The organism is Cupriavidus sp. GW823-FHT07B10, from assembly GCF_058794355.1.
On record NZ_JBXAGS010000003.1, the window covers coordinates 112,033 to 223,813 of the forward strand.

The 111,781-nt window shown below is 66.1% G+C and carries 106 protein-coding genes and 1 pseudogene (1 of these 107 cut by a window edge); 23 read left to right on the plus strand and 84 right to left on the minus strand.

Features of this window, described 5'->3' with window-relative positions:
- The 5 genes from AC1Q6V_RS08280 to flgB form a co-directional block, all read right to left on the minus strand.
- A protein-coding gene (locus tag AC1Q6V_RS08280; protein WP_010812664.1) for a flagellar basal body rod protein FlgF crosses the window boundary here: on the minus strand, positions 1-196 show its 5' end (the start). The gene continues 548 nt to the left of window position 1, outside the view; only the first 196 of its 744 coding nucleotides appear in the window; its start codon is at positions 194-196; the stop codon falls past the left edge of the window.
- A 26-nt stretch (positions 197-222) separates the two neighbouring features.
- Positions 223-1,449, minus strand: a complete 1,227-nt coding sequence (flgE, locus tag AC1Q6V_RS08285) for a flagellar hook protein FlgE (protein ID WP_010812665.1) — start codon at positions 1,447-1,449, stop codon at positions 223-225.
- A 65-nt stretch (positions 1,450-1,514) separates the two neighbouring features.
- Positions 1,515-2,180 carry a flagellar hook assembly protein FlgD gene (flgD, locus tag AC1Q6V_RS08290; protein ID WP_010812666.1) on the minus strand — a complete coding sequence of 222 codons (666 nt, stop codon included), beginning with the start codon at positions 2,178-2,180 and terminating at the stop codon, positions 1,515-1,517.
- A gap of 55 nt (positions 2,181-2,235) precedes the next feature.
- The gene (gene flgC / locus AC1Q6V_RS08295) at positions 2,236-2,643 is read right to left on the minus strand and encodes a flagellar basal body rod protein FlgC (RefSeq protein WP_010812667.1); all 408 of its coding nucleotides are present in this window, start codon (positions 2,641-2,643) and stop codon (positions 2,236-2,238) included.
- A gap of 24 nt (positions 2,644-2,667) precedes the next feature.
- Positions 2,668-3,075 (minus strand): flagellar basal body rod protein FlgB, encoded by a 408-nt coding sequence (gene flgB, locus AC1Q6V_RS08300; RefSeq protein ID WP_010812668.1) that lies wholly within the window; start codon positions 3,073-3,075, stop codon positions 2,668-2,670.
- 245 nt (positions 3,076-3,320) lie between these two features.
- Here flgB and flgA point away from each other — a divergent pair, with 245 nt between their 5' ends.
- From flgA to AC1Q6V_RS08315, 3 genes are all read left to right on the plus strand, one after another.
- Positions 3,321-4,112, plus strand: coding sequence for a flagellar basal body P-ring formation chaperone FlgA (flgA, locus tag AC1Q6V_RS08305; RefSeq protein ID WP_454751357.1), 792 nt, complete (start codon positions 3,321-3,323; stop codon positions 4,110-4,112).
- Between the two features lie 161 nt (positions 4,113-4,273).
- On the plus strand, positions 4,274-4,582 hold the full coding sequence (flgM, locus tag AC1Q6V_RS08310) for a flagellar biosynthesis anti-sigma factor FlgM (protein WP_010812670.1): 309 nt from the start codon (positions 4,274-4,276) through the stop codon (positions 4,580-4,582).
- Between the two features lie 5 nt (positions 4,583-4,587).
- Positions 4,588-5,049, plus strand: a complete 462-nt coding sequence (locus AC1Q6V_RS08315; protein WP_439669617.1) for a flagellar protein FlgN — start codon at positions 4,588-4,590, stop codon at positions 5,047-5,049.
- Between the two features lie 68 nt (positions 5,050-5,117).
- Here AC1Q6V_RS08315 and AC1Q6V_RS08320 read toward each other — a convergent pair whose 3' ends face one another.
- From AC1Q6V_RS08320 to flhB, 6 genes are all read right to left on the minus strand, one after another.
- A complete protein-coding gene (locus AC1Q6V_RS08320; protein ID WP_010812672.1) occupies positions 5,118-5,555 on the minus strand; it encodes a flagellar protein FlhE in 438 nt (145 codons plus the stop codon).
- The gene (locus AC1Q6V_RS08325) at positions 5,555-6,271 is read right to left on the minus strand and encodes an RNA polymerase sigma factor FliA (RefSeq protein ID WP_010812673.1); all 717 of its coding nucleotides are present in this window, start codon (positions 6,269-6,271) and stop codon (positions 5,555-5,557) included. Before AC1Q6V_RS08325 ends, AC1Q6V_RS08320 begins: the two co-directional genes overlap by 1 nt.
- A 97-nt stretch (positions 6,272-6,368) precedes the next feature.
- On the minus strand, positions 6,369-7,163 hold the full coding sequence (locus AC1Q6V_RS08330; protein WP_454751381.1) for a MinD/ParA family ATP-binding protein: 795 nt from the start codon (positions 7,161-7,163) through the stop codon (positions 6,369-6,371).
- Between the two features lie 11 nt (positions 7,164-7,174).
- The gene (gene flhF, locus AC1Q6V_RS08335; RefSeq protein WP_454751358.1) at positions 7,175-9,505 is read right to left on the minus strand and encodes a flagellar biosynthesis GTPase FlhF; all 2,331 of its coding nucleotides are present in this window, start codon (positions 9,503-9,505) and stop codon (positions 7,175-7,177) included.
- A 10-nt stretch (positions 9,506-9,515) separates the two neighbouring features.
- On the minus strand, positions 9,516-11,597 hold the full coding sequence (flhA, locus tag AC1Q6V_RS08340) for a flagellar biosynthesis protein FlhA (RefSeq protein ID WP_011616442.1): 2,082 nt from the start codon (positions 11,595-11,597) through the stop codon (positions 9,516-9,518).
- Entirely contained in the window at positions 11,594-12,736 is a 1,143-nt protein-coding gene (flhB, locus tag AC1Q6V_RS08345; RefSeq protein WP_011616441.1) for a flagellar biosynthesis protein FlhB, read from the minus strand. The genes flhA and flhB overlap by 4 nt, the downstream gene beginning before the upstream one ends.
- A 190-nt stretch (positions 12,737-12,926) precedes the next feature.
- Here flhB and AC1Q6V_RS08350 point away from each other — a divergent pair, with 190 nt between their 5' ends.
- Positions 12,927-13,208, plus strand: a complete 282-nt coding sequence (locus AC1Q6V_RS08350) for a hypothetical protein (protein WP_439670034.1) — start codon at positions 12,927-12,929, stop codon at positions 13,206-13,208.
- 145 nt (positions 13,209-13,353) lie between these two features.
- On the opposite strand, the gene AC1Q6V_RS08355 is transcribed toward AC1Q6V_RS08350, so the two are convergent.
- The 11 genes from AC1Q6V_RS08355 to AC1Q6V_RS08405 all read right to left on the minus strand — a co-directional run bounded on the left by AC1Q6V_RS08355 (position 13,354) and on the right by AC1Q6V_RS08405 (position 23,873).
- Positions 13,354-13,758 (minus strand): cupin domain-containing protein, encoded by a 405-nt coding sequence (locus AC1Q6V_RS08355; RefSeq protein ID WP_010812679.1) that lies wholly within the window; start codon positions 13,756-13,758, stop codon positions 13,354-13,356.
- A gap of 4 nt (positions 13,759-13,762) precedes the next feature.
- A complete protein-coding gene (locus tag AC1Q6V_RS08360) occupies positions 13,763-14,242 on the minus strand; it encodes a carboxymuconolactone decarboxylase family protein (RefSeq protein ID WP_010812680.1) in 480 nt (159 codons plus the stop codon).
- A gap of 74 nt (positions 14,243-14,316) precedes the next feature.
- Complete coding sequence (locus AC1Q6V_RS08365) at positions 14,317-15,069, minus strand: SDR family oxidoreductase (protein ID WP_010812681.1); 753 nt, start codon at positions 15,067-15,069, stop codon at positions 14,317-14,319.
- Positions 15,070-15,303: 234 nt separating this feature from the next.
- A complete protein-coding gene (locus tag AC1Q6V_RS08370) occupies positions 15,304-15,573 on the minus strand; it encodes a DUF2798 domain-containing protein (protein ID WP_246840266.1) in 270 nt (89 codons plus the stop codon).
- Between the two features lie 51 nt (positions 15,574-15,624).
- Entirely contained in the window at positions 15,625-16,350 is a 726-nt protein-coding gene (locus AC1Q6V_RS08375; protein WP_439669615.1) for a cysteine hydrolase family protein, read from the minus strand.
- Positions 16,351-16,417: 67 nt separating this feature from the next.
- On the minus strand, positions 16,418-17,407 hold the full coding sequence (locus AC1Q6V_RS08380; protein ID WP_454751359.1) for an alpha/beta fold hydrolase: 990 nt from the start codon (positions 17,405-17,407) through the stop codon (positions 16,418-16,420).
- Between the two features lie 241 nt (positions 17,408-17,648).
- Positions 17,649-19,082: a MocR-like pyridoxine biosynthesis transcription factor PdxR gene (gene pdxR / locus AC1Q6V_RS08385; protein WP_454751360.1), complete on the minus strand. Its 1,434-nt coding sequence runs from the start codon at positions 19,080-19,082 to the stop codon at positions 17,649-17,651.
- A 244-nt stretch (positions 19,083-19,326) separates the two neighbouring features.
- Positions 19,327-20,370 carry a glutathione S-transferase family protein gene (locus tag AC1Q6V_RS08390; RefSeq protein WP_454751361.1) on the minus strand — a complete coding sequence of 348 codons (1,044 nt, stop codon included), beginning with the start codon at positions 20,368-20,370 and terminating at the stop codon, positions 19,327-19,329.
- A gap of 68 nt (positions 20,371-20,438) precedes the next feature.
- Complete coding sequence (locus tag AC1Q6V_RS08395) at positions 20,439-21,908, minus strand: amidase (protein WP_454751362.1); 1,470 nt, start codon at positions 21,906-21,908, stop codon at positions 20,439-20,441.
- 174 nt (positions 21,909-22,082) lie between these two features.
- Positions 22,083-22,994, minus strand: a complete 912-nt coding sequence (locus AC1Q6V_RS08400) for a LysR substrate-binding domain-containing protein (RefSeq protein WP_454751382.1) — start codon at positions 22,992-22,994, stop codon at positions 22,083-22,085.
- A gap of 195 nt (positions 22,995-23,189) precedes the next feature.
- On the minus strand, positions 23,190-23,873 hold the full coding sequence (locus AC1Q6V_RS08405) for a nitroreductase (RefSeq protein ID WP_010812689.1): 684 nt from the start codon (positions 23,871-23,873) through the stop codon (positions 23,190-23,192).
- A 258-nt stretch (positions 23,874-24,131) separates the two neighbouring features.
- Here AC1Q6V_RS08405 and AC1Q6V_RS08410 point away from each other — a divergent pair, with 258 nt between their 5' ends.
- On the plus strand, positions 24,132-25,250 hold the full coding sequence (locus AC1Q6V_RS08410; RefSeq protein ID WP_010812690.1) for an iron-containing alcohol dehydrogenase: 1,119 nt from the start codon (positions 24,132-24,134) through the stop codon (positions 25,248-25,250).
- A gap of 50 nt (positions 25,251-25,300) precedes the next feature.
- Positions 25,301-26,209, plus strand: a complete 909-nt coding sequence (locus tag AC1Q6V_RS08415) for a tryptophan 2,3-dioxygenase (RefSeq protein ID WP_454751363.1) — start codon at positions 25,301-25,303, stop codon at positions 26,207-26,209.
- Between the two features lie 243 nt (positions 26,210-26,452).
- Here the strand turns inward: AC1Q6V_RS08415 and wrbA are convergent, their stop codons facing one another.
- From wrbA to AC1Q6V_RS08435, 4 genes and pseudogenes are all read right to left on the minus strand, one after another.
- Positions 26,453-27,079 carry an NAD(P)H:quinone oxidoreductase gene (gene wrbA, locus AC1Q6V_RS08420; RefSeq protein WP_037025737.1) on the minus strand — a complete coding sequence of 209 codons (627 nt, stop codon included), beginning with the start codon at positions 27,077-27,079 and terminating at the stop codon, positions 26,453-26,455.
- A gap of 17 nt (positions 27,080-27,096) precedes the next feature.
- A complete protein-coding gene (locus AC1Q6V_RS08425; protein WP_454751364.1) occupies positions 27,097-28,047 on the minus strand; it encodes a ring-cleaving dioxygenase in 951 nt (316 codons plus the stop codon).
- 91 nt (positions 28,048-28,138) lie between these two features.
- Positions 28,139-28,324 (minus strand): hypothetical protein, encoded by a 186-nt coding sequence (locus AC1Q6V_RS08430; protein WP_144062277.1) that lies wholly within the window; start codon positions 28,322-28,324, stop codon positions 28,139-28,141.
- 43 nt (positions 28,325-28,367) lie between these two features.
- Positions 28,368-29,110 (minus strand): annotated as a pseudogene (locus AC1Q6V_RS08435) (SDR family oxidoreductase).
- A 100-nt stretch (positions 29,111-29,210) separates the two neighbouring features.
- On the opposite strand from AC1Q6V_RS08435, the gene AC1Q6V_RS08440 reads away from it, so the two are divergent.
- On the plus strand, positions 29,211-30,107 hold the full coding sequence (locus AC1Q6V_RS08440; RefSeq protein WP_454751365.1) for an AraC family transcriptional regulator: 897 nt from the start codon (positions 29,211-29,213) through the stop codon (positions 30,105-30,107).
- 469 nt (positions 30,108-30,576) lie between these two features.
- Here the strand turns inward: AC1Q6V_RS08440 and AC1Q6V_RS08445 are convergent, their stop codons facing one another.
- From AC1Q6V_RS08445 to AC1Q6V_RS08455, 3 genes are all read right to left on the minus strand, one after another.
- A complete protein-coding gene (locus AC1Q6V_RS08445) occupies positions 30,577-31,698 on the minus strand; it encodes a reverse transcriptase family protein (RefSeq protein ID WP_454751366.1) in 1,122 nt (373 codons plus the stop codon).
- A gap of 212 nt (positions 31,699-31,910) precedes the next feature.
- Entirely contained in the window at positions 31,911-33,209 is a 1,299-nt protein-coding gene (locus AC1Q6V_RS08450; RefSeq protein WP_454751367.1) for a phosphoribosyltransferase-like protein, read from the minus strand.
- A gap of 255 nt (positions 33,210-33,464) precedes the next feature.
- Positions 33,465-38,006, minus strand: coding sequence for an NACHT domain-containing protein (locus tag AC1Q6V_RS08455; protein ID WP_454751368.1), 4,542 nt, complete (start codon positions 38,004-38,006; stop codon positions 33,465-33,467).
- A 785-nt stretch (positions 38,007-38,791) separates the two neighbouring features.
- Between AC1Q6V_RS08455 and AC1Q6V_RS08460 the strand changes: the two genes are divergently transcribed.
- Complete coding sequence (locus tag AC1Q6V_RS08460; RefSeq protein ID WP_454751369.1) at positions 38,792-39,361, plus strand: SLATT domain-containing protein; 570 nt, start codon at positions 38,792-38,794, stop codon at positions 39,359-39,361.
- Positions 39,358-40,725 (plus strand): reverse transcriptase domain-containing protein, encoded by a 1,368-nt coding sequence (locus AC1Q6V_RS08465; protein WP_454751370.1) that lies wholly within the window; start codon positions 39,358-39,360, stop codon positions 40,723-40,725. The genes AC1Q6V_RS08460 and AC1Q6V_RS08465 overlap by 4 nt, the downstream gene beginning before the upstream one ends.
- A 558-nt stretch (positions 40,726-41,283) precedes the next feature.
- Here AC1Q6V_RS08465 and AC1Q6V_RS08470 read toward each other — a convergent pair.
- From AC1Q6V_RS08470 to AC1Q6V_RS08565, 20 genes are all read right to left on the minus strand, one after another.
- Entirely contained in the window at positions 41,284-41,649 is a 366-nt protein-coding gene (locus AC1Q6V_RS08470; RefSeq protein ID WP_454751371.1) for a hypothetical protein, read from the minus strand.
- A 570-nt stretch (positions 41,650-42,219) separates the two neighbouring features.
- On the minus strand, positions 42,220-42,510 hold the full coding sequence (locus tag AC1Q6V_RS08475; RefSeq protein ID WP_454751372.1) for a hypothetical protein: 291 nt from the start codon (positions 42,508-42,510) through the stop codon (positions 42,220-42,222).
- A 542-nt stretch (positions 42,511-43,052) separates the two neighbouring features.
- Positions 43,053-43,688, minus strand: coding sequence for a protein phosphatase CheZ (gene cheZ / locus AC1Q6V_RS08480; RefSeq protein WP_010812703.1), 636 nt, complete (start codon positions 43,686-43,688; stop codon positions 43,053-43,055).
- A gap of 18 nt (positions 43,689-43,706) precedes the next feature.
- Positions 43,707-44,093: a chemotaxis response regulator CheY gene (gene cheY, locus AC1Q6V_RS08485; RefSeq protein ID WP_018004712.1), complete on the minus strand. Its 387-nt coding sequence runs from the start codon at positions 44,091-44,093 to the stop codon at positions 43,707-43,709.
- A 70-nt stretch (positions 44,094-44,163) separates the two neighbouring features.
- Positions 44,164-45,246 carry a protein-glutamate methylesterase/protein-glutamine glutaminase gene (locus tag AC1Q6V_RS08490; protein WP_454751373.1) on the minus strand — a complete coding sequence of 361 codons (1,083 nt, stop codon included), beginning with the start codon at positions 45,244-45,246 and terminating at the stop codon, positions 44,164-44,166.
- Positions 45,247-45,269: 23 nt separating this feature from the next.
- A complete protein-coding gene (gene cheD / locus AC1Q6V_RS08495) occupies positions 45,270-45,920 on the minus strand; it encodes a chemoreceptor glutamine deamidase CheD (RefSeq protein ID WP_454751374.1) in 651 nt (216 codons plus the stop codon).
- Positions 45,920-46,831 carry a CheR family methyltransferase gene (locus AC1Q6V_RS08500; RefSeq protein WP_454751375.1) on the minus strand — a complete coding sequence of 304 codons (912 nt, stop codon included), beginning with the start codon at positions 46,829-46,831 and terminating at the stop codon, positions 45,920-45,922. The genes cheD and AC1Q6V_RS08500 overlap by 1 nt, the downstream gene beginning before the upstream one ends.
- A 30-nt stretch (positions 46,832-46,861) precedes the next feature.
- The gene (locus AC1Q6V_RS08505; RefSeq protein WP_010812708.1) at positions 46,862-47,356 is read right to left on the minus strand and encodes a chemotaxis protein CheW; all 495 of its coding nucleotides are present in this window, start codon (positions 47,354-47,356) and stop codon (positions 46,862-46,864) included.
- Positions 47,357-47,384: 28 nt separating this feature from the next.
- The gene (cheA, locus tag AC1Q6V_RS08510) at positions 47,385-49,385 is read right to left on the minus strand and encodes a chemotaxis protein CheA (protein ID WP_011616432.1); all 2,001 of its coding nucleotides are present in this window, start codon (positions 49,383-49,385) and stop codon (positions 47,385-47,387) included.
- 52 nt (positions 49,386-49,437) lie between these two features.
- Entirely contained in the window at positions 49,438-50,403 is a 966-nt protein-coding gene (motB, locus tag AC1Q6V_RS08515; RefSeq protein WP_454751376.1) for a flagellar motor protein MotB, read from the minus strand.
- A 27-nt stretch (positions 50,404-50,430) separates the two neighbouring features.
- Entirely contained in the window at positions 50,431-51,294 is an 864-nt protein-coding gene (motA, locus tag AC1Q6V_RS08520; protein WP_010812711.1) for a flagellar motor stator protein MotA, read from the minus strand.
- A gap of 119 nt (positions 51,295-51,413) precedes the next feature.
- Positions 51,414-52,019 carry a flagellar transcriptional regulator FlhC gene (flhC, locus tag AC1Q6V_RS08525; RefSeq protein WP_011616430.1) on the minus strand — a complete coding sequence of 202 codons (606 nt, stop codon included), beginning with the start codon at positions 52,017-52,019 and terminating at the stop codon, positions 51,414-51,416.
- A complete protein-coding gene (gene flhD / locus AC1Q6V_RS08530; protein ID WP_010812713.1) occupies positions 52,016-52,333 on the minus strand; it encodes a flagellar transcriptional regulator FlhD in 318 nt (105 codons plus the stop codon). Before flhD ends, flhC begins: the two co-directional genes overlap by 4 nt.
- Positions 52,334-52,818: 485 nt before the next feature.
- On the minus strand, positions 52,819-53,553 hold the full coding sequence (locus AC1Q6V_RS08535) for a DUF4088 domain-containing protein (protein WP_454751377.1): 735 nt from the start codon (positions 53,551-53,553) through the stop codon (positions 52,819-52,821).
- 44 nt (positions 53,554-53,597) lie between these two features.
- Positions 53,598-55,427 carry a methyl-accepting chemotaxis protein gene (locus tag AC1Q6V_RS08540; protein WP_010812715.1) on the minus strand — a complete coding sequence of 610 codons (1,830 nt, stop codon included), beginning with the start codon at positions 55,425-55,427 and terminating at the stop codon, positions 53,598-53,600.
- 101 nt (positions 55,428-55,528) lie between these two features.
- The gene (locus AC1Q6V_RS08545; protein WP_492316303.1) at positions 55,529-57,178 is read right to left on the minus strand and encodes a methyl-accepting chemotaxis protein; all 1,650 of its coding nucleotides are present in this window, start codon (positions 57,176-57,178) and stop codon (positions 55,529-55,531) included.
- Positions 57,179-57,282: 104 nt separating this feature from the next.
- Entirely contained in the window at positions 57,283-57,759 is a 477-nt protein-coding gene (locus tag AC1Q6V_RS08550) for a chemotaxis protein CheW (RefSeq protein WP_010809863.1), read from the minus strand.
- Positions 57,760-57,900: 141 nt separating this feature from the next.
- Complete coding sequence (locus AC1Q6V_RS08555) at positions 57,901-58,293, minus strand: response regulator (protein WP_010809862.1); 393 nt, start codon at positions 58,291-58,293, stop codon at positions 57,901-57,903.
- A 153-nt stretch (positions 58,294-58,446) separates the two neighbouring features.
- Complete coding sequence (locus tag AC1Q6V_RS08560; protein WP_010809861.1) at positions 58,447-60,414, minus strand: putative bifunctional diguanylate cyclase/phosphodiesterase; 1,968 nt, start codon at positions 60,412-60,414, stop codon at positions 58,447-58,449.
- A gap of 113 nt (positions 60,415-60,527) precedes the next feature.
- Positions 60,528-62,294: a methyl-accepting chemotaxis protein gene (locus AC1Q6V_RS08565; RefSeq protein WP_492316302.1), complete on the minus strand. Its 1,767-nt coding sequence runs from the start codon at positions 62,292-62,294 to the stop codon at positions 60,528-60,530.
- 506 nt (positions 62,295-62,800) lie between these two features.
- Between AC1Q6V_RS08565 and AC1Q6V_RS08570 the strand changes: the two genes are divergently transcribed.
- Entirely contained in the window at positions 62,801-63,109 is a 309-nt protein-coding gene (locus tag AC1Q6V_RS08570; protein ID WP_010809859.1) for an H-NS histone family protein, read from the plus strand.
- Positions 63,110-63,219: 110 nt separating this feature from the next.
- On the opposite strand, the gene galE is transcribed toward AC1Q6V_RS08570, so the two are convergent.
- The gene (gene galE / locus AC1Q6V_RS08575) at positions 63,220-64,239 is read right to left on the minus strand and encodes a UDP-glucose 4-epimerase GalE (RefSeq protein WP_439672321.1); all 1,020 of its coding nucleotides are present in this window, start codon (positions 64,237-64,239) and stop codon (positions 63,220-63,222) included.
- A 158-nt stretch (positions 64,240-64,397) separates the two neighbouring features.
- Positions 64,398-65,420, minus strand: a complete 1,023-nt coding sequence (locus AC1Q6V_RS08580) for a tyrosine-type recombinase/integrase (protein WP_011616425.1) — start codon at positions 65,418-65,420, stop codon at positions 64,398-64,400.
- A gap of 209 nt (positions 65,421-65,629) precedes the next feature.
- On the opposite strand from AC1Q6V_RS08580, the gene AC1Q6V_RS08585 reads away from it, so the two are divergent.
- Entirely contained in the window at positions 65,630-66,064 is a 435-nt protein-coding gene (locus AC1Q6V_RS08585; RefSeq protein ID WP_010809856.1) for a nuclear transport factor 2 family protein, read from the plus strand.
- Positions 66,065-66,125: 61 nt separating this feature from the next.
- Positions 66,126-67,121: an NAD(P)H-dependent flavin oxidoreductase gene (locus AC1Q6V_RS08590; RefSeq protein WP_011616424.1), complete on the plus strand. Its 996-nt coding sequence runs from the start codon at positions 66,126-66,128 to the stop codon at positions 67,119-67,121.
- A 53-nt stretch (positions 67,122-67,174) separates the two neighbouring features.
- On the opposite strand, the gene AC1Q6V_RS08595 is transcribed toward AC1Q6V_RS08590, so the two are convergent.
- Positions 67,175-67,723 (minus strand): PadR family transcriptional regulator, encoded by a 549-nt coding sequence (locus tag AC1Q6V_RS08595; protein WP_010809854.1) that lies wholly within the window; start codon positions 67,721-67,723, stop codon positions 67,175-67,177.
- Between the two features lie 105 nt (positions 67,724-67,828).
- Entirely contained in the window at positions 67,829-68,065 is a 237-nt protein-coding gene (locus AC1Q6V_RS08600; RefSeq protein WP_144062247.1) for a hypothetical protein, read from the minus strand.
- On the opposite strand from AC1Q6V_RS08600, the gene AC1Q6V_RS08605 reads away from it, so the two are divergent.
- Positions 68,064-68,291: a hypothetical protein gene (locus AC1Q6V_RS08605; RefSeq protein WP_010809853.1), complete on the plus strand. Its 228-nt coding sequence runs from the start codon at positions 68,064-68,066 to the stop codon at positions 68,289-68,291. The two genes, AC1Q6V_RS08600 and AC1Q6V_RS08605, sit on opposite strands and share 2 nt — an antisense overlap.
- 103 nt (positions 68,292-68,394) lie before the next feature.
- On the opposite strand, the gene AC1Q6V_RS08610 is transcribed toward AC1Q6V_RS08605, so the two are convergent.
- Positions 68,395-69,540 carry a hypothetical protein gene (locus AC1Q6V_RS08610; RefSeq protein ID WP_454750016.1) on the minus strand — a complete coding sequence of 382 codons (1,146 nt, stop codon included), beginning with the start codon at positions 69,538-69,540 and terminating at the stop codon, positions 68,395-68,397.
- Positions 69,541-69,599: 59 nt separating this feature from the next.
- Positions 69,600-70,145 carry a GNAT family N-acetyltransferase gene (locus AC1Q6V_RS08615; RefSeq protein ID WP_011616422.1) on the minus strand — a complete coding sequence of 182 codons (546 nt, stop codon included), beginning with the start codon at positions 70,143-70,145 and terminating at the stop codon, positions 69,600-69,602.
- Positions 70,146-70,365: 220 nt separating this feature from the next.
- Here AC1Q6V_RS08615 and AC1Q6V_RS08620 point away from each other — a divergent pair, with 220 nt between their 5' ends.
- A complete protein-coding gene (locus tag AC1Q6V_RS08620) occupies positions 70,366-70,602 on the plus strand; it encodes a hypothetical protein (RefSeq protein ID WP_010809850.1) in 237 nt (78 codons plus the stop codon).
- A gap of 68 nt (positions 70,603-70,670) precedes the next feature.
- Here the strand turns inward: AC1Q6V_RS08620 and AC1Q6V_RS08625 are convergent, their stop codons facing one another.
- The 4 genes from AC1Q6V_RS08625 to AC1Q6V_RS08640 form a co-directional block, all read right to left on the minus strand.
- Positions 70,671-71,846, minus strand: a complete 1,176-nt coding sequence (locus AC1Q6V_RS08625) for an L-rhamnonate dehydratase (RefSeq protein WP_010809849.1) — start codon at positions 71,844-71,846, stop codon at positions 70,671-70,673.
- A 90-nt stretch (positions 71,847-71,936) separates the two neighbouring features.
- Positions 71,937-72,953 (minus strand): 4-hydroxythreonine-4-phosphate dehydrogenase PdxA, encoded by a 1,017-nt coding sequence (locus AC1Q6V_RS08630; RefSeq protein ID WP_037024331.1) that lies wholly within the window; start codon positions 72,951-72,953, stop codon positions 71,937-71,939.
- A gap of 16 nt (positions 72,954-72,969) precedes the next feature.
- Positions 72,970-73,938 carry a Bug family tripartite tricarboxylate transporter substrate binding protein gene (locus AC1Q6V_RS08635; protein ID WP_010809847.1) on the minus strand — a complete coding sequence of 323 codons (969 nt, stop codon included), beginning with the start codon at positions 73,936-73,938 and terminating at the stop codon, positions 72,970-72,972.
- A 109-nt stretch (positions 73,939-74,047) separates the two neighbouring features.
- Entirely contained in the window at positions 74,048-75,004 is a 957-nt protein-coding gene (locus tag AC1Q6V_RS08640) for a LysR substrate-binding domain-containing protein (protein WP_010809846.1), read from the minus strand.
- Positions 75,005-75,117: 113 nt separating this feature from the next.
- Here AC1Q6V_RS08640 and AC1Q6V_RS08645 point away from each other — a divergent pair, with 113 nt between their 5' ends.
- Both AC1Q6V_RS08645 and AC1Q6V_RS08650 read left to right on the plus strand, forming a co-directional pair.
- Positions 75,118-76,050 (plus strand): dihydrodipicolinate synthase family protein, encoded by a 933-nt coding sequence (locus AC1Q6V_RS08645; RefSeq protein WP_010809845.1) that lies wholly within the window; start codon positions 75,118-75,120, stop codon positions 76,048-76,050.
- A gap of 20 nt (positions 76,051-76,070) precedes the next feature.
- Positions 76,071-77,654, plus strand: coding sequence for an aldehyde dehydrogenase (NADP(+)) (locus AC1Q6V_RS08650; protein ID WP_454750015.1), 1,584 nt, complete (start codon positions 76,071-76,073; stop codon positions 77,652-77,654).
- A gap of 3 nt (positions 77,655-77,657) precedes the next feature.
- Here the strand turns inward: AC1Q6V_RS08650 and AC1Q6V_RS08655 are convergent, their stop codons facing one another.
- Together AC1Q6V_RS08655 and AC1Q6V_RS08660 are read right to left on the minus strand one after the other, a co-directional pair.
- Complete coding sequence (locus tag AC1Q6V_RS08655; protein WP_010809843.1) at positions 77,658-78,584, minus strand: LysR family transcriptional regulator; 927 nt, start codon at positions 78,582-78,584, stop codon at positions 77,658-77,660.
- A gap of 125 nt (positions 78,585-78,709) precedes the next feature.
- Positions 78,710-79,195, minus strand: coding sequence for a SixA phosphatase family protein (locus AC1Q6V_RS08660; protein ID WP_037024330.1), 486 nt, complete (start codon positions 79,193-79,195; stop codon positions 78,710-78,712).
- 158 nt (positions 79,196-79,353) lie between these two features.
- On the opposite strand from AC1Q6V_RS08660, the gene AC1Q6V_RS08665 reads away from it, so the two are divergent.
- Both AC1Q6V_RS08665 and AC1Q6V_RS08670 read left to right on the plus strand, forming a co-directional pair.
- Positions 79,354-80,010: a dienelactone hydrolase family protein gene (locus AC1Q6V_RS08665; protein WP_010809841.1), complete on the plus strand. Its 657-nt coding sequence runs from the start codon at positions 79,354-79,356 to the stop codon at positions 80,008-80,010.
- Between the two features lie 111 nt (positions 80,011-80,121).
- Entirely contained in the window at positions 80,122-81,186 is a 1,065-nt protein-coding gene (locus tag AC1Q6V_RS08670) for a phytoene/squalene synthase family protein (protein WP_454750014.1), read from the plus strand.
- Here the strand turns inward: AC1Q6V_RS08670 and AC1Q6V_RS08675 are convergent.
- Together AC1Q6V_RS08675 and AC1Q6V_RS08680 are read right to left on the minus strand one after the other, a co-directional pair.
- A complete protein-coding gene (locus tag AC1Q6V_RS08675; RefSeq protein ID WP_011616414.1) occupies positions 81,173-82,351 on the minus strand; it encodes an FIST signal transduction protein in 1,179 nt (392 codons plus the stop codon). The genes AC1Q6V_RS08670 and AC1Q6V_RS08675 overlap by 14 nt on opposite strands.
- A 152-nt stretch (positions 82,352-82,503) precedes the next feature.
- Complete coding sequence (locus tag AC1Q6V_RS08680) at positions 82,504-83,490, minus strand: Bug family tripartite tricarboxylate transporter substrate binding protein (RefSeq protein WP_454750013.1); 987 nt, start codon at positions 83,488-83,490, stop codon at positions 82,504-82,506.
- Positions 83,491-83,689: 199 nt separating this feature from the next.
- On the opposite strand from AC1Q6V_RS08680, the gene AC1Q6V_RS08685 reads away from it, so the two are divergent.
- The 3 genes from AC1Q6V_RS08685 to tcuB all read left to right on the plus strand — a co-directional run bounded on the left by AC1Q6V_RS08685 (position 83,690) and on the right by tcuB (position 87,323).
- Positions 83,690-84,616 (plus strand): LysR family transcriptional regulator, encoded by a 927-nt coding sequence (locus tag AC1Q6V_RS08685; RefSeq protein WP_011616412.1) that lies wholly within the window; start codon positions 83,690-83,692, stop codon positions 84,614-84,616.
- Between the two features lie 111 nt (positions 84,617-84,727).
- Positions 84,728-86,137 (plus strand): FAD-dependent tricarballylate dehydrogenase TcuA, encoded by a 1,410-nt coding sequence (gene tcuA / locus AC1Q6V_RS08690; protein WP_454750012.1) that lies wholly within the window; start codon positions 84,728-84,730, stop codon positions 86,135-86,137.
- Positions 86,124-87,323, plus strand: a complete 1,200-nt coding sequence (gene tcuB / locus AC1Q6V_RS08695; protein ID WP_454750011.1) for a tricarballylate utilization 4Fe-4S protein TcuB — start codon at positions 86,124-86,126, stop codon at positions 87,321-87,323. The genes tcuA and tcuB overlap by 14 nt, the downstream gene beginning before the upstream one ends.
- Positions 87,324-87,407: 84 nt before the next feature.
- Here tcuB and AC1Q6V_RS08700 read toward each other — a convergent pair whose 3' ends face one another.
- The 5 genes from AC1Q6V_RS08700 to AC1Q6V_RS08720 form a co-directional block, all read right to left on the minus strand.
- Positions 87,408-88,415, minus strand: coding sequence for a Bug family tripartite tricarboxylate transporter substrate binding protein (locus AC1Q6V_RS08700; RefSeq protein ID WP_010809834.1), 1,008 nt, complete (start codon positions 88,413-88,415; stop codon positions 87,408-87,410).
- Between the two features lie 206 nt (positions 88,416-88,621).
- Positions 88,622-89,353 carry an SDR family NAD(P)-dependent oxidoreductase gene (locus tag AC1Q6V_RS08705; RefSeq protein ID WP_454750010.1) on the minus strand — a complete coding sequence of 244 codons (732 nt, stop codon included), beginning with the start codon at positions 89,351-89,353 and terminating at the stop codon, positions 88,622-88,624.
- Positions 89,354-89,443: 90 nt separating this feature from the next.
- Positions 89,444-90,646 (minus strand): 3-oxoadipyl-CoA thiolase, encoded by a 1,203-nt coding sequence (gene pcaF, locus AC1Q6V_RS08710; RefSeq protein ID WP_010809832.1) that lies wholly within the window; start codon positions 90,644-90,646, stop codon positions 89,444-89,446.
- 40 nt (positions 90,647-90,686) lie between these two features.
- Positions 90,687-91,328, minus strand: a complete 642-nt coding sequence (locus tag AC1Q6V_RS08715; protein ID WP_454750009.1) for a 3-oxoacid CoA-transferase subunit B — start codon at positions 91,326-91,328, stop codon at positions 90,687-90,689.
- A gap of 24 nt (positions 91,329-91,352) precedes the next feature.
- On the minus strand, positions 91,353-92,015 hold the full coding sequence (locus AC1Q6V_RS08720; RefSeq protein WP_010809830.1) for a 3-oxoacid CoA-transferase subunit A: 663 nt from the start codon (positions 92,013-92,015) through the stop codon (positions 91,353-91,355).
- A gap of 477 nt (positions 92,016-92,492) precedes the next feature.
- Here AC1Q6V_RS08720 and AC1Q6V_RS08725 point away from each other — a divergent pair, with 477 nt between their 5' ends.
- Positions 92,493-92,750 (plus strand): hypothetical protein, encoded by a 258-nt coding sequence (locus tag AC1Q6V_RS08725; protein ID WP_010809829.1) that lies wholly within the window; start codon positions 92,493-92,495, stop codon positions 92,748-92,750.
- An 18-nt stretch (positions 92,751-92,768) separates the two neighbouring features.
- Here the strand turns inward: AC1Q6V_RS08725 and AC1Q6V_RS08730 are convergent, their stop codons facing one another.
- Both AC1Q6V_RS08730 and AC1Q6V_RS08735 read right to left on the minus strand, forming a co-directional pair.
- Positions 92,769-95,831 (minus strand): AAA family ATPase, encoded by a 3,063-nt coding sequence (locus AC1Q6V_RS08730; protein ID WP_454750008.1) that lies wholly within the window; start codon positions 95,829-95,831, stop codon positions 92,769-92,771.
- The gene (locus tag AC1Q6V_RS08735; protein ID WP_454750007.1) at positions 95,828-96,976 is read right to left on the minus strand and encodes an exonuclease SbcCD subunit D; all 1,149 of its coding nucleotides are present in this window, start codon (positions 96,974-96,976) and stop codon (positions 95,828-95,830) included. The genes AC1Q6V_RS08730 and AC1Q6V_RS08735 overlap by 4 nt, the downstream gene beginning before the upstream one ends.
- Positions 96,977-97,113: 137 nt before the next feature.
- Here AC1Q6V_RS08735 and AC1Q6V_RS08740 point away from each other — a divergent pair, with 137 nt between their 5' ends.
- Positions 97,114-97,470, plus strand: coding sequence for a YgiW/YdeI family stress tolerance OB fold protein (locus tag AC1Q6V_RS08740; protein WP_454750006.1), 357 nt, complete (start codon positions 97,114-97,116; stop codon positions 97,468-97,470).
- Positions 97,471-97,505: 35 nt separating this feature from the next.
- Here AC1Q6V_RS08740 and AC1Q6V_RS08745 read toward each other — a convergent pair whose 3' ends face one another.
- The 14 genes from AC1Q6V_RS08745 to AC1Q6V_RS08810 all read right to left on the minus strand — a co-directional run bounded on the left by AC1Q6V_RS08745 (position 97,506) and on the right by AC1Q6V_RS08810 (position 111,531).
- The gene (locus AC1Q6V_RS08745) at positions 97,506-98,870 is read right to left on the minus strand and encodes a sigma 54-interacting transcriptional regulator (RefSeq protein WP_011616405.1); all 1,365 of its coding nucleotides are present in this window, start codon (positions 98,868-98,870) and stop codon (positions 97,506-97,508) included.
- A gap of 38 nt (positions 98,871-98,908) precedes the next feature.
- Positions 98,909-100,597, minus strand: coding sequence for a TadG family pilus assembly protein (locus tag AC1Q6V_RS08750; RefSeq protein ID WP_011616404.1), 1,689 nt, complete (start codon positions 100,595-100,597; stop codon positions 98,909-98,911).
- Positions 100,594-100,941, minus strand: coding sequence for a DUF3613 domain-containing protein (locus AC1Q6V_RS08755; protein WP_011616403.1), 348 nt, complete (start codon positions 100,939-100,941; stop codon positions 100,594-100,596). The genes AC1Q6V_RS08750 and AC1Q6V_RS08755 overlap by 4 nt, the downstream gene beginning before the upstream one ends.
- Positions 100,938-101,801, minus strand: coding sequence for a tetratricopeptide repeat protein (locus AC1Q6V_RS08760; protein ID WP_011616402.1), 864 nt, complete (start codon positions 101,799-101,801; stop codon positions 100,938-100,940). Before AC1Q6V_RS08760 ends, AC1Q6V_RS08755 begins: the two co-directional genes overlap by 4 nt.
- A complete protein-coding gene (locus AC1Q6V_RS08765; protein WP_011616401.1) occupies positions 101,798-102,835 on the minus strand; it encodes a type II secretion system F family protein in 1,038 nt (345 codons plus the stop codon). Before AC1Q6V_RS08765 ends, AC1Q6V_RS08760 begins: the two co-directional genes overlap by 4 nt.
- 31 nt (positions 102,836-102,866) lie before the next feature.
- Positions 102,867-103,793, minus strand: coding sequence for a type II secretion system F family protein (locus AC1Q6V_RS08770; RefSeq protein ID WP_011616400.1), 927 nt, complete (start codon positions 103,791-103,793; stop codon positions 102,867-102,869).
- Entirely contained in the window at positions 103,786-105,102 is a 1,317-nt protein-coding gene (locus AC1Q6V_RS08775) for a TadA family conjugal transfer-associated ATPase (protein ID WP_010809819.1), read from the minus strand. Before AC1Q6V_RS08775 ends, AC1Q6V_RS08770 begins: the two co-directional genes overlap by 8 nt.
- 1 nt (position 105,103) lies before the next feature.
- Entirely contained in the window at positions 105,104-106,345 is a 1,242-nt protein-coding gene (locus AC1Q6V_RS08780; protein ID WP_010809818.1) for a CpaE/TadZ family protein, read from the minus strand.
- Between the two features lie 46 nt (positions 106,346-106,391).
- Entirely contained in the window at positions 106,392-107,804 is a 1,413-nt protein-coding gene (locus AC1Q6V_RS08785; RefSeq protein WP_454750005.1) for a type II and III secretion system protein family protein, read from the minus strand.
- Between the two features lie 19 nt (positions 107,805-107,823).
- Entirely contained in the window at positions 107,824-108,777 is a 954-nt protein-coding gene (gene cpaB, locus AC1Q6V_RS08790) for a Flp pilus assembly protein CpaB (RefSeq protein WP_010809816.1), read from the minus strand.
- A 50-nt stretch (positions 108,778-108,827) separates the two neighbouring features.
- Positions 108,828-109,304 (minus strand): TadE/TadG family type IV pilus assembly protein, encoded by a 477-nt coding sequence (locus AC1Q6V_RS08795; RefSeq protein WP_010809815.1) that lies wholly within the window; start codon positions 109,302-109,304, stop codon positions 108,828-108,830.
- A 72-nt stretch (positions 109,305-109,376) separates the two neighbouring features.
- Positions 109,377-109,853 carry a prepilin peptidase gene (locus AC1Q6V_RS08800; RefSeq protein WP_041687902.1) on the minus strand — a complete coding sequence of 159 codons (477 nt, stop codon included), beginning with the start codon at positions 109,851-109,853 and terminating at the stop codon, positions 109,377-109,379.
- 21 nt (positions 109,854-109,874) lie between these two features.
- Entirely contained in the window at positions 109,875-110,051 is a 177-nt protein-coding gene (locus tag AC1Q6V_RS08805; protein ID WP_010809813.1) for a Flp family type IVb pilin, read from the minus strand.
- Positions 110,052-110,421: 370 nt separating this feature from the next.
- A complete protein-coding gene (locus AC1Q6V_RS08810; RefSeq protein ID WP_454750004.1) occupies positions 110,422-111,531 on the minus strand; it encodes a collagen-like triple helix repeat-containing protein in 1,110 nt (369 codons plus the stop codon).
- Positions 111,532-111,781 lie beyond the last annotated feature (250 nt).

Below are 111,781 nucleotides of genomic sequence, written 5' to 3' on the forward strand. Positions count from 1 at the left end.
TGTCGGCACCGGGGGTCGAGGCCAGCGCAAACGCGCGCGTGCCCGCCTCCGGCCCCACCACCGGCACCGCGCGGTACAGGTTGACCTGCGCGCGGAAGGCCGGCGTGGAGACGTTGGCGAGGTTGTTCGATACCGCCGCTTGCTGGTCGAGTATCTGCTTGGCGCCCGACAGGGCGGTGTAGATCATGCGGTCCATGGCGGCGGCTCAGCTCAGCGTGGCGGTCACAGGTTGACCAGGGTCTGCATGACCGTGTCCTGCGCCTTGATGGTCTGCGCATTGGCCTGGTAGTTGCGCTGCGCAACGATCAGGTTGACCAGCTGGCCGGACAGGTCCACGTTGGAAGCTTCCACCGCATTGGAGCGCAGCGTGCCCATGCTGCCACCGGCCACGCCGACCAGCGCCTGGCCGGAGGCGCCGGTGGCCGACCACACGTTGTCGCCCTCCGGCTTCAGGCCTTCGACGTTGCCGAATGCGGCCATCACGATCTGGCCGAGCGGCTTGGTCTGCTCGTTGGAATAGTTGCCGGTGATGGTGCCGTCGCCATTGACCGAGAAGCCCAGCAGGCTGCCCGAGGTGTAGCCGTTCTGGCTGAGCTGCTTGACGTCGTTGTCGGCGCCGAACTGGGTGGTGCCGGTCAGGTCCAGCTTCATCGCCATAGCCTGCGCGCCATTGGCGGCCGGCTGGCTCAGGGTGATGGCGCCGGCCGCCGGCGATTGCAGTGCGCCGGCGTTGTCGAACGCGAGTGTGACCGGTGCGCCGCCGACGGCATTGCCGTTGACGTCGGTCACATACATGCGCCAGTCGGTGCCACCGGCGACGGTCGGGGCGCCCGCCGACTTGGCAAAGTACGCCATCAGCTGCTGCTTGTTGCCCAGCGAGTCATAGACGTTGATCGCCGTGCTGTAGTTAAACATATTGCTGGTCGGCGGCGAGCCGGCCGCGCTGGCGAAGGCCTGCGTCGGCACGGTGGCGCGCGAGTCAAGCTGGAACTTGGCGGTGATGTTGCTGGTAGCGCGGGGCTCCATCTGCGCGTTGCTGATCACCAGCGGCTGCGGCTGCACGCCCGCGCCGCCGGCCACGCCCGCCGGATAGCCGGTCACCTGCAGGCCCTGCATATTGGTGATGCGGCCGTCTTCCTGGCGCTGGAACTGGCCGTTGCGCGAGTAGTAGACCGCGCCTTCCGGGCTGGTCAGGCGGAAGAAGCCGTTGCCGTTGGTGATAGCCACATCCAGCGAGCGCCCTGAGGCTTCGATATTGCCCTGGTTGAACGACTGCACCACCGAGTTCACGCGCACGCCCAGGCCGATCTTGGTGCCTGCGTAGACATCGGCAAACTGCGCTGCCGATTGCTTGTAGCCAACCGTGTTGGCGTTGGCGATGTTGTTGCCAATCACGTCCAGATTGGACGCGGCGGCGTTCAGGCCGCTTACCCCTTGACCGAAACCCATGATTGCTTCCTTTTTGCTTGGTCGTTGAAGCCGGCCGGCGCCTGTGCGCTGCCGGCACCTGCGTTTCAGAGAATGCGGCGTACGTCGTCGACGTTCGCGGTCTGTCCGTCGCCCAGGTCCACCAGCACGCCGCTGGCGTCGCCGCTGATGCTCTGGACCTTGCCGTAGACCAGCGCCACCGGCTGCACCGAGGTGCCGTTGGCAGTGGCGGTCACCTTGAAGGTGTAGTCGCCGTCGGCCACGGCCGCGCCGGCGTTGTTCTTGCCGTCCCATGCGACGTTGTGCACGCCCGCGGTCTGCCCCTTCATGTCGATGGTGCGCACCACGTTGCCGTCCTTGTCGAGCACGTCGACGGTGACCGCATCCGCGGTCGACGGCAGGTCCAGGCCAAACTTGCCCGGCACGCCGCCTGCCACCGACACCTGCTTGCCCGGCACCATCACGGTATGGCCGATCAGCGCCGCGGAGTCCATGGCGCGGCTGGCGCTGACCTGCGACAGCAACTGCGACAGCGTCGCGTTCATGGTCTGCATGCCGCTGACCGTGCTGATCTGCGCCAGCTGCGAGGTCAGCTGCGCGTTGTCCATCGGGTTGAGCGGGTCCTGGTTGTTCATCTGCGTGACGAGCATGGTCAGGAAGTTGTTCTGCAGCTCGGACGCGCTGGCGCTGCCGCTCTTGAGGGCGTCGTTGATGCCCTGGGTGTTGCTGCCTACCGCGGAGGTGGTTGTCATGTCGGTTCGTTGTGTGCGTGCTGGTGGAGGCGTTGCCGATACAGGCCGAGGCTTGTCACTGGCCGATCGTCAGCGTCTTGAGCATCATGTTCTTGGCGGTATTGAGCACTTCCACGTTGGCCTGGTAGGAGCGCGAGGCCGAGATCATGTTGACCATCTCCTCCACCGGGTTGACGTTGGGCATCACCACGTAGCCCTGGGCATTGGCCATGGGGTGCGTGGGGTTGTGCACCATGCGCGGCGGCGACGGGTCTTCCGACACGCCTCGCACCTGCACGCCGCCGATGTCCGTCTGCCCCGGCGTGGGCGCCATGCCGAACACGACCTGCTTGGCGCGATAGGCCTGGCCGTCGGGGCTGACCACGCTGTCGGCGTTGGCCAGGTTGGAAGCGGTCACGTTCATGCGCTGCGACTGCGCGGCCATGGCCGAGCCCGCGACGTCGAAGATGTTCATTGCCGGCATGCGCTCTCTCCCTTACTGCTCGATCTATTGCTGGATCGCGGCCAGCATGGTCTTGATCTTTGAATTCATCACCGTCAGGCCGGACTCGAAGTGCACGGCGTTGTCGGCGAAGGCCACGCGCTCGGCATCCATTTCCACGGTGTTGCCGTCGACGCTGGACTGCAGCGGGATGCGGTAGGCCAGGTCGAATTCCTCGCGCCCCGGGGCCTGCGCGGGCAGATGGCGCACCGAGGTGGTGGACAGCGACATGCCCTCATTGCGATGGCCGCGTTCGACGCTTTGGGCCAGCGTGCTGGAGAAATCAAAATCGCGCGCCTTGTAGCCGGGCGTGTCCGCGTGCGCGATGTTGGAGGCAATCACCGACTGCCGCTGGTTGCGCAGGCTCAGCGCTTCCTGCTGGAAACGTAGTGCCGCGTCGAGTCTGTCAATCATCTGGCATCTCCCTGCTCACGTGAACGGAGCGAACGACCTTCTTCAGGGTTGCCATCTTAGGCGGCGACCTGTCACGCCAATCGGATGAATAAGGACGGGAAATCCATGCATTTCGGCCCGCCCTCGCGCGAGGGGCTGCCTACAATGGGACCCCGATGACAGATGTAAACGGGGCGCGCGGCCAGTCACGGGGCGGTGCGCCAGGCATGCCATGCATGCCGTGCCGTCCTTGCCGGGAAGTCCAGATGAAACAGAATTGCCGCACCGCCCGCAGCCTGGCGCAAGCCCTGCTGGCGGCCTGCCTGCTTGGCCCGGCCGCCGCCGGTGCCGCGCCGGCGCAGGTCATGCCCGTCGCCATGCAGGCGCCGGCCGCGCACGGCCAGCAGCAGGCTGCTTATGCAGGCAACCCCGCTGCCAGCCCCTTTGCCGAAGACCCCGCGCGCGTTGCCGTCGAACGCTTCCTGCTGCAGCAGACCGCCGGCCTGCCGGGCAAGGTCAGCGTGCAGGTGGCGCCGCCTTCGGGTGGCCGCGCGCCGGACTGCCTTGCGCCCGACCCGTTCCTGCCTGCCGGCACGTCGCCGTGGGGCCGCGTCTCCGTCGGCGTGCGCTGCGGCGGCGAGCGGCCCTGGGTGCGCTACATGCAGGCCCGCGTGTCGGTGCTGACCGATTACTACGTCGCCGCGCGCGCGCTGGGCCCGGGCGAGCCGGTCGGCCAGGCCGATATCGAAGTCCGCCAGGGCGACCTGGGCACGCTGCCGCGCGCGGTGATCACCGACCCGGCGCAGCTTGCCGGCGCGGTCACCGCCAACCGTATTGCCGCCGGCTCGCCGATACGCGCAGACCTGCTGCGCAAGGCCATCGCCGTGCGCCAGGGCCAGACCGTCACCGTGGCCGTGGAAGGCGATGCCTTCCAGATCACCAGCGAAGGCAAGGTGCTGGCCGATGCCGCCACCGGCAACACCGTGCAGGTGCGCCTGCGCAGCGGCCAGGTGGTCAACGGGCTGGTGCGCAGCGGCGACACCGTGGTGCTGCAGTAGCCCGCCGAAAGTGCCTTGATCGTGGCCAAAAGACTGGAAACCCGTGGCGGGCGGCATGCGAAAATGCCGCCGACATCGCTGCGCGGCGAAATCGGGGCGAGCGCCCTAAAGAATTCGCCGGCGCAACCGTAATGCCATAGGAAACCAGCAAGGAACGCCCCGTGAAGATCAACCACACCGCCTCGTCCCGGCCCGCCGACGCCCCCGCGGACGCTGCCGCCGCCCGGCCCCAGGCCGCGCCGGCCAGCGCCGCGGCGCCGTCCGCCGGCCTGAGCGTCAGCCCGCTGGCCGCCCAGGTGCGCGACATCAGCGCCCGCCTGACGCAGCCCACGGACGACGATATCGACACCGCCAAGGTCGAAGAGATCCGCCAGGCCATCGCCGAGGGCCGGATCAGGATCGACCCGGGCAAGATTGCCGACGGCCTGCTCGCGACCCTGCGCGAGCTTGGCCAGGCCGAACCCCGCTAGCCCAAATGAACCAGAGCCTGATCCAGTCCCTGCAGCGCGAAACCGAAGGCATCCAGGCCTTCGGCCAACTCCTCGCCGAAGAGCGCGACGCCCTCAAGCGGGGCGACTTCCAGTCCCTGAGCGGACTGCTGACGCGCAAGGTTGAACTGGGCCAGGCCCTGTCCCGCCAGCTCAAGGCCCGCGAAGCCCAGATGGGCGCGCTTGGCCTGCGCGCCGGCCCCGAAGGCCAGCTGCTCGGCCGCCAGGTCGACCCGGCCGTGGCCGACGCCTGGCGCCAGCTGATCTTCGCCGCGCGCACCGCGCGCGACGGCAACGCCCTGAACGGCGCCGTCGTCAACGCCCACCTCGACTTCACCCGCGAAGCCATCCAGGCGCTGCGCCAGCATGGCGGCGGGGATGCGGGGTTGTATGGGAAGGATGGGAAGGCGGCTGCCGGGGCTGGTGGGGTGAGTCTGGCGGCGGGTTGAGGCGATCGCCAGATGTTCCGTTCTTTCGTCACTTATTCAGAAGTGACGAAAGAACGGAACATTCACTCCTACCTAAACCCCACCACCACCTCATTGCTGCGCCCCTGCAGCACCGGCACCAGGCTGCCCTGCCCCGGCACCCGGAACGCAAACACAAAGCCCTTGGTGGCATCATCCCCGAAGAACGCATCGGTCTTGCCTTCCGCCTGCGGCAGCAGCACGCAGCGCTGGGCATTGCAGAGATAGGCTTGCAGTTCCAGCGGTGGGGTCTTGGCGAAGCTGTAGCGCCAGCGCACCGACGTGATGACCCCTTCTGACTGCGGCAAGACGCCGGTGGGCAGGATCGGCGGCGACACCGCGCGCTGTCCGCGGCCGTGGAGTGCCGGCCCGTTGACCGATCCGGTCCAGGCGTGGCGGGTGCCGCCCTCGATGGCGGCCCAGGCGCAGGCCGATGCGGCAGCCAGCAGCCAGCAAGCGCCGCGCGCGGCGCGGCCCAGCGCCTGCATCACAGCAAGCCGCGCAGCTGGTTGCGCAGCCGCGTGATCGCCTGGCCGCGGATCTGGCACACGCGCGACTCGGTCACATCGAGCACCGCGCCGATCTCGCGCAGGTTCAGCTCCTGGTCATAGCACAGCGACAGCACCAGCTTCTCGCGCTCCGGCAGCCGGTCGATGGCGCGGATCAGCGCCTCGCGCATGCCGCTTTCCATCAGCACGGTCAGCGGGTTGCCGTCATCGCTGCCGCCAAGGTGCCGGTCCAGGAAGTCTTCTTCGCCGGAGCGCTCGAAATCCTCGTAGTGCAGCAGCTGGCAGCCATAGACCTCATTGAGCAGCAGCTGGTATTCGTCCAGCGCCATCTCCATGGCCTCGGCCACTTCGGAGTCGAGCGGCGCGCGCCCGAGCTTCTGCTCCAGCCCGCGCTGCGTGCGCTCGATGCGCCGGGTGAACTGGCGCAGGCTGCGCGACTGCCAGTCGTTGGCGCGCACCTCGTCAAGCATGGCGCCGCGGATGCGCTGGCTGGCGTAGGTCTCGAAGCGCGCGCCGTGGGTGTCTTCATAACGCTTGGCGGCATCCAGCAGGCCGATCATGCCGGCCTGGATCAGGTCGTCGATCTGCACGCTGGCAGGCAGCCTGGCGGCCAGTTGCAGGGCGATGCGGCGCACCAGCTGTGCATGCGCCTTGACCACATCGGCCTGTTCGAGCTTTCCCTGGATCGTGTACATGGTGCAATTCTCGTGAATGCTGGATTGCTGGACCGCCGCAACGTGCGGCGGGGGCTGGCTCAGGGTCTGGTTCGGTTGGATGGCATGGCTGGCAGGCTCAGGCCATTGCGGCTGCGGGCGCGGGCGCGGACGTGTCCGCGCGCAGCGGCCAGGCACCGATGCTGCCGGCGGTGCGGCGCAGCGCGGTGGTGGCCGGCGCCGCCGGAAACGCCTCGACCACGCAGCGCCCCAGTTGCACGCCGCGCGCCACCAGCGGGTCGGATGGCAGCCAGCCCGCGCACAACGCCTCAACGCCCAGGTACTGGCTGGCCGTGCGCGCGAGGTTGCGCAGGATCGCCTGCACCGTGGCCTCGCTCGCCGCCATGTTGACGATCAGGTGGAACTGGCGCCAGGCATACAGGTGGTGCAGGCGCTTGATACACGCGTAGGCGGCGGTGATCGACGCCAGTTCAGGCCGCATCACGATCAGCACGTTGTGCGCGCCGCCCGCGAGCGGCGACAGCGCGCCGTCGGCATCGACGCCGGCATCCACCAGCACGCTGCGAAAGCCGCTCGCGGCAGCAGCCGGCAAGGCGCAGCCCGGCACAGGCCGGCCAGCCGGCAGCACCGCCAGCACGCCACCGGGACCGGTGCCTGCAGCAGCTTCCAGCGACAGGCGGCCTGCGCTGACATCGGCCAGGGTGCCGGCGGGCCTGGCGCCGGACAGCCGCGTGGCGCACGCCGCGGCGGCGTCTTCGTCGACCAGCAGCACGCGTTCGCCCTGCATGGCCAGCGCGTGCGACAAGCCCAGCGCCACGGTGGTGGCGCCGGCACCGCGTTCGCTGGCGACCACGGCGATACGGCGCGTCGTGCGCGGCGCCAGCATCCGGCGCAGGCTCTCGGCCTGGTCCATGGCGAGGGCGCTCACTGCAACACCTCCATCGCTTCAGCGGGCACGGCGGTGCCGCGGCCCGGATAGTTTTCCAGCACGTCGAGCAATGCCAGCATGCGGCCCATGCCTTCATTGAGCACCGTGCCCGGCACCGGCACGCCCTGGCGCACCGTGCGGCCAGCCAGGCGCGCGAGGAAGGCGGGCGCGGCCGCGGTCGGCGCGTGTTCCAGGCGCAGCACCGACAGGCCCAGCTGCAGTGCGGCCAGCGCGGCGCCGGCGGCGTGGCCGCTTTCGGCGTCCTGGGCGAAGTGGTCGATGGCGTGGCGCAGCGTGCGCAGGCGCGCATCAGCTGCGTCGGTCCACAAGGCCCAGCGCGCCACCTGCGCGGCATCTTGCGCCAGCGCCGGGTCGCACAGCAGGTAACGGGTATCCAGCAGTTCGCCGGTGGCGCGGTCGGCCAGGCGGGCCACCACCAGGCAGGCATCGATGCCGCCTTCGGGCGTGCCCTTGCCGCGCACCGGGCTGTCCGGCACGCGCACTTCGGCGCTGGCCAGCCAGCGCACGGCTTCACGCTCGCGCACAGTGTCCTCGCCCACGGCGTGGAAGGTCAGCGTGTCGGCCAGCGCATCGAGCTTCCAGGCGGCGCCGGCGCTGACCACGCGCGCGGTCTTGCGCGCGCTGGCCACCCAGCGCTCGCCGGCCTGCTGCCAGCGTGCCAGCGTGGCGGCGGTCGGTACGGCATCGATCAGGTTGACCACCTTGCGCGCGGCGCTCATGGCGGCGCGCAGGCTGGCGGCATCGGACTCGGCCTCGCCCAACGGCTGGCCGGCACGGCCGGTCGGGGTCACGGTGGCGGCCAGCGGCATGCCGTCGCGGTCGGCGAGCCACAGCGTGTGCTGCATCGGCTGCGGCGTGCGGCGGCCGGGCACGGCCACTTGCAGCGTGGCGGCACTGGCCAGCACGTACTGCTCGCACTGGCGGGTCACGTCGCGGCAGACCGCTTCGCGCACCTGCTGCGACATCGCGCGCAGGGCCGGGGCGCCGGCGCTGCGCTGTTGCCACAGCGAGCGCGCCAGGTCCAGACCCAGGCCCGCGCCATTGAGTTCCGCCACGCACTGGCTCAGCGCGTCGGCGCTGTCGGTCAGCGAGCGCAGCACCTCGTCGGCACCGCCACGCGCGGGGGCCTCGTCATCGGTGCCGGCGCTGCGCCGGCGTGCGGCGTCCGCATCGGCAAATACCGAACCGCGGCGCGGCGTCAGGAAGGCGCGCTCCACCAGCGCGGTGCTGTTGGCCAGCTCAAGGTGCTCGGGCACGCGCTGGCCGGTGGAGGCGTAGAACACCGGCAGGCGGTGGCGGATCACCACGTCCAGCACCGAGCCCAGGTGGGTGGCCTCATCCAGCTTGCTGATGATGCAGCCGTCGATGCCGCCCCCATCCGGCGCGGCGTCATGACGGTAGGCATGCACCACTTCATTGAGGGTATCGCCGTGGCTGGCGCCGTTGAGCAGCAGCACGCGCTGCACCGGCGCCGGCACGCCGGCCAGCATCGCGATCTGTTCCGACAGGCTGCGGTCGCGCTGGCTCATGCCGACGGTGTCGATGATCACCAGGTGCTTGTCCTTCATCGCCGCCAGCGCGAAGCGCAGGTCGGCGGCATCCTTTACCGCATGCACCGGCACGCCCAGGATGTCGCCGTAGATGCGCAGCTGTTCGTGCGCGCCGATACGGAAGCTGTCGGTGGTCAGCAGCGCCAGCTTGTCGGCGCCGTGGCGCAGCACGAAGCGCGCCGCCAGCTTGGCCGTGGTGGTGGTCTTGCCTACGCCGGTGGGACCCACCAGCGCCAGCACGCCGCCTTGCGCGAACAGGCTGTCCTCATCGCCCAGCACCGGCAGCTTGCTGGCCAGTTCGGTGCGGATCCAGCCCATGGCCGCGGGGCGGTCGTAGCCCAGCGGCAGCCGCGCCAGCAGCGTGCGCGCCAGCTGCCCGGAGAAGCCGGCGCCGACCATCCATTCAAACAGGGATTCGCGCAGCGGGTCGCTGGCGGCCACGCCGTGCGCTGCCGCGCTTGGAACCGCGCTTTGGGCAGGGCTGATCCCGGCCAGCTGGCGCTCCAGCATTGCGCGCATCGATTGCAGCTCACCGCGCAGGTCGCCGATGGCGGTGGGCTCGGCCACCGGCGCGGGCGGCACGTAGACCTGCGCCGTGGCCTGCACGCTGCCCAGATCCGCATCGCGCATGGCGACGATCTCCACGCCGCCCTCGACGGTGCGGTTGGACAGCACCACGGCGTCCGGGCCCATGGCTTCGCGCACCTGGCGCATGGCTTCGCGGCCGTTGGCCGCGACAAACTTGGCTACGCTCATCTATGACTCCTCACGCGCCGATCATGGCGGTGATGCGGATATTGCGGTTGTCCGGCACCTCGGCATGCGACAGCACCCTCAGCTGCGGCATGGTGCGCCGCAGGAAGCGCGCCATCAGCGGGCGCAGCTGCGACGGCACCAGCAGCACCGGGTCCATGCCCAGCTGCTCCTGGCGCGTGACCGCGCCCTGGGTCTGCTGCAGCAACGCATCGGCCAGGCCCGGCTCGATCCCGCCGCCATTGGTCAGCGCCTGCGACAGCACGCGCTCCAGGCCGGCATCCAGGCCGATCACCTGCAGGTCGGCGTTGTTCGGGAACAGCTGCTGCGTGATCGCGCGGCCCAGCGCCACGCGCACCATCGCGGTCAGCTCGTTCGGGTCGCTGATCTTGGGCGCATGCTCGGCCACCACATCCAGGATGGTGCGCATGTCGCGGATGGGAACGCCTTCGTCCAGCAGGTTCTGCAGGATCTTCTGCAGCGCGGTCAGCGAAATGGCCTTCGGCACCAGGTCTTCGGTCAGCTTGGGCGAGTCCTTGGCGATGCGGTCCAGCAGCGCCTGCACTTCCTGGCGGCCCAGCAGCTCGGCGGCGTGCATGTGGATCAGGTGGTTCAGGTGCGTGGCCACCACGGTGCTGGCATCGACCACGGTATAGCCGTAGGACTGCGCCTGCTCCTTGATGCCCGCGTCGATCCATACCGCCGGCAGGCCGAAGGCGGGATCGCGCGTGGCCGCGCCAGGCAGCGTGCCGCTGACCTGCCCGGGGTTGATCGCCATCCACTGCCCCGGCATGGCTTCGCCGCGGCCGATCTCCACGCCCTTGAGCGTGATGCGGTAGGCGTTGGGCTTGAGCTCCAGGTTGTCGCGGATATGCACCACCGGCACCAGGAAACCGATCTCCTGCGCCACCTTCTTGCGGATGCTCTTGATGCGGCCCAGCAGCTCGCCGTCCTGCGCGCGGTCCACCAGCGTGATCAGGCGGTAGCCCACTTCCATGCCGAGGGGGTCGACCAGCGTGACGTCGTCCCAGCTCGCTTCAGTGGATTCCTGCGCCACCGCCGGGGTGCGCTCCTCGCGCTGCTTGACCTGCTCCTGCGTGGCGGCGCGGCGCGACATATAACGGCCCATCCACACCAGCGCGCCCGCCAGCAGCAGGAAGGCAAAATGCGGCATGCCCGGGATGATGCCCATCAGGCCGATGATGCCCGCGGTCAGGTACAGCACGCGCGGGTTGGCAAAGAGCTGGCCGGTGAGCTGCTCGCCCACGTCCTGCTCGTTCGACACGCGCGACACGATCACGCCGGCGGCGGTGGAGATCACCAGTGCCGGGATCTGCGCCACCAGGCCGTCGCCGATGGTCAGCAGCGTGTAGTTGTGCACGGCGGTGCCGAAGTCCAGGTCGTGCTGCACCATGCCCACCACCATGCCGGCGGCGACGTTGATGAACATGATCAGCAGGCCCGCCACGGCATCGCCGCGCACGAACTTGCTGGCGCCGTCCATGGCGCCGTAGAAGTCGGATTCCTGCGCCACTTCGGCGCGGCGCTTCTTGGCGGCGGCCTCGTCGATCAGGCCGGCGTTCAGGTCGGCATCGATCGACATCTGCTTGCCGGGCATCGAATCCAGCATGAAGCGCGCGCCGACTTCGGCGATACGCCCGGCACCCTTGGTGATCACCATGAAGTTGATCACCACCAGGATCGCGAACACCACGATGCCGACCGCGAAGTTGCCCCCTACCAGGAAGTGGCCGAAGGCCTCCACCACCTTGCCCGCGGCGTCCGGGCCGGTATGGCCTTCGAGCAGCACCACGCGCGTGGAGGCCACGTTCAGCGACAGGCGCAGCAGCGTGGTGAACAGCAGCACCGCCGGGAAGGCGGCAAAGTCCAGCGGCTTCTGCGTGTACATGCTGACCAGCAGCACCATGATCGCCAGCGCGATATTGAAGGTGAACAGCAGGTCCAGCACGAAGGCCGGCAGCGGCAGGATCATCATCCCCAGGATCATGATGATCAGCAGCGGCCCGGTCATGGCCTTGAGCTGGCCGGCGGAGCGCAGGCCGGGCAGGTTGAACAGGTTGCTCAGAGCGTTCATTCGCGCATTTCCGGTACGGCGAGTTCATCGGGCACCGGGAGGTCCGCGGGTGCCTGCGGCTGCGGGCCCTGCGAGTAATGCCAGTGCTTCAGTTGATAGACCCAGGCCAGCACTTCGGCCACGGCGGTATACAGTCCGGCGGGGATTTCCTGGCCCAGCTCCACGTGGCGGTGCAGCGCACGCGCCAGCGGCGGGGCCGACATCAGCGGCACGCGGTGCTCTGCAGCCAGCTCGCGGATGCGGGCGGCAATATCGCCGGTGCCCTTGGCCACCACGCGCGGCGCGCCCATGCGCCCCTCCTCATAGCGCAGCGCCACGGCAAAGTGGGTGGGGTTGGTCACCACCACGTCGGCCTTGGGCACCTCGGTCATCATGCGGCGGCGCGCCATGGCGCGCTGCTGCTGGCGGATGCGGCCCTTGATATGCGGGTCGCCCTCGCTTTCCTTGAATTCCTGCTTGACCTCTTCCTTGGTCATGCGCAGCTTCTTGAAGAACTCCCAGTACTGCCACGGCACGTCGATGGCCGCCACCACCAGCAGCGACAGCGACACCACCAGGCAGCAATACATGACCAGGTCGACCATGTGCAGCAGCGCTTCCTGCACCGGCGCATTCATCAGCGCGATGGCCTCGGGCAGGCGCCGCCACAGCACCCAGGCGCCCACGCTGCCCACCAGCAGCGACTTGGCCACGGCCTTGAGCAGCTCCACCAGCGAATGCGCGGAGAACATCCGGCCCAGCCCCGCCAGCGGCGACAGGCGCGAGAACTGCGGCGCGAAGGACTTGCCCGAGAACACCCAGCCCCCCAGCAGCAACGGCGCCGCCAGCGCGGCAACGCCGAACAGGAACAGCAGCGGCAGGAAGGCCAGCAGGCTGTCCCACACCATCATGGCAAAGCGCGACAGCATGCGCGAGGTATCGAACGCCGTTGCCGGCTCGAAGCGCAGCGCCCCCTGCATCACCTGGTTCAGGCTGCGGCCCAGATGGCCGCCCAGCGTCCACAGGCCGGTCACGCCGGCGATCAGCATGACGAACGTGGCGAGCTCGCGCGAACGCACTACCTGCCCCTCCTCGCGCGCCTTTTCCAGGCGCCGGGGTGAGGCGGGTTCGGTTTTCTCGAGGTCGCTTTCTTCGGACATCCATGCTCCGTGCGAAGCGGCAGGCCGCTATTCGTCAGCAGGGATTATCGAAGCGTGGGGGGCTTCCCATTCGCGCGAACAGGCGGGGGAATTGGGTGTTGTTTGGGAAATGGGGACGCCTGGGGGTTAACGGCGAGCAGGCTGGGGGACTTTAGGGGGAATCTGGCGAAGCCGTCGGCCGGCGAGTGCCGTGAAGCAAGCAACCGCCCGTCGCCTGCAAGCGCGTTTCACATTACGGAATCCACTCCGCCTCGCCAGCGCCATGTTTCGTCATCTGAAGAAGCGTTCCCCATCCAGAAAAAGAATCGACAACCACGTCACCCACGTCGTGCCCATCATCGCGGACATCGACACGGGTTTCAGCAACGCCATCGGCCTGGGCATGGAGCTGTCGATCTCCCGTTCGATCATCGATCGCGCATGGCGGCCGATCGTGAGCGAGAGAAAACCTCCCTCGCGGCGGCGCCGTTGAGGTCACCGTGCGGGCCCATCCTGCCGCTTCATCGTGACTGTCACGCCACCCGGGAAAGCAGCGGCACGGCAAGAGCATGCGGTAGCGCCGCTCTTGCCGGCCGGACAGTGCGCACTGGCATTGCCGGTGCCTGAATGGACGACCGCTACTTTACCGGCGTCAGGATCGGCGCGCCCTTTTTCTTGAGCAGGAACACGACAAACTTTGCTGGCTGCGTCTTGCTGGCATTGCGTCCGACGGTGTGGATATCGTTGGGACCTTCGTGGAAGGTATCGCCCGCTTTGAGCGTTACCTCTTTTCCGCCCTTGAGGCCCATGACGATGCTGCCCTCGAGCACGTAGACGAAGGCGTGGGCGTCATGGCGATGCACGGGATCGGCGCTGCCCGGCGGATACTCCACGATGATCATCTCGGCTTCCTTGCCCGGATATTCGGGCAACGCTTCCTTGACCAGGGGCGTGACACTGGCCTCCGGCGCGGCGGCGGCCGGCCTTGCAACCGTCAGGCATGACAACACCAGTGCTGCCGCAACGGAAGTGACCGTCTTCATGGCATCACTCTAGGTTGGCCTTGTCGAGCCCGAACGCCTTGTCCGACGAACCAGGCACCATGCGGAACGCCACGTTCAGGCGGTTCCAGGTATTGATCGCCCCCACCAGGAAGGTGAGGTCCGACAGTTCCTTCTCGCTGTACTGGGTGCGCACGCGCTCATAGATATCGTCGGGCACGCCGTCGGCGGGAAGCCGGGTCAGCACCTCGGTCCAGGCCAGCGCGGCGCGTTCGCGCGGCGAGAACAGTGTCGACTCGCGCCAGATCGCCACATGATGCAGGCGCAATTCGCGCTCGCCGTGGATCTTCGCCATCTTGATATGCATGTCGACGCAGAACGCGCAGCCATTGAGTTGCGATGCGCGAATCTCGACGAGTTCGCGAATGGGCGCTTCGATCGTGGTCTTCTGGAACAGCGGCCCGAATTCCATGAGCTTCTTGGACAGTTCCGGGGATTGCTGGAAGTAATTCGTACGTTGGGTCATGTTCGCTCCTGGTAATCTGATCAATGTTGTGCTTGCGAAACCGGTGCTGCTTGCGTGGGCATGCGCCCTGGGGACTATCGTTGCTGTGCTTGACGCATCCATTCCTCCAAACCGATGCGGCCGAGGCGTGCCTCGCCCAACGGCACGAGCGAATGTTCCTCGACCAGGCCGCCAAAGTAGCGGGCCTCGGGGTCACGCACGACTTCACGCGGGTCGCCAACCGCCTTGAGATAGCGGGCGACGATCTCATTGAACGGGGCTCGCTCCGGTCCAGCGATCTCGACGATGCCGTTTCTGGGGGGCGCGAGCGCGACATCGGCAACGAGGGCGGCAACGTCGTCCGCCGCGATCGGCTGGAACAGCCCCGGCGAAAGGCTGACGATATTTCCTTGTGTACTGGAATCGGCGATGCCGCCGATGAATTCCATGAACTGGGTCGAGCGGATGATGGTGTAGGGGATGCCCGAGGCCTCGATCAGTTTTTCTTGCGCGACCTTGGCGCGGAAATAGCCGTTGTCGGGCGTCCGGTCGGTGCCGACGATGGACAGCGCGACATGGTGCTGAACGCCCGCCGCGGTCTCCGCCGCGTGAAGGTTGCGGCCGGAAGTCTCGAAGAACTCCAGCACCGCCTTGTCTTCAAACGACGGGGAATTGGCAAGATCGATCACCACCTGAGCGCCGGCCAGGGCCCCCTGGAGCCCCTCGCCGGTGATGCTGTTGACACCGCTCCTGGGCGAGGCGGCGACGACCTCGTGGCCGCCCTGGCGCAGAATGGCAACGGTCTTCGAGCCGATCAGGCCGGTCCCGCCGATGATGACAATCTTCATGATGCTTCTCCGTACTGAGGAAAGGGGAACGATTCCATGTTAGGGAACGCCGCATCCCCGCGCCAGATCGGCTTGGAGCGCACCTCGCTTCCTGTCTGGAATAGTCACGGCGCGGGCTGCAATCGAGCCGCAGCAGGCTGAGGGGCCTCGGCTTCAATGTAGTGGAGCGATGACGCAGTCAACAGGCACATGTTTATCGTTTTCAACTGGGCCATCGGCATTGGACGGTATGACCTAAGAGTGGCTCGTCATGCAATCGACCAGGCGGCGAATGACAGGCGTGGCCGACACGACAACCGGCAGCATGGTCAGCCAGGAAACGCTCCAGGACTTAAGCCAGTGCTGAAAAAACAGGCCTTCGTCCGCAAATGGAATGCTTGCGATGGCAGCAGCGATGGAGCAGGTCAAGCCGGCCTGGATAACACCATAGGCGAAATGGCTGTAGCGCGAAGGAATCTTAGGCATATGAGTCGCCTCTATGCATTCTTTGAACTGGACATTCATGCACTTTGCATTGCCGCGCCAGGGCGCTGTCGCACTGGCGCACGACAGGCGCTACGCGGGTGCTCCAACCTTTCCTGCCAACCGCTGCACGGTTTCGCTGGTATCCCACAGCGCGTTTGCGATGAAGCGGAAGTTGACCAGTGCCGCGTGATACCCGTCCCCTTCGGGTAGCTTTGGCCCTGCCACGGCGTCACGCACGATAGCAACTTCGAAACCCTGCTCCAGCAGATCACGCAAATGGGATTCGACGCACAGATTGGCGGCCATGCCCGCAAGAATCACCTGGTCGACGCGCTGCTTGCGCAACTGCAGGACAAGGTCGTTGGCCTGCGGGCCGTACAGCTTGTGCGTGGAGCAGATGATGGTCTTGCCATCCTCGATATACGGCTTGAGCTCCGGCATGAAGTCCGCGCCCGAGCCGCGGAATCCATCCAGGTTCAGCGCGCCCGGACGGTCGAACATGCCGATGGCATGCTGGAACATTTCGGCGGGGCCCTGCACTTTCCATGTGTGATCATGGGGAAAGTAATAGTGGGGAGAGATGGCGACCGTGATGCCCGCCTGTTTTGCGGCCTCGAACAGACGGACCAGGTTGGGCACCAGGTTCTGCTCCGTCACGCTTTCTCCGACCACGCCCCAGCTGCGGCCTTCGGGGCTCATGAAGTCGATCTGCGGGTCAATCACGACAAGCGCGGTGCGTGACAGGTCCAGCGTAATGCTGGACTTCGGCAGAGCCGGGTCAACGGGATCTGCATAGGGGCCGTGGTGGTTGCACATGGGAAGTACCTCTTGGGATGAGCCAGTCTGCCGGCGCCTTCGTGGGGCCCGGCAGGTGCGGCGTCGTTTAACTACGGATGAATGCCAGCAGGTCGGCGTTGAACCTGTCCTTGTGGGTGTCGGTGAGCCCATGCGGCGCACCGGGGTAGACGATCAGCTTCGAGTTCCTGACGAGCTTTGCCGATGCGCGTCCAGCGGCGTCGATCGGCACGATCTGATCGTCGTCGCCGTGGATGATCAGGGTCGGCACATCGATCTTCCTGAGATCCTCGGTGAAATCGGTCTCGGAGAACGCCTTGATCGAGTCGTAAGTATTCTTGTGCCCACCCTGCATGCCCTGCGCCCACCATGCGTCGATCAACCCCTGCGACGGCTTGGAACCGGGACGGTTGAAGCCATAGAACGGCCCCGCCGGCACGTCCTTGTAGAACTGCGACCGATTGGCAAGTTGTGCGGCACGCAGGCCGTCGAACACTTCAATTGGCAATCCGCGCGGATTGGCGGCGGTCTTCACCATCAAAGGCGGCACCGCTGAAACCAGCACCACCTTTGAAACGCGTCGCGTCCCATGCCGGCCGATATACCGGGCCACCTCGCCTCCACCTGTGGAGAAGCCAACCAGGATGGCATCCCGCAGGTCAAGGGCTTCGAACACTGCGGCCAGATCGTCGGCATAAGTGTTCATCTCATTGCCATTCCATGGCTGGCTTGAACGGCCGTGGCCACGACGGTCATGTGCAACGGCGCGATGCCCTTCCGACGCAACGAGCACCATCTGGGATTCCCAACTGTCCGAGCTCAGTGGCCAGCCATGACTGAATACAACGGGGCGACCGGCGCCCCAGTCCTTGAAATAGAGCTGGGTACCGTCCTTTGCCGTGATATAGCTGCCTGAAGCCTTGCCGCCTGCCCTTGCGGCGTTCCCCTTTCCTGCCGACGTTGCTGCCGCCGCCGGTCCGGGCAAGCCGGAAGCCGCCAGCGCGCCGGCTGCGGCCGCGCTGCCCAGCAGCAGGTCACGTCGCGACAGGCCTTGGTCGAGGCTGCGATCTGAAGACATGTTGATACTCCCTTATTGGCGCGTGCGCGCGTTGCCTTGAACAGGTCTGCGCATCGGGTCCCTGGTCATGGTGCCGATGCGTGCTGGTTTGTCCGGGATTCAATGTAGTTGTGCGATAACACAGTCGACAGACACATGTTTATCGTTATCGACTGGGCCATCGACATGGGGAGGCATGACCTGTGGTTGGTAGCGCGTCGATCAGGTGATCGATCGGCGCGAGTGCGCATATGACGATCGTCTATGCTTTCAGCGCGCGCATCAGTTCGGCAACCAGTCGATCGGCTTCAGTCTGGCTACGCAGATTGGTAAAACCGATCATCAAGCCGCGCCGCCCTGGCGCACCATGCCGCCAGGCGGTCAGCGAATGAACGGCGAATCCTGCCTCGCGCGCACGACGGGCCATGGCCAGGTCGTCAAGATCGTCCCTGACGTCGACCAGAAGGTGCATGCCGCCATCGTGCAGGCAAACAGTGAGGCCGTCCGTTGCGTACGGAGCCAGCGCCTCGGCCAGCATTGCGCGTCGTCGCGCGTAAAGCGTGCGCATGCGTTTGATATGCCGGGCGAAGTGCCCCTGCTCAATGAACTCCGCCGCCACGGCTTGCAAGAGTTCGGGGCAGCCGCCATGCACCGTGCGCCTGCAGGCCAGATCCATAGTCGGCACCAGACTTTGTGGCACGACCACGTAAGCGAGCCGTAGCCCCGGGTACAGCACCTTGCTAAGCGTGCCGCAGTAGATCACCCGTCCGCCTGTGTCCAGGCTCTTCAAGGCCGGCAACGGGTGGCCGCGGTAACGATACTCGCCGTCGTAGTCGTCCTCGATGATCCATGCGCCCCGCTCACCGGCCCAGTCGAGCAGTTCGACGCGGCGTTGCAGTGTCAGTGCCACGCCAGTCGGGCTCTGGTGCGATGGCGTCACGACGGCCAGGCGCGCATCCGGAAAATGCTGACGCCCAAATGCGACGTCGAGGCCATGTGCATCCACTGGCACATGCCTGACCTGCAGGTTCAGGCGCCTGAGTGACTGGGCTGTCGGAGGGTAGCCGGGATCTTCAACCCAGGTGCTTTCACCCGCCAGGCTGAGCGCATCCACAATCAACGCAAGGCTGGCCGTATAGGCCGGCACGACGAACACCTGGTGCGGCTGGGCGTCGATGCCTCGCGAGCGATGCAAGTAAGTGGCCAGCGCTTCGCGCAGCGGACCAAATCCGGCTGGCGCCGGCCTGGTCAGCGAGCCAGCCCTGCGTATTTGCCGCGCCATCAACCTCGTCCATAGTTTTCGAGGGAACTCATCCAGCGCGGGCAGCCCCAGCTGCAACGGCGCAGGGACGCCCCCTTCCGCGTCGGTCGAAAACTCGGCAAGTTCCTGGTCCGGTGGCGTGGGGCCGGAACCAGCCGCTGCGACGACGCGGTCGGGGCGGGATGGCGCAATTTGCTCGGAAACGAACGTCCCCGCGGGGCCTTTGGCGGTCAGGTAACCTTCGCCCAGGAGCCGGTCATAGGCAACCTGGACGGTCCCGCGGGCTACTCCGAGTTCGCCCGCAAACGCACGCAAGGATGGCACCCGCTGCCCGGGTTTCAGTTGCCCTTGCAGAATCGAGGCACGAATCCGTGCGTAGATCTGCTCATGCAGGGGCGCTGCATTGGATGGGTCCTGAGCCGGTGACTTCGTCATAGCCTGGCAGACGTATCCGGTCAATGCCGCAACGCCGATGCATGGGAATGCGGATCATTGCCGGCGGTGGCAACGGATCGGATTTCGGGGTGATCTTGACCTCCGATCATACCCCCAGGGCGCCGCATCCGCCGGGATCCGGCCCGTGGCAGCCTGAGAAAGCAAATGGGCGGAGGTCAGAGTCTCCGCCCACTCCCCCTCTTGCTACAGGCACCGGTATTGACCGTGCCGTCGGGATGGTGGATTACCCTGGCCCCGCTTCCCCGCAGCCCGCAATGACATGCAAATAGCGCGAAGGAGGCATGGAGTCGACCGTGGCCTGGACCGCTTCCGTGCACAGGGACGGACGCCTGGCCAGCGTATCCACATATCGCCAGACGTTGGGCAGGTTTTCCCACATCGACGCAAGACCCAGATAAGCCATCCGGACCAGGTTGACACCCCACAGCACATCGCCGAGCGAGAATGACTCCCCCCTGAGGTACGGTGACGACGAACCAAGCGCATGGTCGAGGTCCGTCAAGAGGCCCGCGACGTGCTGGCGCGCGGCGCGCTGAAATGCCGCATTGTGGCGAACCGATTTGCCGCCCTGCTCCTTCGCGATCTTCGCGCGATAGGCTGCAACGAGCTCGGCATCGTCGGCATTGGCGTCAATCATGGCTTCGAGCGCCTTGATCTTGTAGTCGTAGACCGTTTCCATGGCCGTCTTGAGCGCTTCAGGCCGCAGGTCGGCATCGGGATGAAAGCCGTAGAGCAAGGCGCCATTCGGGATCTGATCGACGATGCTCACCTGATGCATCACCCGGGCACGCGCATCGGCATCTTCCGGCACGAGTTGAATTGGATCGCGCGACACCGCATCGAGATAGCAGCAGATCCGTCTGGAGTCGGCAATGACACGGCCAGCCTTGTAGTCCACAAGCAACGGGACCGCGCAGGGATCAAAGCCCTCGGTCTCTACCGAAGTGCGCCCGCTATAGCCGCTGACAAGTTCCCGCCCCACTTCCCGGCCTGCAAGCAAGCGCAGTCGGACGTAGGGTGGATGGTAGTGCTCGGCTGGAACCACGCCATCCGGACCCATCGAACCGAGGATCATCATATTGTTCGAGCGGTATGGCAACTGCTTCTCGAACAGTACCGTGCGCACTTTCTGCGAGCAGAGCGAACTGGCCGCGTGGAACAGTTCAAAGCGCGGGTTGGCGTCACTACCCACGAGAGAGATTCGCGCGGGGTCCGCGATGGCGGCACGGGCACCGGCCGCCATACTCATCAATGTTTCATGGCTCATTGCTGGTTTCCTGACACTCAGGTTTGGCGCTATCGTTCATCGTTGTCTCCTGGTTGTGGGGTTGACGTCTACCAACTCTTTTGGGCGGTGTCCGCTCGCAGCATCAGCTCCATCTGCTGTGCAATCTGCAGCAGCGCACCGTCGTCGCCGGGCTTCGCGACAATCTGCAAGGCAGCGGGAAGGCTGCGCTCGCCGGTCGCCAGGGGAATCGAAATGGCAGGAAATCCCGCGACATTGAACGGTGCCGTATAGGTCATCAGCGCCTCCCGGACTGTGCCGGTCCAGGCGCCGATGCTGACCGAGCCAGCATCGAGATGCGGTGCGGTGCACGGGCATGTCGGCAGCACGAGATAGTCAACCGTCGACATCACCTCGTGCAGCCTTGCCGTGAAATCTCGCCTGGCCTGCTGGGCCGCCGCGTAGGCGCGCAGGTCCATGGTTTCGGCGCGTTTCAGCTGGTCGACGGTTTCCGGGTTGTAGTGCGTCGAGATGCGGTCCCAGTCGTTGCGGCGGAAATGCTCGATGCCGCCTTCGATCAGGACGATGCTCGCGAAGGCACCGAATACCGCATCGAACAGGCCGGACGTGCTGATGTTCACACAGGAAAAGACGTGCGCCAGCCGCTTCATCGCGCCATCGAATGCCACCGCAATTTCCGGACTGAGTGGAACAGGTGCGATGTCACGAATGACGCCCAGCCGTGCCGACAGCCACGCATCGCTCTCGGGAACCTTGATATCAATGGCATCGGCAAGCAACAGCACGTCATCGACCTGCTCGCCGAGCAGGCCAACGTGGTCGCAAGTGGGCGCCAGGGGGAACACGCCGCGCGTGGATAGCGTGCCGAGCGTGGGCTTGTATCCGACGACGCCGCACAGCGCGGCGGGAATCCGGACCGAGCCGCCGGTATCCGTGCCCACGCCCGCCATGATGGCACCGTGCGCAATCGCCGCCGCGGCGCCACCACTGGATCCCCCGGGTATGCGCGCATGGTCCAGCGGATTCAGCGTATCGCCAAACCTGGCGCTGGCGGTGGTCACGCCCCACGCGAATTCGTGGGTCGTGGTCTTGCCGATGATGATCGCGCCGCGCTCCACCAGAGTTTTCACGATGTCCGCATCGGCGGATGGCACATGACCGAGATAGGCTGCGGAACCGTAGCGGGTCTCCATGCCCTTGGTGTCGATCAGATCCTTGACCGCAATCGGCAGTCCTTCCAGTGGCCGCGGCCGGCGTTCGCCATAGCGGCGATCGCTTTCCGCGGCCGCCTTCAGGGCACGGTCCCAATCGATCGCCGAGAATGCATTGAGCAGCCGCTTGCTGGCTTCCGCGCGTTCGAGTGCCTGCTCCGTCAATGCCGTCGCGGTGATCTGCCGCGTGGCAAGGGCATCCAGCGCGTTGCGCAAGCCCATGGAATGCGGGGCCGTCGTTCGGGATGGGCGCCGGATGCCGTGCTGGCCGAGCGACGCGACAGCCGTCGGAAGTATGTCGTGGCCAGAGAAGATCGTGTCTTGTGGCAGGCAGTTCAGCTGATTCATGTATTCCACTCCAGGGTGACGTGGTTGGCTTATCCCTGGTTGGAAACGATAGTTGATCGGCTCGGCCTTGGAAGCCGGCTGGCGCCGAACGCAGCGTCCATGAATATGGAACGCCCGGCGGGACACACCGGGCGTGGCCCGCGTGGCATTGGAGATAGAGGAGGTAGTGCCGGGTCAGCGGCCGTCGAACGCGGTGACCTTGGGCAGCTCTACGGCGAGGAAATCGACCAGCGACCGCACCGCGGGAAGCAGTCCGGTCCGATAGGGGATGAGCGCGGAGATGCGCGCATCCGCGGCGATCCAGCCCGGCAGTACTTGCCGCAGCACGCCGGCCTGCAGCTCGGGCCGGCAGATATACCCGGGCAGGGCTGCCACGCCAACGTTGGCGCAGGCTGCCTCTTTCAGGGACATCATGCTGTTGCTCTGGAATCTTGGATCGATCGGGATGGTGACGAGCCTGTCGTCGGGGCAGCGCAGTTGCCACTGCAGCGGCCCTTTGCGCACCATCGAGACGATGGCATGGGATGCAAGTTGCTCCGGTTCCTCCAGGCGTGGCATCCGTTCGAGGTAGTCGGCACCCGCAAACAAGTACCATGGTGCCCTGACAATGGGCCGTTGGACCAGGTTGGAATCCTGCAGTGCCGAGGTATGTCCGCGCAGCGCCAGGTCGAAGCCCTCGCCGACAACGTCGACGAGTCTGTCCGTGGCGATTTCCACGATGCTGACCTTGGGATGGCTGCTCAGGAACGTCGGCAGGACCTGGCGCAGCGCAAACTGCGCAAGCTCGACCGCTACCGTCAAGCGAATGATCCCGCTGGGTTCCGCGAGCCTCTGGCGCATCGCCTGTTCCGCGACGTCGGCGCTCTGCAGCAAGGCGACAGCGTACTGGTAGAACTCCGCGCCTACGTCGGTCAGGGAAAACTGGCGCGAGGTCCGATTGATCAGGCGAACGCCAAGCGAAGCCTCCAGCTCCTTGACCCTGTGACTTAACGTGGACTTCGGCAGCGCCAGACTGTTGCCGGCAGACGTAAAGCCACCGCGGTCGACCACTTGCACGAAGTAGAAAACGTCTTTGAGGTCCAGCATCTGGCTGCCTTGGTAGCGGTTGGGTCGGGCCAATGGCGTGTGCTTTCCATCGCATGGTACTGCAACGGTTGCGCGCAGTGCACTGTTGGGCGCCCCAAGGACCGCCATTGCTGTAGCCCGGCCACAGCCATCTGTGCGTGGTTCGCCACCGAATCGCACACAGCGACATCGCGACGAACTGAACGGTTCCTCGTGTCAGCGGTCGACGAACGAGACGAACTCGTCGAGTTCCAGCTTGCCGAGCTCCATGTTGTTCTCCGGAATGTTGTTGTCTGCATAGCCGAGTGACATGCCGGCCACGATCATGTCCCCGTCGGGAATGGCGAGGCCTTCACGAAGCACCGCCGATTGCAGCGACCAGATCTGCTGCGGGCAGGTGTCCAGCCCCCGGGCGCGCGCGGCCAGCATGAGATTCTGGAGAAAACAGCCATAGCAGATGAAGCTGGCCCATTCCAGGCGCCGGTCCATGGTGAAGATCAGCCCCACGGGCGCATCGAAGAACCGGAACTGCCGTTCGACGTCGCGCCGGCGCCCGGCGATATCGCTCCTGTGCACGCCCTGCGCATCGCCCAGCATGCCGCGAAACGTGTTGAAGCGCGACGAGAATGGCGCCGGCAATTCTTGTGGAAAGAACGGGTAATCGGGCACCAGTCCCTCAGGCGTGGCGCGATACGCCTCGACCGCGGCTTCCGTGATCTTCTCGCGCGCCTTTCCGGTCAGCACATAGCAGCGCCAGGGCTGCGTGTTGCTCGAACTCGGCGCGTATTTCGCGACTGACAGGATGTTCCTGACAGTCTCGATCGGCACCGGCTGGTCAAGGAAGCCGCGCTTGCTATGGCGTCCGCGAATCAGCGCTTCTGTGATCTGGATTGCCTCCATCTTCATGTCTCCGTTCTAGTGGTGGGGATCGCTACGGTGGAAAAGATCATAGACACCTCCCCCGCCTTGAGAAGCCGGCAATACTTGAAAGCTTCGTTCGGAAACCACGAACGACAGGCGCCCCGCCCGCAAAGGTGCGGCGTCCAGATTCCTGGACGCTCCGTTCCCCAATCCCGCGCGCACGCGCGAACCCGATTCGCCTATCTTCCTACTCGGGATCGGAGCCCCGATCGCATACAAGATCATGGTGGAGATGGAATGAACCAGCTGAAATGCTTGCCGCAGGAAGAGATTGTCTGGGGACACGACGTGCTGAAAACCGTCGCTGCCTCCATGGAGAAGTACGGCATCCGCCGTCCGATGACGTTCACGGTGGAATTCCTCGATGCATTGAATCGCGAGCACCTGCAGCCTGCCATCGGCGACGGCGTGGGGACTTTCAACGGCCTGCCGCCGCATGTGCCCGATTTTGCCGTGCGCGACGGACTGCGTGCATGCATCGAAGCCAAGGCCGGCTCGATCATCGCCCTCGGCGGCGGCTCGGTACTCGACGCGGCCAAGGCAGTCTCCTGGCAGCATTTCGAGCAGACAGGCCGCTACCTGCCCATTGCCGCGATTCCGACGACCCTGTCGGGTTCGGAGTTTTCCCACTACTTCGGGGTGACGGAAACGGACGGCCCCCAGAAGTTCAAGCGCAGCTATGCCGTGCGCGAGACGACACCCAGGCTGGTGGTGCTCGATTCCCAGATGATTGTCGACACACCACGTACGCTGCTGCTGAGTTCGGCCATCAAGGGAATCGACCATGCAGTGGAAGGCATGCGCCGGGTCGACGTGGACCATCCTCACGCCATCCTGGCCGCCAGGGGCGTGGAGCGCTTCCTTGCCGTGCTGGAGAAGTGGCCGCGCAAGCTGGAAACGCGCGAGGCCATCGCAGGCGGCCATGTGTCGACCGACGACCTGTTGCAGCTTCAGCTCGCCGCGTGGCAGTGCTACTTCTATCCTGCTTCGGTCATTTACGGCCTGAGCCACCGCATCGGACATATCCTCGGCGGGACGTTCGGGGTACCGCACAGCGTGACATCGTGCATCGCGCTGGCGCCCGTCATCCGCGCCTGCGCCTATGCCTATGGCCGAAAGCTCGAGATTTTCTCCGCGAACCGTGGCGGCCGCACGCCCGCCGCATTCCTCGCTGACCGCATCGAGGCAGCCGTGGACGCACTGGAATTGCCGAGCCGGCTCAGCGACCTCGATTTCGATCGGGCGAGGCTTCCCGAGATGGCTGCCCTGCTCAAGCAGAACTATCCCTCCGAAGTCGGTGACCTTGGCAAGGATGCCGGCACGAAGCTGGATGCGCTATTGGAGAGCCTGTGGTAATTCGCCGTCCCACAGAAATTGCCTGACCCCACCACCACGAGGAGACCAAAGTGAACGATACCGTCAAGCCCCCATCCCCCACTGCGGCAGAAACGCCAGCCGGACGCACGCCGTACAGCGACTGGTTACAGACAGACGTGCTCCACTCGCTGCAGCAACCGGTCAGCGATCATCCCGGCGAGCACGCCTGGATCGTATCGGCGCAGGTGTCCGAGCTGTACTGGATGCTGATCATCAAGGAAATACAGGCCGCGCAGGCGCAATTGCGTGCCGATGACCTGGCCGGGGCCTGCCGGACGCTGCGGCGCGTCGTCGCCCACCACGAGCCGCTCAATGCCACATGGCGCTCCATCGCGTGGATGACGCCGGCCGACCTGCTGGCCATCCTGTCCTGCGTTGGCCCGAAGTACGGCAAGGACACCGCCCTCCAGGGCTGGACGTACCGGCAGATGGTCTACCTGCTCGGCATCAAGCAGGGGGAGCACCTGCAGCACTTCCTGCCGCAACCCCGGCGCTGGGAACAACTCAGCAAGGCGCTGGCAGAGCCGAGCCTCTATGACGACGTGCTCGCCCACCTGAGCCGCAAGGGCTTCGCCGTGCCAGCGGTGGTACTCGACCGCGATTTCAGTGTGCCCTACGCACCGGACAAGGCGGTCGAGAACGTCTGGCGCGAGGTCTACGCCGACCCGGACCAGCACCGCGAACTGCAGCAGCTCGGCGAGACGCTGGCCGATATCGCGGAGGGATTCTCCGCGTGGAAGCACCTGCACCTGATGGCAACGCGCCGGACGTTCGGCGCCCGGCCGGCGTACTTCGGCACCGAGGGCATTGCCTGGCTGCTGCCAACCATGAACGAGATCCCGTTCCCGGAACTCTGGTCTGCGCGCGGCTTCATCGGCGACCCGCCTGCGGTGTGCCCGCACGCCCGCGGACAGGGAAGCGGCCGGGCTGCGGAGTGACACGCTCAAGACGGTCATGGAAATTGCGCCCCTGCCGCCGGCTTGCTCCCCTCTCCCGCGCGCGGGAGAGGGGCCGGGGGAGAGGAGCGGCGCGTGGCAAGCATCATGACGCCTCACTCCGTGGAGGCTCTCGCCGTCTCCCCCGCCCCTCTCCCATCAATGGGAGAGGGGCGGCAACACTCGCATTTTTGACTTTGTCAGCAGCCTCGGGCGGAAACTGCGAGTCTCCGCCCATTTTTGCTATCAGGCTTCCACGGGCTGCGGCTGGACGTGCAAGGCACGGGCGATGGTCGTCACCCTGCGGCCCTGGAACCGGGCAACCGCCAGGTGATCGTCGTCGGGCTTCACGGCGTCACGCTGCGAGACGTGAGTCGCGCCGTATGGGGTGCCGGCCTTGAACATCGCCGCGTCGGCATAGCCCAGCGGCACGATGATCAGGCCCAGGTGAGCCATGGGCGCGTAGGTCGCCAGCAGCGTGGCTTCATTGCCGCCGTGGCGCGAGGACGTCGAGCCGAAGACAGAGCCCACCTTGCCGTTCAGCTTTCCGGCGAACCAGAGGCCGCCAAGCCCATCGATATACGCCTTGAGTTCGGCCGAGATCGACCCGAACCGCGTCGGCGTGCCGAACACGATGGCATCAGCCCACTCGGCATCGGCTTCGGTCGGCGCCTCGTATTTCGCATTCATCTCCGTGGCGTTCTCGAGCCAGCCCGGCGCCTGCCGCATGACGTCGGGGCCGACGACCTCCCGCACACGCCGCATGCGGATTTCAGCGCCAGCCTCGAGAGCCCCCTCGGCGACAGCCTTGGCCAGCATCTCGGTGGAGCTGTTCCGTGAGTAGAAAACAATCAGTACTTTCGGCTTATGCATGGTGATCCCCGGCAACGTCATGCAGAGATGGGCTCGAGCCGGCCCAGCAGTTCGTCCTTGCGATCAGCCAGCCAGGGCGGGAGCTGGAACTCCTCGCCAAAATGGCCGGGCGCCTCATCGATCGCGAAGCCGATGTCGGTGGTCGTCGCCTCGAACATGACGCCGCCGGGCATCTTGAAGTACATCGAGCGGAAGTAGTTGCGGTGCACCGATTCGGACGTATCGATGTACCCCAGGGCAAACAGCTTTTCCTTCAGGATCGCCTGCTGTTCCACGTTGTCCACCGCGAAGGCCACATGGTGGACGGTGCCTTCGCCGTAGATCGACGAGCCTTGGTGCCGGTCCGGCTCATGCAGGAACTCGACGACCGTGCCCGGGCCGCCGGTGTATGTCTCGAATCGGTGGTAAGGTCCCTCCTGGCCTACGTTCCGGAAACCGATCGCTTCGCTCATGAAGCGGATCGATTCGGCGACATCCCGCAGCGACAGCGTGATGCTGTGCACGCCGCGGATGGCATGGACTTCGGGAATATCGCTGGCCACGCAAGCCGGACGCGGGTCGAGATCCGTTTCGACAAGATCGAACTCGATGCCACACGGATGTTGGAAGCGCTGGCGGCGCTCTCCGAAGCGCTCGACGATCTCGCTGTCATACGGCACGTCCATGGCATCGAAGCGGCTGCGCCAGAACTCGAGCGAACCCGTGGGGACCGAGTAGTTGATGACCCGCACCTGGCCCGATCCTTGACGCGCCATGACCCCTCGCTGGCGGAACGGGAACGACGTCACCAAGGTTCCCGGATCGCCATTCGCGTTGCCGTAGTAGAGATGGTAGATGGGATCCTCTCCGTCGAGCAGCACGGTCTTCTTCACGAGGCTCTGCCCGAGCAGCTTGACGTAGAAGTCCACATCCTCCTGCGCGTGCCTCACGCCGGCGGTCAGGTGATGAAATCCCTTCAACATTGACATTGTCCTCTCCAGTTTGAAATAGGCATGTAGAAACAGCGCATAGCCGCTCCTGTGCAACAGCTTAGGACGGCAGATACCGATTGGGCAGCCGTCACGGGTTGTACGCAGGGTTCGGCAAACTTGGACAATGCGGCCCTGTGAGGCGCTCGGTCTCGCTGCGGTTCAGTTCGACCTGGGTGCGCACGCGCGCCAGTTCGGCCTCCGCGCGCGCCGCCAACTCGGCACGGTAGTTGCGGGCGTCGATTGGTAGAGCACATCGCCCTTCTCGCGTGATCATGAGAAGATCGTCGTGAGTGGGCGAGTCGCGGCGACGCTTGCCGTCAGCCAGCGCGCGCCAGTGCAACGGCGTCGGCACCCGCCGGAAAATGCAGCCGGTCAGAGGTGTCGTTGGCGGCGTCCCAGACGCCTTCGGCGACATCCGTCGCAGTCGTCACTGCGCAGAGCTGTCTGAATCCCGCGAACACTTCATGGGCGACGGGCTCGTAAGGCTCCGTGATCAGGCCCTGCATGCGCTGCTGGCCATTGGCGGTGAAGTTCGTGGAAGGTCCGTAGCCGGGCTCGACCAGCTTGACCCGCACGCCCAGCACCTTGAGTTCATGCTCCAGCGATGCCGTGAAGCCTTCGATGGCGGTCTTGCTGGCCGTGTAGAGGCCACCAACGGGAACGGGGCCAGCGTCGCGCTGGACGTGACATTGACGATCGTGCCGGCTCGGCGTTCGCGGAATTGTGGGATCACCGCCTGGCACATCGCCATAACGCCGAACGTGTTGGTCTCGAAGATCTCCCGCACCGTGGACATGGGGGTGGCTTCAAATGCACCGAACAGGCCGATGCCGGCATTGTTCACCAGTACATCGATGGGGCCAGCGGCCTCCAAGGCCCGGTCGATGCTCTCGGTCTGCGTGACATCCAGCGGCAAGACGCGCAGGTTGTCCGAGGCTGGAAGCAGGTCCGACCGGGGGGTCCGCATGGTAGCGATGACCTTCCAGCCGTTTGCGAGGAAGTGACGGGCGGTTTCCAGGCCATAGCCGGACGAAGAGCCAGTGATCAGTACAGTCTTCATTTCGTGCTCCGAGGTGGGTGATTGACTCAGAGGGAACGATAGGTAACGCTAGGCGGATCGTCGATATCAAATAATCCGCTTTCTTTTAGCGAACGTCCAAATGAGTGACCCTCTCTCCGAAATCGTCCGACTGCTGCATCCGCAGGCCGTGTTCGCCAACCCAATCATCGGCAAGGGCAATTGGGCGGTGCGCTACTCCGAGTTCGGCAAGCCCAGCTTCTGCATCATGCTGGAAGGAAGCTGTCGGCTGGCCGTGGATGGACACGAGCCGACGACGCTCAGCGCCGGAGATTTCGTGCTGCTCCCCACCACGCCGGGCTTTACGATATCCAGTTTCGCCCCAGCGCCCCCGGTTTACATGGACCCCAACCAAGTGCGGGAGGGGCGGGGCGAATTGCGGTATGGCGAGCAGACAGGCCAACCCGATATGCGCTCATTGGGTGGTTCGTTCTTGTTCGACTGCGCCGATCCGGGTCTGCTGGTGTCGATGCTGCCGAAAGTGGTGCACGTGCAAGGTTCGACGCGGCTGTCGCAGCTAGTGCGGATGGTGGGCGAAGAGTCCGCGGATGAAAAACCAGGCAATGAGTTCATGCGCTCCCGGCTGGTCGAAATGCTGCTCGTCGAGGCCATGCGTTCAACCACGTCGGGCAGCGCCCCACCAGGCCTGCTCCGTGGATTGGGCGATGAGCGATTGGCGGCCGCGTTGAAGCAGATGCATGCGCATATTGACCGGAGCTGGTCGGTTGCCCAACTTGCCAAGATCGCTGCATTATCGCGATCCAGCTTCTTTGAGCGATTCACGCGGACAGTCGGGGTCGCGCCGATGGAGTACCTGCTCTCGTGGCGTATGGAAATCGCGAAGGAACTCCTGCGTCGAGATGAATTGTCCGTTTCGGAGATAGCCGAACGCATCGGCTACGGCTCGACCAGTGCGTTCAGCGTGGCATTCACCAGGCATGTCGGGCAGCCACCCAGCCACTACGCGCGCGCAGTGTAAGAACGCCTGCCGATCAAGGAATGGAAGGGCCGCGCATTTGTCCTATCTCCCATGTCGCCCGCCACCATGCACCAACTGCTGTCCCAGCCGAGCGCGCCCAACGGCTGTACGCGCGTATCGTCAATCCAGGTTACCAACTCGAAGATCGCTCACACCGGCTTCAACGTCAGGCCGATTTCCGCTTAGACGAAACCGCAGATCTCGAGCGGTTACGGACGGAAGCTCTAAAATTGCAGTCGTCGCATACCGGTCAAAAGCGGCCCTTCAGGTCTCCAGGGGTAACGATCATCCCAGGCTAGTCTGCGTTGGTCGTGGGCGGCGACTAGCCGGCCGGCCCGCATTGACACCGACCATTCAGTGATTGCCGAAGGCGTGGTATCGATGTCTGCTACTCCAATCCTGGCGTGGCCGATCCACACCGCAAGGTCATGGTAGCGTTTCACCGTTCGGGGACGACTCTATGCGCCCGCTAGGTCGGCCAAGTCACCGAATCAAGCTCTTTGCGAATACTCGCGCCATACTGAGGCTCGATTTGTGTGGCAAACGCGGCCAAACCGTACAAGACATTGCGAAGGCTCGCGACCGCAGTAAAGCCTCGCCTGGCAGCATGGTGGGCGGGGCCAACGCCGTCCTTCTTTATGTAATAGAGATGCATACGAATCTTCTCCCTGAACTCGCGGGGTAGTCGAGGGCTCGGTTCATCGACCAAAAGGCCTAGGACGACCTTTCGAGCCCGAGGCGGGACTATTTGGGTCTTGGCAACATTGGGAGAAAAGCCATATTTGCCCAAAATGCTGTAAACGCTGCGGACAACGCTGGACGCAAGCTCACGGGTGAAACCCGGATCCGTTGTCGAGAATATCAGGTCATCGGCGTACCGCGTGTACGTCAGCCGAAACGACATTGCGAGGGCATGCAACACTTCGTCCGCAGCATGCATTGCAATGTTTGCAAGCATGGGGCTCGTAGGGGCGCCTTGAGGTAAATGCCCAATTCTGCCCAGGCTATGGTCATAAGCAGCAATCTCGTAGCATCGCCAAGGGTCACGCAGCCATTGCGGATGTGAACGTCGCAGCGTGCTGTTCCCTAAGCGAGTACACAGCCGAGCGAACTCGAACGCCACGAGTGCTTGGTATCCCAGTGCCCTGAAAACGCGGTAGGCGGCAATCTCAGAGACCGACTCAAAGAAGTTTTGGACGTCAACCTTGATAAGCCACTTGGCGCCACAGTGCGGTTCGGCTGCGTGTAGTAGGGTGCAGCCCGGTGCGAACGCCTTGCTGGCACTGTGAATCGATGAAGCTGCGTGGTTCAGAACGTTGGTCGCTAGCCATCGCTGAACCGTCAGTAGCTGCGGATCGGGCGCGCAAATCGTCCGATACCTCTCCTGGCCATCTGGGCTGGGTCGCTTGTGAATGCGAAAGACGCGGTAGGGATTCTGGATAGACCGGCCAACGATCGCACGCAAAAGGCCATAGTCGCAATCGGTAAGATAAGCCAAATGTCGCAAGGTGAAAACCGGCTGAAGCCGCGCATTCATGCGCACGATTGCCTTACCAGTCTGGACAGCGGCATCAAGGATGTCGCGAGACACGCCTTTGCCAGACCCGATGGTTCGATAGTGTCGAGGACGCCAATTTTCCATCTACTTTGACCCCCGAGGGGGTGAGATCACCCGTCGCTAGCCGAAGTCCTCGCCACGTGCTGGTGACGGGTGACCTTAGCCGCAAGCGGACGCTATTCCATAGAACTGCAGTAGTCTGAGTCCGGTACCGAAGTATGGTTCCGTGGCACGAAGCCACGGCGTCAACTAGATGGAATAATCGGCGCCCTCAACGAGGTTGGATAATAAGGGGGCTTTTCAACTTCTGCATCGGTGCTGACACGCTGTCGCATTTGTGCAACTGTGCGGCGCAGGTGTCGCAGCTCGCCCAAGCCTGCATCCGTGAGCACGCGGCGCGGACTGACCCAATCGAAACTCTCTAGCTCCAGACATACTTGCTCTACCTCGAACGTGGATAAACCCGTTTTGATGGCAAGAATGACATTGCCTCGCTGTCCGCGAGAGAGCGCAGCCAGTACGAGGTAGCGCTTCTTAACTTCGATAGACGCGTCCCGCGCCGCTGGAGACTTTGCCAGGACCTTGTTCCCCAGCGCATCCAGGCGAGCCGAGATGGTTTCCGGACGAAGGCTCCGGCCGAATCCGGTGGGCGGCAATCCGGCGGTCACCCGCGCAGGGAATAGCGGAATCCATCCGTTGGCCCGCCTCGACGTCTTGTGGAAGATGCGAGGGGCGTTGTTTGGCGCCCCATGAGCGAAGGCGATCAGTGCGCCTACCCCGCCGTATCCCAGAAATCCATTGTCATTGAAAGTTCCTGCTTTTGGGCGGACTGGGTCATACCGTTCACAGAGACTCACATACGCGTCGACTGCGGAGCGGCTGAATGCGCTGAAGATAGTCGGGCACGGCTGCACGCACGATGTAAGCGGCTTGCAAGGATGGTGATCAATGCGGGATTGGCCCGATTGTGTCATCGCGTAGGCGATCACACCGAAGCGTAGGAACCCGCCTGACTTCCAGCTTCGAACCGAACGAACTTTCCAGGCTGCGGAGAGATAGTTGTAAGTGCGCTTGCCCGATCCCACGAAGTCGGTAAGTACCCAAAATGCGCGCGCGCGGGTCCTCCGAATCAAATCGGGCCCGGGATGGTTGAGGAATCGCTTCGGAAACCGTCGGCAAAGGTCGGTAATGAGCTGAGCCACGAGGCCTTCGCTGCCGACTTCTGGCTGGTATGCCTTGGTGGCCTTGACCGGCTGCGGGCCTACGCCATAGGCGCGCTTGGCCTTGCCTGTTGATTCCTTGAACAGGCGATGGGGAACTCCTAGACGATGCCCCAGCTCACGCTCTGCGTACAGCGCGATTGGGCCATTGACAGACTCGGCCTGATGCAGCACCTGATCCATTAGCCCCGACGCGAATTCGTCACGGGAGACGAAGCTAAAGACCCCAAGCAAATCGGCAGCAAGTTTCTGGTCGCGCAGGGCGAACTGCTGTAGCCATGCCTTCGCGGCCTGCGAATCTAACACCGACATCTCAGTTGGCATTCGTTCCTCGACTGTTCGCCCTAGCGGAAATCGGCTTGGATAGTACATGAGAAACTTGCGATTCAGGCAGGCTCGATTTGCCGACCGACTGCGAACGTTTCACCGTCGTCTTGCGACGGCGACGAGAGCCTTCCTCTCCGCAGGCTGAAACCGTCCGTTTCCTCGTCGCGCGGGACGACGCGAGTTGCCAAATCAAGGAACCCATCGCAACTTGTCGCCTGACTGACAACGCATCGGCGAGTGCAAGCCGGAAGCCTACTTCCCTCCTCGTTTGCGAAGGCCAGTGCGCGATCCCTTGGAGACTTCCTGCGCTGATCCGTCGCGTGTCCACGTCCTGCTGAAAACGCGGCTGCCTTCCATCCAAGCAACGCCTTCGGCACGCCGCCAGGTTGCGGCGGCGTTGCTCCCACCTGGCCAGGCATTGCGCTCCGCCACCAGGAGCCAGACGCAGCTCAGACCAGCTTCATGTCGCAGACCTTCCAGCGCGCTCTCGCTGAGGAGCACTACATTGTCCTCTTCCGTAGCCTTGCGAGTGAAGACACCCTGCCCTGCAGCATCGAGGAGCATGTCGCCCGCGCTCGGCAAGACGGTCAGCTTCAACTTGCTCGCAAGCCAAGGGGCCGGCAAATATGTCCGAGCGCCCTCCTTGAGGCTGAGGTCGAGGTGCGACTCCCACACGTATTGGCAAAGCGGGTAAGCCAGGCGGATAGCTGGTGGCACCCGGGCACCTCTGCCTGACCACTGCTCCATCGGAGCAGTCGGCCTCCAGAATATCTCGCCGAGGTACGGGCCATCCGTCAGTTGAGGGACCTCCCAGTCGCTGACGTTGATGCCCTTGTCGTCCTTGAGGACAGCAATGAACTGCTCGAGGCGCGAAGTCTCGACGAACACACTAAAGATGCGCCGGAATTCCTGTTGACGCATGCCATGTCCCACCGATTTCTCGAGGTACCGCTCAGTCTTGTGCACGTGGTCGTAGAGAACGACCCATCGTTGTCCGCCTGCGTCAATGCGCACAACCTTCTTGTGAAACTCTTTGCCGGGATCCTCTCGCCCAGGCCACGCGCGCAGGTCGTCCTCAGCGACCTCCTCCAGGAGGATGGGCTCGCCGAACATCCAGGCATCGTCTTCCCGGGCAGTTGGCGCAGGATCGTGAGAAAGCACTGTCGGGTCTACATCCCTGACGAAGCCGATATCCGTTGGAAAATCGTATGCACGCAGAGTGCGGTCTTCCTGCCATCCTGACTCTAGACACAGCTTGGATGCCAAGCCACACAGCAGTTCGCTCAAGGCGAGCCACTGATACTTCTTGCCCAGCCTCTCAACGATAGGCCGCTCGCTGCTGGGGACAGACTGAGGTCCATCTACATCAACGGCGGGTCCACCCAGTTCGATGGCTCGCATCGCAACCCAAGTCTGACAACGTTCGACGTCAACACGTTCGGCCGGTTCGGAGTGGCTGTCGGTCAGCCAAGGCACCGCGTCCTCTTGGAAGCTTCGCAACTCTTCTGGCGATAGAAGGGCGAGAAAGCGCTCGCGCAGGAGTGCGTCTCGAGCCACCTCGCTTTCCGACGGCGTCTTCCGCTTCAAGATAAACACGCCATCTCGCGTCAACATCTGTGGCATGTGCATCAGGCGTATACGTTCCTCAAGCTCATGGAAGGCTTCGACCCTATCCATCATGTCGCCAAGGACAACGGACCTGAAATTCCTGATTGCTGACTCCTTGGTCTTGATGGGCAAGGTATCCAAGGTAATCGTGGTGATCTCGCTCACCGTGGGCTTTATCTCGTAGTCTCCGAAGTCGCCAAGATACAAGCACGACGAGACGATGCGTTGCGCCCCTTCGCTCAGCTTCCTTTCGGCTGCAGCAGTCAGCTTTCGAACCTTCTTCAGGTCTAGACCAGTCTCGGCATACGGTGGCTTGCAACGAGCCGCATCTAAGTCCCCGAGTTCGGCACCGACATGTGTGGCCAGCTCGACAATTGCGCGAGCGTAGTCCCGTAGCAGCAGGTCCTTTCGCGGCGTGGACGAGAAGACTGATTGCCAGGCCGCCCGTGCATACAGTTGAAGCCTTTCACGAGTCGGGTCGTGGCTGCACGCGCCATAGGCGGCTGCCCACAGCCGCTCGAGCACATAGTTGTCATCAACGCCCTTCAGCTTGTCGACAAGATATAGCAGCAGGTCTGGCTGAGCAAGCATCAGGTACGACAGTGCCTTCGTCGCCATGTCCCGAACCGGGCGGTTGGTACACGTCAGGCACCAGGCGAGCGCCAAAGCGGCGAGCTCTCGCGTTCGGTTGATTGCCGTCCTAGCCTCTGGGCTTGTGCACCATTGGAACAGCACGTTCAGCGCGTGACTTCCTTCGTCGCGGGAAATTTCATTGAGTGCGAGTGTCCACCGGAGGTCTCGCTCTGGCATCGGCGTCATGCTCAGGCGAGCATGCATGCCCTCCGCATTCCAAGGATGATCAGCAACTGTCGCTAGCTCGAAGAGCAGCGATACAGTCCGCCCTCCATACCCACACGCGATCCACTCCTCTAACAGTTCAGTAGTTCGTCCGCTGAATGCGCCAGGGGCCCGCAAGCGGAGGCTGTCTTCGAAGGCTGGCTTCATCACCTTGAAGCGTCGCCACCGCGCAAGTCCGCCGGGCATGACGTCGATCATCTCCAGCCCGTACCGCTCGGGTATCTGAATGGAGAGCGCACCGATGATACCTGGGCCGCCCGCCACCGCCCACTGTTCGTGGTCGGTCAGAAAGTGCAATTGGCCACCTGCGCCGAACGCGCCGATGACGTCAGTGACTTCCTCGAGCAAGGCTTCCGCCATCAACTGGTCCTGGAACCGCTGAAATGAAAATCTGACGACATCGATGCCTTTCGGCAGTGGGTCCTCGGCCCCTACAACGAGTTCCGGGTCCGGGTCGAAGCGAAACAGGCCACTTCGGTGGATTGCCTCCAACCAGGTCTGGTTTTCAGGTGGCACGAAGGACGCGAAGGTCGAGCGCGCGATAGCGTCGGCAGCGTCTCTCGGGAGGTAGTCGCGCCGGTTGGTGGCCATAGCCCGCGCGATCAACGAAAGCGCTGTACGCGTCGGCACCACGAGATCGTTGCTGCCGTCGTAGGCGGGTGCAAGATGTCGAGCGACACTCCCGAGGTACAGCTCCAGAATCGTCTTGATGCCCACAAGTCCACGCGGAAACTCATGCTTGCCTTCGCGTTGCAGAGCAACGCACACGCTGCGCAAGAACAGCGGATTTCGAAACTCCTCGGCCAGCCATGGTGAGCTAGGCCGAGCAATTCCCTTGCGATCCATGTAGACCCGGGCAGCTTCCTGTTGCTCCTCGCGCGCATCGAAGCCACGAACTTCAAACTGTGGAACTCGATCTTCGACCGTCTTCGGCACCACATACGGCAGGTACTCCGATCTGCAACTGAGCACGCACACGATGTTCTCGAACGGCCTGAACGTCTCCAGAAAACTCGCGACTTCGCTTCGCCAGAGATTTGCGCCTGCCCCTTCGTTCAGCGCATCGATCAAGAAGAGCGCGCGTTTGCTCGCCGCTTCGGCAGCCGAGTCCAGCGCCTGGAGGAACGTCTCCGGCGAACCCTCGACGCCAAGTCGGCTGAGGATCTGCGGCCAGATTGGTCCTGCACGCAGGTATTGACCCAGCACCAGAACTGCCGGTCGCCCTTCAGCCACCGCTCGCTCTGCCTGGCCGGCAAGTAGGTGAGACTTGCCGGAGCCCCCGCGACCAACCAGCAGAACCGCCCGTTCGTGCTCCGCTCGAAAAGCACTGCTCGACCAAGCCTTGCCGAGCGCCTCAACTTGTTCGACTAGCTGACCGAGGCCAATGAGGGTGTCTCGCACCTCCTTGTCAACGGGTCTAGCTGCGTTTCGAGTTTCATCCCGGATGGAGGTTGCCAGCAAGGACACACTGCCCTGGGCAAGGTTCGCCAGTGATACCCACCTGTTTGCCTCCCACGGCCCCCAAGGGGAGACATTGAGTGCGGCTTCGACCGCCAAGACATTTGCAATAGCGGCGCGAGCACACTCCACTTCTTCGGTGTGTGGTCCGGGATCGCCGGGCACCTTGCCAAGATGGCGGTGCGTAGCGTCTCTGATGCGGCCCAAATGCTCTCGAAAGCGCTCCAGGACTTTGTCACTGCGGACGAGCACATCGAACAGGTGCTCGACGCCAACAGGTACGTGATCTTCGGCATGGTAACGCTCGTCCAGGTCTGCGACAGCACGCTTTATTCGCTCGGCAAGCCACTTAGGCTCGAGAGACAGTTCGCCGAACCATCGCGCCAGCATGCCCGCCATCGGGGGCAATCCGAGCATGCCCCGAAGGTCGGTCGCGGTCCAAAGTTCAAAGGCTACGTCGTGGCCGAGCAAGCTCTTCGCTTGCGCCTCCCAGGCCTTCTTGTGCTCTGCCCACTTTTCCCAGCCGGTCTTGCCCTTGCGTACGGTCCTGTCGGTAAGGTCACAAGCTAGTGATATGACGTACCTGCCGAGCCTGGGATGTAGCTTCAGGGCGGTCTGGACTGACTCGTTAATCGCGTCCCAGCGGACTTCACCGGACCGAATGTAGTACTTCGCTTGGTAGCCGACCTCGCTACCGTCGGCCAGCACCCAGTAACCTTCGACACCGCCGTCCCCTCCGGCACCGTGGATGCGTCTGAACTCGACCGCCTTCTCGGGTCGGCGGCGACGGGCAAGCTGGCACGTCAGTTCCTCGAATGCGTCATCCTGACCGCGTACTGTGGGAAGAATGTCCTCGAATCGAACAGGCATATGTCTCGTTTGTCGTTTGACCTTTTGCGGCCTTTGATAAGTCTAACCGGTGAAAAACTCGAAGCTGCTGCTCCTAGAAGGCTTCCCGTTAATGAAGGACTGCCTTCAGCCCGCGCGATCACTAGTCGATAAGCCTGCAGTGCGCCGGGAAGCGACGCTCGCGTTCCACTATGGCCCAACCAAGAACATCGGCAAGCGTCTTGCCAAGCTACGAGGAGTCTGCGGCTGCAAAGCGGCCTCTCACCTCCACAACCTCGCTCAGGCAGAGGTCTCCTTGTTTCTCACCCCCCAACGTAGGGCTTCATCGGATCGATTTCATGCCGACAAGAGAGATTGGCGGTCACCACATCGACCGCCTTTCGTCGGGATGCAACCGCGAGTCATTTGCCGGTGTGGTACGTCCGGCCATGGTCTGCTCCCGGCCATTTCCAGCCATACCGCTTGCGCTACATGATGATGCAGGTGGGCCCACACCGGACATTCGACCCAAACCAATGTCGCACCGTGGGGCCGCCCGGCCAGGGGCATGCAAGGTGAATAAGGCTAGCTTCATCCAGACTGCTCGCATTGAAGGTTTGCGTCCCCCCGACAGCGTGATATGGCTTACGGTAGAATCTGCAACCGGGGGGCGGGTTTTTCCTCGTAGTTGCGCTACGGGCGGCTCTAATAAGTAACGGTGATAGTTGCCGTTGCCACAGCGATGTGGCTGACCCTTTTGAGGGTGTTTTTCGTTTCTGTACCTCTCGCTCCCCACCAACAATAATTTTCGATGCGAGTCCGGGGATATGACGCTCGACAACATCTGGTTCACTTACAAGGCACGGATTCGAGCTCAGGTTCGGCTGGCAAAGAATGATTTCCACAGCCAAGCGCTTTTGGTCTGGTATGCGTTCTGCGGCGCAGTGCTGGCGGTCGTCGCGATTCGTTTCCCCCAGATTTTGGGCTCGCAAACGGACATCTTGGCCGCCGTATTGTCCATCGCTCTCTTGGTCGTTTCCCTCATGGTGACGGGCCGCGACTTCAGAGGGCGGTCGATGGAAATGCAACGAAATTATCTTGCGCTCCAGTCACTCTATCGACGGGCGCAGCAAGATCCCCCGCCCCTCAGTCCGCAAGAAATTGAGAAGGAGTATGGCGCGTTGCTCGATCAAGTCGAAAATCACACCACCCTCGACGACGTGTGCGCCCGCGTGCTTGACACGGGAAAACTGACGTCGCGCCACCCCTCCCTCGGTGACTCCGCACGCGCACGGGGATACATGGTGGTGCGAACGGTCACCTTACTCGGCTTGTACGCGCTGCCCATCGCCGTGACTCTCTACACGCTTACCCTTCCGACGATCGTGACAAAATGACGGCTGCCAGGCATTTCGCGGATGCATTTCGCCCGTCAAATTTGACTGCCGTCTTCGACAATAAGATTCGGGATTCTGGCGCCATTGGCATCGATAGAATCACGCCACATTTATTTCAGAAAAATCTGAAATCCGAGTTAAGCCTAATAAAAAGAAGAGCCATCTCTGGCACTTACAAATTCACGGCTTACAAACAGAAATTGATCTCAAAGGGAGCAGATAGTCCACCGCGGGCATTGTCCATTCCCACGGTACGTGATCGAATCACGCTGCGCGCACTGGCCGAGATGCTGGCAAAGGTTTTTCCTGACGCCGTCTCCGAAATTCCCCAAACCAAAATTGATCGTATCTCTGGAGCCCTACAATCCGGTGCCTACTCCGAATTCGTCAAGATTGATCTGCATAAATTTTACCCGAGCATCCCTCATGACAAACTGCGCGTAGCTCTACGCTCGCGAATCCGGAAGCCGGAAATCCTTGCGTTGATCGAAAAGGCGGTTGTAACGCCGACAGTTCCCGACAAAAAAGGCGGCAGGGGAGCGAAATCGAATAGCCGGGGCGTACCCCAAGGGCTGGCGATCTCAAACATTCTTGCAGAAATCCTTCTTCTGGGATTCGACAAACGGATGGCGGCAATGCCCGACGTCGTCTACGAACGCTATATCGACGACGTTTTGATTTTGTGCAAACCCGGCCAGGCCAGCATTCTCCTAAAGAAGATCTGCAACGATCTGGAAAGGATCGGACTGCAACCTCATCCACCCGGTGTCGACGGCTCCAAGACGCGATGCGGGGGCCTAACCGAAGAATTCGATTTTCTAGGATACCACTGCAAAAATCTGCGCCTGAGTATCCGCAAACAGAGCGTTCACAAGTTCGAGTCCTCATTGGCGGGGATCTGTACTGCTTATCGGCATAAGCTTGTCACTACAAAATCCGTGTCGGAAGCAAAGCGCGCACTAGATTTGTGCGAATGGCGGCTAAATCTTCGGATGACGGGTTGTATCTTCGAAAACAGGCGACTAGGCTGGGTATTCTATTTTTCCCAGATTACCGACACGTCGCAACTTCGCGCCGTCGACAATACTTTGCAGCAGCTCTTGAAGCGTTTCTCATTGACCTCAAAGATCAAAGTCAAGCGAGCTCTCAAGACATTCTATGAGAGCCAGAGGTCTATGAAGGAGCAGCATCGCTACATACCGAACTTCGACTCCATGCCGACCGCTGAAAAACGGCGCATTCTTGCCCTGCTCTCGAATCGGGACATTTCGATGCTCTCTGACGCGCGCGTTGATGAGCTTTTCAAAATGCACATCTCAGAAGCAGTACGCGAACTGGAAGAGGACCTCGCCGCCCTTTCCTGAGCTATCCGATGATCGCCAATCTTGCCGGGCCTCGGCGCGCGGCGCTTCTCACCACTACGACCCACAGTCCGATTTCCCGGATCCAATGCTGAATGGCGTCGCCTAGAAGGCACGGCTGTCGATCTGCTCTTTAGCGGGCGCCCCGCGTCGCGATCGAGGCGCAAGCCTTGGACCTGGTCAATCGCGTCGCGAATGGTCTTACCTTGAGGACGCGGTAACCAAACCTCTTCGAATCGGTGTTCCGTGGGCTGGGCCGTAGCCCAATGCTGCTGTCAAATGCGGATTACGGACGCAGCTAGGAGAACTAGCACCGTTATCATTTGGGCCAACGGCTTCAATGACTGTTGAGGATTAGTGAGCAGCCGTTACATCGACACCAATCCAACGTCGCAGAAGGGTCGGCGGCGCAATGGACCCGGACGGCGGCGGACCGAGGCCCGGGCGCACAACAGCCGATCATTGGCCCGCTTGTCGGGGCTGGGTCTCGGCTAGGAGCAGTCGGGCAGCAAACTCTCTTATCTGACCACTTCAGGCAAGGGGGGGACATGCCAACATGGACTATTCCTCACGCGGCGGGAGTGTGCAGTAAATCTGACTCCTGCTGTACACGAAAGCCTCTGAGAAGCCCGTGAGGAGGTGCTGCATTTCATGGAGTACCTCCCCGTAACTATTCTTCTTATCGACTCCGGGCGGTGGTGTCCCAAATGAAAATGTGCGAGCTCTGTCCTCATCGGTGTAAACCAACAGGGCTGTTCTTGGGGGATACTTGATCGCGCCTTTCTTTCTGAGGACCGTCCTAAGCAGCTCGACCTTCCGAAGGTGGTCCGCTTGGCTCTTGTCACCTTCAATGCAAATGGTTCCCTCGTTTGCCAGCCGCTTAAGGAGCTTTGCATCCTCCTCGTCCTGGAGGGTCGTCACCTCCAAATAGCGAATGCTCGATCGGTCCGAATCTTTGCGTTGATCCTCGACGGTTGCGTCAAAGTTTTGGTTTCCGAGATGCCAGCAGATTGAGACTTCGCTAGATGCACAAAAGTGCAGATTTGCGAAGTGAGCAATCGGGAATAGTTCGTTGTGAATTTTACGAGCAAGACCTGACCGTTCAGGGTAATTAGGAGCCGAAGGGGTTCCGTACGTCAGGCGATTAAATAGGGCCATGACCACTTGCGCATGTTGGTAGATCTGCGCTGCCGTCGTAGGTGTCTCTGCAAACTCCCGAACGGTGGTCTGATCAGCCTTCCACTCTCCTGTCAGAGGGCGATTGATTTGGATGACATGTTCTAGCATTGTTTGACCGTCGCCGTGCTGGCTTCCAGCACAGCGTTAGCAAGTTAAGGCGATCGCAGGAGTATCGCCTAAAGCTACATTTCGGTCACTCAGCCAACTCATGCGAAGGGCAGCAATGGGTCGTTCTGCGACCCTCAGTCCCAAGACAAAATGAGCATGCTCCCAAGATGGGGCAGCAGCCAATTACACGACTGCACACCCCGCCCAAGATCACTCAATCTGCAACGCCTGCCCCTCCACCACAGCCAACTCACTCAACACCTGCGTCTCATGCGCCAGCCAGGCCGCGAGGGAAAGCAAGCTCTCCCAGGTCGCCGGATCGAAATCCACCGGATCCAGACTCGAGGCCCCATGATCGCTAGCCATGAGCAGAAGCCCATGAAGCTGCGCCGCCCGTTGCACCGCAAGACTCAACGGATTCTCCCCCGGGCTGTGAGCGGTCACGAGCATGTCGACACCATTGTGTTCCGCAGTAATACCGTGATGACTATGGCTATACATGGCGCACCTCCGCATGCGAGGTCTGCGGGCGCTGATGCAGCGAGAAAGCGCGGAGGATAATCAAGCGCCCGGAATGGGCAAGGAAAGACTGATACATGGCACTACTCCCTCTCATACAGGTTGAGTCCCGCTACCCCGCTGCTAATCGGGGCGGGCGGGCGCAAGGCAGGGTTAGCAGACCGGTGAGAAGGAGCCGGCGAGCCCGAGGGCTCCCCCGCCATGGCCCGCCCATGGAAGAGGCGTGCGCAGATATGGCGGATGTAAGGATACCGCCAGAAGGCGGTCGGCTTCCCTCTCACTCAGGCTGCTAAACCCGGTCGCCACGACGCAGCGACGAACCCAGTATGAAGAGGGGCAGCAAGCGCGAGTATGGGCAAACTCTTAAAAAAGCGTTCATCGCCGGATTGCCGGGATGAAGCGGTCCGCAAGTGTTGATGCGGTTGACTTCGTGGATGCGCCGGCCCTCTCCCCCGCCCCTCTCCCGCAAGCGGGAGAGGGGAGAAAACACGTGGCATCGCGAAATGCCGCAGGCTATTCAAGCTTCAAAACCCCAAACTAGCCAACAAATCATCCACCTGCGCCTGGTCCGACACCACATCCGGCTTCCCTTCCGGATTCACCTGCGGCCCATTCATCAGCGTCGACGGCGCCTGCACTTCCACCCGCCTCTCCGACGGCACGTTGTCGATCAGCACCTGCAGCAACTCCTGCTCCAGCGTGCGGATCATGTCCATCATCTTCTTGATGACCTGGCCGGTCAGGTCCTGGAAGTCCTGCGCCATCATGATGTCGAGCAGGTGGCTGTTGGTGGCGCGGGCTTGCCCGGGCACCTCGGACAGGAAGGCGCGGGTGTCCAGTACCAGCGAGCGGGCGTCGGCCAGTTCCACCGGCTTTTCAAACCAGGCGGCCCAGCGCTTATCCAGCGTCTCGGCCTGCTGTTCGATGTCGGACTGGATCGGCTGCGCCAGTTCGACCGCGTTCAGCGTGCGCTCGGCGGCCTGCTCGGTCATGGCGGCGATGTAGTTCAGGCGGTCGCGCGCATCGGGGATGGCCTGCGCGGCGCGCTCGATTTCCTTGTCCAGGCCGAGCTCTCGCATGTTGTCGCGCAGCATGCGCGTCAGGTTGCCGATGCGCAGGATCAGTTGTTCGGCGGAATCGTTGCTCAGGGTCGGGGTCATGACAAACGCGCCTCCGCCTCAGCCGCCGAGTTTCTCGAAGATCTTGGTGATCTTCTCGTCCAGCGTGGCGGCCGTGAAGGGCTTGACCACGTAGCCGTTGGCGCCGGCCTGGGCCGCGGCGATGATGTTTTCCTTCTTGGCCTCGGCTGTGACCATCAGCACCGGGATCTTGCCGATGTTGGCGTCGGCCCGGATGGCCTGCAGCATCGACAGGCCGTCCATGTTGGGCATGTTCCAGTCCGAGATCACGAACTGGAAGCTGCCGTCCTTGGCTTTCTCCAGGCCGGCGGCGCCGTCCTCGGCTTCTTCGACGTTGACGAAACCCAGCTCCTTGAGCAGGTTACGGATGATCCGGCGCATGGTCGGGAAATCGTCCACGACCAGGATCTTGATGTTCTTGTCCACTTTGAGGGCTCCAGGTAAATGCAGTGATGACTTGTTGGTCCGGCTTTGTTGTTTGGGCTTGCCGGCTCGACTAGACGCGTTGCGCGCGCGTGCCGTACGTGGCCAGGCGTGCCATCACGCGCTGGGTCATCGCCGGCAAGGGCACGATTTCATGCACGCCGCCGGCGGCAATCGCCTCCTTCGGCATGCCAAATACGATGCAGGTTTGCTCGTCCTGCGCCAGGTTGTAGGCGCCGGCTTCGCGCATGCGCAGCATGCCGCGGGTGCCGTCCTTGCCCATGCCGGTCAGGATCACGCCGATCACGTTCTTGCCGCCATGCTGCGCGGCCGAATCGAACAGCACGTCCACCGACGGGCGATGGCGGTTGACCGGGGCCTCCTGCGACAGGTGCGCCACGTAGTTGGCGCCGCTGCGCGCCAGCAGCAGGTGCGAGTCGCCGGGCGCGATATAAGCGTGGCCAGGCAGCACGCGCTCGCCGTGCACGGCTTCCTTCACCGTGATGCGGCACAACCCGTCCAGCCGCTGCGCGAACGAACGCGTAAAGCCGGCCGGCATATGCTGCACGATCAGCACCGCGGGGCTGTCGGGCGGCAGCGGCATCAGGAATTCCTTGATGGCTTCGGTGCCGCCTGTGGAGGCGCCCAGGATGATCAGCTTCTCGGTCGACAGCAGCGGGCTGCGCAGCATCGGCACGGGCGCGGTGCCGGTGGCGGATGGTGCGGCCGGCTGCGCCGCCGCGCGCACGCGGGCGCGCGAGGCGGCGCGCAGCTTGTCGGCAATGGTGTCGGTGTATTCCAGCAGCCCGTCGCGGATGCCCAGCTTGGGCTTGGTGACAAAGTCCACGGCGCCCAGCTCCAGCGCGCGCATGGTGATCTCGGAACCGCGTTCGGTCAGCGACGACACCATCAGCACCGGCATCGGCCGCAGCCGCATCAGGCGCTCCAGGAAGTCCAGGCCGTCCATGCGCGGCATTTCGACGTCCAGCGTCAGCACATCCGGGTTCAGGCGCTTGATCAGGTCGCGCGCCACCAAGGGGTCGGGCGCGGTGCCCACCACTTCCATGTCGGGCTGGCTGTTGATGATCTCCGTCATCAGGCTGCGGATCAGCGCGGAATCGTCCACGCAGAGCACCTTGATCTTGGCGGCTGTCATGATTGATCGTGCTTGTATTGGTTTCAGGGAAGCTGGCGCGCAAAGGACTGCCGCGCAAACAGTTCAGGCGATTGCGCCGGCGCGCGGGCCGAGGTGGCGATGGCGCGGGCCAGTGCGCGCTCGTCGCGCGCCACTAAAACCTGGTCGTCCTGCCGCGTCAGGCGGCGCACCAGCGCCAGCCCGCCGACCGGGAAGTAGCTGACCCGGCGCGCATGCGGGCCGCGCAGGTCCTGCGCCGCAACGCGGATCTCCTCGGTCTTCAGGTAGCGCAGCACGAAATCCGCATTGCGGTCGCCGATATTCAGCGTGGTCATATTGGCCAGCACCGCGCCGCCGCCGAAGACCTTGGCCTCCAGCCGCTCGCGGCGCGCGCCCATCTTGAGCAGTTCGTTGATCAGCACTTCCAGCGCATAGCTGCCGTAGCGCATCGACGCCGACAGCATGCGGTCGGCGCTGCCGTCGTCATCGGGCAGCATGAAGTGGTTCATGCCGCCCACGCCGGCGCTCTCGTCGCGGATGCAGGCCGCCACGCACGAGCCCAGCACGGTGGTCAGCACCACGTCCTCGCGGGTCACGTAGTACTCGTTGGGCAACAGCTTGATGGCCTGCTTGCCGAACTCGCGGTCGAAATACGTGCGCGTGGCAAGCGCTTCGGGCAGATGGGGCGTGCGCATCACGGCCTTCCCGCCCTGGCCGCGTCCGGCGCCAGTTCATATACGGTCTGCCCGCGCAGCTGGAACGCGCGCGTGACATAGGAGAAGTTCTCCGAGTGGCCGGCAAAGAGCAGCCCGTGCGGCTTGAGCAGCGGCACGAAGCGCTCCAGGATGCGTCCCTGGGTCGGCTTGTCGAAGTAGATCATCACGTTGCGGCAGAAGATGGCATCGAACTGCTCGCGCATGCCCCAGTCGGGCGCGAGCAGGTTCAGCGGCTCGAACGCGATGGTGGCGGCCAGTTCCGGCTTGACCTTGACCGAACCGGTGCGCGGCCCGGTGCCCTTCAGGAAGAAGCGCTTGAGGCGTTCCGGCGACAGCCGCGCGACCTGCTCCGCGGAATAGACGCCGCTGCGGGCCTTGGCCAGCACCTGGGTGTCGATGTCAGTGGCCAGCACAGTGCCGGCGCGGTCGCCCAGTGCCTCCGCCAGCGTGATGGCGATCGAGTACGGCTCTTCGCCGGTGGACGCGGCCGAGCACCAGACGCTGTAGGGGCGGCCGGTCTTTTTGGCGTGCCCGGCCAGCAGCGGGAAGTGATGGGCCTCGCGGAAGAACGAGGTCAGGTTGGTGGTCAGCGCATTGGTGAAGAACTCCCACTCCGAAGAGCGGTCGTCAGCGTCCAGCAGCGCCAGGTACGAGGCGAAGTCCGACAGCTGCAGCGTGCGCAGCCGGCGCACCAGCCGGCTGTAGACCATCTCGCGCTTGTGGCTGCCCAGCGAGATGCCCGCGCGCCGGTGGATCAGTGCGCGGATTTTCTCGAAATCGCGTTCGGTCAGCAGGAAGTCGCGCGCGTCGTCGCGCCGCAGGATGGCGCCCGGCGCAAGGACCGACCCGGTCTGGCCGGGAACGCTGGCGGCGGTGCGGAACGGCGTCATGGGATTTGCTTCAGTGGTGCGTGCGCAGGGTCAGGCCAGCTCGGCCTCGACCAGCGCCATCTCGGCGCTGGTCATCAGGCGTTCGATGTCGATCAGCACCAGCATGCGGCCGTCGATGGTGCCCAGCCCGGTCAGGTGCTCGGTCGAGATCGACACGCCGAACTCCGGCGCAGGCTTGATCGCATCGCCGGTCAGCGTCAGCACATCGGACACGCCATCGACCACGATGCCGACCACGCGGCCGGCCACGTTCAGGATGATGACCACGGTCTGGTGGTCGTAGCGCACGTTGCCCAGGCGGAACTTCAGGCGCAGGTCGACGATCGGCACGATCACGCCGCGCAGGTTGGTCACGCCCTTGATGAAGTCCGGCGCGCTGGAGATGCGGGTCACGGTCTCGTAGCTGCGGATCTCCTGCACCTTGAGGATGTCGATGCCGTATTCCTCCGACCCCAGCGTGAAGACCAGGAACTCCTGGCCCGAAGCGTCGCTTCCGGGGGTATCGATGTGTCCGATGCCGGCCATGATGTCTAGTTCTCCTGTGTTTGGTCGGTTACTGCGCCAGCGCCGGTTCCTGCCGGCGCACGCCGGTGCGCTGCAGCGCGCCGACATCGACGATCAGCGCCACGCTGCCGTCGCCAAGGATGGTCGCCGCCGAGATGCACGGCACCTTGCGATAGTTGGTTTCCAGGTTCTTCAGCACCACCTGGTGCTGGCCGATCAGCTGGTCCACCAGCAGCGCAAAGCGCTTGCCTTCGGCCTGCAGGATCACGGCAATGCCATGCGTCGGCTCTTGCAGCGCGTCGGCGACGTTGAAGACGCGGTGCATTTCCAGCAGCGGCAGGTATTCGCCGCGCACGTGCATGACGCGATCGGAGTTGGCGGCGGTGTGGACATCCTCGGCCTTGGGCTGCAGCGACTCCATCACGCAGTTCAGCGGCAGGATGAAGGTCTCTTCGCCCACCTTGACCGACATGCCGTCCAGGATCGCCAGCGTCAGCGGCAGCACGATGCGGATGGTGGTGCCCAGGCCCGGGCGCGAGCTGATCTGGACGTGGCCGCCCATCTCCTGGATATTGCGCTTGACCACGTCCATGCCAACGCCGCGGCCCGACACGTCGGTGACGACCTCGGCAGTGGAGAAACCCGGCGCGAAGATCAGCTGCCAGACTTCCTCGTCGGTGATGTTCTCCGACACCGGCAGGCCGTTCTGGATGGCCTTGGCCAGGATGCGTTCGCGGTTCAGGCCGCCGCCGTCGTCGCTGACTTCAATGACGATATTGCCGCCATGGTGCTGCGCGGACAGGATCAGCTGGCCGGTCGCGTCCTTGCCGGCGGCCACGCGCTTGTCAGGGGTTTCGATGCCGTGGTCCAGGCTGTTGCGCACCAGGTGCGTGAGCGGATCGATGATGCGTTCGATCAGGCTCTTGTCCAGTTCGGTGGCCTTGCCGAAGGTGACCAGGTCGATCTGCTTGCCGAGCTTGCTGGCCAGGTCGCGCACCAGCCGCGGGAAGCGCGAGAACACATAGTCCATCGGCATCATGCGGATCGACATCACCGCTTCCTGCAGGTCGCGCGCATTGCGCTCGAGCTGGCCCATGCCGGAGAACAGGCGGTCGAACAGCACCGGGTCCAGCGCCGAGGCGGTCTGCGCCAGCATCGACTGCGTGATCACCAGCTCGCCCACCAGGTTGATGATCTGGTCGACCTTTTCGGTCGGCACGCGGATCGAGCCTTCGCCGTGCGCGGCGCTCGCCTGCGGCTTGGCCTTCTCGCGCGCGGCGGCGGGCGCTGCCGCTGCGGGGGCGGGGGCCGTGGCGACCGGGACGGGCGCCGGGACAGGGGCCTCGACCACCGCGGGAGCAGCAGCAGGGGCTTCGGCTTCGATCACGATCTGGTCCAGGTCGATCACGAAGCAGCACACCGCGATGATGTCGTCGGCGCTGCACTGGGTGTTGAGCCACACCACCAGTTCGCCATTCACCTCTTGTTGGCCGGTGATCTCGCCCAGGTTGGCCAGTTCCTCGCGCAGCAGCGCCTGGTCGGAGGCGGAAACCCGGATCAGGCGGATCTTGAGCCCGCCGCCCGCAGGAGCAGCAGCGGGGGGCGTTGCGGCAACAGGTACGGGCGCCGGGGCAGCTGCGCCGGCATGGCCGGCGGCTTCCTGCGCCAGCTGTTGCAGCACGGCGCAGATGCGCGCCAGCGTTTCCGGATCGGGTTCGGTGCCGTTGCGGTAGGCGTTGAGCTGGTCTTGCAACACGTCCTTGGTTTCCAGAAAGGTGTCGATGATGGTCCTGGTCAACGCCAGTTCCTGCCGGCGCGTGCGGTCCAGCAGGTTCTCGAAAATATGGGTGGTCTCGGTCAGCGCCGCGAAGCCGAAGGTGGCAGCCCCGCCCTTGATGGAATGCGCCGCCCGGAAGATCGCGTTCAGATGCTCGGGATCGGGCGACTCAATGTCCAGGCCGAGCAGCAGCTGCTCCATTTCGACGAGCAGTTCTTCCGCTTCCTCGAAGAAGGTCTGGTAAAACTGTGTGATATCGATATCGACAGACATGGCGTCCTGAGTCACTTGGTTACTGCACTGGCGCTGCCGCAACGGCCGCGCGTCATGGTTTGCTGCCCGTGGGCGCAGCCGCGGGCGCTGAGGCCGCTGCCAGCCCTGCCTGCATCTCCTGCGCGGCCTTGCCGGCCTGCGCCGCCACCGTGACCTCGGCAGCGCTGGCGTTCTCGGCCTCGAAGCGCGCCTGGGCCTTGTGGTTGAGCACCACGATGCTGATGCGCCGGTTCACCGGCGCCAGCAGGTCTTCCTTGTCCAGCGGCATGGTCGCGGCCAGGCCCAGCACGCGCAGCACCTTGCCCTCCTGCATGCCGCCGGCGATCAGCTCGCGGCGCGAAGCGTTGGCGCGGTCGCCCGACAGCTCCCAGTTGCTGTAGGTGCGCTCGCCGTTGGAATAGTTGGCCGCATCGGTATGGCCCGACAGGCTGACCTTGTTGGGCAGCTCGTTCAGCACCGGCCCGATCTCGCGCAGGATGGTGCGCATATAGGTCTCGACCGTGGCGCTGCCGGTGCGGAACATCGGCCGGTTCTGCGTATCCAGGATCTGGATGCGCAGCCCCTCGCTGGTGATGTCCAGCAGCAGCTGCGGGCGGAACTGGCGCAGCACCGGGTTGTTCTCGATGATCTGCTCGAGCCGCTGCTTGAGCGCGCGCAGGCGCTGCGCTTCCTGCTGCTCGTTGCGCCGCTGCTCGTCGCTGGGTTCGTTGGTGCGCGCGCGCATGGTGTCGCCGTCCTTGCGCAGCGCAGCCTGGCCGCCGCCCGGGATCACGCTCGGGGTCTGGCTGCTCTTCTCGCCGCCGACGATGGCCACCTTGAGCGGCATGCGGAAGTACTCGGCAATGCCTTCCAGCGTCTTCTTGTTGGCGCTGGACAGCAGCCACAGCACCAGGAACAGCGCCATCATCGCCGTCATGAAGTCGGCGTAGGCGATCTTCCAGCTGTGGTTGCCGTGCGGCCTGGCGTGCGACTTTGCCCGGCGGACGATGATCGGACGCATATCGTGTGCGCTGCTCATGACGGTGCCCCTTGCTGCTTGCGCGCCTTAATTCAGGCTCTTGACTTCACGCACGTGGTCGTCGAGCTCAAGGAACGACGGCCGCACCGTGGAATACAGCACCTTGCGGCCGAATTCCACCGCCACCAGCGGCGCGTAACCGTTGAGCGAGGCCAGCAGCACCACCTTGATGCATTCGTAGACCTTGACGTTCTCGGATACCTGCAGCTCGATGCGCGCGGCCAGCGGCGAGACAAAGCCATAGGCCAGCAGGATGCCGAGGAAGGTGCCGACCATGGCGTGCGCGATCAGCGCACCCAGCTCGGCCGGCGGCAGGTCGGCCGAACCCAGCGCGTGCACCACGCCCATCACCGCGGCAACGATGCCGAAGGCGGGCAGCGCGTCGCCGACGCGCGACAGCGCATGGGCGGGGATCTCGGCCTCGTGGCGGAAGGTCTCGATCTCGTGGTCCATCAGGGCCTCGATCTCGAAGGCGTTCATGTTGCCGTTGACCATCATGCGCAGGTAGTCGGTGAGGAATTCCATCACCACCGGATCCGACAGGATGCGCGGGTACTGGCTGAAGACGCTGCTGGCGGCGGGGTCCGCGATTTCCTTTTCCAGGAACAGGATGCCTTCGCGCCGTGCCTTGGACAGCAGCACGTACAGCAGCGACATGACGTCCAGGTACAGCTCTTTCTTGTACTTGGAACTCTTGAACAGGCCCGGCAGGGCCTTGATGGTGGCCTTGATGGCCTTTGCTGTATTGGTGGCGATGAAGGCGCCGAAGGCGGCGCCCCCGATGATCACAAATTCCGCCGGTTGATATAGCGCGCCCATGTGGCCGCCGGTCATGGCGTAACCGCCAAGCACCGCCACAACCACGACGACATAGCCAAGAACTACTAGCACGATCGGATCCCCGTCTAAATACGCGCGTCAGTCACGCACAATTGCCCGGGCACGGGCGAACGGAGAGTGGTCCGTCCGCCAGCGCTGCAAGCTTGCCAGCCGGCGGACCTTGACCAGGATCAGGCGTTGGTCTGCACGGCGGCGGCGTCTTTCGAGAGCTTCTTCACTTTCCCTGCGCGTGACGGCGGACGGCACAGGCTGCACACAAAATTCGCGTGCGGCTCATACGCGTGCGTGACAAACTGCCCGCCGCAACACGTGCACCGGGACAGCTGCAGCATGTTGCTCTCGAAGAACCGTACTAACGTCCAGGCACGCGTGAAACTTAAGACAATTTCGCCGCCGAGCAGCGAAACATGCTCAAGGTACAGGCGGTAGGCAGCCACCACCGCGCGAATGCCCACGGTCTCGCCCTCCTGCACCATGAACTGGTAGGCAGAGAAGAACAGCGACGAGTGGATATTCGGCAGCCAGGTGGTGAACCAGTCCGTCGAGAAGGGAAGCATGCCCTTGGGGGGCGAGACGCCGCGCAGCTCCTTGTACAGGCGGATGAGCCGGTCACGCGACAGCGTGGTCTCGGCTTCAAGCACCTGCAGGCGCGCACCCAGGCCGATCAGCTCGATCGCAAGCTGGGTCTGGTTCGCATCCTGGAGCACGCTCTTGCGGCTGGGAACGGAGGTGGCCGTGTAACTCCGGGTCGGCTCGGCCTGCAGGAGCGCGGTCAATTGAGCGACTCCACAGGCTGGCGTGCAAGCAGGATCGCGGCGTGGATCTGCTGCATGTCATGACTCTTGGCCGTGTGGGTGAGAGTGGACAGAAGCGCATGGTCGTCGAAGCGGAACCTGCACAGCACCATGTTGGATGCCGCCAGCTTGACGAGTTGCGCGGAAGTCAGCTTGGCAAGAATATCCGCAATTTCCTTGCTGACCCCGAGCCGGAACATGGCTTCGACCTGGTTTTCGCGCACCAGGCGTTGCGCGAGCAGCAGATAGGCGAGGTTAACCTCCCTGATCTCCTGGAGAACTTCACTGCTTTCCAATTTATCCCCGCTACCAAAAACCCACCGTGGCCGCTTGTCCGGCGCTTACCGATGCCCTTGCGGGCCCGGCGACCAGATCGTTTGTATGCGGCTGGGCGGGTACAACGTACGACTAAGGAACTACGCCCGTGTCAAACTGTAATCAACTCCGTTACAAGTGTTACAGAGTGTAAGTGAGACTGTTACGTTTATATCGGCAATCGACCCGCAATGCCAATCCCTACTTACGCGGGGGGGAACCAAATGTCGCATGGAACATACATGGGCGCGCACATTTTGTAACAGTTCACATCCCTGACACTTGATCTGGCGCAAACCAGTTCTGCAAGCGTCATTTCTGCAAACGCGCGACCAGCGCCTTCGGTAGCCTGCTGGATTCCTCTATTGACGAGTGCCGCATGTGGCGTTCAGCACGCAGACACTGTCCGTCATCCCTGTACGAAATTCATGGCCGGAGGCAGCGGGGCCGGATTCCGACCGCGCCCTCAGTGCCCGAACATGCGCCGCAGCCATGCCGCCAACCGGTCGAACACATCGTCGGGCGCTTCGCGGAACAGCGCCGGGCGCATGCGCTCCACCTGCTCCAGCACGCGCGAGGCTTCTTCCGGCCGCACCGAGCCGTACTCCAGGGCGAGGCCCAGCATGCCGCGCAGCTCGCCCACACGTGCGCGGCCAGCGGCTTCGCTGTCTTCGGTCTGCAGCGCGTACATCAGGTCATAGGCGCGCTGGCGCAGGCTTTCGGCCAGGCGCCATGCGGGCGTGCGCATGCGCTCTTCCAGCACCCGCACGTCTTCCGCGGAAGCCGCCACCTGCGTGGCGAGCGCCTCGGTGAAGGCAGCATCGGCGCCGCATTCCGACAGCACCTGCGCCGCCCATTCGCGCGCATGCGCCAGGCGCTGGTCCGGCGTCCACTCCGGCTGCACCGCCAGCCCGAAGCCAAAGCGCCGGGCATCGCGCATCAGCGCCGCCAGCGCATTGGGCAACTGCTTGTCGAACACGCGGCGGGCCCAGCCGTATTCACCGCCGGACAGCAGCCGCGAGACCGCGCGCTCGGTGAGCGGGCCGTCATGCTGCAGCAGCCGCGCGCGCAGGAATTCCTGGAAATCGGGCGGCAGGAACTCGCGGTCCAGGCCGCTCGAGACCCCGACGAACTGCTCGAATTCCTTGCGCAGACGGGCCGCATCGTCATGCGGCAGAGCCAGGTTGATCTCGGTCGTCATAGCCTTGCCATCCGGGACGCCGCGCGGCCCGTTGCCAGTGGGGATCAGAACGCGCTCCAGTCGCCGTTGTCGGCGGCTGCCAGCGCGGGCCGCGAGGCTCTGCCTGCGACCAGCCGCGCCGGCTGCGTGGCGACGGCATCTGCCGCCTCGGCTGCGGCCTTCGTGCTGGCGGGCAGGGCCTTGGCGACCCGCTTGCCGGCAGCGATGGCGCGCACCGCGCCGGCGGCACGAGACACCTTGGCCGGCACTGCCGTCGCCGCAGGCAGCGAGTGGGCCACGAACGAATCCGCGCGGGCATCCTCGGCCGCCAGGCGGAACGTCGCCACGGCCCCCTGCAGCCGGCTGGCCTGCTCTTCCAGCGCGCCTGCGGCGGCGGCGGCTTCTTCCACCAGCGCCGCGTTCTGCTGCGTGCCCTCGTCCATCTGTGCCACGGCCTGGTTGACCTGCTCGATGCCCGCGCTCTGCTCGGCCGACGCCGCGCTGATCTCGCCCATGATGTCGGTCACGCGCTTGACCGCCTGCACGATCTCTTCCATGGTCTTGCCCGCCTGGCCCACCAGCGCCGAGCCGTTGTCCACGCGCTCCACCGTATCGCCGATCAGCCCCTTGATCTCCTTGGCCGCGTTGGCGCTGCGCTGCGCCAGGCTGCGCACCTCGCCCGCCACCACCGCGAAGCCGCGGCCCTGCTCGCCGGCGCGCGCCGCTTCCACCGCCGCGTTCAGCGCCAGGATGTTGGTCTGGAAGGCGATGCCTTCGATCACGCCGATGATGTCGACGATCTTCTTCGAGGCATCGTTGATCTCGTCCATGGTCTGCACCACCCGGCCCACCACTTCGCCGCCGCGCAGCGCTGTCTCCGACGCGTTCGCCGCCAGCCCGCTGGCCTGGCGCGCGTTGTCCGCGTTCTGGCGCACCGTGCTGGTCAGCTCTTCCATGCTCGACGCCGTCTGCTCCAGGGCTGCCGCCTGCTGCTCGGTGCGTTGCGACAAGTCGTTGTTGCCCGCGGCGATTTCACGCGAGGCGCTGCCGATGGATTCGGCCGACACCTTGAAATCGCGCACCATGCGCGACAGCTGCTGCTGCATCTGCTGCATCGCATAGACCAGGCTGCCCTTGTCGCCTGCGCGCGTGGCCACCGGTGCGGAGAAGTCGCCTTCGGCAATGCGCGCGGCAATCGCGGCGGCATAGCCCGGCTCGCCGCCCAGCTGGCGCGACAGCGCCCGCGCCAGCAGCACGCCCAGCAGCACCGACAACGCCACGCCGCCCAGCACCAGGCCCAGCATCCACAGGCGCGTCGCGTCGTAAACGCTGCGCGCTTCTTCCATGTTGTTGCGGGCGCGGTCGTCGCGGCGCTTGACCATCTGGAACATCACCGCTTCCAGCGCATGGCTGTCCTTGAGCAGCTCGGCGCTCTCGGAGAACACCTGGCTTTCAAACTGCGAGGTATCCAGCGGCTGCTTGCTGATCAGTTCGACGTACTTCTCCATGCGCGCGCGGAACGCCGGCGACAGCTCCTGGTACTGCTTGACCAGTGCCTTGCCCTCGGCCTTCTCGAAAGCGCCAGCGACCTGGCGGATGCGCTCGTCCATGGCGCCGAGCGACTTCACGATCTGCTCCTTCTCGGCCGCCCGCTCGCCCATGGTCGATGCCGACAGCAGCCCGATCTGCGCGCGGCTGGCATAGACCAGGTTGATATTGGCGTCCTGCACGGCCTTCAGCGCCTGCAGGTCGCCGTTGTAGATCTTGCCGGTCCAGTCGGCCATGCGCCCCATGTTGACCACACCCAGCAGCCCCATCACGGCGCCGATCACGGCAACGACCAGGAATCCGGCAACCAGCCTGGTCGTGACGCGCAATTGATTGAACCAATGCATAGCAACTCCCCCTTGTAACTGAAGCCTCGGGCGCGGCGTGCCGCACCCGTTTTGTACGCATGCAGGCCGGTGCTCCGCGCCTGCCTCGTCTTTGATTCGGACTAGGCCTGTGCCAGTGACTGGGCCGCATCGGCACGCGCATGGGCCGGCAGGCGCTGCGGACGCACCTCGGCCTGCATGCTGACGCGGAACGTGGCGATGGCGTCGCGCAGGCGCATGGCCTGCTCTTCGAGCGAGCCGGCGGCGGCGGCGGCTTCTTCCACCAGCGCCGCGTTCTGCTGCGTGCCCTCGTCCATCTGCGCCACGGCCTGGTTGACCTGCTCGATGCCCGCGCTCTGCTCGGCCGACGCCGCGCTGATCTCGCCCATGATGTCGGTCACGCGCTTGACCGCCTGCACGATCTCTTCCATGGTCTTGCCCGCCTGGCCCACCAGCGCCGAGCCGTTGTCCACGCGCTCCACCGTATCGCCGATCAGCCCCTTGATCTCCTTGGCCGCGTTGGCGCTGCGCTGCGCCAGGCTGCGCACCTCGCCCGCCACCACCGCGAAGCCGCGGCCCTGCTCGCCGGCGCGCGCCGCTTCCACCGCCGCGTTCAGCGCCAGGATGTTGGTCTGGAAGGCGATGCCTTCGATCACGCCGATGATGTCGACGATCTTCTTCGAGGCATCGTTGATCTCGTCCATGGTCTGCACCACCCGGCCCACCACTTCGCCGCCGCGCAGCGCTGTCTCCGACGCGTTCGCCGCCAGCCCGCTGGCCTGGCGCGCGTTGTCCGCGTTCTGGCGCACCGTGCTGGTCAGCTCTTCCATGCTCGACGCCGTCTGCTCCAGCGCTGCCGCCTGCTGCTCGGTGCGTTGGGACAGGTCGTTGTTGCCCGCGGCCACCTGGCGCGTTGCCGTGGAGATGCTGGCCATGCCTTCCTGGATCTCGTGCACCACCGACTGCAGGCTGCGCTGCATGGTCTGCATGGCCTGCGCCAGCGCGCCGATCTCGTCGGCGCTGCGGTGCTCGAAGCGCGTGGTCAGGTCACCCGCGCCCATGCGCAGCGCAAAGTCCAGCATGTGGCGCACCGGACGGTGCACGCGCGCCAGCAGCATGGTGCCTGCCGCGAACGACGATGCCAGCGCCAGCGCAAAGCCGCCCCACAGCCACGGGCGCACCGCGGCCACGCTTGCGCCGCCCAGGGCTTCCACCGCAACCAGTGCGGCCAGGAACCACACCATCCCGCCGGCCTGCGCCCACAGGATGCGGCGCTTCAGGTTCAGGCGCAGCAGGCCCTGCACCAGGCCGCGCAGCCCGGTGCGGACCACGGCGCCGTGGCGGATCGCCAGCCCGTCCGCGCGGCCGGTCCGGAATCGTGCATAGGCAGCGCCGGCGGCTTCCACCTGCTCGCGCGTCGCCATCGAGCGCACCGAGGTGTAGCCGACCACGCGGCCATCGACACGCGTGGGCGTCACGGTCGCGTTGACCCAGTAGAAGTCGCCGTTCTTGCGGCGGTTCTTGACCACGCCCATCCAGGTGCGGCCGGCCTGCAGGTCCTGCCACAGGTCGGCAAACGCTTCCGGCGGCATGTCGGGATGGCGCACCAGGTTGTGCGCCGCACCGAGCAGCTCCTCGGCCGCAAAGCCGCTTGCCTCGATAAAGGTGCGGTTGGCAAAGGTGATCCGGCCCTTGAGGTCCGTGCGCGAGATCAGGTAGTCCGATGGGGAGAGCTTGTATTCGCGCTGCGTAACGGGTTGGTTGTTTCGCATCTATGACAGTACTGCAGGCCCGGGCGCGGCAAGTTGCTGCACCCCGGGCGGGTTCGGTCCGGCAGGCGGGGCGCCGGCCGGACAACGTTGGCGCTGCCGCGGGATCACGCCACCGCTTCGAGCGCGGCGAGTTCTTCGGTGTTGAGCAGCTTCTCGATGTCGACCAGGATCAGCATGCGCTGCTCGACCGAGCCCAGCCCGCGGATGTAGTCGGTCGCCAGTTCGCCGGAGAAATGCGGCGTGGGCTTGATCTGCTCGGCTGCAAGGGTCAGCACGTCGGACACGCCATCGACCACGATGCCGGTGGTGCGGTCGTTGAGGTCTACGATGATGACGACCGTGTACTGGTCGTAGCTGACGTTCTGCTGGCGGAACTTGATGCGCAGGTCGATGATCGGCACGATGATGCCGCGCAGGTTGATCACGCCCTTGATGTAGTCCGGTGCGTTGGCAAGCTGGGTGACCGACTCGTAGCCGCGGATCTCCTGGACCTTCAGGATGTCGACGCCGTATTCTTCCCGGCCCAGCGTAAAGGCCAGGAACTCTTCGCCCGCGCCGTCTGCCTTGTCGATGTGCTTCATCGTCTAGCCCCCCAAAATTGGCTCATGCTGGTTTGCTGGCGCTGCTGCGGCCAAGGCCGCTGGCTGGCACCGGGGCATGACTTCGCCCACCAGTGTTTACGGCAGCAATCCGGGGGACTGAAGGGCGACGCCCGGCTTTCCTTACCCTTCCGAGGTAGGGTGCGCGGTGGACAGCAGCGCCGTCACGGCCCGCATCAGCTGGTCAGGATCGAAGGGCTTGGGCAGGAAACCCGAGGCGCCGGCGGCGCGGGCCTGTTCGCGGATGCTGCCGTCCTGCTCGGTGGTCAGCATCAGGATGGGAATGCACGCATAGCGCTCGGTGGCGCGCAGACTGCGGATCAGCGTGAGGCCATCCATGCCGGGCATGACCTGGTCCGTGACCAGCATGCCGAAGCTGGCGCCGGCCGCGAGCGCATGTGCCTGGTCGCCGTCGGCCGCCTCGGTCACGTCAAACCCTCCTGCGCGCAGGCAGGCGCCGATCATGCGACGGAGCGAAGGGGAATCGTCGACGACGAGGATGCTGGGCGATGACATGGGCGCCTCCGGTTTGCAGGACTCGGTTGATCCGCCAGGATGGACAGCACGGGCAGCGCAGCCGGCGACGGACGGGCCGGCGCAGGGCTGCGCCGCAAACGCTGGCAGCCTGCCAGACCGGTTATCGGCCGCGTCACGGACAAACTTTAGCCGTCAGGCGCCGCCCTGCTCGCGCAAGGCATCGGCAAAACCGGCAGCATCCAGCGGCAGCGACAGCAGGTAACCCTGCACCTCGTCGCACCCCATCTCATTGAGGATTTCCAGCTGCGATGCCGATTCAACGCCCTCGGCCACCACCTTCATGCGCAGTTCGTGCGCCAGCGCCACCATCGAGCCGACGATGGCACGGCCCTGCGCATCGGTGTCGAGCCCGCCGATCAGGGTGCGGTCGATCTTGAGCGTGCCCACACGCAGGCGCTTGAGATAGCCCAGGCTGGAATAGCCACTGCCAAAATCGTCCAGCGCCACCTGGATGCCGAGCGACTGCAGCTCGGCCAGCGTTTCCAGCGACTTGCCGATGTCCTTCATCGCCGCGGTCTCGGTGATCTCCAGCGTGATCGCCGAGGGCGGGATGTCGTGCTGGTGGATCTGCTCGAGCAGGTATTGCGGGAAATTGCGGCTGGCAAAGCGCAGCCCCGAGACATTGATCGCCACCGGCACGGTGGGCACGCCGGCGTCCCGCCACTGGCGCACCTGGCGGCAGACGCTGGTCAGGACCCAGTCGTCGAGCTTGTCGATCTGGCCCGACTGCTCGGCCACGGTGATGAACTCGGCCGGGCTCACCTGGCCCAGCGCGGGATGGCGCCAGCGGCATAGCGCTTCGGCCCCCACCAGCGTGCGCCGGCGCGCATCGTACTTGGGCTGGAACTGCAGCGACAGTGCGTCGTCCTGGATCGCCAGCCACAGGTCGCGCCGGATCACGCGGGTGCGGCGCGCGCGTTCGCCGGCGGCGCTGTTGAACAGGCGCACCTGGTTCGAGCCGCTCTGGCGGGCCTCGGCCAGGCTGACGCGCGCGGCCTGCATCAGCGCCTCCGAGGTCTGCGCATCGCGCGGGTAGATGGCAATGCCGATGTTCACGCCGATCTGCATCTGCAAGCCGCGCGCGGCGATGAACTCGGCCAGCGAGCCGAGCATGCGCGAACCCAGTTCCTGCGCGCGGCCATGATGGACCAGCTCCGGCACGCCCACGGCAAACTCGTCGCGCGCCAGCCGGGCCAGGAAGTCATGCGGCTCCAGCACGGCCTGCGCCAGCGCGCCGGCGTCCTGGGCCAGGATATCGTCGGCGCGGATCTCGAAGACCTCGTCGACTTCGCGGTAATCGGCAATATGGATCAGCAACACGGCGCAGCCGCTCTCGGCCAGCCGCGCCTGCGCGATCGTCTGGTCCAGCCAGCGGCCGAAGGCGACGCGGTCGGGCATCGTCGTTGCCACGCTGTACTCGCCCACCGTGCCCTGCCCGCGCGCTGCGGCACGCACGGTAAGACGGCCGGGGCGGCCGGGAATGCGCGCGCCGCGCCGCGCCAGGCGGGGCTCGTGCCCGCGCGGCAGGCCGTGCGCCTCGTCCACCAGCTCATCGGCCAGGCCGGCTTCGTGGTGCGCAGCCAGCAAGCCACGCGACTGCGCGCGGTGGACGGCGAACATCAGCGCGCACAGCGCGGTCAGCCCGCCCGCCAGCCAGGCGGGGTGCGGCAGGCCGGCTGCATCGATGCAGGCGCGCGCCGAGACCGAGCCCGCGCCACAGGCGCGGCCCAGGTGGGTGCCGGCCGCGGCCACCAGCCCGGCGCCAGCGACGACCGCCATGAGCGCCGCACCGCGCCACAGCCGCGTGCCCTGGCGCAGCCACTGCACCAGCAGCTTGGCAGCCGCGGTGGCTGCTGCTGCGGCGGCGAAGCTGGCCGCCATCTGTGCCGTGTCGTTGGCCGCCGGCACGCTGCCCGACAGCATCACCACCAGTACGGGCAGGCTTACGCTCAGCTGCGATAACAGTGCCGCCGACCAGGTCAGCATGCGCAGCGAGCGGCCACCGGCTGACTGGTCCGCACGCCCGGCGCGAACGCCGAGGGCGGCGGCCACGCCCAGCAGGGCAGCCAGCAGCAACAGGATGGAACTCAGGGCAATCATTGGGCTGCGCGATGATGAAGAGAATGCGCGAAGAAGGTCAGGACGCGGGGCAAACCCCGCATCATGGCATCTTGCGGTCGCCGTGTGAACAGGGCAATGGTGGGGACAGTGGTTTAGAACGCGCTCCAGTCATCATCGGCCCCGGCAACGGCCAGCACGGGCCTCGCCGCCGGACGGCTTGCCGGAAGCGCCGCGGCCGGGCGGGCAGCAACGGCACGCGGCGCCGCGGTTGCCGAATGCGCCGCGGCTGCCGCCGGCCGCACCGACATGGTGCGTGCGGTGCTGCCAGCGACAGCCGTCGCGGCCGTGCCTGCCCCTACTCTCGTACCCGTGCCAAGGTTGAACACCGAGACCACGTTCTTGAGCTTCTGCGCCTGTTCTTCCAGCGCACCGGCTGCGGCGGCGGCCTCTTCCACCAGCGCGGCATTCTGCTGCGTCACCTCGTCCATCTGGGTCACCGCCTGGTTGACCTGCTCGATGCCGCTGGTCTGTTCCTGCGACGCGGCGCCGATCTCGTTCATGATGTCAGTCACGCGGCGCACGGCCTGGACGATCTCGCCCATGGTCTGGCCGGCTTCTGCCACCAACCGGGTACCGCTCTCCACGCGCTGGCCCGACTCGCCGATCAGCGCCTCGATCTCCTTGGCGGCCGAGGCCGAGCGCTGCGCCAGGCTGCGCACCTCGCCCGCCACCACCGCGAAGCCGCGGCCCTGCTCGCCGGCACGCGCGGCTTCCACCGCTGCATTGAGCGCCAGGATATTGGTCTGGAAGGCAATGCCCTCGATCACGCTGATGATCTCGACCACCTTGCGCGAGGCGCCGTTGATCTCGTTCATGGTGTCGACCACGCGGCCCACCACCTCGCCGCCCTTGAGCGCGATCTGCGAGGCCTCATTGGCCAGCACGCCGGCCTGGCGCGCGTTGTCGGCATTCTGCCGCACCACCGTGGTCAGTTCTTCCATGCTGGCGGCGGTCTGCTCCAGCGACGAGGCCTGTTCCTCGGTGCGCTGCGACAGGTCCAGGTTGCCGGTGGAAATCTGCTGCGTGGCCGATGCCATCGAATCGGCGCCGGTGCGCACTTCGGCAACGATGCCCGACAGGCTGGCCTGCATCGCGGCCAGCGCCTGCATCATGCGGCCGATCTCGTTCTTCGAGACGCTGGCGATGCGCGAGGTCAGGTCGCCGCGGGCGATGCGCTCGAACACAGCCAGCGCCTCTGCCACCGGCGCGACGATGGCGCGGTTCAGCGTGACCGTGCACAGCACGGCGACCGCCAGGCCCAGCACGATCAGCACGACCGACAGCATGCGGATACGCGCAAAGCTGGCCTGCGCAGCATCGAAGTTGGCCTGCCCGGCAGTCATCTGGAACTTCTGCAGCTTCTCGTGCACGCTCGACATGCTGCGCTGCAGGTCAGGCAGCACCTTCTTCGCCAGCCGCAGGGCCTCTTCCTGGTTGCCCGCGAGCGAAGCCGCCTGCAGCGGCAACACGCCCTGCTCCATGAACGCCTGGCGCTGCTTGCCCAGTTCCGTGGCGAGCGCCTTTTCCTCAGGATTCTGCGGCAGGCTCATATAGCGCTTCCAGGCAGCCTCCGATGCCTCCACGAACACTTTGGAGCGGTCGACGTGAACCTTGGGATCGTCCTGCTCGCCCTGCATCACGTTGCGGTCCAGTGCCAGGCGCATGCGCGTGGTGGCCTGCATCGCCTCGCTGAGCGCGACGGTGGAGCCGAGCTGATGGGCATAAGTCTCCCTGAGGGCATCATTGCTTTGTGAAATACCGTGCAGGCCGGCACCGCCGACCAGCAACAGCAGCAGCGACAGCATTCCCATGGCGCCCCGTAGCAGGGTCTTGATCTGGATATTGTTGTGGAAGGACATGATGAAAGAAGACTGTGTCAACCCGCGGGGCACACCCCCAACCCCGTTCCGGCAGGATCGACGCCCAGATGATCCGCCCTGCCCGGATAACGGCGCGACCTCCTGTTACTTGAGCCGCCGCGCCGGTGGCGGGCGCAATTAATCGGCGATAACCGGCCTGTCGGATATACGCCACGTGGCTTGCCGCGGCCGATTATGGCGATTTGATTTTGGCGGCGGCTGGCTGCCGCCGGGCCGGTTTGCGTACGGCCGCACCATTTGCGGGCCTGAACCCGGAACTGCGGCCGGAACTGCAGCCGGGCAACACCGACGACGACGGAAATGCCGGTGACAGACCACGACACCGAAAGTTCACACAATTATCGGCGCCAAGAATTTTCGCAAAAACAGCATCCGATTAGTCCGGCAGGATTTGCAGCGGGCGGCGACCCCGTTATAATTGTTTTCAGCATTTTCACCCCCGCACACACCCACCGCATTCCACTCCACCGGAAACCGAGGACCCAATGGCGACGTATCAGGAAATCGTTCAGAAAATCAGTGAACTGCAGAAGCAGGCCGAGGAAATCAAGGCACGCGAACAAGCCACGGTGATCGCGGATATTCGCGAGAAAATCGAGCAATATGGCCTGACCGCGGAAGACCTGGGTTTTGGCGCAAAGGTGCCGGCCGGCAAGAAGGCGGTCAACCGCAAGGTGCCGGTACGCTATCGCGACAGCGCCGGCAATACCTGGACGGGCCGCGGCAAGCGCCCGGGCTGGCTGACCCAGGCCCTGGCCCAGGGCAAGGCAGTTGAAGACTTCCTGATCCGCTGAAACCCGCGATCCGGCAGATGGTAAAACGCCACGGATGAATTCCGTGGCGTTTTTGTTTTCTGGTCTTCCGCGGCGCCTGCACAACACTGCGGCGCCACCTGCCCGGGGCGTCAGGCGTCAAACCCCTGCGGATTCATCGACTGCCAGCGCCATGAGTCCTGGCACATGCGGTCGATGTCATGGCGCGCGCGCCAGCCCAGCAGCTGGTTGGCCAGCGCGGGATCGGCGTAGCACGAGGCGATGTCGCCCGGGCGCCGCGCGACGATCTCATGCGGCACCGGCTTGCCGCTGGCACGCTGGTAGGCCTGCACCACTTCCAGCACGCTGTAGCCGCGGCCCGTTCCCAGGTTCACGGTCATGCTCTTGCCCTGCGCGCGCAGGTAACCCAGCGCCGCCAGGTGGCCGTCCGCCAGGTCGCAGACGTGGATATAGTCGCGCACGCCGGTGCCGTCCGGCGTCGGGTAGTCACCGCCGAATACCATCAGCTTTTCACGGCGCCCGCCGGCCACCTGCGCCACATACGGCATCAGGTTGTTCGGGATACCGCGCGGATCCTCGCCAATCAGCCCGCTTTCATGCGCGCCGACCGGATTGAAATAACGCAGGTAGGCAATGCGCCAGTCCGGATCCGATGTTTCCAGGTCGCGCAGGATTTGCTCGCCCATCAGCTTGGTCTGGCCATACGGGTTGGTGGCCGACAGCGGGAAATCCTCCAGGATCGGCACCGCATGGGGATTGCCATAAACCGTGGCCGAAGAACTGAACACCAGCTGTTTCACCCCGGCCGCGCCCATTGCCGCGCATACCGTCAGCAGCCCAACCAGGTTGTTGCTGTAATACTCCAGCGGCTGGCTCACCGATTCGCCCACTGCCTTGAGTGCGGCAAAATGAATCACCCCGCTGATGCGGTGTTCGGTAAAGAGCCGGTCCAGCAATGCGCGGTCGCGCACGTCGCCCTGCACAAAATGCGGGGTCTTGCCGGTAATGGTGGCGAGCCGCTCCAGCACCACCGGGCTGCTGTTGCAAAGATTATCCAGGCCGATCACGTGGTAGCCGGCATTGAGCAGTGCAACCCAGGTATGCGAGGCGATATAGCCGGTGGCACCGGTCAGGAGCAAGGTTTCAGGCATGGAAAATCGGTGTCGGAATTCGATTCAGGGCCGGGCCTTGGCCTGGCGGATTCAAAAAAACGTGGCGCAAGCACCTCTTTCCGCCGCGTAGGCCGGCGAAGCTGCTTATTATCCACGATCTGCCGATGCGCCCAGGGCAGCCGGCCCGGCGCGCGGGGCTAGACCCGGCTTCCCGGCACTTCCGCCACCAGCCCCGCCCGCGCCTGCCAGGCCTCATAGGCGGCGCGCAGCCGCCAGCCGGACTCCGGGTCGCGCATGCCCAGGCATTGCGCCACCTCGGCCGGCGCCGTGCCGGCCTCGAAATGCATGGCGGCGCAGGTATTGCGCAGCGTCTGCGGCGACGCGCGTTCGCTGCGCCCGGCCAGCACGCCGGCCTCGTCCAGCAGGATCTCCACGCGCCGGTAGACCGAGGCGGCATGCATCGGCCGGCCCGCCGGCATGGCGGGAAACACCAGGCCGCCAAGCGTGCCGGAGGCTTCGCGCAATGCCAGCCAGGCCCGTAGCGGCGCATGGGCCAGGCTGAACAGCGGCACGGTATAGGCTCGGCCGTTGTCCGCGCGGACCATGCGCAGCGCCATCCGGCCGGGGGCGCCGGCTTCGATGGCATCGACCCGCAGCGCCCGCGCTTCGCCTACCTTCAGGCCGCCGCCGAGCAGCACCGCCAGCAGGGCCACATCGCGGGCGCGCTTCCATTGGGTGGGCGATGCCGCGGTGCGCGTGTCGCCGGCCGGCATGCCGGCCGGGCCAAGTATCCGCGCCACCAGCAGGTCGCGCTCGCCCGGCAGCAGGAACGCGGTGGGATCGTTCTCGCCGTCGGCGAGATGGGCGCGCACCGCCTGGCTGGCCGGGTTGTGCATGCCCTCGCGCAGCCGCGCCAGGTGATGGAACACCCGTTCGATCAGCCGCGTATAGCGATAGCGGTGCGATTTGTGCAGCTGCTGCGCGTCCAGGAACTCACCGATCTGCTCCGCCGACCAGCTCAGCGGCGGCAGCCCGCGCTCGGCCGACCAGCGCAGCAGCTTGCCCCACATGGCGCGGTACACCACGCTGGTGCCGTGCCGGAAGCCATGCCGTGCCAGCCAGCCGTCGAACGCGCGCTCCGGATGGTCGCGCCAGGCGGCCAGGTCGGCATCGAACAAGGCCGCCTGTTCAGGATGGGCAGCGGAGGGCTTAGTGGTCACTGACTCTCCTGCCGGGGGCCGGCGTGCGGGGTTGGGATCCCGCCTATTGTAGACAACCCGTCACTGCGCGGCGGGGCGCCGGCACCATTGGCCCCCGCATCGCTTGCACGGTGCCCCGGCGCATGCTACCTTTCCATCCACTATGCAACTGGTTGCATAAAACCCCTGCAACAAGACGCCGCGCACTGACGCCAGCCAAGGAGACCGAAGTGACCACCACCAACCTGATTCCCGCCGCACAGGCCTCACTTGAAGCCTGGCACCAGATGCTGGCCAACGGTTCGATGGCCGGGCTCGACGCCATCGTGGCCGATGAGGTGGTGTTCCGCTCGCCGGTCGCGCACACCCCCTATCCCGGCCGCGCCGCGATTGGGCTGGTGCTGACCACGGTGAACCAGGTGTTCCAGGACTTCCGCTACCACCGCAGCTTTGTCAGCGAGGACGGCCACAGCGTGGTGCTGGAATTCAGCGCGGCCGTGGACGGCAAGGCGCTCAAGGGCATCGACATGATCCGCTTCGACGACGCCGGCCGCATTGCCGAGTTCGAAGTCATGGTGCGCCCGCGCTCGGGCCTGGAGGCGCTGGCCGCCGCCATGGGCGCGCGCCTGGCCAGCCAGAAGGACGTGCTGACCGGCGCGGCCTGACGCAACCCTGTTTCGCAGCACCGCTTTTTCGCCTTACCGGAATACCCAGGAGACTTCACCCATGGCCCTTCCCGCCCAACTCCAGAACCGGCTGTCGCTGCCGGTGGTCTGCTCGCCGCTGTTCATCATCTCCAACCCCGACCTGGTCATCGCCCAGTGCAAGGCCGGCGTGGTGGGCTCGTTCCCCGCGCTGAATGCGCGCCCGGCACCCAAGCTGGAAGAATGGCTGGACCGCATCACCACCGAGCTGGCCGAACACGACGCCAGGCACCCGGACCGCCCGTCGGCACCTTTCGCCGTCAACCAGATCGTGCACAAGTCCAACGACCGGCTTGAACATGACCTGGAGCTGTGCGTGCGCTACAAGGTGCCGATCGTGATCACCTCGCTGGGCGCGCGCAAGGAAGTCAACGACGCAGTGCACTCGTACGGCGGCATCGTGCTGCACGACGTGATCAACAACACCTTCGCACGCAAGGCCATCGAGAAGGGTGCGGACGGACTGGTGGCGGTTGCCGCCGGGGCCGGCGGCCATGCCGGCACGCTGTCGCCGTTCGCGCTGCTGCACGAGATCCGCGAATGGTTCGACGGCCCGCTGCTGCTGTCGGGCTCGATCTCCAGCGGCGACGCCATCCTGGCCGCGCAGGCCGCCGGCGCCGACCTGGCCTATATCGGCTCGGCCTTTATCGCCACGCAGGAAGCCAACGCACAGGACGGCTACAAGCAGATGATCGTCGACAGCACCGCCAACGACATCGTCTACTCCAACCTGTTCACCGGCGTGCACGGCAACTACCTGCGCGGCAGCATCGAGCGCGCCGGCCTGGACCCGAACGCGCTGCCCGAATCAGATCCGTCGAAGATGAATTTCGGCTCCACCAGCGTCAAAGCGTGGAAGGACATCTGGGGCGCCGGCCAGGGCGTGGGCGCAATCAAGCGCGTGGTGCCCGCAGGCGAGCTGGTGCGCCGCTTTGCCGAGGAATATGCGCTGGCACGCCGCCGGCTGGGCTTGGGCGAGGCCAAGCAGGCCGGCACGCGCGCCGTCGACCTGGCCTGACGCAGCCGGTCAGCTGGCCTGGCAGGCCGTAGCCGCCGCCCAAGCGGGCGCGGCTACAGCAGCGGCAGCAGTTCCTCGCCCCAGGCCACCCAGTCCTGCTCGAAGCGGATGCCGCGCTGCAGCAGCGCATAGCGCAGCTGTTGCGCGCGGTCCATGTCCGGCGTCGAGAAATCGCGCCGCTCGATGGCCAGGTAAGTCTCCAGCCGGGCCCGATGCAGCGCGATCAGCCGACGCATCTCGTCACCGAGGCCAAGCGGCCCGATCACCGCATCGGCGCGCAGCTTGACCAAGATTTCCTCGCGCTGATCCAGGCTGGCGCCGGGGGTCAGCACCCAGCGTGCCAGTTCTTCACGGCCGGCCGGCAACACCCGGTAGACCTTCTTGCGGTTCTTGCGGTCGCCGCCACCGGCCTCGCCTTCCGCCGCCTCGGTTTCATCCGCGGCAATCCAGCCACTGTCAGCCATCCGCCCCAGCTCGCGATAAATCTGCTGGTGCGTGGCATGCCAGAAATAGCCGATGGAACGGTCAAAGCGCCGCGCCAGGTCATAACCGGACGACGGTTTTTCGATCAGGGAAATCAACAAGGCGTGCTGGGTCGACATGCGTCTGGGCAGTGGCCCGTCGGGGGGCGATGGAAAATGGTTGGAAGCGGATGCGGCAGACCCGGAACCGGGACGCGCCGGTAGCCGCACTTCGCGGGGCTGGCGCTATGGTATCGCAATGCCGGCCTTGCGCAGCACCCTCAGCGATGTCGTCACCGGCGTCGCCAGCAGATGCCATACATTCGTTAAATTTGTCATTTTGGAAATTTCCTGGCAGACAGAATTAAAAAACGCTGAATGGCATTTCTGCGTTGGATGCAATACATTCCATACATTGAAAATCCAGTGCGAGCGCATACCCGCCCCCGGCCGCACCTTGCAGCAATCCTGGAGTGTGTCCATGACCGGAAGAATCCTGCTTGCCGAAGAGCGCGACGTGGCCTGGGAAGCCGACGCCGTCGAACTCCCGATCGGCATCCTGCCGCCCATGCGCGACAAGGCGCCCATTTACTACCGCCTGCCCGATACGCCGGACGGGCACCATATCAAGGAATACGCCAGCGGGCTACGCCAGCTGGTGCGCTTTGTCGGCGTCGAAGAACAGGTTGTCAAATTCAGCCTGGGCTGACCGGGCATGTAACCGTTTCCCTGTGGTTGTCTCCTCCGAGCCCGTTCCTGCGGGCAGGGACTTGAACCCGCGAGATTCGCGGGTTTTTTCTTGGCCGACGGAATCAGAGCTGCGGCGCGCGGCAGGCGGCGCCGTCGGGGTTGGCCGTTTCCGCCATGTCGAACACCGCCCTGGCACCGCATTGCGATCCGAACATGCGTGCCTGGTCGTGCCCCACGCCCACCACTTCATAGGCCTGGTGGCGGATCACCAGCCCGGGGCTGGCCAGGTAGCGCTCATAGCGCAGGTAGCCGCGGGCGCGCTGCAGGCGGGTGGGACCTTCGGCCTCAGCGCCGCACGCCTTGTCCAGTACGCGGTGGTTGGGGTCGTTGTCTTCCGTGCCGGCCAGGTAGGTCACCTGACGCCCGGCGTAGCGCTGGTACAGCGACTGGCCATTGGCACCCTTGGCGTAGGGCACGATGTCCTGCATGCCATAGCGGTACTTGTCGTAATCCGGGCACACTGCCTTGTCGTAAGGCGCAAACGAGCGGCCGTCCGCGCCGGCCGGGCGCACCGCCGTGAAGTACAGGTAGGACGAGGGGTTGGCCACCACATAGCGCAGGTCGATGCCGCGCGCGCGGATGCGCTCGTCGACATTGTTCAGCACGGCATAGCGATGCACGATCTGCGCGCCGCCCGAATGCCCGGCCACGGTCACCCTGGCCACCCGCGGCAAGCGCGCCTTGTCGGTGACGAAGGCCATCATGTCATCGAGGACCTGCAGTGAACTGACCGTGAACGGCGCGTTGACCGCGTTCTCGCCACTCATCCAGCCCTGCACCGACCATTGCGGCATGCCGTCGAAGCCCTTGCCGTGGTCTGGCGTGCCGGGGAAGTTGGGCGCGACCAGCAGCACCTCGTCCGGATTGCGGCCGCTGGCCTTGAGCAGTGCAGCACCGGCGGCGTAGTAATCATCGCCGTTGCGCTGCAGGCCGTGCTGCACGAACACCACCTCGCGGATGCGCGACAGGTCTTGGTCTAGTGGATGGTTGGTGTAGACCGGGAAGTCATAGCCCGCGCCCGTGCCCAGGTGCACGCGCTGCCAGTGCGGCTTCGCCTGGGCCGGCGTGGCCGCCGCCTCCACCGCCCTGGCGGCGGAAGGCGTGTCGGGTGCGCTGGCGCAACCGGCCAGCACGGCCATGGTGATGGCGGCACCGGCCAATGCCCGGCATGGTTTGCTTGGCACAACGAGAGCAATGGCTTGCAGCATGGGGAAGGGATTCCTGTGGGAGTGTTTTGCCGTCGGCTGACCCGGACGCGCCGTCCTGGTCAGCCCAGGCGCCTGACCAGCGCCGCCACGTCCGGCCAGGTCACGCGGCGGACCATGACCCGCAGGTCCGGACCGTGGAAATCATCCTCGAACGCCTCGGATTCCTCGCCGCCCAGCCGCTGGTAGAACTCGCGCGCCTGCGTATTGGCTTCCAGCACATAGAGGAACAGCGGCCGCCCGGGCCAGTGCGCGGCCACGCGCTGCGCGCAGTGGGCCAGCAAGCGCTTGCCCAGGCCCTGGCCGTGGAAAGCCGGCAGCACGTGGAGGTTGTCGAGATAGATGCCGAAGCGGGGCTCCGCCTCGGGCAGCAGGCAGGCAAAGCCAGCGGCTTCGCCGTCGACCATGGCCAGCGTGACTTCCACGGGGCCGTCTGCGCCGTTGTGCATGCGGGCGCGCCAGGCGGCCAGCCGTTCCGGGTAGGCCTGGTCCCGCAAGTAAGCAGCCGGCAGCATGCCGGGATAGGTGTGCTGCCAGCTGGCGGCGTGCATGGCGGCGAGCCGGTCGGCATCGGCAGCCGTGGCGGGGATCAGCGCAAGATCGGGCATGATAGGCGGCGCGGCAGGCGGTCGGCGTCGGCGCAGCGCCGGCAAGGTGTCGGGAAGCGATCATTGTGCCGCCGCATGCCAAGGCTTGCAAAGCGTGGATGCAGGGATTGCAACCGGCGTGCCTTGCCTGCCTCCCGCGCCATCATGCAACACTCCCGGCGCCGGGAACGAAGGTTGCGGGATCCTGCAAAATTGCCTGCCGCAACGAAGAGGAAGCCTTATGTATATGGTCTACTGGTCCGAAGCCGACGGCACCGGGCTCAGCCCCCACGCGCAGTCATTCCCAAGCGATGCGATGCGTGAGGCCCTGCACTTTACCGAGGCGCTGCGCCAGCGCCAGCACGCGGGCGAGCCGGTGAGCTTTGTCACGCTGTGCTCGGAGAATCCCAACGCCGTGGGCCGGGCCGGCGCGGCCGACCCGCCACCGGACTATGAGTGGAAGAAGAGGCGGCCTTGAAGCGGCAGCGCGCATTGTCGTGAAACATGGCGCGCTGCCCGGCCGGGCAGAACCCGGCAACTGGCCCGTCAGCCGATGATGTCGAACTGGCTGAAGTACTCCTCGTTCAGCTCCAGGCCCAGCCCCGGCAGGTTGTCGTCGAGCTGCAGGTAGCCGTTGTCCGGCGCCGGATCGCCCTTGAAGATGTAGTAGAACAACTCATTGCCCACCTCGACGTCGTGCACGGGGAAGTACTCCGACATCGGCGAAGCCGTCGAGGCCATGGTCAGGTGGTAGTTATGCATCTGCCCCGCGTGCGGGATCACCGGCACCGACCAGGCCTCCGCCATGGCGTTGATCTTCTGCGCCGCGGTGATGCCGCCGACGCGGTTGGTGTCGTACTGGATCACGTCCACCGCACGGCGCTCGAGCAGGTCCTTGAAGCCGTAAGAGGTGAATTCATGTTCACCGCCGGAGATCGGGAACGGGCTCGCCTTCTTCAGCTCGGCATAGCCCTCGATATCGTCGGCGATCACCGGCTCTTCCAGCCAGCGCGGGTTGAACTCGGCCAGGCGCGGCAGCATGCGGCGCGCGTACTCCAGGGTCCAGCCCATGTAGCACTCCAGCATGATGTCGACGCCGTCGCCGACCAGCTCGCGCAGCAGGCGCACCTGTTCGATGTTCTTCTGCATGCCGGCGGGGCCGTCCTTGGGGCCGTAGCCGAAGCGCATCTTCATCGCGGTGAAGCCCTGGTCGAGGTAGTGCTGCGCTTCTGCCAGAAACGCGTCGCGGTCGTCATTGTTGTAGAGCTTGGAGGCGTAGCACCAGATCTTTTCCTTGGTGCGCCCGCCCAGCAGCTTGAACACGGGCTTCCCAACCGCCTTGCCCATCAGGTCCCACAGCGCGATATCGACCGCCGAGATCGCCGCCATGCCGATGCCCTTGCGGCCCCAGGCATGGGTGCGGCGGTACATCTTCTGCCACAGGTACTCGTTGTCGAACGGGTCCTGGCCGATCACCACCGGCGCCAGGTACTGGTCGACGATCTCCTTGGCCACGCGCGGCGCCAGCGCGCAGTTGCCGATGCCGACCAGGCCGGTATCGGTTTCCACTTCAACCACCAGCCAGCCGTGGAAGCGGAACGAGCCCATAGCGTCGCCGCGCTCGAACAGGATGTCGGTGGCGTTGGTGCAGAAATGCGCCTGCGGCGGCACGGTCTTGCCCTTCCATTCAAAGACACGGGCGCGGACGTTGGTGATCTTCATGTTCAGCTCCTGATGGCGATGCGTTGGCGCGAACGCTCCCCGGCCGCGCCGGGGGCGGTCTTGCTGGATTCGGTGTGGTGAAGGTGGTGGCTAGGCTGTGGCGCGCCGTTGCGCGCCCATGCGGCAGGCGATCTGGAATGCCTGCAGCGTGGCGCCCGGATCGGCGCGGCCCTGCTGCGTGATGTCGAACGCGGTGCCATGCGCGGGCGTGGTGATCGGCACCGGCAGCCCGCCCTGCACCGTCACGCCGCGCGAGAAGCCCATCAGCTTGATGCCGATCTGGCCCTGGTCGTGGTACATGGTGACGATAGCATCGAACTGCCGCTGCGACGGCCCGCCCTGCACCTTCAGGAAGATGGTGTCGGCCGGGAACGGACCGTCTGCCGCCACGCCGCGCTCACGCGCCGCGGCCACGGCCGGGGCGATCACGTCAATCTCCTCGCGGCCGAAGGCGCCGTTGTCGCCGTTGTGCGGGTTCAGGCCGCACACCGCGATGCGCGGGCGCGCCATGCCGGCGCGGCGCAGGGCCTGGTCAATCAGGTCGATGGCGCCGCCCACGCGTTCCTGCGTGATCATCGCCGGCACGTCCTTGAGCGCCACGTGCGAGGTCACGCGCGAGGTCCACAGCCCGTCCAGGACATTGAACTCGCAGAAGTTGCCGTGGCAGCCAAGCTGCTCGGCAAACCAGTGCAGCTCATCGCTGTGCGCCATGCCGGCGGCGTGCAGCGAGCTCTTGTTGAGCGGCCCGAACAGGATCGCGTCGGCCTGGCCCGCTTGCGCCAGCTGCAGTGCCAGCGCCAGCGTGCCCAGGCTGTAGCGCCCGCCCTCGGCACTGGCTTGGCCGCGCGCATACGCCGGGCGCTCCGGCAGCTGCCAGTGGTACAGGCGCGGCTTGCCATCATCGGCAAAGGCGGGCGCATCGGTCTCGGCCAGCGCCAGCTCGACGCCTGCGATCCGCATGCCGTGGCGCCATTCGTCGCGGTCGGCGATCAGCAGGATCTCGGCCTGCGCGGCGGTCGCGGGGTCGGCCAGCAGCCTGGCGATCAGTTCGGGGCCGATGCCGGCGGGGTCGCCCAGCACCATGGCGATTCTTGGACGGGAATTCATTGGACTTCCGGGGTTGTTATTGGTCGAGCTTGACGCCCAGTTCAGCGATCAGCTTGCCATAGCGCACATACTCGGCACGCGAGAAGGCATCGAACTGCGCCGCGGTCAGCGCGCCGGGCACCGCGCCCACATCGGCCAGCCGGCGCACGGTGTCAGGGTCCCTGATCACCGTGGCCAGCGCGCTGCCCAGCTTCTGCAGTGTCGCGGGCGGCGTGCCGGCCGGCGCATAGACACCGTACCATGCACTCATCTGGATGCCGGGCACGCCCGCTTCAGCCAGCGTGGGCACGTTGGGCAGCAGCGCCGAGCGCTGGTCCGCGGTGACCGCCAGCGCGCGCAGCTTGCCGGCCTTGATATGGCTGATGACCGACGGCATGGTCTCGAAGCTCATGTCCACCTGCCCGCCCATCAGGTCCACCAGCGCGCTGCTGCTGCTCTTGTACGGCACGTGCAGCAGCTTGCCCTTGATCTGCCGCGCGAAGGACGCGCCGGCCAGGTGCTGGGTGCTGCCGACCCCGGACGAGCTGTAGCGGAACTTGTCCGGGTTGGCCTGGATCTGCGCCACCAGCGCCTTGACGTCGCGTGCCGGCACCTGGTTGTTGACCACCAGCACATTGGGCACCGACGACACCAGCGCCACCGGCGCCAGGTCCTTGAGCGGATCGAACTGCAGCTTGAGCAGGTGCGGCGCGATCGCTTGCGAGGTCACCACGCCCATCAGCAGCGTATTGCCGTCCGGCGCCGCCTTGGCGGTCAAATCCGCGGCAATGGTGTTGGACGCGCCGGGGCGGTTGTCGACCACGACTGGCTGCTTCAGCTGCGCGGCGAGCTTGTCGGAGACGATGCGCGCCATCACGTCGGTGCCGCCGCCGGGCGCTGCACCCACCATCAGCCGCACCGGCCGTGTGTCCTGCGCCCAGGCATTGCCCGTTACTGCCGCCACCGTGGCCAGGCCGGCGAGTGCGCCGGCGATCCATGTCTTCATTGCTGTCTCCGTCATTTTGCTGTCCGGCTCTGCGGCGCGGATGGGCAGACTATAGGAGCATCAGTGATTCGCCACTACTGATGTTTTTTGAACTGGCGATCACCTGGCGTTATACCTCGGCAGCCGCCTGCTGCGCAGTGCGCGGCAATGCCTTCAGGATCGCGACCAGCTGTCGCGCCGCCGCGGACAAGGTGCCGCCGCGCCGCGTCACGATGCCAAAAGTCTGCTGCCGCGACTGCAGCCGCACGGGCAGGATGCGCAGCATCTTCTGGCGCACGAACATCGCCGCCACGCCGGTCGGCAGCAGCGACACCAGCCCGGGGTCGCCCTGCAGCATGGCCACCGTGACGAAGGCCGACGAGGTCGAGATCGCATTGGCGGGAAAGCTCATGCCGGCCAGGTCCAGCTCGCGCTGCAGCAGCGCGTGCATCGGCATATGGCCTGCATAGGTGATCCAGCGATAACCTGCGAGGTCGGCAAACCCCATCGCGCGCGCGCGCGGTGCCGGATGCGCATGGCCCACCACGACCGCGACCTGCTCATCGCCCAGCGGGTGGTAGTGGTAGCGGGCCGGTTCATCGCTGACCAGCGAGCGGCCGATCACCAGGTCGAGGTGGCCGTCGTCGAGCAGCCCCAGCAGGCGCAGGCTGGTGTCCTCGATGATCTCCAGCGCCAGCTCCGGCTGCGCCTGGCGCAGCCGCGCCAGCGCCGGCACCAGCACCTCCGGCACCGCCCCCATGATCACGCCGATGGCCACGCGCCCGCCGCTGCCCGCGCGGATGCCCGCTACCTCCTCGCACATGGCGCCCAGGTCGGCCACCAGCTGGCGTGCGTGCCGGATTACGCAATGGCCGAAGGCATTGGGACGCATGCCGCGCCTGGAGCGCTCGAACAGCGGCGCTTCCAGCATGCCTTCCAGCTCCTGCAGCGACTTGCTGGCCGCCGACTGGGTCATCGCCATCGCCGCGGCGGCCTGGTGCAGGGAGGAATGCTCGTCCAGCGCGATCAGCAGTTGCAGCTGCTTCATGCGCAACCGGCCGGTCAGGGCGTCGAGGGTGGATTTCATGAAGGAATCTGTGAGTCGCAAAAGCGATCACCAGATGGAAAGGTTTCAATATACAGCCCGGATGGCGGCTCGTATATTGGCCCGATCCAATTCACAAGCAGCCGGAGGAGACCATGACCCGCACCCCATCCCCCACCGTCTACCGCGGCGTATTCCCGGTAGCGCCCACCGTCTTCGACGCGCAGGGCGGCCTCGACCTCGACGGCCAGCGCCGCTGCATCGACTTCATGATCGATGCGGGTTCGCACGGCATCTGCATCCTGGCCAACTTCTCCGAGCAGTTCGTGCTGAGCGACGACGAGCGCAACGTGCTGATGAAGACCGTGCTGGAACACGTGGACGGCCGCGTGCCGGTAATCGTCACCACCACGCATTTCAGCTCGCGCCTGTGCGCCGAGCGCAGCCGCGCGGCGCAGGATGCGGGCGCGGCCATGGTGATGGTGATGCCGCCTTACCACGGCGCCACCATCCGCGTGCCCGAGCGCAGCATTTACGAGTTCTTCGCCACGGTCTCGGATGCCATCGACATTCCCATCATGATCCAGGACGCGCCGGTCAGCGGCACCACCCTGAGCGCGCCGTTCCTGGCGCGCATGGCGCGCGAGATCGGCAATGTGTCGTACTTCAAGATCGAAGTGCCGCAGGCCGCGGCCAAGCTGCGCGAACTGATCGAACTGGGCGGCGACGCCATCGTCGGCCCCTGGGACGGCGAAGAGGCCATCACGCTGATGGCCGACCTGGAAGCGGGCGCCACCGGCGCCATGACCGGCGCGGGCTTCCCCGACGGCATCCGCCAGATCCTCGATGCGTGGCAGGCCGGCGACGCCGAACTGGCCGCGCAGCGCTACCAGCAATGGCTGCCGCTGATCAACTATGAAAACCGGCAAGGCTGGCTGGCCACCAGCAAGGTACTGATGCAGGCAGGCGGCGTGATCGCATCGGACGCGGTGCGTCATCCGCTGCAGCCGATGCACCCGGCCACCCGCGAAGGGCTGCTGAAGATTGCGCGCCGGCTCGATCCGCTGGTGCTGCGCTGGGCCCGCTGATCTCATCGAAAGGACAAGGCATGACAATTTCAGGCGAACTCCTGATCGGCCGCCGCGCGGAACGCGGCGGCAACGGCACCATCCACGCCATCGACGCTGCCACCGGAGCCGCCCTCGAACCGGCATTCGGCGGCGCCACGCCCGCGCAGCTCGACCAGGCCTGCGCGCTGGCATGGCAGGCATTCGACGCCTACCGCGAGACCACGCCCGAGCGGCGCGCCGATTTCCTCGAAGCCATCGCCGCCAACATCCTGGCGCTGGGCAATACCCTGATCGACCGCTGCACCACCGAATCCGGCCTGCCGCGCGCGCGCATCGAAGGCGAGCGCGGCCGCACCGTGGGGCAGTTGCGCATGTTCGCAAGCCTGCTGCGCCAGGGCGACTTCCTTGAACTGCGCGTCGACCCCGCGCTACCTGAACGCAAGCCGCTGCCGCGCGTCGACCTGCGCCTGCGCCATATCGCGCTGGGGCCGGTAGCAGTATTCGGCGCCAGCAACTTCCCGCTGGCATTCTCGGTGGCCGGCGGCGATACCGCCTCGGCCCTGGCCGCGGGCTGCCCGGTCGTCGTCAAGGCGCATCCGGCGCACCCGGGCACATCGGAGCTGGTCGGCCGCGCCATCCGCAAGGCCGTCGACGACATGGACCTGCCCGAAGGGACTTTCTCGCTGCTGTTCGATGCCGGGCTGGAGGTCGGCCAGGGGCTGGTGGCCGATCCGCGCATCAAGGCCGTCGGCTTCACTGGCTCACGCGCCGGCGGCATGGCGCTGATGGCGATCGCGGCGGCACGGTCAGAACCGGTCCCCGTGTTTGCCGAGATGAGCAGCATCAACCCGGTGCTGCTGTTCCCGCACGCACTGGCCAATCGCGCCGAAGCCATCGGCACGGCGTTCGCGGATTCGCTGACGCTGGGCTCCGGGCAGTTCTGCACCAACCCCGGCCTGGTGCTGGCGGTTGCGGGGGATGACCTGGAGCGCTTCCTGCAGGCCGCGGCTGCGCGGCTGGGGGCGCTGCCGGCTGCGACCATGCTGACGCCCGGCATCCATCGTGCCTATTGCGCCGGCGTCGATACGCTCGCCAGCCATGCGCAAGTGCAGACCGTTGCGCGCGGCGCGGCGGGATCGGCTGCGCAGGGACAGGCCGCGCTGTTCGCCACCGACGCCGATGTCTTCCTGGCCAACGAAGCGCTGCGCCACGAAGTCTTCGGCGCCGCCTCGCTGGTGGTGCGCTGCCGCGACCTCACCGAGATGCGGCGCGTCATCGACGCGCTGGAGGGGCAGCTGACCGCCGCGCTCCATATCGAGGATGCCGACCACGACGCCGCCCGCACCTTCCTGCCAGCGCTGGAACGCCTGGCGGGACGCATCCTGGTCAATGGCTTCGGCACGGGCGTGGAGGTCGGACATGCGATGGTGCATGGCGGGCCGTGGCCGGCGACGTCCGACGGCCGCAGCACCTCGGTCGGCAGCCTGGCCATCGCGCGCTTCCTGCGCCCGGTCAGCTACCAGGACATGCCGCCCGGCCTGCTGCCCGCGTCGCTGCGCCCGGACAGCCCGCAACGCCACGCGTGGCGCCTCGACGGCAAGCTGCAGGGGATGCCCGGCTGAGGCTCACCTCGACAATGCCCGCAACGCATCGATCAGCAGGCTCATCGATGCCGTCGGCGGGCGGCCCCGCCGCGTGACGATGCCATAGGGCCCCAGCTTGCGCGGCAGGGGCAGCGGCAATACCGCCAGCGCGCCAAGCCTGCCGTAGTAGGCGGCGACCGACTCCGGCAGCACCGCGATCAGTTCGCTGTCCGCCAGCAACGACGTGGTCATCAGCACCGCCGCGGTCTCGATGGTCGACGGCGGCGCCGGCACGCCGGCATCCTCGAACGAGCGGTCGATCAGCGCGCGCATCGGGCTGGGGCGCGGCTGCATGATCCACGGGTAGCCCGTCAGTTCCTCGAACGACAGCTTGCGGCGCCGCGCCAGCGGGTGCTGCGGCCCGACCACGATGGCCAGGCCCTCGTCGCCCAGTTGCTCGAAGTCCAGCCCGCTGCTGTCCCAGCCATCCGGCACGCGCCCCAGCACGATATCGAGCTGGTCGCGCTCAAGCTGCGGCATCAGCACATCGCTGGTCTCCACGTGCACCGCCACCTCCAGCCGCGGATGATCGCGATTGAGCTGCCGGATCACGTCGGCAAGCAGCCCCGGTGTAGGCGCCATCACCGCCCCGACCCGCACGCGTCCGATCTTGCCGGACTCCAGCGCCACCAGTTCATCGCGCAGCCCGCCCATGTCGGCAAACACCAGCCGGGCATAGCGCGTGGCCGCCAGACCGAAGCGCGTGGGCCGCAGCCCGCGCGCATGGCGCTCGAACAGCGGCACGCCGAGCAGGTCCTCCATGTCCTGCAGCATCTTGCTGACCGCGGGCTGCGTCAGCGTCAGCGCCTCGGCGGCCTGGCGCAGCGAACCGCGCTCCTCCACCGCCAGCAGCAGGCGCAGGTGCTGCATTTTCAGGCGGCCGTGGAGGGTGCTGACGGGTGGGATCATGGGTGGGACCAAGCATAGAGAAGCGTGAGGGCAGGCTTTCGCCTGCGATCACAAATTCTTATCGCTTCGCCCCGTATGGTCAAGCCGGATATATCACTGCCACGCCGAAGGCGGCCGGCATCGGATTACTTCTTCGGCGATTCCAGCGTGACTTTCGACGGGGTGATTTCGCCGACATCCTCCCACGCCTTGGTGTCGAAGCTGAATCTGGCGACGGCGCAGGTCGGCATGTCGGTAATCTCGTCCGACAAGCGATGCGCGAAGTCGGTGAACTCGGGGTTGTGACCGAACAGCATCACGCAATCGAGCTTCTTGTCGAGCGCACGAACGACGGCCAGCAACTGCTCCGCGCTGGTGGCGTACAGCTGGTCATCGAGCGCGATGTCCTTGCGTGCATAGCCGAGCTCGTCGGCGATCAGTTGCGCTGTCGTCAGCGCACGCAGGGCCGGACTCGACAGGAGCAGGTCGGGCTTCAGCTTACGCTCGGCCAGGCGCTTGCCCATTTCCGGGGCGTCTTGCAGGCCACGGTCATTCAGGGGGCGCTCACGGTCGGGCAAGGAGGGATCATCTTTACTTGACTTGGCATGCCGGACGAGAAACAGGGTCTTCATGTTTCCTCCTGATCCAAAGGGATGGTTGTCGATTGCGTGCGCCAGGAGACCTGCACACGGCGACTGGCCCCGCCGCCACGCCCGCCCTATAGTGGACTTGGATGGGCGCGATTGCAACGCGATGCACGTCTACGCACCACCCGTCGGAGGACTGCGCCATGCCGAGCAATTCAGAAGCCATCGAGGTTGTGATCCCGGCCGGCGGCGTGGACCTGCAAGGCATACTCACGTTGCCGCCCGGCGCGGTCGCATTGGTATTGTTTGCGCACGGCACGGGCAGTTCCCGGCTTAGCCCGCGCAATCGATATGTGGCCGCGGAGCTCAATCGCTGCGGCATGGCAACGCTGCTGATGGACCTGCTGCTGCCGGATGAAGACCAGGTGCAGGCCATCCGCTTCGACGTCGAGCTCCTGGCGACAAGGCTGGCGCAGGCAACCAGCTGGGTGGCGCGGCAGCAAGCCGTGCCACAGCGGTTCGGCTACTTCGGCGCCAGCGTTGGTGGCGCCGCGTCGATCCGTGCCGCATGCCAGTCGTCTATCCCGATACACGCCGTCGTTTCGCGCGGGGGCCGGGTCGACCTGGCGGGCCCCGACGCCCTTGCGAAACTGCTTGCGCCCACCATGCTGATCATCGGCGGGCTGGACCTGAGCGTCCTGGAACGCAATGAATCGGCCTATGCCCAGCTGACATGCACCAAGAAGCTGGTGATCGTGCCCGGCGCCTCGCATTTGTTCGAGGAACCCGGCGCACTGGAATCGGTCGCTCGCCTGGCGGCGCAGTGGTTCGAGCGCTATCTCGGCAAGGACTCGCCCTGAACAGTGCCAGCAATCTGCCCCTGGCGTCGAAGGTACAATGCCCGGGCCCGGCCTGACGGCCACCCGGGCATTGTCACTTTCGCCAACCTCCCAGGGAACAGGACACCACCCATGCGCGAACCCAGCCGGGCGTTTCTCCTCGGTCCGCTGCTCAAAGGCGTCTCGCGTTCGTTCTATCTCACGCTGCGCGTGCTGCCCGAGCGGATGCGCGATCCGGTCGGCCTGGCCTATCTGCTGGCGCGTGCCGCCGACACGATTGCCGATACCTCGCTGATCCCGCCACAACGGCGCCTGGCGCTGCTGTTGTCGTTGCGCGACCAGGTCAACGGTGCAACCGCAGACACGGCGCTGGCCGACAGCATCGCAACCGAGGTGGCAGGCCGGCAGGAACAACAGTCGGACGAGCGCATCCTGCTCGAGTCACTGGGCCCTGCGCTGGCGGTGCTGGCGCAGCTGGAGCCGGACGACCGGCAAGCGGTACGGCAGATCGTATCGACCCTGAGCGAGGGCATGGAATTTGACCTGCGCACCTTCCCCGATGAAAACGCCGGCCGCATCGTCGCACTGCGCGAGCCGGAAGAGCTTGACCGTTATACGTACCTGGTCGCCGGATGCGTGGGCGAGTTCTGGACCAGCATGACCGCCGCGCACATGCCTGGCGCGATCGGCAAGCCCGACGCCATGCTGCGCCGCGGGGTCCGCTTCGGCAAAGCCTTGCAGATGACCAATGTGCTGCGGGACTGCGGCAAGGACCTGCGCATCGGCCGCTGCTATCTTCCGGCGACGATGCTGCACCAGCATGGCCTGAGCCCGCAGGATCTGCTGCTTGCGGACGCCTCGCCGCGCGCGCGGGCCTTGATGCTCGAGCTCGTGCGCAAGACGCTGGACCACTTTTGCGAGGCCATGGCGTACACGCTTGCCATTCACCCGCGTTTTATCCGGCTGCGGCTGGCTTGCCTGTGGCCCGTCCTTATCGGCATGGAAACGCTGTTGCTGCTGGTGCGCAACGACGACTGGCTGGACCCGGCAAAGGCATCCAGACTGCAGCGCGGCAAGGTGTATCGGATCATTGCGTATTCGCTGCCGATGGTCCTGTCGAACAGCCTGTTGCGCATCTGGTTTGCGCGCCAGATGCGCAACATCGATGCTGTCATTCGCGGATTCAATGGCCGGTGAATACCGTCAGCACCCCCGTATAGCCATAGAGGTGGTCCCTTGCGATCTCGCCGCCGGCAAAGAAGCCAGCCAGCGGCAGGTCGCCAAGCGCGCGGCGTACGGTCTGCAGCTCGGCATGCGGCGCGCCGAAATGCGGCCCGCCCCGGCCTGAGCAACTGATGTAGAGCGCGCCACGTGCGCGGCTGCCGCCGCGTTCGATCTCCGTACGGATCTCGGTGGCGACGCGCACCAGGTCCGCGCGCGCCGCGTCAGCATTGCGCATGCAGAAAGCCAGCCGCATGCCGGGCTCGACCATGTCGGCCAGCGCCAGCATGCGATGCTGCACGTCCAGGCCGATCAGGTGGCGCACCAGCGTGTCCGAGCCGAACCTGCCGGGCAGCACCGGGGCATCGTCGGCGGCTGAATTCAGGCCGGCCAGCGTTCCGGCCAGCGCCTCCGCCATGGTTTCCACCTGGGCATCGCGCTCGACGCCGAGGTCATTCAGGATGCAATCCAGGGCCGGCTTGCCGTCCAGCTCGAACAGGAGGTTGTGATTGCTGCGCGTGACGGCGCGCACCGGCCCGATCGGCTGGCAGCCCTGCGTGACGCGGGAGACCAGTTCGATTTCGGGGCCGAACAGCACGCCCGACAGTCCACCGGAAAACACGCCATCGGCAATATGCAAGGTACGGTTGCGGGCCGACGACAAGCCGCCGAACAGGTAACCGGTGGCCGTGCGCGCGCTCAGCTCATGCAACAGGTCCTGCACATCGGGCGTACTGCCCTCGGCATGCACCAGCGCGGTATGCGGAACGAAGCCGGAAGACGCGGGCGGCAAGGGCTGGCGCCCCGAAAACAGCTGGAACGCGTCGCGCGGAAACGGCGCCGCCATCAGCACCATGGCCGGCTCGTCGAAATACTCTTTGCCGCTGGCGGATACGCCCAGGCCGACCGTGCCAACCCAGGACACACCGGGCCAGTTCTGCTGCAGCGCGGCAAGGATGGCCTCGGCGGCCAGCGCGTAGTAGTCGCTCAGGTAGCACCAGCCGAGCGTGAGCGGCGGCGCGTTGTCTGCCTTCGCCTGGCGCAGGAAATCCTGCGTGTCCAGCTGGCGCTGGCAGTCTGCCAGCGCGACCTGCCATTCGACGTGGGCCGCGTCAGCGTGAACGAAGGAAAGGTCATGCATTTTGGGTTCCTCCGTATTCAGGCTGGCGACATCCATTGGACTGTTGCCGGCAAGGGGTGTTCAGCCCCCGTTCTGACAGCCGGTCGGCTGCCGCGGCCGCTCCCGCGCGATCTCCTCCTGTAACGCCAGCGCCGCCCTTGTGAGCGAGGCCGTTACTCCGCCTTCGCCCCCGATTCCCGCGCCACCTTGCCCCACTTGTCGGTCTCGGCGCGGATAAAGGCAGCAAGCTGCGTTGGCGTCATGTCACCAGCGGTCACGCCCTGCTCGTCAAACCGCTTCTGCACCTCCGGCGCCTTCAGCAGCTTGCCCAGCTCCGCCGAGACGCGCTGCTCGATCGCCGCGGGCGTGCCGCGCGGCGCCATCAGCGCGAACCATGTGGTGACTTCGTAGCCCCTGACGCCGCTCTCCGCCAGCGTCGGCACGCCGGGATAGGCGGCGGAACGCTTCGCGGTGGTGACCGCCAGCGCCCGGACCTTGCCGCTGCGCACGTGCTGCGACGCCGACGGGCTGGTTTCGATCGCCATCTGGATCTGGCCCGCGATCAGGTCGGTCATCATCGGCGCGCCGCCCTTATACGGCACATGCGCAATGTCGGTGCCGGTCAGCGCGCGGAACAGCTCGCCGGACAGGTGCTCGGTGCTGCCGATGCCGGCCGAGCCGTAGTTGACCTTGCCGGGATGCGCCTTGATATAGGCGACCAGGTCGGACACGGACTTCACCGGGATCGCAGGATTGACCACCAGCACATTGGGCGTCAGCGCCACCAGGCCCACCGGATCGAGGTCGCGCGTGAACTCGTAGGGCAGGCTCTTGTAGATGGCCGGCGCCATGGTGTGGGCGACGGTGGCCAGCAGGAAGGTGTAGCCGTCGGCCGGCGCGCGCGCCACGTTGGCCGCGCCGAGGGTGCCGCCGGCGCCGGGGCGGTTATCCACCACCACCGGCTGCTGCAGCGCCTCGCCCAGCTTCTGGCCGATGGTGCGGGCGAGGATGTCGGTGGTGCCGCCGCTGGCGAAGGGCACTACCAGGGTGATCGGCTTGGCCGGCCAGTTGTCCGCGGCGAACGCGGCGGGCGCGCCCAGCACAGCGGTACCGGCGAGGCCGGCCATCACGGCGCGGCGCATGCGCGAAACGGTTGTCATGCAGTCTCCTTTGCGGGAAGTCATGTTGTTATGGAATGGCGGCTGCGTAGTGTCGCTTCCGCCGGTTTCTGACCGGTGCGACTCTACGCAGCCGCTGGCAAGCGCGCCATCGGGCGGGCGTTAACGGGTCTTCAGGATTCGTGAACTGCGGCAGGTTTTCCGCTACCATGCGGGCAAATTGCGGCAGCGGGGACGCGACATGGAACTGAGGCAACTGCGCTACTTCGTCAGCGTGATCGAGCACGGCAGCATGGGCAAGGCGGCGCTGGAGCTGGGCGTGGTCACGTCCGCGCTGAGCCAGCAGATCAGCCGGCTGGAGAGCGAGCTGTCGACGCGGCTGCTGCAGCGCACTTCCACCGGCGTGGTCGCCACCGACGCCGGGCTGGCCTTCTGGCGCCAGGCCCAGCTGGCGCTGCGCCATATCGACGATGCCGCGCTGGCCGCGCGGCAGGCGCGCCTGTCGGGCCATGTCAGCGTGGGCCTGCCGCCCAGCACCGCCGCGGTGCTGGCGCTGCCCTTCATGCAGGCCATGCGCGAGCGCTACCCCGACGTGCGACTGCGCATGGTGGAGAGCCTGTCCGGCTACCTCGGCACGATGCTGAGCGCGCGCCAGATCGACCTGGCGGTGCTGTTCAGCGAGGAGCCCGCGCAGCGCTGGAGCGTGCTGCCGCTGCTCGATGAGCGGCTGTTCGTGATCGGCGCCGAGGGGCTGGCCGGCATGCCGCGCGGCGAGCAGACCTCGGTGGCGGCACTTGGCAAGCTGCCGCTGATCCTGCCCAGCGGCTCGCACGGGCTGCGCGCGCTGGTCGCCGCGTGCTTTCGCCAGGCGAAGCGCGAACCCCAGGTGGTGGCGGAGATCGACGGGCTGGCGATCCTGATGGACGCCGTGCGCGGTGGCCTGGGCGCCACCATCCAGCCGGGCGCGGCACTGGCGCGCAGCCACGGCACGCCCTACCGCAGCATACTGGTCACCGACGCCGGCGCCACGCGGCCCAACCTGCTGGTCAGCCTGTCCGACGATGAACTGTCGCCGGCGGGCCTGGCCGCGCGCGTGGTGCTGGCCGACGTCGCCACCACGCTGGTGCGCGAGGGGCGCTGGCCCGGCGCCACGTTGCGCCCGCGCTGAGCCGGCTGTGCCCCGGCCGGGCTTCACGAAAGCTGAAGCCCCCTTGCCGCGCCCCTGCTGGCGCCCGCCCGCCTTGCGCGCCAAGATGGCGCCAGCAAGGAGACAATCCCCATGGTCGACGTATTGGTAATTGGCGGCGGCAACGCGGCCCTGTGCGCGGCGCTGATGGCGCGCGAAGCCGGGGCCTCGGTGCTGCTGCTCGAATCCGCGCCGCGCGCCTGGCGCGGCGGCAACTCCCAGCACACGCGCAACCTGCGCTGCATGCACGACGCGCCGCAGGACGTGCTGGTCGATGCCTATCCCGAGGAAGAGTACTGGCAGGATCTGCTCAAGGTCACCGGCGGCATCACCGACGAACACCTGGCGCGGCTGGTGATCCGCGCGTCATCGACCTGCCGGCCGTGGATGCGCAGGCATGGCGTGCGCTTCCAGCCGCCGCTGTCGGGTGCGCTGCACGTGGCGCGCACCAACGCCTTCTTCATGGGTGGCGGCAAGGCGCTGGTCAACGCGTACTACCGCAGCGCCGAAGCGATGGGGGTGCAGGTCCGCTATGAAACCCCGGTGGATACGATCGAGCTGGATGGCGACCGCTTCGTCGCCGCGCGCAGCGGCAGCCAGCGCTTCACCGCGCGCGCCTGCGTGCTGGCCGCGGGCGGCTTTGAATCCAACCGCGAATGGCTGCGCGAAGCCTGGGGCCGGAATGAACGTGGAGAATGGCCCGCCGACAACTTCCTGATCCGCGGCACGCGCTTCAACCAGGGCGTGCTGCTGCGTTACATGATCGACGCGGGCGCCGATGCCATCGGCGACCCGTCGCAATCGCACTGTGTCGCCATCGACGCGCGCGCGCCGCTGTACGACGGCGGCATCTGCACGCGCATCGATTGCGTGTCGCTGGGCGTCGTGGTCAATCGCGACGCCGTGCGCTTCTACGACGAGGGCGAGGACTTCTGGCCCAAGCGCTACGCCATCTGGGGCCGGCTGGTGGCGCAGCAGCCCGGGCAGATCGGCTATTCGATCATCGACAGCAAGGCCATCGGCCGCTTCATGCCGCCGGTGTTTCCCGGCGAGAAGGCCGACACGCTGCCTGAGCTCACGCGCAAGCTGGGGCTGCCGGAAGCGCAGTTCGTGCGCACGGTGCAGGACTACAACGCGGCGTGCCGCGTCGGCAGCTTCGACCATACCGCGCTGGACGACTGCCACACCGAAGGCCTGGCACCAGCCAAGACGCATTGGGCCAGGCCGCTCGACCAGGCGCCGTTCTATGGCTACGCGCTGCGGCCGGGCATCACCTTCACTTACCTGGGGCTCAAGGTCAACGACCGCGCCCAGGTGCACTTTGGCGGCAAGCCAAGCGGGAATCTGTTCGTGGCAGGAGAAATGATGGCCGGCAACGTGCTCGGCAAGGGATACACGGCCGGTGTCGGCATGTCGATCGGCACGGCCTTCGGGCGCATCGCGGGCACGCAGGCTGCATTGGCGGCGGGCATCAACACGGGAGCCATCCATGCAGAAGCTTGAAGCCCTGACGCGCGAGGCCGCGCAACTGGCCGGGCAGGACGCTGCCGCCCCGGCGCCGCAGTCCCGCGTCATCCGCGTGCTGCCGCTGACCGACAATGAGGCCGAAGTTGCCCGGCAGATGCAGATCTGCAATGCCTGCCGCTACTGCGAAGGCTTCTGCGCGGTGTTCCCGGCCATGACCCGCCGGCTGGAGTTCGGCAAGGCCGACGTCAACTACCTGGCCAACCTGTGCCACAACTGCGGCGCCTGCTACCACGCCTGCCAGTACGCGCCGCCGCATGATTTCGGCGTCAATGTGCCGCAGGCCATGGCAAAGGTGCGGCTGGAAACCTATAGCGAATATGCATGGCCCGCGCCGCTGGGCAAGCTGTACCAGCGCAACGGGCTGACGGTGTCGGTGGCGCTGGCCTTCGGGCTGGCGTTGTTCCTGGTACTCGCCGCCACGCTGGGCGGCGCGCTGTGGCAGACGCATGAGGGCGGCAATTTCTACGCGGTATTCCCGCACAACACGCTGGCGGCATTGTTCGGCAGTGTGTTCGGCTTTGCCGTGCTTGCGCTTGGCCTGGGCGTGCGCCGCTTCTGGCGTGATGTCTCTGCCGGCACAGCGTCGGCACCGGCCGTGGCAGAGGCGGCCCGGAACGTGCTGGCACTGACCTACCTCGATGGCGGCCACGGCGATGGCTGCAACGAGGCCAGCGACCGCTTCACACTGGCGCGGCGGCGCTTCCACCATTTCACGTTCTACGGTTTCATGCTGTGCTTTGCGTCGACAGTGGTGGCGACCGGCTACCACTATCTGCTGGGCTGGCATGCGCCCTATCCGGTCACGAGCCTGCCGGTGCTGCTGGGCACCGCCGGCGGCGTGGGCCTGCTGGTGGGCCCGGCCGGCTTGCTGTGGCTGAACCTGCGCCGGCACCCGATGCATGGGGATGCCCGGCAGCGCCCGATGGACCGCGGCTTCATCGCGCTGCTGCTGCTGACCAGCGCCACCGGACTGGGGTTGCTGGCCGGGCGCGGCACGGCGGCGATGCCGCTGCTGCTGGCGGTCCACCTTGGCGTGGTGATGGCGTTGTTTGCGACGCTGCCGTATGGCAAGTTCGCACACGGCATCTATCGCAGTGCGGCGCTGCTCAAATCTGCGATCGAAAAGCGGCAGAAAAACAAGCTGCAGCTTGGCAGCGATTGAGTGGCAGCCGTTCCCGCCCACGCATAAACAAAAAGCCGGTCCCCGACAGGGACCGGCTTTTCTTTGGCGCAGCCTGTATGTGAATCAATCCACCGTAGCGCCCGAAGCCTTCACCACCTTCGCCCACTTGGCCGTCTCCGACTTCATGAACGCGGCCAGCTGGGCCGGCTTTTCCGGGTTGGGTTCGGCACCCTGGTCGGCCATCTGCTTCTTCACTTCCGGCATGGCCAGGATCTTCACCACTTCGGCGTTGAGGCGGTCGACGATGGGCTGCGGCGTGCCGCCGGTGGCGTACAGCGCAAACCACGAGGTGGCCTCATAGCCCGGCACACCCGATTCGGCCACGGTCGGCACGTTGGGCAGCGCCGGCGAGCGCTTGGCCGAAGTCACGGCGATGGCGCGCAACTTGCCGGCCTTCACGTGCGGGTACGACGACGGCATGTTGTCGAACATCAGGCCGATCTGGTTGCCCAGCAGGTCGTTCACGGCCGGGGCGCTGCCCTTGTACGGGATGTGCTGGATATGCAGGCCGGTCATGGAGTTGAACAGCTCGCCCGACAGGTGCATCGACGAACCGCTGCCCGACGAGCCGTACGACAGCTTGTCCGGGTTGGCCTTGACGTAGGTGATCAGTTCCTTGACGTTGTTGACCGGCACCTTGGGATTCACCACCACCAGGTTCGGCACCATGGCCACGCGCGTGATCGGTGCGAAGTCCTTGACCGGGTCATACGGCAGCTTGGAATACAGCGACTGGTTGATCGCGTGCGTGCCGATGGTGCCCATGAACAGCGTGTAGCCATCGCCAGGCGCCTTGGCCGCCAGCGAGGCGCCGATATTGCCGCCCGCGCCCGGACGGTTGTCGATCACCACCGGCTGGCCGAGCGCCTTGCCCAGCTGCAGGCCGACGATGCGGGCCAGGATGTCGGTGGTGCCGCCGGCCGAGAACGGCACGATCATGGTGATCGGCTTGGTCGGGTAGCCGCCCTGCGCATGGGCCGCACCGGCAAAGCCGGCGATGGTGGTGGCCAGCGCCACGCCAGCGGCAAGCAGGCGGCGGCGCGTGGTGGAGGTCTGGGAATCTTGTCTCATCGGTAATGCTCCGGTGCTATATCGTTCCGGCGGTGATTGGGTACCGCGGGAGGTTGTGCTGAATGGCGTGATTGCCGTTCCCGAACGGATGGCGCGCACATGCGCGCATCCGGTGGGCGGCCCGGCCACGGGCCGCCATGCGTGACGCTTGGTTAACGTCTCTTCTTGTTGAATGCTTGAATGCGGATGCCTGGGACGCGCGCTGCTTACACCGGCGCAACGCCCAGCGTGGTGCCGCCGCACACGTACAGCACCTGGCCGGTGACGAAGCCGTTGTCTGGCGACAGGAAGAACAGCGCGGCACGCGCAACGTCTTCCGGCGTACCCATGCGCTTGACCGTGATGCTGGCCAGGATGCGCCAGGTCTGTTCGGCGCCTTCGGGGTTGCTCTTGCGGAACAGCTCGGTGGCGATCGGGCCCGGGGCCACGGCGTTGACGGTGACGCCGTCGCCGCCCAGCTCCATCGCGAGCGTGCGGGTCATGCCGATCAGGCCGGCCTTGGTGGCGGAGTACACCACGCGCTCGGCCTTGCCCAGCGCGGCGCGCGAGGCCATGTTGACGATGCGGCCAAAGCCGGCGGCACGCATCGCGGGCAGGCACGCCTGCGTCAGCAGCAGCGTGGCCTGCAGGTGCAGGGCGGTCACGTAGTCCAGGTCGGCGACGGTGGCGGTGTCGGCGGTGCCGGGGCGCGTGGCGCCGGCGTTGTTCACCAGGCGCGTGACGGCGAAGCGCGAGGTCACCTGCGCGGCCACGGCGCGGGTCGCCTCGGCATCGGTCAGGTCGGCCTGGAAGAAAGTCAGGTTCGGGTGCGACCAGGCCGGTTCGGCATAGTCGATATTGACCACCTGGGTCACGCCATCGGCCAGCAGCATTTCACAGATGGCGCGGCCGATACCGGAACTGCCGCCGGTCACGAGCGTGGCTACGGGAAGGGACATCTCTTGCTCACTCCAAGAACTACCGCTAACTCGCTCCCTCTCCCGCTTGCGGGAGAGGGAGTACACCCTCAGCTTTCCAACTGGCTTGACTTAGACCCGCTCGATCACCATCGCAATACCCTGGCCCACGCCAATGCACATCGTGCACAGCGCAAAGCGCCCACCGGTGCGATGCAGCTGGTACATCGCGGTGGTCACCAGGCGCGCGCCGCTCATGCCCAGCGGGTGGCCCAGCGCGATCGCGCCGCCGTTCGGGTTGACGCGCTTGTCGTCGTCGGCCACGCCCAGTTCACGCAGCACGGCCAGGCCTTGCGCGGCGAACGCTTCGTTCAGCTCGATCACGTCGATCTGGTCCATGGTCATGCCCAGCTGCCTGAGCAGCTTCTGCGACGCCGGTGCCGGGCCGATGCCCATCACGCGCGGCGCCACGCCGGCGGTGGCCATGCCGACGATGCGGGCGCGCGGGGTCAGGCCGTGCTGCTTGAGGCCGGCTTCGCTGGCCAGCAGCAGCGCGCAGGCGCCGTCGTTCACGCCCGAGGCATTGCCGGCGGTCACGGTGCCGTCAGGACGGACCACGCCGCGCAGCTTGGCCAGCGCTTCCATGCTGGTGGCGCGCGGGTGCTCGTCGCGCTCGACCACGATCGGGTCGCCCTTCTTCTGGGCGATGGTGACCGGGGTTATTTCCTGCGCCAGCGTGCCGTCGGCCTGCGCGCGCGAGGCCTTTTCCTGGCTGCGCAGCGCCATCAGGTCCTGGTCTTCGCGGCTGATCTTGTAGTCGGTGGCAACGTTCTCGGCGGTCTCGGGCATCGAGTCCACGCCGTAGGCCGCGCGCATGGCCGGGTTGATAAAGCGCCAGCCGATGGTGGTGTCGAAGATCTGCGCATCGCGCGAGAACGCGCTGGTGGCCTTGCCCATCACGAACGGGGCGCGGCTCATGCTTTCCACGCCGCCGGCGATCATCAGGGTGGCTTCGCCGGCCTTGATGGCGCGCGCGGCGGTGCCGGTAGCGTCCATGCCGGAGCCGCACAGGCGGTTGATGGTGGCGCCCGGCACCTCTTGCGGCAGGCCCGCCAGCAGCGCCGACATGCGTGCCACGTTGCGGTTGTCTTCGCCGGCCTGGTTGGCGTTGCCGTAGATCACGTCATCGATGGCCTTCCAGTCCAGGTTCGGATTGCGGGCCATCAGCGCCTTCAGCGGCACCGCGCCGAGGTCGTCCGGGCGCACCGCGGACAGGCTGCCGCCGTAGCGGCCGATGGGGGTGCGGATGGCGTCGCAGATAAAGGCTTCGGTCATGGTGTGTCTCTCTCGTTTTGGTGTGTGGTGATGCCGGCGCTCAGGCGGCCAGCTTCAGGGGAACGTCGGTAATGCGCTGCAGTTCATCGAAGCTCAGCCCTTCGACCAGGTCGCGCGCGACCAGCCCGTCGGCGGTCACGTCGATGGTCGCAAGGTCAGTGTAGATGCGGGTCACGCAGCCGATGCCGGTCAGCGGATAGGTGCACTGCGGCACGATCTTGCTCTCGCCCTGCTTGGTCTGGTGCTCCATCATCACGAACACCTGCTTGGCGCCGATGGCCAGGTCCATCGCACCGCCCACGGCGGGGATGGCGCCGGGCGCGCCGGTGTGCCAGTTGGCCAGGTCGCCCTTCTCTGAGACCTGGAACGCACCCAGCACGCAGAAGTCCAGGTGGCCGCCACGCATCATCGCGAACGAATCGGCGTGATGGAAGAACGAGCCGCCCGGCTTGACCGTCACCGGCTGCTTGCCGGCATTGATCAGGTCGCCGTCTTCCTCGCCGGGCGCGGGCGCGGGGCCCATGCCAAGCAGGCCGTTCTCGCTGTGCAGCAGGATTTCCTTGTCTGCGGGCAGGTGGTTGCCGACCAGTGTCGGCAGGCCGATGCCGAGGTTGACCACGGCACCGTCGGGAATGTCTTTGGCCACGCGGGCGGCCATCTGATCGCGGGTCAGGCGTTGCATCTGGATTCTCCTGTTACCTGTCGCTCAGGCGACCTTGACGACGCGCTTGACGAAGAGGCCCGGCGTCACGATGTGTTCGGGGTCCATCTCGCCCAGCTCCACCACGTGGCTGACTTGCACGATGGCGCATTTGGCGGCCATCGCCATGATCGGGCCGAAATTGCGCGCAGTCTTGCGATAGGTAAGGTTGCCCCAGCGGTCGGCGGTGTCGGCCTTGATCAGCGCGAAGTCGGCGTGGATCGGGGTCTCGAACACATAGCCCTGGCCGTCGATGATGCGCGTTTCCTTGCCCTCGGCCAGCGGCGTGCCGTAGGCGGTGCGCGTGAAGAAGCCGCCGATGCCGGCACCGGCGGCGCGGATGCGCTCGGCCAGGTTGCCCTGGGGCACCAGTTCCAGCTCGATCTCGCCCGCGTGGTAGAGCGAATCGAAGACGTAGGAATCCGCCTGGCGCGGGAACGAGCAGATGATCTTGCGCACGCGCTTGGTCTTGAGCAGCGCGGCCAGCCCGGTGTCGCCGTTGCCGGCGTTGTTGTTGACGATGGTCAGGTCGCGCGCGCCTTGCTCGATCAGCGCGTCGATCAGTTCCGCGGGCATGCCTGCGAGGCCGAAGCCGCCAATCAGGATGGTGGCGCCGTCGTGGATGCCGGCCACCGCCGCTTCCACCGAGTCGTATAGCTTGTTGATCACTTGCGTTCCAGGTCGGAAGATCCGCCAGGCTACCGGAGCGGGCCGCAAGACGCGGCGCATGAAAGGCTGTCTCCGGTAATCCTGCCGGAAGGAGTTTCGTCGCGGCGGGCTGCGCGGGGCGCTACCCATTTGAACGAGTCCAGCAGTCTGCGTGAGTCTTTGGGTGTGACCGGTTGTTCGTTAACCGATTTGTTCGATATACGAACTTGAATTCGCAGAATGAACAGATTACACCTGCGCGTCGGCGACGGTCAAGCCGACCGGGCGGTCGGCTAACCAGATTGTGCGATTAGCGCGCGCGGGTGACGGGCACACCCCGTGTGTAGGACGGGGCCGACATCACAATCGGCTCGCACTCGATATGGCCCGGGGGTCGCACGGGCTATTGTGGAATCAGGCAAGGCAATACCCGCACAGCAGCCACCGGACCACCCGGCTGAGCAGGGCAGCCTGGCAACAAAGAACGAGGAGCCCGTCATGGCCACCGTCCATGTCCCGTTTTCATCCACGCCCCATGCAGTGACGCTTGCGCGCATCCTGCATGTCACGCAGCAGGCGTGGGGACTGAAACCCAGCAAGGATCAACTGCAATCGCCCGCGCCTGCCCCGGCTGGCGCCAACATGCCATCCCGCCCGCACCCGCTGTCGCGCCGCGTGCGCCTGGCCCGGGCAGCCGCCCGCGCATTTGAAGCGCAAGTGATGGCGATTCGTTGCCGCCAGGTATTCGTCGGCTGACGGGGAAACCCCGCCGCATTACGCGAGGGTCGCCACGCCCGTCAACAGTACCCGGCTGCCGCCAACCCCAGGGCGCACCTCCAACCGCACGTCGATGCGCTCACGCAATTCGGTGACGTGCGAAATGATCCCCACCAGCCTCCCTGCCTGCTGCAGGTCCAGCAGCGTACGGATGGCAAAGTCCAGGCTCTCGGGATCGAGCGTGCCAAAGCCTTCGTCGACAAACAGCGTATCGAGCTGGATGCCGCCGGCGCGCGACTGCACCACGTCGGCCAGCCCCAGCGCCAGCGACAACGACGCGAGGAAGCCCTCGCCGCCTGACAGCGTATTGGCCGGACGCGCCGCGCCGGTATCGTGGTCGAACACTTCGATATCCAGTCCGCCCGCACTGCGCTGGTCTGCCTGCTCGCGCACGCGCTGCAGCACATAGCGGCCGCGGCTCATCGCCAGCAAACGCGCCGAAGCGGCTTCCAGCACCTCATCGAGCAGTGTGGCCAGCACGAAGCGCTGGAAGGTCATGCGGCGCGGGTTGTTGCCGTTGGCGACTTCGGCCAGCCGGCCCAGCACCGCGTAGCGTGCCTCGATGTCGCGCCCCTGCGCGTCCAGCTGCTGCAGGCGCAGCTGGCACTGCAGCAGCGTGTCGCGCGAACGGCCGCGCTCGGCCTGTTGCCGGACCAGGGCTTCCACCGCGGCGGCCGACGCATCGCGCGCTGCGCGCAGGCCGTCCAGATCCGGCGCGTCCAGCGCTTGCGCGGCGGCCTCGGCGCGTTCGCGCCAGTCGGCGGCTGTGGCCAGCTGGGTATCGAACGCGCGCAGCGTCGCGTCGAGCGCCTGCATGGCATCGTCGCCAAGACAGGCGGCCGCGTGGGCCGGCACATCGGCAAAGCCTTGCTGCGCGAGCGCCTGTGCAAGCACGGATTCGGCCTCGGCCAGGCGGTTAGACGCCTGGGCCTGTGCCTGCTGTGCCGAGACCAGTCCAGCCTGTGCCCCGGCTGCGTCCGCCGCAGCCTGGCGCTCGGCCGCCTGCGCAGCGGCCAGCGCCTGTTCCAGCGCGGCGAGCATAGCCTGCGCCTGCCGCAGGGCCTCGCCCAGCGCCACGGGGTCGCGTGAATCCTCGGGAACCTGCGCACTGTTGGCCTGCCATTCGCCACGGCAGTGGGCCAGCGCCTGGGCAGCGGCCTCGGCGCCGGCCGTGGCATCGCGGCTGGCGGCGTCCGCCGCTGCGAGCGCGGTGCGGCAGCTGACGATGGCGGCTTCGCGTTGCGCAAGGCTTGCCGCCGCTTGCCGGCCTTCGGCCAGTGCCGCTTCCAGTCCCGTGATCTCGGCTTTCAGCTTGCGGGCGGACTCGTCGCCGACCTCGCCCAGCGCCTGCGCCAGTTCGTCCAGCCGCTCGCGCGCCTGGGCAATGGCAGCTTGTGCCGCCTGGTGCTGGCCGGTGCAGCGCACCGCATGGGATTCAGCCTCGAGCGCGGCGTGGCGGGCCTGCTCCAGCGCCTGGTCCGGCAGCGGCGCCGCCACGTGCTGCGCCGGTGCCGGGTGCGCGGTGCTGCCGCAGACCGGGCAGGCATCGCCCGCTGCCAGGCTTGCGGCCAGCCGCGCGGCCTGCCCGGCGCGCCAGGCGGCTTCCGCTTCGGCCAGCGCGGCGCGGCACTGCTCGCGCTGGCGCAGGGCTTGCTGTTCGGCAGCGGCGGCATTGGCCGCCTGTGCGTTCGCGGCATCCAGTGCCCGGACAGCTTGCTGATGACGGTCAAGCTGCCGCGCGCGTTCCTGCAACGCGGCCAGCTGCAACGCCGTGGCCTGTGCCTGCGCGGCAGCAAGCTGGCCTTGCGCCAGCGCGGACTCCGCGCCAACGGCATCGGCTTGCCGCGTGGCAAGCTGTGCGGCGGCGCGTTCGCGCGCGGTGGCGGCTGCCACCTGCCTGGCTTCGGCCGCCTGCAGCGCGGCCAGCTGCGCACCCAGCTGCTGCGCGCGCGGCAGCATGTCTGCCAGCTGCGAAACCCGCCTCTGCGCGGACTGGCGCGCTTCAGCGCGTGCCTTTTCGGCCTGCAAGGCGGCAGCCGCCTGCGTGGCCTGTTGCGCGGCGCGCGCCGCCTGCTCGCCAGACTGCGTCAAGGCAACGGCGCTGGCGGCCTGGTCGCGCTGCGCGGCTTGCCACGCCTGCAGTGCCGGCCTGACACGCGCGGCGCGCTGGGCGGCGTGCAGGCGCGCGCGCTCATGCTCCATGGCTGGCTGGCGCGCCAGCAGCGCCGCGTGCGCGGCCTGCGCCTGCTGGCGTTCCCGCAACCGCGCCGCCACCTGCTCGCCGGCACCCAGCGCCGCCTGCGCTGCGGCCAGCGTGGCCCGCGCGCCCTGTTCCTGCCCCTGCAGCGCCTGCAACTCGGCCTGCAAGGCCTCGATTCCCTCTGCCAGCGCCTGCGCCGATTCCACCCCAACCTGGCGCAGCGCTTCGTCGCGCTGGATAGTGATGCGCTCGGCATCGCGGCGGATGCCGGCGGCCTCGGCCTTCAGCAGCTCTTCCACGCGCCGGTACAACTCGGTGCGGAACAGGCGCTCCAGAATGGCCTGGCGCGCCTGCGAACTGGCGGTCAGCAATTCACGGAAGCGCCCCTGCGGCAGCACGATCACCTGGCGGAACTGGGCACTGTCGAAACCCAGCAAGTCGCGCACGGCGTCGCTGACCCTGGCGGGCTGGCTGGCCTTGCTGATCCAGTCGTTGCCGTCATGCAGGTCCAGCTGGGCCTTGGCCGGCTCGGTCACCCAGCCCTCGCCGCGCTGCTTGGGCCGCTCCTGTACCGGCGAGCGCACCACGCGCCAGCGCTGCGCGCCCAGGCTGAACTCCAGCGTCACCTCGGTGCGCAGCGCGGGCGCGGCGTTGGCGCTGCGCATGGCCTGCGCACTGCGCTCGCCGCCGGAGGTATCGCCGTACAGCGCAAAGCAGATCGCGTCGAGCAGCGTGGTCTTGCCCGCGCCGGTCGGGCCGTGGATCAGCACAAAGGCCTGCTCGCCCAGCCGCGTGAAATCGACCTGCTCGGTCGCGGCAAAGGGACCGAAGGCCTGCAGCGTCAAATGCAGCGGTCTCATGCCGACTCCCTGTCCGCGGCGGCGATCCCGGTCAGCACCTGGTCGAGCACGGCACGCTGGTCCGGTTCCAGCTCGGCATCCGCCACTTCGCGGAAGAAGTTGGCAAAGAGTTCGCCGGTACCCAGTTGCCGCAACTTGCGCCCGGCCTCCGAAGCCGTGCCGGTGCGCGCCAGCACCGTGCGTTCGATCGCGAGCGCATTGGGATAGACCTGCCGCAGCCTGGCCATCGGGTCCAGCAGCGCGCCCGTATCGGTGAGCCGCGCGTGGATGTAGTCATCGCGTTGCGGATCATCGACACCCGCCGCCAGCACCGCGGCCAGTTCGCCTTCGACCACGCGCACATCGCGCAGCGCCTGCAGCGGCACCGGCGTGATGGCGACCGCCCCGTCCGCGCCCAGTTCGATGCGCGACACCGACTTGTCGTGCGCGCACTCTGACAGCGAATACTTCAGCAGCGAGCCCGCATAGTGAACGCGCCCGGCGCCCAGCGTCTGGGGCCGGTGCAGGTGGCCCAGCGCCACCAGGTCAAAGCCGGCGAACAGGTCCGCAGCCACCGCGCCGCTGCCGCCCACCGACAGCGGCCGTTCCGATTCGCTTGCCGCGCCGCCCACCACGAAGGCATGGCCCACCACCACGGCACGCACGCCCGGCGGATGCACCGCGCGGATGGCATCGAGCTGCGCGCGCAGCGCGGCTTCATGCGATGGCAGGTCGGTGCCCATGGCATCGCGCACCACCGCCGGTTCCGCGTACGGCAGCGCGTAGATGCGCACCTCGCCGTGGGTGTCGTGCAGCGTCACGCAGGCCGCCTCGGCCAGCGTGCGGCCGGCCACGTGCAGGCCCTGCGCCCGCATCAGCCGCGCGCCGAATTCCAGCCGCTGCGCGCTGTCATGGTTGCCGGCGATCATCACCACCGGCACTCCGGTGTCGATGACGATGCGGCCCAGCACGTCGTCGAGCAAGGCCACTGCTTCAGGCGGCGGCACGGCGCGGTCGTAGACGTCGCCGGCGATCAGCACGGCATCGGGGCGTTCGGTGCGGACCAGTTCGACAAACTGGTCGAGGATATGGGCCTGGTCTTCCAGCAGGCTGCGCGCATGGAAGAGCCGGCCGAGATGCCAGTCGGCGGTGTGAAGGAAACGCAATCCGGGATCCGATAGATGCAAAGGCGAAACCCGCATCATAATGCGTTGCGACCTGACTGCCCGTTCAGCAACGGTTCAGGCGGGCGCGCGCATCATGCATGCAGTCGCCCCAAATTTGAAATTTTCGGAGAACGCACATGAAACGCATCCTGACCGCCACTGCCCTGACCCTTGTGCTGGGACTGGCCGCCGCCGGCGCCAGCGCCCAGTACACCGGCCCGTCGGCCGTCCTGGTGATGACCGTTAAGGCGCTGCAGGCAGATGGCAAGGACGACCAGCAGGCCGTGCTGCGCGGCAAGATCATCAGCAGCGTCGGCGACGAGCGCTACCTGTTCTCGGACGGCACCGGCCAGATGAAGGTGAAGATCAAGGCCAAGCTCTGGCCGGCACAGAAGCCGGTGGATGCGCAGACCACGGTGGAACTGGTCGGCGAATACGACAAGGAGCTGATCGGCGAATCACACTTCGACGTGAAGGAGATCCGCCTGCCCTGAGGCGTGTCCTGATGCGCGTGTTCTGAGCCGTGCAGTCAGACCGGCTCGGCCTCGCTGTCGGCGATCTGGTACTTGCGCATCTTTTCCCACAGCACCTTGCGGCTGATGCCCAGGCTTGCCGCCGTGTCCTGCCGCCGCCAGCCATTGGCATCGAGCGCGGCCAGGATGCGGCGGCGCTCTTCCGTATCGGCACGCAGGTCGTTGCGCTCGCCGCCATCGAACGCACCCGGATGCAGCGAGCGGAACAGCGGCCGGATGCGCTCTTCGTCCCAGTGCCCGGTCTGCTGCACGGTGATGCCCACACGCTCGGCCAGGTTGCGCAGCTCGCGCACATTGCCGGTGAAATAGGCGGTGCCAACCGCGCCCTTGAGCCAGTCAGGCATCGGCGGCAGCGCGTCGAAGCCGGATTCCCCCAGCATATGGCGCAGGAAGGACTGCAGCAGTGCCACCTTGTCGGCCTGGCCACGCTCTTCCAGGCTGGGGATGCGCATCTCGATCACCGCCAGGCGGAAGAACAGGTCGGCGCGGAAACGCCCCTGTCGCACCGCGTCGCGCAGGTCCTTGTTGGTCGCCGCCACCAGCCGGAAATCCAGCTTGACCGCCAGGGTCGATCCCAGCCGGGTGATCACGTTCTCTTCCAGCACGCGCAGCAGCTTGACCTGCTGGAACAGCGGCAGGTCGCCGATTTCATCGAGAAACAGCGTGCCGCCGTTGGCCTGCTCGAAATAGCCACGGTGCGCGAACGAGGCGCCGGTGAACGCGCCCTTGGCATGGCCGAAGAACTGCGACTCGAACAAGCCGTCAGGGATCGCACCGCAGTTGACCGCGACGAACGGCCCCTTTCCGTAGGTGCCATTGCGCTCATGGAACAGGCGCGCGATGCGTTCCTTGCCCGCGCCGGTTTCGCCATACAGCATCACGTTGCTGCCGAAGTCGGCGAAGGTTTCCACATGCTGCAGCAACTGGCGCATCGCCGGCGAGCCGGCCACCAGATCGGCCTCGCGCTCGCCGGGCGCGTCCGTGGCCAGCAGTTGCGGCAGCAGCTTGCCGATCTGGCTGCGCAGGTCGGCGCCGGTGAAGTCATCGGCAAGAATATGCGCGTACTCCGGCGGAAAGCGCCCGGGATCGGCCTCGCGGCCGGGGCCTGCCACCCAGATCACCGGCATGCCGTGCGCGGCCTCCCAGTCCAGCGAAAAGCGCGCCGCGCCGATCACCGACACGCTGATCACCGCGATGCAGGGCTTCAGGCGCGGCTCGGCAGGCAAGGCTTCGAGTGCGCCGGCGCGGATAACGTCCACGCCCAGCGGCGCCAGGAAACGCGTGACGCGGTCGGCGATCTCGTACTTGCCTTCCCACACGTAGACTTCAAGGTTTTCGTAGGCCCAGCGGTCTGTCTTCATTCGATTTCTGCCATCAGGCGGTTTGGCGCAATCATGGCTCAGTACACCAGTTCGGCATTGTTGCAGTCGATGCTGTGGACCCAGAGGTCGGCGGTGCCTAGCTGGATGCCGAGGCTGGCGAGCAGCGGCGGGATCAATGCGTCGAGCGCTGCCCCGACCGGCGCGAGTAGCGGGCCGAGATCAATGGGCACACTAAGGATGCCCAGCAGCCTAGTCCGCACCTTCAGGGCCAGCACTTGCGAGAACAACCCGCCAAACGGATCGGCGGTACCAACTTGCGCATGCCCGCCCGGTGCCAGCGTGACCTCCTGGCCAGCCGTGCTGCCATAGCGTGGGACGTCCGTGGCAATCACGTCCGCAATGTCGAACAGCCCCAGCTTAGCCTGGCCGAGCACCACATCGCTACCCGTGCAGCCATCGGTGAGGCACGCCGTGACGAGACCACTTCTGACGTGCATCGTGGCACGGCGGTCCCCAGGATTTGCCGCGCATTGCAGCTTGGTCAGGTCGGCGGTGGCGTTGGCCACATCGAGATAGAGCGGCACGTTCAAGTTGGCGTCCAGTACCGGTTTCAGGATATTTGAGGTGATCTGGAGCATCAGGGTCAGTTTTACCTGGGATGAGCTTGCGGTCGTTTGCCAGGCGTCCGGGTTGCTGGAGAGCTGTCGCGCCGGACCTGCCGCCGTCACCGGCGGCTCGATCACGCGCAGGTTGGCGCTGATGCCCCCCAGGCCAAGCGGGAGATTGGGTATGTTCAGTGGCAGGGCAACTGCCGTATCCCCTCGCGCCACCTGCGCGGAGGCGAGCAGCAACTGCGCCACGTTCAGGCCCACCTCCACCGCCGACGATGCCGCAGGCGCCATCAAACCAAGATCAAGCAGCCTGGCCAGTGACACCGTAGCCGCTGCCCCGCTGGCCCCGAGCGCGGTTGGCGGGCTGCCCAGCATCGTCGTCAGCAGCGCGTCGCGGCCAGCGGCGCCAAGCACCAGCGCATAGAAATCACGCAGATTCAATGAAGTGTTCAACAGCTGGTCCACCGTGCCGACACCCGCTTTGAGCCGCAACTGGTCCAGCGTCACGGTGGTATTGACCAGTCCCTGCCAGTCCACCAACGACAAGCTCACCGTATTGCCCAGCAACACACTCAGCATGCTGTTGGCGGTGGAGACGTCCAGCAACCCAGTACCCAGCGAAAACGCCGCCACCGGCGGACTGCCGCTGGCAATCGCTTCAGCAAACAGCTGCCGGCCGCTGCCGCCGTCGATCACGAACAGGATTGGCACGGTCTGCGTTGCCTGCACGCGCACGGCATTGGGCGAGACCTTGGTTGCTTCATACGTAGCGCTGAAATGCTTCGGCCCGCCGCTCGCCGGATCCCACACGCCAAGACAGGCAGTCATGGCATCCGCGCCGCCACCGGTGGCATCGCCGCAACCCATTGCAATGCCCGACGGATACCCGTTCTTCGCACCGATATTCCTGACCGTACCCAGCACAGCGGCGTTCAGATTCGCCGCGCTATCAGCTCGCTTGAGTTGCTGTGCCGCCGACATCGCGGCCAGGTCCACCACGTTCTGCAACTGCCGCTGGCGCATGAACACATGCCCCACGTCGATCGACACCAGCGCGGCGATCGCCACGGTGGCGATCAGCAGCGCCGCCATCACACTGATGGCGCCGCGTGCGGATCGAGGTGCCCGGCGCGGCCGCGGCTGGCGCAAGCTCATTTGCCGCCCAGCATCTGGCCGGCGGAGCCGGCGCGCGCGGTGCTGGCGTTGGCCTGCCCCGTGTAGAACTCCGGCAGCGCGAAGCGGAAGCTGTTCAGGTAGCGCTCATAGCCCAGCGCGGCCTGCTCGCCGTGCATCGGCAGCATGGGGCCAGCCTGCGTGCCTTCGCGCTGGATGGCAAGGATGGCGCGCGTGTCGGCACCGATCTCGCGTTGCGCCGGGCTGCCTGCCGGCATGCCGGTGGCGGCGGCCTCGGTCGTGGCACGGTCGGTCTGCGCCTGCGCGGCGGGCGCCAGCATCAGCAGGCAGAGCGCGGGGATGGCAATGCGGAACATGGCGGTCATGGGGTAGCCCCTGCGGTTGCGGCCACGGCCGCCACCGAGGTGGCCGGTGCGGTGGTGGCGGGTTTCGATGGCGCCCGCGCTGCCGGCGCAGGACGGGCCGCTGCGCGGTCGCGCGCCGCGGTGGCGCGGGCGATGCGGTCGGCTTCCTTGCGGATGGCGCTGCGCGTGGCTTCGGGCAGCGCGGCCTTTTGCATCATGGCGTTGGCCTGCGCGCGCTTGCCGTCGGCGATCAGCCACACCACGGCGTTGCTGATCACACGCGGATTGCGCGCGTCCAGTTCCAGCGCCTGCATCACCGGCACGCGCGCGTCCTGCAGCGCGCCGGCGCGCATCAGCGCGTAGCCCAGGTCGCCGGAGATGCGCGGATTGACGGGGTCGAGCGCGGCGGCCTGGCGCAGCTCTGTAACGGCGCGCGCAAAGTCATCCTGGCGCCCCGCCAGCAGGCCGAGCCCGTGGTGCGCATGCGCGGCCTGCTCGCCTTGCGACGTCGCTGCAAGTTGCTGGTAAGCATCGGTGGCGGCCTTGTCCTGCCCGGTCTCGCGCAGCGCATCGGCGCGCATCGCCTGGATCTCCGGGCCGGAGCCGAAGCGCTTCACGTAGACCTCGATATGAGCCAGCGAGGCGAAGTAAAGCCCGTCCTGCTGCATCTTGCGGATCAGGCCCAGGTAGACCGCCTGCTCGCTGTATTCGGCGCGCGCGGTCTTGTCGCGCAGCTTGGCCAGTTCCACCTGCGCCTCGGCCTGGTCATGCATGGCCGCGGCCCCGTTCTGATTGGCGGCGCAGCCAGACAGCGCCGCGAGCAGCAGGCACGCCGCCGTTTTCGAGATCCGGCCCAGCGCCGGACCGACTGAGCGCGTCATCGCGTCCCTCCCATATGTGCCAGCATGCGGATCACCCCGAGGAAGCCGGGGCCCGCGGTCAGGATCAGCAGCACCGGCAGCAGGCTCACCACCATCACCGCGGTCATCTTGACCGTGAGCCGGCCGATCTCATCCTTCAAGCGCGATTTGCGCGCCTCCTGCATGCGCAGGCCGAACTGGCGCAGCGGCTCCTGCACCGCGCCGCCGTGCTTGTCCACCTGCGTCAGCAGCGTGATCAGGCTCTTCAGGTCTTCACTGTCGAACAGCCGGCCGATGCGCAAGAGCGTCTGTTCGCGCGAGCGTCCCGAGGCAAACTGCTGGTTGGCGCGTGCCAGCTCCGGCCCCAGCACGCGCAGCATGCTGCCGAACTCGGCCACGATCACCTGCAGGCTCTGGTCGATCGACAGGCCCACGCCCTGCAGCAGGCGCAGCATGTCGATCAGCACCGGCAGCTCGTCATCGACCATGCGCAGGCGCGCCGCGGCACGGCGGCGCAGGTGCCACTTGGGGGCCAGGTAGGCCAGCGCAAACGTGCCGAAGCCCCACGCGACGATGGCAAAGGCGCCCGCGCCCACGTGCCAGAGCATGGCGGCGAGCGCCAGGGCCGACGGCAACCCCAGCCGCAGCACGCCAAACAGCATGCGCGACTGCGGCCCGTACCATCCACATTGCTCCAGCAACTGCTGGTCTTCCGGCGTCACCACCGCGCGCCCGAGGCGCGAATCCAGCCAGTGGGCATTGATGCGCTCGCCCACGCGCGCGCCCAGTTGTGCCCCGATTGCGGTAGCCGCCCCGCCCCTGCCCTGCGGCGCGGCGGCACCGGCCTTTGCCGCAGCCTGGGTGCCCGACGCGGCGGGGACTGCGGCGTGGGCGGCCTGGGCGGCTTCTGCCGCGCGCTGCCGCGCCAGCGCGCCGTCGATGGTGCGCGCCGACAGCCGGCGCTGGCGCCAGTCGCGCAACAGCGGCAGCGTCAGTACGCCCACGCCGCAGGCGGCGGCTAGCAGGCTGAGCGAAATCAGTGTCAGGCGGTCCATGTTGGCTCTTGTCTGCGTGCTGGCATGCCGCTCAGATCGACTTGGCCAGCCGGTACAGCATGAAGGCCCCGGCAATTTCCAGCGCCAGGGCCGACAGCAGCATCGTCTTGCCGGTGGGATCCTTCCACATCATCAAGATGTAGCCCGCGTTCAGCATGAACAGGCCGCCGGCCACCACCAGCGGCAGCAGCCCCAGGATCCACGCCGACAGCCGGGTCTCGGCCGACAGCGCCATCAGCTCGCGCTGGGCCTGTTCGCGGTCGCGCATAAAGGCGGCGGTGCGCTCCATCACCACATCGGCGCGGCCGCCGTAGCGCACCGACAGGCGCAGCACGGAAGCCACCAGCACCAGTTCCTCGACCTTGTACACGCGCCCGACCTGCAGCACCGCCTGGTCCAGCTCCTTGCCGGCGCGCTGCAGGTGCACGGCCTGCACCAGGCATTGGCGCAGCGGCGCCTCGGTATTGGCGATCGAATTCTGGAACGCCGCCGGCACGCTGCTGCCGATCGTCATCAGCCGCACCACGCCGTCCAGGAACCCGGGCAGTTGCGACAACAGCTTCTTGTGCAGGCGGCGCACGCGGTTCCAGGCCGCGAACGCCGCCACGGCCAGCGCCACGATCAGGGCCGACACCGCGCCCAGCCATTGCCCCGCCACCGCGCCGGCCAGCGTGCACAGCACCACCGGCGTGATCCAGACGATGGCGGTACGGCGCGTCGGCGCCAGGTCGGCACGCCGCAGGAAGTCGTCCCAGCGGCGGCGCAGGTCGCGTGCGGGCAGTTGCAGCGCCGGATCCGGCGCCTGCGCATAGCGCAGGCGCACCTGCTCGGTCTGCGCCTGCAGGAAGGCCTGCTGCTGCTCGCGGCGCGCACGCGCCTGCGCGCTGGCCAGCAGCAGCAGGCCCAGGCCGGTGATGACCAGGGCCGTGGCGGCGAGCAGCAGCGTGGCGCTAGACATCGAAGCGGTCGTCCAGCATGAAGCCCGGTCCGCGCATGCGTGCCAGCTTGGGCGAGTGCGGCAGCAGGCCGAGCGAGAGCCAGCGGTCGGTCTCGGTACCGTCCGGGTTCACGTAGGGCTCGTGACGGTACAGCTCCTGGGTGGAAATGATGTTGTCGCCCAGCCCGGTGATCTCGGTGATCGAGACGATGCGGCGCTTGCCGTTGGAAAGCCGCGCGATCTGCACGATAAAGTCGATGGCGTTGGCGATCTGCCGGCGCAGGCTCGCCTCGCTGCCCTGGAAGCCGGCAAAGCCGGCCAGCATCTCCAGCCGGTACAGGCATTCGCGCGGGCTGCTGGCGTGGATGGTGCCCATCGAACCATCGTGGCCGGTGCTCATCGCCTGGAGCATCTCCAGCACCTCGCCGCCGCGCACTTCACCCACGATGATGCGGTCCGGGCGCATGCGCAGGCTGTTGCGCAGCAGGTCGCGGATCGACACCACGCCGGTGCCCTCGAAACCGCCGGGACGGCTTTCCAGCCGCACCACGTGCGGGTGGTTCAGCGCCAGCTCGGCGGTGTCCTCGATGGTGATGACGCGCTCGGTGGTCGGCACGAAGGTGGCCAGCGCATTGAGCAGCGAAGTCTTGCCCGAGCTGGTGCCGCCGCTCACCAGGATATTGCAGCGCGCCTGCACCGCGGCCTGCAGCAGGTCGCAGATCTCGGGGCTCATGGTGCCCAGCCCCTGCAGGTCAGCAGGCGTCATCGGGTCCTTGCGGAACTTGCGGATCGACACCACTGGACCCTCCAGCGCCAGCGGCGGGATCACCACGTTGATGCGGCCGCCGTCGGGCAGGCGCGCATCGACCATCGGGTTGGACTCGTCCAGCCGCCTGCCGATCGGCGCCAGGATGCGGCGCACGATGCGCAGCAGGTGGCCGCTGTCGGTAAAGCGCACCGGGATGCGCTCCAGCACGCCGTGGCGCGACACGTAGACGTCAAGGTGGCCGTTGACCAGGATGTCTTCCACCGCGGGGTCGTTGAGCAGGTCTTCGATCGGGCCGAAGCCGGCCAGCTCCTTGGTCAGCGCCTCGGCAATCTGGCGCAGCTCGGCCTCGTTGATGGGGATGCGGCGCAACCGGGTAAAGCTCTCCAGTTCCAGGTCGACAAAGCGCTGGATCGCGGTACGCGACCAGCGGCCGAACTCTGCGCCGAGCTCTTCGATGCGGGTCAGCAGGTGCTCGTGCGCCGCTTCCTTGATGTTCTGGAATTCCTGCGAGACCGGAAACGGTGCGGGGGCGTTGTCGGAGAATTCAATCGCTTGCGTCATGTCAGGTTCCAGTGCGTGCCACGCGCACCGCGCGCAGCGCCTCAGGCAGTTTGTCCTTCATCCGCGCCAGCAGGCTGGTTTCCCTGGCCTGCGCCGCGCGGTAGCCCAGTCGTGCCAGCAGGTCGGCCAGGGCGCGCACATAGGGGTCGTGCGGATCGTCGTCGGCCAGCACCGCGCCGCGGTTCATGGCCAGCACCAGCGGTGCGCGGCTGTCGGGCAGCGTGCCCACCGACTGCACACCCACGCGGTGCGCGATCTGCGCGGCATCCACGCCCAGGCGCGCATCGAAGCGCGACACCAGCAGGTGCAGGTCGTCGCGCTCCACCTCGCGCGCGCGCAGCTCATGCACCAGCTCCGCGGCCGAAACGATCGCGCCCACGCTCTGGTCGGCCACCAGCACCACGCTGTCGGCGGCCTTGACGATCTGCGCGGTGAACTCGGCATTGCCGAAGCCGCCCAGGTCGATGATCTGCATGTCGAAGAACGCGCGCAGCCGCTCCAGCAGGCTGATGGCTTCGGAGTAAGAGATGTCGCGCAGCTCGCCCAGCGCCGCAGGCAGCGGCAGCACGCATACGCCGTTGCCGTGGCGTGTCAGCGCGGTCTGCACGAAGACCTGGTCGAAGCGGCGCAGGTTGCGCACCGCCTCGACAAAGTGGAAGCCCGGACTCAGGTTCAGGTACAGCGCGCCGTCGCGCGCCGGCAGGCCCAGGTCCAGCAGCAGCACTTCGGCGCGCGCGTCAGTCTTTTCATTCAGTGGCAGGTGGCGGCGTGCCGCCGCGGCCAGGTTCACGGCCAGGCTGGTCACGCCCACGCCGGGGCGCGCGCCCAGCAGCGCCACGATCTTGCCCTGGCGCGCCGACTCGGCCTGGCGCACCTGCTCGCCCGGCACGGCCAGGCGCTTGACCACGGCCTCGGCATCGGCCGGCGCGTCGCGCAGGTCGATAAAGTCCTTCACGCCCACGCGCAGCGCCGCCAGCATGATGCCGGGCTCGTCGGCATGGCCCACCGCGACCAGCGGCAGGCCTGGGAAGAGCCGCAGCAGCTGCTCGCCCAGCCGCGCCGACGCGCCGGCCAGTTCCGTCGAGAAGTGCAGGAACACCAGCCCCGGGCGCAGCTGGGCCACGCGCTCGAGAAAGGCTTCCTGCGCGCCGCCTTCGGCCACCAGCGTGCCCAGCCCGCCCAGGACCTTGCCCAGCCAGTCCTTCACTTCGTCCTGCGTTGCGTGCAACAGAAAATAATCCATCTCTCCGCCTCAAGCTGTTGGCCATGCCTGCCGGCACGGCCGGCGGCTATTTTGAGAAACCCGGCAAAGTCGGGTCCGCGTATTCGCCCAGCACATACCAGCCCCATACATTGGGGTTGCCGTTGGTGCGGCCATCGGCACCAACGGCTTGCGCCGCCGGCGCGCCCTTGGCCAGCGGCTTCACCAGGCGCGGCGTGACCACGATCATCAGCTCACGGTCTTCCTGGTGGAAATTCAGGTTCTTGAAGAAGGCACCGATCACCGGCAGGTCGCCCAGCACCGGGACCTTGTTGACGTTGCTGACGGTGTTGCGGCTGACCAGCCCGCCGATCACGAAGCTCTCGCCGTCACCGAGTTCCACCGTGGTGTCGGCGCGCCGCGTGACGATGGCGGGCACCACCGCGCCATTGATCGAGATGCCGCGCGAGGGGTCGAGGTCGCTCGCCTCCGGCGCCACCTTCAGCGCGATGCGGTCGGCCGACAGCACCGTGGGCGACACCGTCAGCCCGATGCCGAATGGCTTGAACTGGATCGTGGTCGTGCCCAGCGCCTGCGGCACCGGGATCGGGATCTCGCCGCCGGCCAGGAAGCTGGCACTCTGGCCGGACAGCGCCACCAGGCTGGGCTCGGCCAGCACGCGCGCCAGGCCATTGGCCTCCAGCAGGCTGATATTGGCGAAGATACCGTGTGTCAGCGACGCGGCCACCAGGTTGAAGGCATTGCTCATCGGCGACGCGATGTCGGCACTGAAACTGCCCGGTGCGCCGCCGCTGCCGGGCGTAAAGGTGAACTTGTTCAGCGTCGATGGCGAGAACGTGCCGAAGGCAAAGCCGGAGTTGTTGCGGAAGAAGTTGATACCGACTTCCTTGAGCACGGTCTTGCTGATCTCCACCACCTTGACGTCGACCTGCACGGTACCGGAGAGCGGCACGGTAGAGCGATCCACCACCAGGCCGGGCTTGCCATCGGTCTTGCCGGTGGTGGCCGCGCGCGCCGCTGCCTGCGCGCGCGCCGCGGCATAGGCATCGGGCGACTGCCCGGTGATGGTGGCACCGGCGGCGGAATAGCCAAGCTTGGCGCCATCGGCATCGGGCGCGATGGCATCGACCTGCACGTTGTAGGTCAGCGGCTCGGCGCCGCCGCGCGTCCACACCATCACGTCGGTCACGCCAGGTTGCTTGGCCACCAGCAGCACGCTGGGGGCACCGCGCGTGCGCAGCACCAGCGCGTCGGCCACCGCCGGGTTGCCCACCGCGACGCGTTCCACCGGTTGCGCGCTGCGGATCTCTTTCTGCGCGCCGGCCAGCAGGCGCAACTGGCGCGCGTTCACGGCTTCCTGCGCCTGTGCGCGCGGCGCCAGTGCGCACCACGCGGTAGTGGCCAGCATCGCGGCCAGCGCGAGTTGCATCAGCCTGCGGCGCAGGGCCGTCGAATGGGCTGGTTTCTTCCGGATATGCATAAAGTCGGCGCCCACGTTCTTATTCGATCTCGCGCTTGCCCGCGCGAATGACTTCCACGCCTGCGCTTTGTCTCGCCTGGGCTGGCGCGGGCGGCGCGGCAACCTGCAGCGGCCGCGGCGCCGGCGCTGCCACCGGCGCACGCGGGGCAGAGGCGCCGGCGGGGGCGGCCAGGCCGGACAGCATCACGCCGGCCATGGCCTTGTCGGGGGCCGCGCGCGGCGCTTCGGCGGGAACGCCGGCGCGCGCGGCCAGCGCGGGCGGGGGTTCGGCAAACATGCCGTCGCTGGGCATGGCTTCGTCCTGCGGATTGCGCAGCGCCAGCAGCAGGCGCCCGGACTGCTGCGCCATCGCCAGCCGGCTGACCTGCTCCAGCGGCACCGACAGCACCGCGGTCTTGGCGCCTTCCTGCCGCGCCATCATCTGTTCCGGCTTGGCGTTCTGCGGCCGGTTGACCGAGGCGACACCGTAGGCCAGCACGCGCAGGCGCGACAACAGCATGCGCGCCTGGCTTTCCGGGATTTCCTGCTGGTCGCGGCGCAGCACCAGGAAGACATCGACATAGTCGCCCGGCTGCACCTGGTTGCCGACGCCGATGACTTCATCGACAGACACGGCCACCGCGCGTTCGCCCTCCCGCACCTGCGTGGCCAGGCCAGCCAGCAACTGGCTTTCGAGCACCGGCACGTTGGCGCCAAGCGCCACCAGCGGCACCTGCCCGGTCACGCGTGCCACCTCGCCGTAGGCGCCGGTGGGATCGATCGGGAGCATCTCGACCTTGAGCGCCTCGGCGGCAAGCGGCTTGCCCGCCTCCACCGCTTGCGTGGTCACCACCACTGCGTGCAGCGGTTTGGCGGATGTCGATGCCGCGGGCGCCTGTGCCGGCTGGCGGCCCACTTGCCACGCCAGCAGCGCAAGCAGCAGCGCCAGGCCAAGCAGCACCACCGCCAGAAGTCGGATCTGCTTGCTGGTCATGCGGGATTCCTTTGGATGGGCATGGCGTGGGGGCGTTGGGGCATGGCGGCTCAGATATCAGGAGAAAGCTGGACCATTGCCGAGCCTGACAGCGTTGCAGGGACCGGGACCATCGGCACGGCGGGGAGGATGTTGGTGGTGGGAAGGTTCAGCGTAACCTGCACGCAGACATCGGTGGAGCCGGATGCACAGGGCACTGCCTGCGCAACGTTGCCGGTGGACAGCAAATTCCTGATGGATGTGGGAAGCGTGCCGCGCGCCATCGCAGCCGCTGCATCGACGCGCGCGCCTTGCGTGGCCGCGAGGCCTGAGCCGGAAACGCCCGCTGGATAGCGCAGCGCAGCGCGCGCGCCTTCTTCGGCGGCCAGCGTCAGCACCTGTTGCAGCGCCAGCATCACACCGTAGTAGACGATGCCGATCACGATGGCGAGCAGCACCGGCGCCACGATCGCAAACTCGATCGCAGCGCTGCCGGCGCCGTGGCGGCGCCGGTTGATCCCCCTGTTGACCCTTGCGTGCAACAACATCCGAAACCCAGGTCCCTTGGTGTTCTTTCGCGCCGACCGGCGGCGCAGCCTGCTTGCCACTAGCCTGTCCGGCTAATGGCCCGCAGCCATCCAGGCCAGCACGCCCACGGCCAGGTACGCGGCATATGGAATGCCGCGCGCCCGCGAAAACTGCGCCGTAGGAATAGGTCCGCTGTCCTGGTGATCGATGGCTTGACTTGTAGCCGGCGCGCGACCGCCCAGTGCAAGCGCCAGCAGCGCGTGCACCAGCCCGAGCAGGTTGCCGACGACCCATGCCAGTACCAGTCCTTGCGGCCCGGTGAACAACCCCGCCACGACCAGGAACTTGACGTCACCCGCCGCCATCTGCCCGAGGGCATATACCGGCAGTGTGACCGCAAGGCCCAGCCCGGCGCCGATCAGGCGCGTGGTTAGCGGCAGTTCCATTCCCTGTCCGGCGAGCAGTGACAGCCCGAGGGCCAGCACGGCAGCCGCCAGCAAGGCGTTGGGAACGCGCCGGTGGAGGAAGTCTGTGTAGAGGGTCGCCGCGCAGAGGAGCGCGGCAATCACGCCGGTCTTATGGTTTCGGCTTTACTTGAACCATCCCGAAACCGTGACCGAAAGCCGATCGAAGCTGGCGTTAAGCTCGGTGCCGAGTTTGCCAGCGCCGACGGCAATCGCCAGAGCAACAAGCCCGACGATCAGGCCATATTCGATAGCCGTCGCTCCGCGCTCATCCTTAATAAAGCGTGCAATGAGTCGTTTCATGATTTCCACTCCCGAAGTGATCTGTTGCCGCGATCACGCTTCCCCCGTTCGATTATCACGGTGCTCTGTGGCCCGCTCTTTTATCGACTTTTCACGCTTGCTGCGCTTTCTTTTTAAGACATGGAATGTCTCAACCATACCCCTCCTACGGGTGATAGCAATGACCCAAAGGGGTTAAGACGCGCGTTTGAAACGACCCGGCACGCCCGGGTCCACAGGTTGTCAAAGAGCAGGCAGACCGGCCGGGAACCGGCCTGCAACCTGGCATTGCGGTCATACGGCCGCAATGCCAGCCAAAATAAAAAGATGCGCTGCGACGGGGTGATGAGCGACAGCGCACCGTGAAAACACCTAGCCGGGATGAGACATTTCAGCGCAGCAGGCCACCCACCAGCGGCAGCTGCAACGCCTTGTGGTCACCGCTGCCACCCTGGCTGTCGTGTGCGCCTTGCTTCAGCCCGCCGACCAGTCCGGTCACCGGCGCCAGCAGCGCGGTCACGGGACCGAGCGCGCCGCCCGCGGAACCGCCCTCACCGTTGCTACCAGCCTTGGCCAGCGGCAGGTTGCCCAGCAGGCCACCAAGCGGGTTGCCGCCACCCTGACCATTGCCGTTGAGGAGCGCGCCAGCAGCCGCGACCGTCTTGCCGGCCTCAGTCACCACGCCGCCCAGCGGCGAGACCACCGGTGCGTGGGTGTTGCTGATCATGCTGCCGCCTGCAGCCACCGTATTGCCGACCTTGTAGAGCAGGCCGTTGGCCGGCTCGCCCAGGTGCGTGGCCGCTCCCAGTGTCTGCGTGCCGTCGGTGCCCTTGCTGGTCAGCGGCACGATGACTTTGCTGACCGAATTCGTGACCTGCGCGACCGGGCCTTCGGACAGCACGCTTTTCAGCTTGTAGCTGCCATCGTGCACCGCGATGCCCACGTGCCTGACCAGGCCACCCACCGGGGTGGTCACCGGTGCCAGCGGTGCCAGCTTCTCGGTGCCCAGGCCAGACACCAGGTCGCCGCCGCTGATCAACGCCTCGCCCACGTCGTGGACCACGTTGCCGGTGCTGGCCACCGTCACGCCAACCGGGTTGTCGACCGAGCCCATCTGCCCCAGCCCATCGCGCACGCCGGCACCGAGCGAGCCAACCGCCTTGCCGGCCTTGATCACCACGTCGCCGGCGCTTTCGCGCGCCGTGGTGGGCAGCAACGGCAGCGGCGCCTCCTGGATAGTCTTGCCGATGTCACTGATGGCATTGCCAGTGGCCACCACGGTATTGCCCGCGCCTTCGGTCACCTTGGCCGTGGGCGTGATCTCGCTCGATGCGGACGGTGCCGGGTTGACCGGCGTGTCGGTGTTGCCGCTGTTCGGCCGCGGATTGGCGCCGCTGCCGCCACCGCTGGACGAACAGCCTGCCATCAGCAACGCAAGGGCGGCCACGCCGGCCGCGGCCAGTGAGGTCATGCCATGCTGCGACGGATGCTTGATTTTCATTGCCCTTCTCCTGTCTTGTTGGCCACGGTGCTGCCGGCCGTCTTGTCTTATGTGCGCCGCATGGGATTGCCGACGAGCCTCCCCGGTGTCCCGCTTTGTTCCTCTGGCGGACCGCTCCGAAGCGGAACGGCAAGACCGTGGAACGCGAGATCGTCGGCGCGTCTGGACAACCAATGGCAAGGCGCGTGCCAGCGGCGCCAGCGGTGCCGGCACGGAACCGGCCGCGGCGCTGCAAGCCTTGGCTGGCGCG

Excerpts from the sequence above, each read along its gene's own strand:
- AC1Q6V_RS08375 (WP_439669615.1), bottom strand. The coding sequence starts at position 16,350 with ATGTGCAACCACCACGGCCCCTATGCAGATCCCGTTGACCCGGCTCTG.
- flgC (WP_010812667.1), bottom strand. The coding sequence starts at position 2,643 with ATGCCGGCAATGAACATCTTCGACGTCGCGGGCTCGGCCATGGCCGCG.
- AC1Q6V_RS08670 (WP_454750014.1), top strand. The coding sequence starts at position 80,122 with ATGCGCGAACCCAGCCGGGCGTTTCTCCTCGGTCCGCTGCTCAAAGGC.
- wrbA (WP_037025737.1), bottom strand. The coding sequence starts at position 27,079 with ATGCATAAGCCGAAAGTACTGATTGTTTTCTACTCACGGAACAGCTCC.
- AC1Q6V_RS08700 (WP_010809834.1), bottom strand. The coding sequence starts at position 88,415 with ATGAGACAAGATTCCCAGACCTCCACCACGCGCCGCCGCCTGCTTGCC.
- AC1Q6V_RS08620 (WP_010809850.1), top strand. The coding sequence starts at position 70,366 with ATGTATATGGTCTACTGGTCCGAAGCCGACGGCACCGGGCTCAGCCCC.
- AC1Q6V_RS08655 (WP_010809843.1), bottom strand. The coding sequence starts at position 78,584 with ATGATCCCACCCGTCAGCACCCTCCACGGCCGCCTGAAAATGCAGCAC.
- cheD (WP_454751374.1), bottom strand. The coding sequence starts at position 45,920 with ATGCGCACGCCCCATCTGCCCGAAGCGCTTGCCACGCGCACGTATTTC.
- flgB (WP_010812668.1), bottom strand. The coding sequence starts at position 3,075 with ATGATTGACAGACTCGACGCGGCACTACGTTTCCAGCAGGAAGCGCTG.
- AC1Q6V_RS08705 (WP_454750010.1), bottom strand. The coding sequence starts at position 89,353 with ATGTCCCTTCCCGTAGCCACGCTCGTGACCGGCGGCAGTTCCGGTATC.
- pcaF (WP_010809832.1), bottom strand. The coding sequence starts at position 90,646 with ATGACCGAAGCCTTTATCTGCGACGCCATCCGCACCCCCATCGGCCGC.
- AC1Q6V_RS08625 (WP_010809849.1), bottom strand. The coding sequence starts at position 71,846 with ATGAAGATCACCAACGTCCGCGCCCGTGTCTTTGAATGGAAGGGCAAG.
- flgA (WP_454751357.1), top strand. The coding sequence starts at position 3,321 with ATGAAACAGAATTGCCGCACCGCCCGCAGCCTGGCGCAAGCCCTGCTG.
- AC1Q6V_RS08425 (WP_454751364.1), bottom strand. The coding sequence starts at position 28,047 with ATGTCAATGTTGAAGGGATTTCATCACCTGACCGCCGGCGTGAGGCAC.
- AC1Q6V_RS08605 (WP_010809853.1), top strand. The coding sequence starts at position 68,064 with ATGACCGGAAGAATCCTGCTTGCCGAAGAGCGCGACGTGGCCTGGGAA.
- flgD (WP_010812666.1), bottom strand. The coding sequence starts at position 2,180 with ATGACAACCACCTCCGCGGTAGGCAGCAACACCCAGGGCATCAACGAC.
- cpaB (WP_010809816.1), bottom strand. The coding sequence starts at position 108,777 with ATGACCAGCAAGCAGATCCGACTTCTGGCGGTGGTGCTGCTTGGCCTG.
- AC1Q6V_RS08405 (WP_010812689.1), bottom strand. The coding sequence starts at position 23,873 with ATGGAGGCAATCCAGATCACAGAAGCGCTGATTCGCGGACGCCATAGC.
- AC1Q6V_RS08395 (WP_454751362.1), bottom strand. The coding sequence starts at position 21,908 with ATGAATCAGCTGAACTGCCTGCCACAAGACACGATCTTCTCTGGCCAC.
- AC1Q6V_RS08560 (WP_010809861.1), bottom strand. The coding sequence starts at position 60,414 with ATGATTGCCCTGAGTTCCATCCTGTTGCTGCTGGCTGCCCTGCTGGGC.
- AC1Q6V_RS08460 (WP_454751369.1), top strand. The coding sequence starts at position 38,792 with ATGACGCTCGACAACATCTGGTTCACTTACAAGGCACGGATTCGAGCT.
- AC1Q6V_RS08650 (WP_454750015.1), top strand. The coding sequence starts at position 76,071 with ATGACAATTTCAGGCGAACTCCTGATCGGCCGCCGCGCGGAACGCGGC.
- AC1Q6V_RS08675 (WP_011616414.1), bottom strand. The coding sequence starts at position 82,351 with ATGCATGACCTTTCCTTCGTTCACGCTGACGCGGCCCACGTCGAATGG.
- AC1Q6V_RS08660 (WP_037024330.1), bottom strand. The coding sequence starts at position 79,195 with ATGAAGACCCTGTTTCTCGTCCGGCATGCCAAGTCAAGTAAAGATGAT.
- AC1Q6V_RS08640 (WP_010809846.1), bottom strand. The coding sequence starts at position 75,004 with ATGAAATCCACCCTCGACGCCCTGACCGGCCGGTTGCGCATGAAGCAG.
- AC1Q6V_RS08475 (WP_454751372.1), bottom strand. The coding sequence starts at position 42,510 with ATGTATAGCCATAGTCATCACGGTATTACTGCGGAACACAATGGTGTC.
- flgE (WP_010812665.1), bottom strand. The coding sequence starts at position 1,449 with ATGGGTTTCGGTCAAGGGGTAAGCGGCCTGAACGCCGCCGCGTCCAAT.
- AC1Q6V_RS08755 (WP_011616403.1), bottom strand. The coding sequence starts at position 100,941 with ATGACCGCCATGTTCCGCATTGCCATCCCCGCGCTCTGCCTGCTGATG.
- AC1Q6V_RS08325 (WP_010812673.1), bottom strand. The coding sequence starts at position 6,271 with ATGTACACGATCCAGGGAAAGCTCGAACAGGCCGATGTGGTCAAGGCG.
- AC1Q6V_RS08760 (WP_011616402.1), bottom strand. The coding sequence starts at position 101,801 with ATGACGCGCTCAGTCGGTCCGGCGCTGGGCCGGATCTCGAAAACGGCG.
- AC1Q6V_RS08440 (WP_454751365.1), top strand. The coding sequence starts at position 29,211 with ATGAGTGACCCTCTCTCCGAAATCGTCCGACTGCTGCATCCGCAGGCC.
- AC1Q6V_RS08665 (WP_010809841.1), top strand. The coding sequence starts at position 79,354 with ATGCCGAGCAATTCAGAAGCCATCGAGGTTGTGATCCCGGCCGGCGGC.
- AC1Q6V_RS08570 (WP_010809859.1), top strand. The coding sequence starts at position 62,801 with ATGGCGACGTATCAGGAAATCGTTCAGAAAATCAGTGAACTGCAGAAG.
- AC1Q6V_RS08715 (WP_454750009.1), bottom strand. The coding sequence starts at position 91,328 with ATGCAACGCCTGACCCGCGATCAGATGGCCGCCCGCGTGGCCAAAGAC.
- flhA (WP_011616442.1), bottom strand. The coding sequence starts at position 11,597 with ATGAACGCTCTGAGCAACCTGTTCAACCTGCCCGGCCTGCGCTCCGCC.
- AC1Q6V_RS08805 (WP_010809813.1), bottom strand. The coding sequence starts at position 110,051 with ATGAAACGACTCATTGCACGCTTTATTAAGGATGAGCGCGGAGCGACG.
- AC1Q6V_RS08500 (WP_454751375.1), bottom strand. The coding sequence starts at position 46,831 with ATGACGCCGTTCCGCACCGCCGCCAGCGTTCCCGGCCAGACCGGGTCG.
- AC1Q6V_RS08765 (WP_011616401.1), bottom strand. The coding sequence starts at position 102,835 with ATGGACCGCCTGACACTGATTTCGCTCAGCCTGCTAGCCGCCGCCTGC.
- cheZ (WP_010812703.1), bottom strand. The coding sequence starts at position 43,688 with ATGACCCCGACCCTGAGCAACGATTCCGCCGAACAACTGATCCTGCGC.
- flhB (WP_011616441.1), bottom strand. The coding sequence starts at position 12,736 with ATGTCCGAAGAAAGCGACCTCGAGAAAACCGAACCCGCCTCACCCCGG.
- AC1Q6V_RS08455 (WP_454751368.1), bottom strand. The coding sequence starts at position 38,006 with ATGCCTGTTCGATTCGAGGACATTCTTCCCACAGTACGCGGTCAGGAT.
- AC1Q6V_RS08785 (WP_454750005.1), bottom strand. The coding sequence starts at position 107,804 with ATGCATATCCGGAAGAAACCAGCCCATTCGACGGCCCTGCGCCGCAGG.
- AC1Q6V_RS08430 (WP_144062277.1), bottom strand. The coding sequence starts at position 28,324 with ATGATCACGCGAGAAGGGCGATGTGCTCTACCAATCGACGCCCGCAAC.
- AC1Q6V_RS08370 (WP_246840266.1), bottom strand. The coding sequence starts at position 15,573 with ATGAATGTCCAGTTCAAAGAATGCATAGAGGCGACTCATATGCCTAAG.
- AC1Q6V_RS08330 (WP_454751381.1), bottom strand. The coding sequence starts at position 7,163 with ATGGACCAGGCCGAGAGCCTGCGCCGGATGCTGGCGCCGCGCACGACG.
- AC1Q6V_RS08565 (WP_492316302.1), bottom strand. The coding sequence starts at position 62,294 with ATGTCCTTCCACAACAATATCCAGATCAAGACCCTGCTACGGGGCGCC.
- AC1Q6V_RS08770 (WP_011616400.1), bottom strand. The coding sequence starts at position 103,793 with ATGTCTAGCGCCACGCTGCTGCTCGCCGCCACGGCCCTGGTCATCACC.
- AC1Q6V_RS08595 (WP_010809854.1), bottom strand. The coding sequence starts at position 67,723 with ATGTCGACCCAGCACGCCTTGTTGATTTCCCTGATCGAAAAACCGTCG.
- AC1Q6V_RS08590 (WP_011616424.1), top strand. The coding sequence starts at position 66,126 with ATGGCCCTTCCCGCCCAACTCCAGAACCGGCTGTCGCTGCCGGTGGTC.
- AC1Q6V_RS08615 (WP_011616422.1), bottom strand. The coding sequence starts at position 70,145 with ATGCCCGATCTTGCGCTGATCCCCGCCACGGCTGCCGATGCCGACCGG.
- AC1Q6V_RS08745 (WP_011616405.1), bottom strand. The coding sequence starts at position 98,870 with ATGAAGACAGACCGCTGGGCCTACGAAAACCTTGAAGTCTACGTGTGG.
- AC1Q6V_RS08365 (WP_010812681.1), bottom strand. The coding sequence starts at position 15,069 with ATGAAGATTGTCATCATCGGCGGGACCGGCCTGATCGGCTCGAAGACC.
- AC1Q6V_RS08795 (WP_010809815.1), bottom strand. The coding sequence starts at position 109,304 with ATGTTGTTGCACGCAAGGGTCAACAGGGGGATCAACCGGCGCCGCCAC.
- AC1Q6V_RS08400 (WP_454751382.1), bottom strand. The coding sequence starts at position 22,994 with ATGCTGGACCTCAAAGACGTTTTCTACTTCGTGCAAGTGGTCGACCGC.
- AC1Q6V_RS08540 (WP_010812715.1), bottom strand. The coding sequence starts at position 55,427 with ATGCATTGGTTCAATCAATTGCGCGTCACGACCAGGCTGGTTGCCGGA.
- AC1Q6V_RS08315 (WP_439669617.1), top strand. The coding sequence starts at position 4,588 with ATGAACCAGAGCCTGATCCAGTCCCTGCAGCGCGAAACCGAAGGCATC.
- AC1Q6V_RS08535 (WP_454751377.1), bottom strand. The coding sequence starts at position 53,553 with ATGACGACCGAGATCAACCTGGCTCTGCCGCATGACGATGCGGCCCGT.
- AC1Q6V_RS08750 (WP_011616404.1), bottom strand. The coding sequence starts at position 100,597 with ATGAGCTTGCGCCAGCCGCGGCCGCGCCGGGCACCTCGATCCGCACGC.
- AC1Q6V_RS08555 (WP_010809862.1), bottom strand. The coding sequence starts at position 58,293 with ATGTCATCGCCCAGCATCCTCGTCGTCGACGATTCCCCTTCGCTCCGT.
- AC1Q6V_RS08685 (WP_011616412.1), top strand. The coding sequence starts at position 83,690 with ATGGAACTGAGGCAACTGCGCTACTTCGTCAGCGTGATCGAGCACGGC.
- AC1Q6V_RS08810 (WP_454750004.1), bottom strand. The coding sequence starts at position 111,531 with ATGAAAATCAAGCATCCGTCGCAGCATGGCATGACCTCACTGGCCGCG.
- cheA (WP_011616432.1), bottom strand. The coding sequence starts at position 49,385 with ATGTCTGTCGATATCGATATCACACAGTTTTACCAGACCTTCTTCGAG.
- AC1Q6V_RS08740 (WP_454750006.1), top strand. The coding sequence starts at position 97,114 with ATGAAACGCATCCTGACCGCCACTGCCCTGACCCTTGTGCTGGGACTG.
- AC1Q6V_RS08730 (WP_454750008.1), bottom strand. The coding sequence starts at position 95,831 with ATGAGACCGCTGCATTTGACGCTGCAGGCCTTCGGTCCCTTTGCCGCG.
- AC1Q6V_RS08780 (WP_010809818.1), bottom strand. The coding sequence starts at position 106,345 with ATGGATTATTTTCTGTTGCACGCAACGCAGGACGAAGTGAAGGACTGG.
- AC1Q6V_RS08465 (WP_454751370.1), top strand. The coding sequence starts at position 39,358 with ATGACGGCTGCCAGGCATTTCGCGGATGCATTTCGCCCGTCAAATTTG.
- tcuB (WP_454750011.1), top strand. The coding sequence starts at position 86,124 with ATGCAGAAGCTTGAAGCCCTGACGCGCGAGGCCGCGCAACTGGCCGGG.
- AC1Q6V_RS08505 (WP_010812708.1), bottom strand. The coding sequence starts at position 47,356 with ATGGCCGGCATCGGACACATCGATACCCCCGGAAGCGACGCTTCGGGC.
- AC1Q6V_RS08380 (WP_454751359.1), bottom strand. The coding sequence starts at position 17,407 with ATGTCTTCAGATCGCAGCCTCGACCAAGGCCTGTCGCGACGTGACCTG.
- AC1Q6V_RS08545 (WP_492316303.1), bottom strand. The coding sequence starts at position 57,178 with ATGCGAAACAACCAACCCGTTACGCAGCGCGAATACAAGCTCTCCCCA.
- AC1Q6V_RS08320 (WP_010812672.1), bottom strand. The coding sequence starts at position 5,555 with ATGCAGGCGCTGGGCCGCGCCGCGCGCGGCGCTTGCTGGCTGCTGGCT.
- AC1Q6V_RS08550 (WP_010809863.1), bottom strand. The coding sequence starts at position 57,759 with ATGAAGCACATCGACAAGGCAGACGGCGCGGGCGAAGAGTTCCTGGCC.
- AC1Q6V_RS08630 (WP_037024331.1), bottom strand. The coding sequence starts at position 72,953 with ATGAATTCCCGTCCAAGAATCGCCATGGTGCTGGGCGACCCCGCCGGC.
- pdxR (WP_454751360.1), bottom strand. The coding sequence starts at position 19,082 with ATGACGAAGTCACCGGCTCAGGACCCATCCAATGCAGCGCCCCTGCAT.
- AC1Q6V_RS08600 (WP_144062247.1), bottom strand. The coding sequence starts at position 68,065 with ATGGACACACTCCAGGATTGCTGCAAGGTGCGGCCGGGGGCGGGTATG.
- galE (WP_439672321.1), bottom strand. The coding sequence starts at position 64,239 with ATGCCTGAAACCTTGCTCCTGACCGGTGCCACCGGCTATATCGCCTCG.
- AC1Q6V_RS08645 (WP_010809845.1), top strand. The coding sequence starts at position 75,118 with ATGACCCGCACCCCATCCCCCACCGTCTACCGCGGCGTATTCCCGGTA.
- AC1Q6V_RS08775 (WP_010809819.1), bottom strand. The coding sequence starts at position 105,102 with ATGACGCAAGCGATTGAATTCTCCGACAACGCCCCCGCACCGTTTCCG.
- tcuA (WP_454750012.1), top strand. The coding sequence starts at position 84,728 with ATGGTCGACGTATTGGTAATTGGCGGCGGCAACGCGGCCCTGTGCGCG.
- AC1Q6V_RS08490 (WP_454751373.1), bottom strand. The coding sequence starts at position 45,246 with ATGACAGCCGCCAAGATCAAGGTGCTCTGCGTGGACGATTCCGCGCTG.
- AC1Q6V_RS08450 (WP_454751367.1), bottom strand. The coding sequence starts at position 33,209 with ATGCCAACTGAGATGTCGGTGTTAGATTCGCAGGCCGCGAAGGCATGG.
- AC1Q6V_RS08610 (WP_454750016.1), bottom strand. The coding sequence starts at position 69,540 with ATGCTGCAAGCCATTGCTCTCGTTGTGCCAAGCAAACCATGCCGGGCA.
- AC1Q6V_RS08635 (WP_010809847.1), bottom strand. The coding sequence starts at position 73,938 with ATGAAGACATGGATCGCCGGCGCACTCGCCGGCCTGGCCACGGTGGCG.
- flhF (WP_454751358.1), bottom strand. The coding sequence starts at position 9,505 with ATGAGCGTAGCCAAGTTTGTCGCGGCCAACGGCCGCGAAGCCATGCGC.
- AC1Q6V_RS08410 (WP_010812690.1), top strand. The coding sequence starts at position 24,132 with ATGAACCAGCTGAAATGCTTGCCGCAGGAAGAGATTGTCTGGGGACAC.
- AC1Q6V_RS08680 (WP_454750013.1), bottom strand. The coding sequence starts at position 83,490 with ATGACAACCGTTTCGCGCATGCGCCGCGCCGTGATGGCCGGCCTCGCC.
- AC1Q6V_RS08355 (WP_010812679.1), bottom strand. The coding sequence starts at position 13,758 with ATGAAGACGGTCACTTCCGTTGCGGCAGCACTGGTGTTGTCATGCCTG.
- motB (WP_454751376.1), bottom strand. The coding sequence starts at position 50,403 with ATGAGCAGCGCACACGATATGCGTCCGATCATCGTCCGCCGGGCAAAG.
- AC1Q6V_RS08390 (WP_454751361.1), bottom strand. The coding sequence starts at position 20,370 with ATGAGCCATGAAACATTGATGAGTATGGCGGCCGGTGCCCGTGCCGCC.
- AC1Q6V_RS08725 (WP_010809829.1), top strand. The coding sequence starts at position 92,493 with ATGGCCACCGTCCATGTCCCGTTTTCATCCACGCCCCATGCAGTGACG.
- AC1Q6V_RS08360 (WP_010812680.1), bottom strand. The coding sequence starts at position 14,242 with ATGACCCAACGTACGAATTACTTCCAGCAATCCCCGGAACTGTCCAAG.